This window comes from Tardiphaga sp. GW821-FHT12E02, from assembly GCF_058807155.1.
Window position 1 is genome coordinate 226860 of sequence record NZ_JBXAQK010000002.1, and the last position, 115343, is coordinate 342202.

Annotated in this window: 102 protein-coding genes, 1 tRNA gene and 11 pseudogenes (2 of these 114 cut by a window edge); 59 read left to right on the forward strand and 55 right to left on the reverse strand. The window is 60.4% G+C overall.

Annotation, left to right across the window (positions count from 1 at the left end):
- On the reverse strand, positions 1–1128 hold the 5' portion of the coding sequence (locus AC1RQ5_RS28605) for a VpsF family polysaccharide biosynthesis protein (RefSeq protein WP_493204047.1). The gene continues 204 nt to the left of window position 1, outside the view; the window shows 1128 of its 1332 coding nt (coding positions 1–1128); it begins with the start codon at positions 1126–1128; its stop codon lies off the left edge, out of view.
- Complete coding sequence (locus AC1RQ5_RS28610; RefSeq protein WP_493204049.1) at positions 1125–3203, reverse strand: GumC family protein; 2079 nt, start codon at positions 3201–3203, stop codon at positions 1125–1127. Before AC1RQ5_RS28610 ends, AC1RQ5_RS28605 begins: the two co-directional genes overlap by 4 nt.
- Before the next feature lie 233 nt (positions 3204–3436).
- On the opposite strand from AC1RQ5_RS28610, the gene AC1RQ5_RS28615 reads away from it, so the two are divergent.
- The 6 genes from AC1RQ5_RS28615 to AC1RQ5_RS28640 all read left to right on the forward strand — a co-directional run bounded on the left by AC1RQ5_RS28615 (position 3437) and on the right by AC1RQ5_RS28640 (position 10723).
- The gene (locus AC1RQ5_RS28615) at positions 3437–4384 is read left to right on the forward strand and encodes a WecB/TagA/CpsF family glycosyltransferase (RefSeq protein ID WP_493204051.1); all 948 of its coding nucleotides are present in this window, start codon (positions 3437–3439) and stop codon (positions 4382–4384) included.
- Positions 4385–4489: 105 nt separating this feature from the next.
- The gene (locus AC1RQ5_RS28620; RefSeq protein ID WP_493204053.1) at positions 4490–5848 is read left to right on the forward strand and encodes a lipopolysaccharide biosynthesis protein; all 1359 of its coding nucleotides are present in this window, start codon (positions 4490–4492) and stop codon (positions 5846–5848) included.
- A gap of 3 nt (positions 5849–5851) precedes the next feature.
- The gene (locus AC1RQ5_RS28625) at positions 5852–6982 is read left to right on the forward strand and encodes a glycosyltransferase family 4 protein (RefSeq protein WP_493204055.1); all 1131 of its coding nucleotides are present in this window, start codon (positions 5852–5854) and stop codon (positions 6980–6982) included.
- Positions 6979–8463, forward strand: coding sequence for a glucosamine inositolphosphorylceramide transferase family protein (locus AC1RQ5_RS28630; protein WP_493204057.1), 1485 nt, complete (start codon positions 6979–6981; stop codon positions 8461–8463). Before AC1RQ5_RS28625 ends, AC1RQ5_RS28630 begins: the two co-directional genes overlap by 4 nt.
- 202 nt (positions 8464–8665) lie before the next feature.
- Positions 8666–9595 (forward strand): hypothetical protein, encoded by a 930-nt coding sequence (locus AC1RQ5_RS28635; RefSeq protein WP_493204059.1) that lies wholly within the window; start codon positions 8666–8668, stop codon positions 9593–9595.
- Between the two features lie 30 nt (positions 9596–9625).
- Positions 9626–10723 carry a GNAT family N-acetyltransferase gene (locus tag AC1RQ5_RS28640; protein ID WP_493204061.1) on the forward strand — a complete coding sequence of 366 codons (1098 nt, stop codon included), beginning with the start codon at positions 9626–9628 and terminating at the stop codon, positions 10721–10723.
- 219 nt (positions 10724–10942) lie between these two features.
- On the opposite strand, the gene AC1RQ5_RS28645 is transcribed toward AC1RQ5_RS28640, so the two are convergent.
- The gene (locus AC1RQ5_RS28645) at positions 10943–12589 is read right to left on the reverse strand and encodes an amidohydrolase (RefSeq protein WP_493204063.1); all 1647 of its coding nucleotides are present in this window, start codon (positions 12587–12589) and stop codon (positions 10943–10945) included.
- A gap of 162 nt (positions 12590–12751) precedes the next feature.
- Here AC1RQ5_RS28645 and nthA point away from each other — a divergent pair, with 162 nt between their 5' ends.
- From nthA to AC1RQ5_RS28660, 3 genes are read left to right on the forward strand one after another with little or no spacing between them, the layout of a single operon-like run.
- On the forward strand, positions 12752–13393 hold the full coding sequence (gene nthA, locus AC1RQ5_RS28650) for a nitrile hydratase subunit alpha (protein WP_493204065.1): 642 nt from the start codon (positions 12752–12754) through the stop codon (positions 13391–13393).
- The gene (nthB, locus tag AC1RQ5_RS28655; protein WP_493204067.1) at positions 13393–14049 is read left to right on the forward strand and encodes a nitrile hydratase subunit beta; all 657 of its coding nucleotides are present in this window, start codon (positions 13393–13395) and stop codon (positions 14047–14049) included. Before nthA ends, nthB begins: the two co-directional genes overlap by 1 nt.
- Complete coding sequence (locus AC1RQ5_RS28660) at positions 14049–14432, forward strand: nitrile hydratase accessory protein (protein WP_493204069.1); 384 nt, start codon at positions 14049–14051, stop codon at positions 14430–14432. The genes nthB and AC1RQ5_RS28660 overlap by 1 nt, the downstream gene beginning before the upstream one ends.
- Before the next feature lie 112 nt (positions 14433–14544).
- On the opposite strand, the gene AC1RQ5_RS28665 is transcribed toward AC1RQ5_RS28660, so the two are convergent.
- The 3 genes from AC1RQ5_RS28665 to AC1RQ5_RS28675 form a co-directional block, all read right to left on the reverse strand.
- On the reverse strand, positions 14545–15696 hold the full coding sequence (locus AC1RQ5_RS28665; protein WP_493204071.1) for a serine hydrolase domain-containing protein: 1152 nt from the start codon (positions 15694–15696) through the stop codon (positions 14545–14547).
- A gap of 199 nt (positions 15697–15895) precedes the next feature.
- Positions 15896–16090: a hypothetical protein gene (locus tag AC1RQ5_RS28670; RefSeq protein ID WP_398475774.1), complete on the reverse strand. Its 195-nt coding sequence runs from the start codon at positions 16088–16090 to the stop codon at positions 15896–15898.
- A 935-nt stretch (positions 16091–17025) separates the two neighbouring features.
- Positions 17026–18027: an NADP-dependent oxidoreductase gene (locus AC1RQ5_RS28675; RefSeq protein WP_493204072.1), complete on the reverse strand. Its 1002-nt coding sequence runs from the start codon at positions 18025–18027 to the stop codon at positions 17026–17028.
- A 220-nt stretch (positions 18028–18247) separates the two neighbouring features.
- Between AC1RQ5_RS28675 and AC1RQ5_RS28680 the strand changes: the two genes are divergently transcribed.
- Together AC1RQ5_RS28680 and AC1RQ5_RS28685 are read left to right on the forward strand one after the other, a co-directional pair.
- Positions 18248–19531: a dicarboxylate/amino acid:cation symporter gene (locus AC1RQ5_RS28680; RefSeq protein ID WP_398475770.1), complete on the forward strand. Its 1284-nt coding sequence runs from the start codon at positions 18248–18250 to the stop codon at positions 19529–19531.
- Between the two features lie 8 nt (positions 19532–19539).
- Positions 19540–20460 carry an amino acid ABC transporter substrate-binding protein gene (locus AC1RQ5_RS28685; protein ID WP_493204074.1) on the forward strand — a complete coding sequence of 307 codons (921 nt, stop codon included), beginning with the start codon at positions 19540–19542 and terminating at the stop codon, positions 20458–20460.
- Positions 20461–20569: 109 nt separating this feature from the next.
- Here AC1RQ5_RS28685 and AC1RQ5_RS28690 read toward each other — a convergent pair whose 3' ends face one another.
- Together AC1RQ5_RS28690 and AC1RQ5_RS28695 are read right to left on the reverse strand one after the other, a co-directional pair.
- The gene (locus AC1RQ5_RS28690) at positions 20570–21892 is read right to left on the reverse strand and encodes a bifunctional folylpolyglutamate synthase/dihydrofolate synthase (RefSeq protein WP_493204075.1); all 1323 of its coding nucleotides are present in this window, start codon (positions 21890–21892) and stop codon (positions 20570–20572) included.
- Positions 21885–22892 carry an ATP-grasp domain-containing protein gene (locus AC1RQ5_RS28695; protein WP_493204076.1) on the reverse strand — a complete coding sequence of 336 codons (1008 nt, stop codon included), beginning with the start codon at positions 22890–22892 and terminating at the stop codon, positions 21885–21887. Before AC1RQ5_RS28695 ends, AC1RQ5_RS28690 begins: the two co-directional genes overlap by 8 nt.
- A gap of 363 nt (positions 22893–23255) precedes the next feature.
- Here AC1RQ5_RS28695 and AC1RQ5_RS28700 point away from each other — a divergent pair, with 363 nt between their 5' ends.
- Together AC1RQ5_RS28700 and AC1RQ5_RS28705 are read left to right on the forward strand one after the other, a co-directional pair.
- Complete coding sequence (locus tag AC1RQ5_RS28700) at positions 23256–24029, forward strand: ferredoxin--NADP reductase (RefSeq protein ID WP_398475762.1); 774 nt, start codon at positions 23256–23258, stop codon at positions 24027–24029.
- Between the two features lie 294 nt (positions 24030–24323).
- Positions 24324–25964 (forward strand): FMN-binding glutamate synthase family protein, encoded by a 1641-nt coding sequence (locus AC1RQ5_RS28705; protein ID WP_493204078.1) that lies wholly within the window; start codon positions 24324–24326, stop codon positions 25962–25964.
- A gap of 229 nt (positions 25965–26193) precedes the next feature.
- Here AC1RQ5_RS28705 and AC1RQ5_RS28710 read toward each other — a convergent pair whose 3' ends face one another.
- From AC1RQ5_RS28710 to rpmH, 14 genes are all read right to left on the reverse strand, one after another.
- Positions 26194–28185 (reverse strand): carbohydrate porin, encoded by a 1992-nt coding sequence (locus tag AC1RQ5_RS28710; protein ID WP_493204080.1) that lies wholly within the window; start codon positions 28183–28185, stop codon positions 26194–26196.
- Between the two features lie 295 nt (positions 28186–28480).
- Complete coding sequence (locus AC1RQ5_RS28715) at positions 28481–28750, reverse strand: hypothetical protein (protein ID WP_493204082.1); 270 nt, start codon at positions 28748–28750, stop codon at positions 28481–28483.
- Between the two features lie 150 nt (positions 28751–28900).
- Positions 28901–29461: a phosphorylase family protein gene (locus AC1RQ5_RS28720; protein WP_493204084.1), complete on the reverse strand. Its 561-nt coding sequence runs from the start codon at positions 29459–29461 to the stop codon at positions 28901–28903.
- A complete protein-coding gene (gene dapE / locus AC1RQ5_RS28725) occupies positions 29458–30615 on the reverse strand; it encodes a succinyl-diaminopimelate desuccinylase (RefSeq protein ID WP_398475752.1) in 1158 nt (385 codons plus the stop codon). Before dapE ends, AC1RQ5_RS28720 begins: the two co-directional genes overlap by 4 nt.
- A gap of 7 nt (positions 30616–30622) precedes the next feature.
- Positions 30623–31102: a DUF805 domain-containing protein gene (locus AC1RQ5_RS28730; protein WP_493204086.1), complete on the reverse strand. Its 480-nt coding sequence runs from the start codon at positions 31100–31102 to the stop codon at positions 30623–30625.
- 78 nt (positions 31103–31180) lie between these two features.
- The gene (dapD, locus tag AC1RQ5_RS28735) at positions 31181–32026 is read right to left on the reverse strand and encodes a 2,3,4,5-tetrahydropyridine-2,6-dicarboxylate N-succinyltransferase (RefSeq protein ID WP_493204088.1); all 846 of its coding nucleotides are present in this window, start codon (positions 32024–32026) and stop codon (positions 31181–31183) included.
- 202 nt (positions 32027–32228) lie between these two features.
- On the reverse strand, positions 32229–32927 hold the full coding sequence (locus tag AC1RQ5_RS28740; RefSeq protein ID WP_493204090.1) for a pyrimidine 5'-nucleotidase: 699 nt from the start codon (positions 32925–32927) through the stop codon (positions 32229–32231).
- A gap of 156 nt (positions 32928–33083) precedes the next feature.
- Positions 33084–34070 carry a DUF1036 domain-containing protein gene (locus tag AC1RQ5_RS28745; RefSeq protein WP_493204533.1) on the reverse strand — a complete coding sequence of 329 codons (987 nt, stop codon included), beginning with the start codon at positions 34068–34070 and terminating at the stop codon, positions 33084–33086.
- A 137-nt stretch (positions 34071–34207) separates the two neighbouring features.
- Complete coding sequence (gene argB, locus AC1RQ5_RS28750; protein WP_398475742.1) at positions 34208–35098, reverse strand: acetylglutamate kinase; 891 nt, start codon at positions 35096–35098, stop codon at positions 34208–34210.
- Positions 35099–35166: 68 nt separating this feature from the next.
- Positions 35167–35544, reverse strand: a complete 378-nt coding sequence (locus AC1RQ5_RS28755) for a DUF423 domain-containing protein (RefSeq protein ID WP_493204093.1) — start codon at positions 35542–35544, stop codon at positions 35167–35169.
- Complete coding sequence (yihA, locus tag AC1RQ5_RS28760) at positions 35544–36194, reverse strand: ribosome biogenesis GTP-binding protein YihA/YsxC (RefSeq protein ID WP_493204095.1); 651 nt, start codon at positions 36192–36194, stop codon at positions 35544–35546. Before yihA ends, AC1RQ5_RS28755 begins: the two co-directional genes overlap by 1 nt.
- Positions 36195–36474: 280 nt before the next feature.
- Positions 36475–38334 (reverse strand): membrane protein insertase YidC, encoded by a 1860-nt coding sequence (yidC, locus tag AC1RQ5_RS28765; RefSeq protein ID WP_398475736.1) that lies wholly within the window; start codon positions 38332–38334, stop codon positions 36475–36477.
- Between the two features lie 82 nt (positions 38335–38416).
- Entirely contained in the window at positions 38417–38770 is a 354-nt protein-coding gene (gene rnpA, locus AC1RQ5_RS28770) for a ribonuclease P protein component (RefSeq protein ID WP_398475734.1), read from the reverse strand.
- 25 nt (positions 38771–38795) lie between these two features.
- The gene (gene rpmH, locus AC1RQ5_RS28775; RefSeq protein WP_011471298.1) at positions 38796–38930 is read right to left on the reverse strand and encodes a 50S ribosomal protein L34; all 135 of its coding nucleotides are present in this window, start codon (positions 38928–38930) and stop codon (positions 38796–38798) included.
- A 432-nt stretch (positions 38931–39362) separates the two neighbouring features.
- Between rpmH and AC1RQ5_RS28780 the strand changes: the two genes are divergently transcribed.
- The gene (locus tag AC1RQ5_RS28780; protein WP_493204098.1) at positions 39363–40841 is read left to right on the forward strand and encodes an ATP-binding protein; all 1479 of its coding nucleotides are present in this window, start codon (positions 39363–39365) and stop codon (positions 40839–40841) included.
- Positions 40842–41005: 164 nt separating this feature from the next.
- Positions 41006–41082 (forward strand) — tRNA-Arg (locus AC1RQ5_RS28785).
- On the opposite strand, the gene AC1RQ5_RS28790 is transcribed toward AC1RQ5_RS28785, so the two are convergent.
- The 12 genes from AC1RQ5_RS28790 to AC1RQ5_RS28845 form a co-directional block, all read right to left on the reverse strand.
- Positions 41053–42717 carry a recombinase family protein gene (locus AC1RQ5_RS28790; protein ID WP_493204100.1) on the reverse strand — a complete coding sequence of 555 codons (1665 nt, stop codon included), beginning with the start codon at positions 42715–42717 and terminating at the stop codon, positions 41053–41055. The two genes, AC1RQ5_RS28785 and AC1RQ5_RS28790, sit on opposite strands and share 30 nt — an antisense overlap.
- 100 nt (positions 42718–42817) lie before the next feature.
- Positions 42818–43057, reverse strand: coding sequence for a hypothetical protein (locus tag AC1RQ5_RS28795; RefSeq protein WP_493204102.1), 240 nt, complete (start codon positions 43055–43057; stop codon positions 42818–42820).
- Positions 43047–45707 carry a MobF family relaxase gene (mobF, locus tag AC1RQ5_RS28800; protein WP_493204104.1) on the reverse strand — a complete coding sequence of 887 codons (2661 nt, stop codon included), beginning with the start codon at positions 45705–45707 and terminating at the stop codon, positions 43047–43049. The genes AC1RQ5_RS28795 and mobF overlap by 11 nt, the downstream gene beginning before the upstream one ends.
- A 267-nt stretch (positions 45708–45974) precedes the next feature.
- The gene (locus AC1RQ5_RS28805; RefSeq protein WP_493204106.1) at positions 45975–48896 is read right to left on the reverse strand and encodes a class I SAM-dependent DNA methyltransferase; all 2922 of its coding nucleotides are present in this window, start codon (positions 48894–48896) and stop codon (positions 45975–45977) included.
- Between the two features lie 78 nt (positions 48897–48974).
- Positions 48975–49697 carry a hypothetical protein gene (locus AC1RQ5_RS28810; protein ID WP_493204107.1) on the reverse strand — a complete coding sequence of 241 codons (723 nt, stop codon included), beginning with the start codon at positions 49695–49697 and terminating at the stop codon, positions 48975–48977.
- Positions 49694–52702, reverse strand: coding sequence for an HsdM family class I SAM-dependent methyltransferase (locus AC1RQ5_RS28815; RefSeq protein WP_493204108.1), 3009 nt, complete (start codon positions 52700–52702; stop codon positions 49694–49696). Before AC1RQ5_RS28815 ends, AC1RQ5_RS28810 begins: the two co-directional genes overlap by 4 nt.
- A 690-nt stretch (positions 52703–53392) precedes the next feature.
- Positions 53393–55093: a type IV secretion system DNA-binding domain-containing protein gene (locus AC1RQ5_RS28820; RefSeq protein ID WP_493204110.1), complete on the reverse strand. Its 1701-nt coding sequence runs from the start codon at positions 55091–55093 to the stop codon at positions 53393–53395.
- Between the two features lie 2 nt (positions 55094–55095).
- On the reverse strand, positions 55096–55710 hold the full coding sequence (locus tag AC1RQ5_RS28825; protein WP_493204112.1) for a hypothetical protein: 615 nt from the start codon (positions 55708–55710) through the stop codon (positions 55096–55098).
- Positions 55703–56518: a hypothetical protein gene (locus AC1RQ5_RS28830; protein WP_493204114.1), complete on the reverse strand. Its 816-nt coding sequence runs from the start codon at positions 56516–56518 to the stop codon at positions 55703–55705. Before AC1RQ5_RS28830 ends, AC1RQ5_RS28825 begins: the two co-directional genes overlap by 8 nt.
- A 178-nt stretch (positions 56519–56696) precedes the next feature.
- Complete coding sequence (locus AC1RQ5_RS28835; protein WP_493204116.1) at positions 56697–57842, reverse strand: hypothetical protein; 1146 nt, start codon at positions 57840–57842, stop codon at positions 56697–56699.
- Positions 57843–57932: 90 nt separating this feature from the next.
- Complete coding sequence (locus AC1RQ5_RS28840) at positions 57933–58274, reverse strand: glyoxalase superfamily protein (protein WP_493204118.1); 342 nt, start codon at positions 58272–58274, stop codon at positions 57933–57935.
- Positions 58275–58290: 16 nt separating this feature from the next.
- On the reverse strand, positions 58291–58968 hold the full coding sequence (locus AC1RQ5_RS28845; RefSeq protein ID WP_493204120.1) for a SprT-like domain-containing protein: 678 nt from the start codon (positions 58966–58968) through the stop codon (positions 58291–58293).
- 202 nt (positions 58969–59170) lie between these two features.
- Here AC1RQ5_RS28845 and AC1RQ5_RS28850 point away from each other — a divergent pair, with 202 nt between their 5' ends.
- Positions 59171–59758: a hypothetical protein gene (locus AC1RQ5_RS28850; protein WP_493204122.1), complete on the forward strand. Its 588-nt coding sequence runs from the start codon at positions 59171–59173 to the stop codon at positions 59756–59758.
- 521 nt (positions 59759–60279) lie between these two features.
- Positions 60280–61863, forward strand: a complete 1584-nt coding sequence (locus AC1RQ5_RS28855; protein WP_493204123.1) for a hypothetical protein — start codon at positions 60280–60282, stop codon at positions 61861–61863.
- A 279-nt stretch (positions 61864–62142) separates the two neighbouring features.
- Here the strand turns inward: AC1RQ5_RS28855 and AC1RQ5_RS28860 are convergent, their stop codons facing one another.
- Together AC1RQ5_RS28860 and AC1RQ5_RS28865 are read right to left on the reverse strand one after the other, a co-directional pair.
- The gene (locus AC1RQ5_RS28860; RefSeq protein WP_493204125.1) at positions 62143–62625 is read right to left on the reverse strand and encodes a hypothetical protein; all 483 of its coding nucleotides are present in this window, start codon (positions 62623–62625) and stop codon (positions 62143–62145) included.
- Positions 62626–63020: 395 nt separating this feature from the next.
- Positions 63021–63263, reverse strand: a complete 243-nt coding sequence (locus AC1RQ5_RS28865; RefSeq protein ID WP_493204126.1) for a DUF2171 domain-containing protein — start codon at positions 63261–63263, stop codon at positions 63021–63023.
- Positions 63264–63385: 122 nt separating this feature from the next.
- Here AC1RQ5_RS28865 and AC1RQ5_RS28870 point away from each other — a divergent pair.
- Together AC1RQ5_RS28870 and AC1RQ5_RS28875 are read left to right on the forward strand one after the other, a co-directional pair.
- Positions 63386–64070, forward strand: a pseudogene (locus tag AC1RQ5_RS28870) (ZIP family metal transporter).
- A 30-nt stretch (positions 64071–64100) separates the two neighbouring features.
- Entirely contained in the window at positions 64101–64388 is a 288-nt protein-coding gene (locus tag AC1RQ5_RS28875) for a hypothetical protein (protein WP_493204128.1), read from the forward strand.
- Here the strand turns inward: AC1RQ5_RS28875 and AC1RQ5_RS28880 are convergent.
- Positions 64381–65697: an NRAMP family divalent metal transporter gene (locus tag AC1RQ5_RS28880; RefSeq protein WP_493204129.1), complete on the reverse strand. Its 1317-nt coding sequence runs from the start codon at positions 65695–65697 to the stop codon at positions 64381–64383. The genes AC1RQ5_RS28875 and AC1RQ5_RS28880 overlap by 8 nt on opposite strands.
- 1299 nt (positions 65698–66996) lie before the next feature.
- Here AC1RQ5_RS28880 and AC1RQ5_RS28885 point away from each other — a divergent pair.
- From AC1RQ5_RS28885 to AC1RQ5_RS28910, 6 genes are all read left to right on the forward strand, one after another.
- Positions 66997–67389, forward strand: coding sequence for a hypothetical protein (locus tag AC1RQ5_RS28885; protein ID WP_493204131.1), 393 nt, complete (start codon positions 66997–66999; stop codon positions 67387–67389).
- Positions 67390–67424: 35 nt separating this feature from the next.
- Positions 67425–67976, forward strand: a complete 552-nt coding sequence (locus AC1RQ5_RS28890; RefSeq protein ID WP_493204132.1) for an MgtC/SapB family protein — start codon at positions 67425–67427, stop codon at positions 67974–67976.
- A gap of 75 nt (positions 67977–68051) precedes the next feature.
- The gene (locus tag AC1RQ5_RS28895) at positions 68052–68366 is read left to right on the forward strand and encodes a ferritin family protein (RefSeq protein ID WP_493204134.1); all 315 of its coding nucleotides are present in this window, start codon (positions 68052–68054) and stop codon (positions 68364–68366) included.
- Between the two features lie 299 nt (positions 68367–68665).
- Entirely contained in the window at positions 68666–69142 is a 477-nt protein-coding gene (locus AC1RQ5_RS28900; RefSeq protein WP_493204135.1) for a hypothetical protein, read from the forward strand.
- 280 nt (positions 69143–69422) lie between these two features.
- Entirely contained in the window at positions 69423–70439 is a 1017-nt protein-coding gene (locus AC1RQ5_RS28905) for a cation diffusion facilitator family transporter (protein WP_493204137.1), read from the forward strand.
- Between the two features lie 193 nt (positions 70440–70632).
- Positions 70633–72012 (forward strand): tetratricopeptide repeat protein, encoded by a 1380-nt coding sequence (locus tag AC1RQ5_RS28910; RefSeq protein WP_493204139.1) that lies wholly within the window; start codon positions 70633–70635, stop codon positions 72010–72012.
- Here AC1RQ5_RS28910 and AC1RQ5_RS28915 read toward each other — a convergent pair.
- Both AC1RQ5_RS28915 and AC1RQ5_RS28920 read right to left on the reverse strand, forming a co-directional pair.
- Positions 72009–73997 carry a carbohydrate porin gene (locus tag AC1RQ5_RS28915; RefSeq protein ID WP_493204141.1) on the reverse strand — a complete coding sequence of 663 codons (1989 nt, stop codon included), beginning with the start codon at positions 73995–73997 and terminating at the stop codon, positions 72009–72011. The two genes, AC1RQ5_RS28910 and AC1RQ5_RS28915, sit on opposite strands and share 4 nt — an antisense overlap.
- Positions 73998–74746: 749 nt before the next feature.
- Positions 74747–75058: a bile acid:sodium symporter gene (locus AC1RQ5_RS28920; protein ID WP_493204143.1), complete on the reverse strand. Its 312-nt coding sequence runs from the start codon at positions 75056–75058 to the stop codon at positions 74747–74749.
- Positions 75059–75221: 163 nt separating this feature from the next.
- Here AC1RQ5_RS28920 and AC1RQ5_RS28925 point away from each other — a divergent pair, with 163 nt between their 5' ends.
- The 8 genes and pseudogenes from AC1RQ5_RS28925 (at position 75222) to AC1RQ5_RS28960 (ending at position 83363) form a co-directional block, all read left to right on the forward strand.
- A complete protein-coding gene (locus AC1RQ5_RS28925; protein WP_493204145.1) occupies positions 75222–75737 on the forward strand; it encodes a hypothetical protein in 516 nt (171 codons plus the stop codon).
- A 58-nt stretch (positions 75738–75795) separates the two neighbouring features.
- Positions 75796–77070 (forward strand): divalent metal ion exporter subunit IhpA, encoded by a 1275-nt coding sequence (gene ihpA / locus AC1RQ5_RS28930; protein WP_493204146.1) that lies wholly within the window; start codon positions 75796–75798, stop codon positions 77068–77070.
- The gene (ihpB, locus tag AC1RQ5_RS28935) at positions 77067–78035 is read left to right on the forward strand and encodes a divalent metal ion exporter adaptor subunit IhpB (protein WP_493204148.1); all 969 of its coding nucleotides are present in this window, start codon (positions 77067–77069) and stop codon (positions 78033–78035) included. The genes ihpA and ihpB overlap by 4 nt, the downstream gene beginning before the upstream one ends.
- 102 nt (positions 78036–78137) lie before the next feature.
- The gene (locus AC1RQ5_RS28940; protein ID WP_493204150.1) at positions 78138–81350 is read left to right on the forward strand and encodes an efflux RND transporter permease subunit; all 3213 of its coding nucleotides are present in this window, start codon (positions 78138–78140) and stop codon (positions 81348–81350) included.
- Positions 81350–81718 (forward strand): hypothetical protein, encoded by a 369-nt coding sequence (locus AC1RQ5_RS28945; RefSeq protein ID WP_493204152.1) that lies wholly within the window; start codon positions 81350–81352, stop codon positions 81716–81718. Before AC1RQ5_RS28940 ends, AC1RQ5_RS28945 begins: the two co-directional genes overlap by 1 nt.
- A gap of 50 nt (positions 81719–81768) precedes the next feature.
- A pseudogene (gene opgC / locus AC1RQ5_RS28950) lies at positions 81769–82296 on the forward strand (OpgC domain-containing protein); the annotation flags it as partial.
- Between the two features lie 129 nt (positions 82297–82425).
- Positions 82426–82914: a pyridoxamine 5'-phosphate oxidase family protein gene (locus tag AC1RQ5_RS28955; RefSeq protein WP_493204153.1), complete on the forward strand. Its 489-nt coding sequence runs from the start codon at positions 82426–82428 to the stop codon at positions 82912–82914.
- Between the two features lie 98 nt (positions 82915–83012).
- Positions 83013–83363 (forward strand): glutathione S-transferase N-terminal domain-containing protein, encoded by a 351-nt coding sequence (locus tag AC1RQ5_RS28960; RefSeq protein ID WP_493204155.1) that lies wholly within the window; start codon positions 83013–83015, stop codon positions 83361–83363.
- Between the two features lie 640 nt (positions 83364–84003).
- On the opposite strand, the gene AC1RQ5_RS28965 is transcribed toward AC1RQ5_RS28960, so the two are convergent.
- From AC1RQ5_RS28965 to AC1RQ5_RS28990, 6 genes are all read right to left on the reverse strand, one after another.
- A complete protein-coding gene (locus tag AC1RQ5_RS28965) occupies positions 84004–84171 on the reverse strand; it encodes a hypothetical protein (RefSeq protein WP_493204157.1) in 168 nt (55 codons plus the stop codon).
- A gap of 178 nt (positions 84172–84349) precedes the next feature.
- On the reverse strand, positions 84350–84628 hold the full coding sequence (locus AC1RQ5_RS28970) for an SDR family NAD(P)-dependent oxidoreductase (protein WP_493204158.1): 279 nt from the start codon (positions 84626–84628) through the stop codon (positions 84350–84352).
- An 89-nt stretch (positions 84629–84717) separates the two neighbouring features.
- Complete coding sequence (locus AC1RQ5_RS28975; protein ID WP_493204159.1) at positions 84718–84876, reverse strand: hypothetical protein; 159 nt, start codon at positions 84874–84876, stop codon at positions 84718–84720.
- A 96-nt stretch (positions 84877–84972) separates the two neighbouring features.
- Entirely contained in the window at positions 84973–85245 is a 273-nt protein-coding gene (locus tag AC1RQ5_RS28980; RefSeq protein WP_493204534.1) for an enoyl-CoA hydratase-related protein, read from the reverse strand.
- Positions 85246–85560: a hypothetical protein gene (locus AC1RQ5_RS28985; RefSeq protein ID WP_493204161.1), complete on the reverse strand. Its 315-nt coding sequence runs from the start codon at positions 85558–85560 to the stop codon at positions 85246–85248.
- A 98-nt stretch (positions 85561–85658) separates the two neighbouring features.
- Complete coding sequence (locus AC1RQ5_RS28990) at positions 85659–85919, reverse strand: nuclear transport factor 2 family protein (protein WP_493204163.1); 261 nt, start codon at positions 85917–85919, stop codon at positions 85659–85661.
- 183 nt (positions 85920–86102) lie between these two features.
- On the opposite strand from AC1RQ5_RS28990, the gene AC1RQ5_RS28995 reads away from it, so the two are divergent.
- Complete coding sequence (locus AC1RQ5_RS28995; protein ID WP_493204165.1) at positions 86103–86471, forward strand: winged helix-turn-helix transcriptional regulator; 369 nt, start codon at positions 86103–86105, stop codon at positions 86469–86471.
- A gap of 97 nt (positions 86472–86568) precedes the next feature.
- On the opposite strand, the pseudogene AC1RQ5_RS29000 reads toward AC1RQ5_RS28995, so the two are convergent.
- Positions 86569–87558 (reverse strand): annotated as a pseudogene (locus tag AC1RQ5_RS29000) (zinc-binding dehydrogenase).
- 234 nt (positions 87559–87792) lie between these two features.
- Between AC1RQ5_RS29000 and AC1RQ5_RS29005 the strand changes: the two are divergent.
- The 5 genes and pseudogenes from AC1RQ5_RS29005 to AC1RQ5_RS29025 all read left to right on the forward strand — a co-directional run.
- Positions 87793–87966 (forward strand): annotated as a pseudogene (locus AC1RQ5_RS29005) (helix-turn-helix domain-containing protein); the annotation flags it as partial.
- Between the two features lie 193 nt (positions 87967–88159).
- Positions 88160–88801 carry a substrate binding domain-containing protein gene (locus tag AC1RQ5_RS29010; protein ID WP_493204167.1) on the forward strand — a complete coding sequence of 214 codons (642 nt, stop codon included), beginning with the start codon at positions 88160–88162 and terminating at the stop codon, positions 88799–88801.
- A 70-nt stretch (positions 88802–88871) separates the two neighbouring features.
- The gene (locus AC1RQ5_RS29015) at positions 88872–89402 is read left to right on the forward strand and encodes a VOC family protein (RefSeq protein WP_493204169.1); all 531 of its coding nucleotides are present in this window, start codon (positions 88872–88874) and stop codon (positions 89400–89402) included.
- Positions 89403–89429: 27 nt separating this feature from the next.
- On the forward strand, positions 89430–89879 hold the full coding sequence (locus AC1RQ5_RS29020) for a nuclear transport factor 2 family protein (RefSeq protein ID WP_493204171.1): 450 nt from the start codon (positions 89430–89432) through the stop codon (positions 89877–89879).
- A gap of 166 nt (positions 89880–90045) precedes the next feature.
- Complete coding sequence (locus tag AC1RQ5_RS29025) at positions 90046–90402, forward strand: hypothetical protein (protein ID WP_493204173.1); 357 nt, start codon at positions 90046–90048, stop codon at positions 90400–90402.
- On the opposite strand, the gene AC1RQ5_RS29030 is transcribed toward AC1RQ5_RS29025, so the two are convergent.
- A complete protein-coding gene (locus AC1RQ5_RS29030) occupies positions 90349–90579 on the reverse strand; it encodes a TetR/AcrR family transcriptional regulator (protein WP_493204174.1) in 231 nt (76 codons plus the stop codon). The two genes, AC1RQ5_RS29025 and AC1RQ5_RS29030, sit on opposite strands and share 54 nt — an antisense overlap.
- Before the next feature lie 82 nt (positions 90580–90661).
- Positions 90662–90898: a hypothetical protein gene (locus AC1RQ5_RS29035; protein ID WP_493204176.1), complete on the reverse strand. Its 237-nt coding sequence runs from the start codon at positions 90896–90898 to the stop codon at positions 90662–90664.
- Here AC1RQ5_RS29035 and AC1RQ5_RS29040 point away from each other — a divergent pair.
- From AC1RQ5_RS29040 to AC1RQ5_RS29055, 4 genes and pseudogenes are all read left to right on the forward strand, one after another.
- Positions 90897–91841, forward strand: a complete 945-nt coding sequence (locus AC1RQ5_RS29040; RefSeq protein ID WP_493204178.1) for an outer membrane beta-barrel protein — start codon at positions 90897–90899, stop codon at positions 91839–91841. The genes AC1RQ5_RS29035 and AC1RQ5_RS29040 overlap by 2 nt on opposite strands.
- A gap of 14 nt (positions 91842–91855) precedes the next feature.
- Complete coding sequence (locus AC1RQ5_RS29045) at positions 91856–92329, forward strand: TonB-dependent receptor domain-containing protein (protein WP_493204180.1); 474 nt, start codon at positions 91856–91858, stop codon at positions 92327–92329.
- Positions 92280–92747, forward strand: coding sequence for an outer membrane beta-barrel protein (locus AC1RQ5_RS29050; protein WP_493204182.1), 468 nt, complete (start codon positions 92280–92282; stop codon positions 92745–92747). Before AC1RQ5_RS29045 ends, AC1RQ5_RS29050 begins: the two co-directional genes overlap by 50 nt.
- A gap of 93 nt (positions 92748–92840) precedes the next feature.
- Positions 92841–93718 (forward strand): annotated as a pseudogene (locus AC1RQ5_RS29055) (alpha/beta fold hydrolase).
- Between the two features lie 237 nt (positions 93719–93955).
- On the opposite strand, the pseudogene AC1RQ5_RS29060 reads toward AC1RQ5_RS29055, so the two are convergent.
- Together AC1RQ5_RS29060 and AC1RQ5_RS29065 are read right to left on the reverse strand one after the other, a co-directional pair.
- A pseudogene (locus AC1RQ5_RS29060) lies at positions 93956–94483 on the reverse strand (ATP-binding protein); the annotation flags it as partial.
- Positions 94483–95287, reverse strand: a pseudogene (locus AC1RQ5_RS29065) (Mu transposase domain-containing protein); the annotation flags it as partial. The pseudogenes AC1RQ5_RS29065 and AC1RQ5_RS29060, both read right to left, overlap by 1 nt.
- Positions 95288–95408: 121 nt before the next feature.
- Here AC1RQ5_RS29065 and AC1RQ5_RS29070 point away from each other — a divergent pair.
- A pseudogene (locus AC1RQ5_RS29070) lies at positions 95409–95513 on the forward strand (transposase); the annotation flags it as partial.
- A gap of 6 nt (positions 95514–95519) precedes the next feature.
- Here AC1RQ5_RS29070 and AC1RQ5_RS29075 read toward each other — a convergent pair.
- A pseudogene (locus AC1RQ5_RS29075) lies at positions 95520–95789 on the reverse strand (transposase); the annotation flags it as partial.
- 1627 nt (positions 95790–97416) lie between these two features.
- On the opposite strand from AC1RQ5_RS29075, the pseudogene AC1RQ5_RS29080 reads away from it, so the two are divergent.
- The 5 genes and pseudogenes from AC1RQ5_RS29080 to AC1RQ5_RS29100 all read left to right on the forward strand — a co-directional run.
- Positions 97417–97713, forward strand: a pseudogene (locus tag AC1RQ5_RS29080) (transposase); the annotation flags it as partial.
- A gap of 375 nt (positions 97714–98088) precedes the next feature.
- Positions 98089–98298 carry a hypothetical protein gene (locus tag AC1RQ5_RS29085; protein WP_493204184.1) on the forward strand — a complete coding sequence of 70 codons (210 nt, stop codon included), beginning with the start codon at positions 98089–98091 and terminating at the stop codon, positions 98296–98298.
- Between the two features lie 89 nt (positions 98299–98387).
- Positions 98388–98875, forward strand: a pseudogene (locus tag AC1RQ5_RS29090) (MgtC/SapB family protein).
- Positions 98794–99138 carry a hypothetical protein gene (locus AC1RQ5_RS29095; RefSeq protein ID WP_493204186.1) on the forward strand — a complete coding sequence of 115 codons (345 nt, stop codon included), beginning with the start codon at positions 98794–98796 and terminating at the stop codon, positions 99136–99138. Before AC1RQ5_RS29090 ends, AC1RQ5_RS29095 begins: the two are co-directional and overlap by 82 nt.
- Positions 99139–99424: 286 nt before the next feature.
- Entirely contained in the window at positions 99425–99619 is a 195-nt protein-coding gene (locus AC1RQ5_RS29100; protein ID WP_493204188.1) for a hypothetical protein, read from the forward strand.
- Between the two features lie 561 nt (positions 99620–100180).
- Here the strand turns inward: AC1RQ5_RS29100 and AC1RQ5_RS29105 are convergent.
- Genes AC1RQ5_RS29105 through AC1RQ5_RS29115 form a run of 3 tightly spaced genes read right to left on the reverse strand, consistent with a single transcriptional unit; the run spans position 100181 to position 103534 of the window.
- Complete coding sequence (locus tag AC1RQ5_RS29105) at positions 100181–101581, reverse strand: ABC transporter substrate-binding protein (protein WP_493204190.1); 1401 nt, start codon at positions 101579–101581, stop codon at positions 100181–100183.
- On the reverse strand, positions 101582–102877 hold the full coding sequence (locus AC1RQ5_RS29110; protein ID WP_493204191.1) for a calcium:cation antiporter family protein: 1296 nt from the start codon (positions 102875–102877) through the stop codon (positions 101582–101584).
- A gap of 51 nt (positions 102878–102928) precedes the next feature.
- Positions 102929–103534, reverse strand: a complete 606-nt coding sequence (locus AC1RQ5_RS29115; RefSeq protein ID WP_493204193.1) for a DedA family protein — start codon at positions 103532–103534, stop codon at positions 102929–102931.
- 151 nt (positions 103535–103685) lie between these two features.
- Here AC1RQ5_RS29115 and AC1RQ5_RS29120 point away from each other — a divergent pair, with 151 nt between their 5' ends.
- On the forward strand, positions 103686–105218 hold the full coding sequence (locus AC1RQ5_RS29120; RefSeq protein ID WP_493204195.1) for a phospholipase D-like domain-containing protein: 1533 nt from the start codon (positions 103686–103688) through the stop codon (positions 105216–105218).
- Positions 105219–105400: 182 nt separating this feature from the next.
- Here the strand turns inward: AC1RQ5_RS29120 and AC1RQ5_RS29125 are convergent, their stop codons facing one another.
- Positions 105401–106312, reverse strand: a complete 912-nt coding sequence (locus AC1RQ5_RS29125; protein ID WP_493204196.1) for a LysR family transcriptional regulator — start codon at positions 106310–106312, stop codon at positions 105401–105403.
- Positions 106313–106416: 104 nt separating this feature from the next.
- Between AC1RQ5_RS29125 and leuC the strand changes: the two genes are divergently transcribed.
- The 9 genes from leuC to AC1RQ5_RS29170 all read left to right on the forward strand — a co-directional run.
- Positions 106417–107871 carry a 3-isopropylmalate dehydratase large subunit gene (gene leuC / locus AC1RQ5_RS29130; RefSeq protein WP_493204198.1) on the forward strand — a complete coding sequence of 485 codons (1455 nt, stop codon included), beginning with the start codon at positions 106417–106419 and terminating at the stop codon, positions 107869–107871.
- Positions 107872–107874: 3 nt separating this feature from the next.
- Complete coding sequence (leuD, locus tag AC1RQ5_RS29135) at positions 107875–108489, forward strand: 3-isopropylmalate dehydratase small subunit (RefSeq protein WP_493204200.1); 615 nt, start codon at positions 107875–107877, stop codon at positions 108487–108489.
- A gap of 16 nt (positions 108490–108505) precedes the next feature.
- The gene (locus AC1RQ5_RS29140) at positions 108506–109441 is read left to right on the forward strand and encodes an alpha/beta fold hydrolase (protein ID WP_493204202.1); all 936 of its coding nucleotides are present in this window, start codon (positions 108506–108508) and stop codon (positions 109439–109441) included.
- 425 nt (positions 109442–109866) lie between these two features.
- On the forward strand, positions 109867–110514 hold the full coding sequence (locus AC1RQ5_RS29145; RefSeq protein WP_398475720.1) for a hydrolase: 648 nt from the start codon (positions 109867–109869) through the stop codon (positions 110512–110514).
- Positions 110515–110545: 31 nt separating this feature from the next.
- On the forward strand, positions 110546–110836 hold the full coding sequence (locus AC1RQ5_RS29150; protein ID WP_493204204.1) for a XapX domain-containing protein: 291 nt from the start codon (positions 110546–110548) through the stop codon (positions 110834–110836).
- Positions 110837–110888: 52 nt separating this feature from the next.
- The gene (locus AC1RQ5_RS29155) at positions 110889–112775 is read left to right on the forward strand and encodes an amidohydrolase (protein ID WP_493204206.1); all 1887 of its coding nucleotides are present in this window, start codon (positions 110889–110891) and stop codon (positions 112773–112775) included.
- On the forward strand, positions 112775–113182 hold the full coding sequence (locus AC1RQ5_RS29160; protein ID WP_493204208.1) for a DoxX family protein: 408 nt from the start codon (positions 112775–112777) through the stop codon (positions 113180–113182). Before AC1RQ5_RS29155 ends, AC1RQ5_RS29160 begins: the two co-directional genes overlap by 1 nt.
- Complete coding sequence (locus AC1RQ5_RS29165) at positions 113179–114804, forward strand: MFS transporter (RefSeq protein ID WP_398475711.1); 1626 nt, start codon at positions 113179–113181, stop codon at positions 114802–114804. The genes AC1RQ5_RS29160 and AC1RQ5_RS29165 overlap by 4 nt, the downstream gene beginning before the upstream one ends.
- Positions 114805–114824: 20 nt before the next feature.
- On the forward strand, positions 114825–115343 hold the 5' portion of the coding sequence (locus AC1RQ5_RS29170; protein ID WP_493204210.1) for a glyoxalase. The gene runs 387 nt beyond the window's last position; only the first 519 of its 906 coding nucleotides appear in the window; its start codon is at positions 114825–114827; its stop codon lies beyond the right edge, outside the window.

Sequence of the window (115343 nt, forward strand, 5' to 3'; positions counted from 1 at the left end):
CGAGGCGACGATGACGCCCTGATAGACGCTCATCTGCAGAAACGGATTCTCGACGCCCCATTCGAGGCCGAAGGAATAAATCTGCGCACGTGCAAAATCGGTGCTGGCGCCCCACAGGAAATCGGCCCAGTTGAACGACATCAGCAGCGGCAGCATCAAGACGCGGCTGCGGGCGCTGCCGCCGTCCTCGGTGAAGCGATCCAGGAATGAATCAAACGCGCCGAGCGAAGCCAGCGTCGCGATCACCGCGATGCCGATCGGCACGACTGCGAGTGCGACCAGCACTGTGGTGCGCGACAGGCTTTTGCCCGCGGTGAAGCGCAACACCTGCCACAGCACCGCGAAGGCAAGGATCACCAGCGCCAGCAGCAGCGCGGTTCGTCCGCCGAAGGCCAGCAATGCGACCGTCTGCAGCGCGATCATGGGCACGCGCAGATTGGCGCGCAGAAGTCGGCCGCCGCCGGCCAGCAAGCCAACGACATAGGCGCAGGTGACCGTGGCCGCGTGCAGCGGATGAGCAAGAAATGCGGTGGCGCGGGGCTCCAGCACTTCCATGCCATCGGGCGAGAAGGTCATCAGCGGAAACGCACTGATCCCGCTCACCAGCTCGAAAATGCCGAGCCCGGCGTTGATGGCAAAGAACCAGTGGATGAAGCGTTCGAGCCGGTCCATCTGGTTCGGTGGCACGAAGGGCAGCAGCATGCCGACAAGAAACAGATGCAGGTCGGTGTCGAAGAACATGCCAAAACCGTTGCGGCCGCCGAGCACGATATTGGTCACCGCGAACATCGCCGCGCAGAAGAAATAGATCGTGCCGAGTTTGGTGGCGAGATAGTAGCGCAGCAGGTCGTATTTCGCCGGATAAGTCAGCAAGAAGGTCGCCGACATGATCAGCAGGAAATAGGTCGCCGGATGGATTTTTGTGACCGGCGATCCCGCGATGGCCGAATAATCATAGCCGACCAGATCGAGCATGGTTCCCGGCACGAGGAACAGCAGCACGGCATAGATCGCCATCATGGTCTGGATGCGCGGGCCGGCATAAGGCAGGCACAGCCGGATCGTTCCGGCGGACGCGTCGCGCGACGTCGGAACCGCATCGCCGGCGATGCGCCCGTCCATGCTCATGCGGCGACGGCATCCGGCGCGGGATCGACCAGCACCGTCCGCGCCTTGATCCGGCGATGCTGCAGCAGGTCGGCCACCACCTGCACGTCGTCGGATCGTGTGCCGTGGCGGGTATCCAGCAGGATGACTTCATCCACCATGGCATAGAGGCCGTATTCCGATGACGTGGTGCCGAGCTCGCCGCCATCGATGATCACGCGATCGAACCGGCGCGCATCGCGCAGCGCCGCGGACAGGGCTTCGCGCATCTGGGCATCCGGCGCGCGCAGGCCGACAATGCCCGCCGGCACGATATGGATATTGGTCTTGCCGAGCCGGTGCGCGGCGTCCGTCATCGATGCCACATGCGTCATCAATTCGCGCAGGCCCGCGCGGCCGTCGAAGCGCAGGCGTGAGGTGACGCGATGGCGCTGCAGGTCGGCATCGATGATCAGCGCATTGCGGCCGGCTTCCTCCACCGCGCGCGCCAGTTCCAGCGCGACGAGGCCGAGGGATGGATCATTCGAGGCGCGCACCAGCAGCACGGAATGCCCCTTCGGTGCAGCCAGCAATTCTGCAGTGACACGCGCCAATGGCGCCTGTGGCTTGAGCGGTGCGGGCGCGGGCGGCGGCGCCATCGGCGGTGCCGGTGGAGTCAATTGCGGCGGCGCGTCGGGCTCTGGCGATGTCGCCGGCCGTGCGGCCAGGCTCTCGCGTGCGAGTGCAGCGACGATGCCGAGGAACAGGCCACCGAACAGGGCCGCAGCCATGATGATGGCGGTCGGCGGCCAGCTCTTGCGATCCGGCAGCGAGGCGCGCGAGATCAGGCGGATATTGGTGGTGTCGATCACCTGCTGTTCGCTGGCGGTCTTCGCCTTGGCAAGGAAAGTCTCGTAGATCGCGCGGTCGGAATCCGCTTTCCGCTCCAGCTCGCGCAGCGGCACGATGGCCTTTTCATTGGTCTGCGACAGCTTCTTCAGCGTGTCGAAGCGTGTCTGCAGGTTCTGCAGATTGGTGCGCTCGCTCGCCGCCGCATTGCGCACGGCCTGGGCGATCAGCTTCACTTCGCTCTTGATCGCCGCCTGTGCGTCACGCACCTGCGCGCGCGCCGCCTGCAGCAGCGGATGGCTCGGCCCGTTGATCTGCGCCAGCTGCGCTTCCTCGCGCGAGGCGGTTGCGGCCTGGGTGCGCAGCTGCACCATGGTCTGCGACTGCACGGCCTCCGGCAGCGAATCCATCGAGGCGCCGCCGGCTTCGATCTGCTCGATCAGTTTGACACGCGACTGCGCGTCGGTCAGCCGCGCACGCGCCGTGGTCAGCTGTGTATTCGCTTCATCCAGCTCTTGCTCGGTCACCAGGCGGTTGCGTGCGCCGATCAGGTTGTTGGCCGACTTGTAAGCCGTCACCGCCTGTTCCGACTGGCTCACCGCATTGCGCATGCGCTCGAGCTGCGCGGTAATTGCCTCGGAGACGCGGCGATTGAAGCCGGCATTCGCATTGGCCTGCTCTTCGAGATAGGCATTGGCCACGGCATTGGTGAGCATGGCTGCGCGCGCCGCCGTATCGGCGGCGACGGAAATGTCGATGACGAAGGAGCGGTCGTTGCGCTTGGCCGTCGTCTTCAGGCGCAGGTTGCGCATGGCGACCTGTGCGGGATCTTCCGATGGGCTGATGCCGAACAGCGCCTTGATGTTGGCGCCCAGCCCGCCGGCGCCGTTGAATTCCGGATCCTTGGCGAGATTGGTCTCCGTGACCACGCGCGACAGCACTTCGCCCGACGTGATGATCTTCAGCTGGCTCTCGACCAGCAGCAGGCCATCGCCCGGCACGGAATTCTGCATCGCCGCTTCTTCCTTCGGCGTCTGTCGGTCGCGCGGATCGACATAGACCTGCGCGGTGGCAGTGTAAGCGGGGCGTGCGATGAGGATATAGGTGGCTGCGAGCGCGCAGAATGCGGCGGTCGTGCCGATGATCCAGCCTTTGCGGCGGCCCAGGATGCCGACCACGTCCTTGAGGTCGATGCCGTCGGAGACTTTGCTGCCGCCGGAGACGCCGCGCGCGGCTGATCCGCTACTCTCCGCACGCTGAACCGACATGTCTCACTCCAACTCGATCGGCAGCTACGCTGAATTTGCCGATCGTCCTCATCGTAAATAAGTAGGGTTAATCGCCGGTTACTCGCATGCCGCAACATCAAAGCATAACGATCGGTTAACGCGGCACCTGCAATTGCGAGTTTCTTTACAGCGGTTAACCAGCGCTTAAGCCTGCGCCAAAGTGCGATCCAGTTTTACTACACATGTAATCATATGCGTATAAGGATACGCGCATGATTGGACAGCACCACGATATCGCTGCACCAGATGCGCGCGATGCAGCCGATGCAGCGGGCGAACGCCGTGAGGCGCTGGACCGGCGCACATCTTCATATACCGATACGCAGGCCAATCTCGCGAAGCTCGGTCTCGAAGAGCGTCGCCTGTCGCCGGATCGTCGCGGCAGCGTGTTTCATCGCTGGCGTCGCCTGTCGCTTGGCGGATTGCCGGTCGTGGCTGCCGACAGCAAAGAGACGGCACGCGTGATGGTCGACGAAGCGCTACGGCGCAGCGCGCTGTGGCGCTTTCCCGCCTATCTCACCTCGACCAATGGCGAAGTGACCTATCGCTGCGCGGTGGACAGCACCGAGCGCGATCTGTTCATGCAGGCCGATGCCATCCATGCCGACGGCATGGCGCATGTGTTCGCCTCGAAGCTGCACGACCCGCAGGGATTGCCGGAGCGCGTCGCCACCTCCGATCTGTTCTATGATGTGGCAGCGGAAGCCACCGCACGCGGCGCCAGCATGTATATGCTGGGCGCCACCGAAGCCGCCAATGCTGCTGCCGTGGCTGCCGTGAAGGCGAAGTATCCCGGCATCAGGATGGCCGGGCATCGTCATGGTTTCTTCCGCGACGAGGCCGAGGAGATCGCGGTCTGCGCCGAGATTTGCGCGGCGCAGCCCGACATTCTGTGGATCTCCATGGGCGTGCCGCGCGAGCAGCGCTTCATCGTCCGCCATCGCCATCGCCTCACCGCGGTCGGTGTCATCAAGACATCGGGCGGGTTGTTCGATTTCGTTGCGGGCTTGAAGAGGCGGGCGCCCGCATGGATGCAGGCGGTTGGCCTGGAATGGCTCTGGCGCATGCTGCTGGAGCCGCGCCGGCTCGGCTGGCGCTATCTGAAGACCAATCCGCTCGCCTTCTATCTGCTGCTGAAGAAGCAGGGCTTGAACAAATAAATCCGCCCGCACGCCGGATGCGTGCAGGTGATCGATGAAAGGCCGGGCGCGGCGTGCTAGTCAGGCCCGGATTCCAGTCGCTCCGACATTGCCGCGAAAATGATATTGTCCGCCATTCACAAAGCCAGAAGCCTGCTCGGCTCGCTCGTCGATCGCCATCTCAATCAGGGGGTGGTGCTGACGATCGGCCTGCAATTCGGCGGCGCCATCGTCTCCTTCGCCATGTATTCGCTGGCGGCGCGGATCCTCTCGCCGGAGGACTTCGGCCATCTCGCGATGTGGCTGTGCGTCTGCCAGATGGGCAGCGTCATGGCGATGCTCGGGCAGGAGATGTTCATCCTGCGCTCGCTCAACGAATATGCCGTGTCCAAACAGCCGGAGCTTGCCAAGGGCGCGCTGCTGTTCTCTGTCGGCATCGTCGCTCTGGTGCCGCTGTTGCTCGCTGCCATCATTGGCAGCGTCGGCGTGTTCCTGCTCGGCGAGACGCCGCGTCTGATGATCGCCACCGGCCTGTTCCTGATCGCCTGTTCGTCGATCTCGCTGTCCAGCCATATCGGCCGCTCCACCATCAGCGTGTTGCTGGCCGAAGGCATGCGCGATTTCTTCTGGCGCAGCATCGTGGTCGGGGTGATGATTGCGCTGATCGTCAGCAGCACCATCATCGAGATCCATCAGTTCTTCCTGCTGTGCTCGGTGGGCGTCGCATTGGCGCTCGGCATCCAGGTCACGGCAATCCTGCGCCGGCTGCCGCGCGATGTGCTGCGCGCCCGTCCGCATTGGCACTTTCCGCACTGGATCAAGGCGTCGTCCGGTTTCTGGGCGTCGTCGATCCTGGAGACCATCAACCAGTTCTTCGACGTGGTGATCGTCTACTGGTTCCTCGATCCCGTCTCCGCCGGCGCTTACTTCGTCGCCTCGCGCGTCGCCAACATGTTCGCAGTGCCGCTTGGCGCCCTGCACAACATCTCCACGCGCCGCATTCCCGCGCTGTATTTCGCCGGCAAGACCGATGAGCTGAACAAGACGCTGAAGCTGATGGCCGAGATGATGCTGCTCTGCATCGCCGTCGGCATCGCGCTGCTGCTGCTCGGGGCCGACTATATCCTCGCGCTGTTCGGGCCTGATTTCGTTGCCCAGAAATGGACGCTGATCACGCTGGCGCTCGGCACCGCCTTCTATGCAGCCGGCGGCCCCGCGCCATCGGTGCTGCAGATCGCAGGCCAGGAGCGGCGTTACCCGTTCATCGTCGCCTCCAATATCCTGCTGCGCTTCATCGGCTTTGCGATCTTCATCCCGCTGTTCGGGCTGTGGGGTGCAGCGCTCGCCGCCTCCACCAGCCTCGCCATCGTGACCATCGTGCTCAATGTGCTGTGTCGGCGCTGGCTTGGCCTTGATCCGTCGGTGCTGTTCCTGTTCCGCAAACCGCCGGCGGCACTGCGCGACGCTGCCTCGCGCGCGTCCTGATCCATGTCGCCGCGTATCCTCATCATCCAGACCCAGGGCGAGAATGCCGGTGCGCAGGAGATCTCGCGTCTGGTCGGCGCCGGACTTGGGTCTCGCGGCTACGACGTCAGCCACCTTTTCTTTTATCGCAAGTCGCCGAGCTTCGATGCACCGCCCAATACGCGCTATTGCAGCCTCGATCGCCCGCGCGGTCTCACCGGTGCGCTGGCATTCCCGGCGCAGCTGCTGCGCGAAATCCGCGCGGCAGAGCCGGATGCCATCCTCACCTTCCAGCATTATGGCAATACCGTCGGCGGCCTCGCCGCGCGGCTTGCCTGCTCGGCGCCGATCATTGCCAATCAGGTCTCGGCACGGATGCTGATGAATCCGCTGGTCCGGTCAGCCGATCTCATGCTCGGTCTGCTCGGTGCGTTCGATTTGATCACCGTCAATTCCTCGGACATGCTGGCGGATTATTCGCGCTATCCGAAGCGCTACAGCAGGCGTCTGCGCTACGTTCCGCACGGCTTCGATCTGAAGACGACGACACTCTCCAGGCAGCAGGCTCGTGCTGCTTTCGGGCTCCCGCCAGATGTTCCGCTGCTGGGTTCCGTCGCACGTTTGAACGCCGGCAAGCGACTCGATGCGGCGATATGTGCGCTAACCGACTCTCCGGACTGGCATCTTGTGCTGGCCGGGCAGGGGCCGGATGAAATGTCACTGCGTCAACTCGTCGTTGAGAAACATTTAGAAACGCGTGTATATTTTACCGGTGAAATGCCGCCCGAACGGATCGGCGATTTTCTGGCGGCGCTCGATGTTTTCGTCTTCCCATCGCAAGCAGAGACTTTCGGCCTCGCGGCCGTGGAGGCCGCGGCCGCCGGCGTGCCTGTCGTCGCCAATGATCTGCCCGTGCTGCGCGAAGTGCTCGCCTCCGATGGCAGGCCTGCTGCCGTGTTCGTCGATGCGGCGGATCATCGCGCGTTCACCGACGCGATTTCCCGTGTGCTCCATGATGACGCGCTCCGCACCGATCTCATCTCGGCCGGGCGTGGCTTGCATGCGCGCTACTCCGTCGCGCGCATGGTCGATGACTATGAACAGCTGCTTCGCAACGTCCTCGCGCCAGCTCACCAACTTGCGCCGCAGCCATGATCATTGAACTGCGCTGCGATCCGAAGCGCCCGCGGGCCTGGATCGCAGATGCGGTTCGGTCGCTGCAGGGGGCTGGTCACAGCGTGGGCCTGCGATGGGTCGAGGCAGCCACATCCACGCCACGCAGCATCGATTGGCTGTTCGCGCTGGAAAAGCGAGCGCTCCATGGCGGACAGGCCAGCGCCGTGGATTGCATCGATCGCTCGGCGCTTGCGGCTGCATCCGCCAATGCGGCGGAGATCGTCATCGATTTCACCGATGCACCGGCCCGCGACGCCGCGGCGCCGTCCTATCTCCGCCCTCTCTATAATGGCCAGGCCGGCGAATTAGGGGCCCTCACGGCGTTGCTCGCCGGCGACATGCCCGTCATCGAGCTGCGCAACGAGATCAGCGGCGAGATCGTCGATCGCGGGCATCCGTCGTCAGAAGTCGCCAGCGGGCTAAGCGGCGGGCTGGCGTCGCTGATGGCCCGCACGATCACGTTGATCAAGGCCAATCTGAACGGCGCGCCGCGGCCGCCCATCCACATCCAGCCCCAGACAGCGCACCGCGACATCGATGCAGCAGCGTGCGTCGTGCTGGGCGGCATTGCCGGTCACCTGTTGCGCAAGGTCTATCGTTTCCTGTGCTACGCGCCGCAATGGCATGTCGGCTGGCGCTTCACCGATGATCCCAGCGTATGGCAGACGCATGATCTCACCGGCGCGCCTTGGCATCGCCTGAAGGAACGCCCGCATCGCTTCGCGGCTGATCCCTTTCCCGTGTCTTGGCAGGGCCGCACGGCGGTGTTCTTCGAGGAGCTTGATCACCGCGTCGGCAAGGGCATCATCTCGGCGATCGAATTCAATGAGCAGGGACCGGTCGGAGATATCTTCACCGTACTCGACGAGCCGTGGCATCTCTCCTATCCGTTCCTGATCGAGGACGGCGGCGAGCTCTGGATGATTCCGGAGTCTTCCGCGAAGAATGACGTCGCGCTGTATCGCTGCAAGCGCTTTCCCGATCAATGGGAACGTCGCGCCACGCTGTTGTCCGGCGTCGAGCTCGCCGATGCCACCATCACGCAGCATGATGGGCGCTACTACATGTTCGGCGTCACCCGTGAAGGATCAGGCGGCTATTCCGATACGCTGTCGATCTATCATGCGGACAGCCTGATGGGCCCCTGGCACCCACATGCGCAGAACCCGGTGCTGCTCGATCGCGCCAATGCGCGCCCTGCCGGTCATTTTACCCTGCGCGACGGGCGGCTCTGGCGGCCGGTGCAGGATTGCAGCGGCGGCTATGGCGCGGCCGTGGCGCTTGCCGAGATCGTCGAATTGTCGCCGACAAGATTCGAGCAGGTCAGGCGTCATCACGTGACGCCGTCATCGCATTGGCCCGGCCGCAAGCTGCATACGCTCAACCGCGTCGGCCGGCTGGAAGTCATCGATGGCGCGCGCATCCAGCCGAAGATCCTTTCGTATTTATTCAAATCCTAACGATTGGCGTTAGGTTTCGTTAGTCGGGATACCGCCGATACGATGAGATCGGCTTAACCTTGATATCGCTTGTCATCTTGCGGCGATTTCGGCCGCACCGAAATATCGGTACAAGGCTACTCAATATCGTTTGAAAATTTTCGGTGGTCGTCGGCCACGTCATGGCGCGATGGCCGGCCCATAAGAAAAGCCAGGTGAAACCATGCTGATGATTCCAGACAACAAGATCATTGCCGACTGGCAGCCGCATCACAAGGACCTGTTCGGGGTCCACGCGATCAAGCTGCATCACCGCCTCCGGGAGACAGGCCTGTTCACGCGCGAAGCGCTCGGCAAGGTGATCGAGCGTTGTCCCGCGAACGAGCTCGGCATCGAATCCGTCAGCTTCGAGGGCGACGATCATCGCCGCGTCTATGGCGAACTCGGCACGACCTCGGGCATCGATGCCATCACAGCCATCGAGAAGGGCCGTATCTGGATGAACATCCGCCGCGTCATGGATTGGGCGCCGGAATATCGCGACCTGCTCGACAAGATCTTTGACGAATTCGACGACCGCATGGATGGCTTCAAGACGTTCAAGCGCAATCTCGGCATTCTCATCTCGTCGCCGAATTGCAAGGTACCCTATCACGCCGACATCCAAGGCCAATCGCTGTGGCAGATCGAGGGCGTCAAGCGCGTGTTCCTGTATCCGCGCACGGACATCTTCATGCCGCCGAAGAACATCGAAAAGATACTGCTGCGCGAGACGACGGAAGACATGCCCTATCGCGGCTGGTTCGATGAATTCGCCCAGACCATCGATCTGCATCCCGGCGAGATGATCACCTGGCCGCTCTACGCGCCGCACAAGGTTGAAAACCACGACTGCCTGAACATCTCCGTCACCATGGAGCACTGGACCAAGCCGATCTGGAATTCCTATGCCGTGCATTACGGCAATGGCGTGCTGCGACGGACCATCGGTGTCGGCCACGGCTCGACTGCCGATCACGGCCTCCATGTCTATCCGAAGGCCGCCTCGGCGCTGATCTGGAAGAAGATGGGCAAGCAGATCGAGGGCGACGTTGTGAAGACGCGCAACTTCCGCCTCGATCCGTCGAGCGCCGACGGCCGCGTGGCGGTCTGAGCATCCATGGACATGCGGGTCGAGACATCTGTGACAGTGGGCGACGCCGCCGTGGTCGGCGTTGAATCCAACTTCGACTTTCTGTCGGAAGAGTATCGCGACCTGTTCGCGCGCGCCGATGTCACCGCATTCCAGTCGCCGCTGTGGCAGGCGGCGATCCATCGCGATCTCGCCCCACATCTCGGCGCGGGGCAGCGTACGGTCACCGTGCGCGATCCCGTCACGCACGGCCTGCTCGCCGTGCTGCCACTGGTGGTGCAGAAGCTCGGTCCGCTGACCGTGATCCAGCCCGCCGATTTCGGCGTCTGCGATGCCAATGCGGTTGTCGGCGAACGCCACGTATTGGAGGCGCTGGCCGGTAATCCTCTGATCCGCAAGCGCCTGGCCGCCACATTGGCCGGCGCCGGAGCGCTGTTGTTTCGCAAGGTCCGCCGCGATGGCTTCGATGCGCGCCGGCTGTTCGATGGCGTCACGTCATCCGCCGGCGAGAATGCCGCTTATCACAGCGAAACCGGCGACGATTTCGAATTCTGGCAGCGCAAGACGCTGAACCGGAAATTCACCAAGGAACTCGGTCGTCTCAACCGCCAGGTCGAGCGCGACTTCGGCCCCTATGAGCACCGCATTGCGCAGTCCGAGGCCGACATCCGCGCGGCCTTCGACTTCCTGCGGCATGCGCGCAAAGATCGCTTCAAGTCGGACCTGCTCGACAATCCCGTCTTCGTCGATTTCTACCGCAACTACGCCATCGCCGGCGCGGCGACGGGCGAGGCGATCACCTATGTCAGCTATCTCAATGGCGAGCCCGTCGCGGTGCTGTTCGGTGTCGGTTATGAAGAGCAATTCCACGCCGTATTGATCGGCGTCGATACCGGGCGGCTGGCGAAATATTCCGTCGGCATGCAGCTGCTCTACCGCGTCATCAAGCTGCGCTTCGATGCCGGGTTGCATCGGCTCGATTTCGGCCTCGGCAATAGCGGCTATAAATCGCTGTTCCGTGTCGAGGAAGTGCTGCTCGACAATTTCAGCATCGCGCGCTCACCGGCAGGGATGCTGCTGACGACGGTGTATCACCACAGCAAGCCGCTGAAGAACCGGCTGCGGAGATTTGCCGAGCGTCTGCGGTAGACTCGAGCAGTGCGTATGCACGACACGCCTCTCACGCCGTCCTCATCCTGAGAGCCTGACGGATAATGCGGTCCATGGAGCGCAGCGCACTCCGCCCCTCATGGTGAGGAGGCGCGCAGCGCCGTCTCGAACCATGAGTTGGCGTGGCTCCGAGCGTGCGGCCATCCTTCGAGACGGCGCTATGCGCCTCCTCAGGATGAGGAGCGGAGCAAAAGGCGGCTACTCCGCCGCCTGCGCCACCTGCCCGAGCCGGTCGAACACCACCTCGCCGCCGAGAATGGTGAGATCGCAGCGTGCATCCGTCTCCACCACCTCCGGCGTCACGCTGAACACGTCATGGCTCAGCACCGCGATATCCGCGAGCTGGCCCGGTACCAGCCGGCCGACATTATTCTCCGCAAACTGCGTATAGGCGCCGTAATAGGTGTAGGCGTGGATCGCCTCTGCCATCGACAGCTTCTGTCCTTCGCCCAGCACCGTGTGCCGGTTCGACATCCGCGTCGTCATCGTGAACAGGTTCTTGAACGGATCGGTCGTCGACACCGGTGCGTCCGAGCTTGCGGCCGGATGCAGCCCGGCCTCGATCCACTTGCGCATCGGATAGGCGACATCGGTGCGCGCCTGGCCGACATTGGTGATGTAGAGATCACCGAATTCATACATGAAGACCGGCTGCGGCACCGGATCGATGCCAGAAGCCGCCATGCGCGCGATCTGGCTGTCCGAGAGGAAGCCGCAATGTTCGATGCGGTGACGGCGGCCAAGGATCGGCTTCTCCGCAGTGCCGGCCTTCTCGATGCCCGACAGAACCTGCTCGATGGCGGCATCGCCGATGGCGTGGATGGCGAGCTGGTAGCCGCGATTGTGATAATGCGCGAGATAGTCGTGCATTTCCTTGTCGGTGTAGCAGAAGATGCCGCGATTTTCGGGATCGCCCACTAGATAAGGCTCGCTCATCGCGGCGGTGAGTCCGCCGGCACTGCCGTCGCCGAACACCTTCATGGCGCCATAGCGCAGCTTGCCGACCTCGCGACCGAAGCGATAGCCCGCGTCATAAGCCTGGTCGCCGATGCCGTCGGTGTTGCCGTAGATGCAGACCCAGGTGCGGATCGGCAACGTGTTGGTCTTGGCGAGATCCTCATAGGCCTCGATCTCGTCCATGCCTGCTGCCATGCCGACAGCGGCATCCATGACAGCGGTGAATCCCTGCGACAGCATGAATTTGCTGGCGCGGTCGATGGCGTCGCGCAGGCGCTCGGGGCTCGGCTTTGGCGCGGCATCGACGATCAAGCGCAACGCGCGTTCCGCCAGCAGGCCGGTCAGCTTGTTGTCGCGCCGCTCGATCAGGCCGCCATCGGGCTGTGGCGTGTTGTGGCCGATTCCGGCCTCGCGCATCGCGGCGGTATTGATCACGGCCACATGGCCGCAGGTCCGCTTCAGATAGACCGGATTGTTCGGTGCAACCGAGTCGATTTCCTCGGCGGTGGGATGTCGGCCCTCGGCCAGCTCGTTGTGGTCGTAGCCGCGGCCATTGATCCATTCGCCGGGCTTCGCGGTCTTCGCCCTCTCGGCGACGCGGCGCAGGATTTCGCCGATCGAATTGGCGCCGGTCTCCGGTCGCAGGTTGATCTCGGTCATCGTCAGGCCGAGCGGCAGCAGATGCATATGCGCGTCGTTGAGGCCGGGGATCGCCGTGCGGCCAGCCAGCTCGACGATACGGGTATCAGGGCCAGCCATCTCGGCGATCTCTTCGGCGCTGCCGGTGGCGAGCACGCGGTCGCCGATGAGCGCGATCGCTTCGGCAAAACCTTCATTCAGGCCGCAAAAGATGCGACCGCCGGTGAGGATCAGGCTGGGCTTGGACATGGGTAACCTTTTGTCGTCATTGACGCCGGTCGAATGACGGAATTCCGCCGCCGCTGCAAGATTGTAGAGTGGGCAGCGCGCCTGCAGTTTCGGCAGGGCGTCGCATGTTGCCTGCGCGGCGCATCTGTGGTGGATTCCGGAATTGAAAAGGAGATCAGCGCCATGAGCGGGCACGATCACGATGACCACGGCCATCATCACGACCATGACCACTCAGAGTTGTCCGAGACCGAGCTGCGCGTCCGCGCGCTGGAAAGCATCCTGGTCGAGAAAGGCTATGTCGATCCCGCCGCGCTGGATGAATTGATCCAGACCTATGAGACCAAGGTCGGCCCGCGCAACGGCGCCCGCGTCATCGCCAAAGCCTGGAGCGATCCAGCTTATTACGACCGCCTGCTGAAGGACGCCACCCCGGCCATCGCCGAGCTCGGCTATGAAGGCCGCCAGGGTGAGCACATCGTCGCCGTGGTGAACACGCCCGACACCCACAACATGGTCGTGTGCACGCTGTGCTCCTGCTATCCATGGTCGGTGCTCGGCCTGCCGCCGGTCTGGTACAAGGCGGCGCCCTATCGCTCCAAGGCGGTGCGCGATCCGCGCGGCGTGCTGGACGACTTTGGCGTGGCACTGCCGAAGGAAACAAAGATCAAGGTGTGGGATTCCACCGCCGAGATCCGCTATCTCGTCGTCCCCATGCGTCCTGAAGGCACCGAAGGCTGGAGCGAGGAGCAGCTCGCCGATCTCGTCAGCCGCGACAGCATGATCGGCACCGGCGTGGCGCGTCAGCCGGTGGAGGTCGCCTGATGGACGGCGCGCATGACATGGGCGGCCATCAGGGCTTTGGCAAAGTCGAGCCCGAGGTGAACGAGCCGATCTTCCACGGCGAATGGGAGCGCCGCATGATGGCGATCACGCTGGCGACGGCAAAGCCGGGCCAGTGGAATATCGACATGTCGCGCTATGCCCGCGAGAACCGCTCGCCGCGCGATTATCTCAACCGCACTTACTATGAAGTCTGGCTCGGCGGCGTCGAGAAACTGCTCGAGGAGAGGGGCCTCGTTTCGCGCGAGGAACTCGACAGCGGCAAGGTGTTGCTGCCGCATAAAGATGTGCTGGTGCTCAAGCCCGACGAAGTCGACGCCATGCTCCGCCGCGGCGGCCCCACCGAGCGCCCCACCAACACGCCTGCGCGCTTTGCCGTCGGCGACCGCGTGCGCGCCAAGGTGATGGCGCCCACCACCCATACGCGGTTGCCACGCTATGTGCGCGGCCATGTCGGCACCATCGAGCTGCTGCACGGCGCGCATGTGTTCCCCGACAGCAATGCCATGGGCCAGGGCGAAGCGCCGCAATGGCTCTATACGGTGCGCTTCGACGGCAGCGAGCTGTGGGGCGCCGACGGCGATCCGGATGCCAGCGTGTCCGTGGACGCCTGGGATTCCTATCTGGAGCCCGCATAATGGCCGACGATCGCGCAGCGGCCATCGTAGCCGTTGCATCTATCCCGACAATCCCGCGCGATATCGATGGGCCCGTGTTTCGCGCGCCCTGGGAAGCGCAAGCCTTTGCCATGACGGTGACGCTGCATGAGCGCGGCGTCTTTACCTGGGCGGAATGGGCCGCAGCTTTGTCCGCGCAGATCAAGCGCGCACAGGCGGACGGCGATCCCGATACGGGCGAGACCTATTACCAGCACTGGCTGGCCACGCTGGAAAACCTGATCGCGGACAAGGGCGTCACGACGCGCGACGATTTGCATCGCTACCGCGATGCCTGGGATCATGCGGCGGACCGGACGCCGCATGGGCAGCCGATCGAGCTTGAGCCGGGGGATTTCGCGTAAGGCGACGACATCCTCTCCTGTCATCGCCCGGCCTGACCGGGCGATCCAGTGCACACCGCTACTTCGGAGATTACTGGGTCACCCGGTCAAGCCGGGTGACGACAGAAAGTGGCTAAGCAACCGCCCCCACCAGCGCATTGAAGAATGCATTGTCCGACACTGCCGGATTGACCATGGTCGGCGGCTTCGCGCGCGACCCCAGCACCACGCAAATGACGCGCTGCTTCGGATTGATATACATCAGCTGCCCGAAGATGCCGCGCGCGGTGAAGGCACCGTCGTCGAGCGAGCCATCCGCGCCGGGCACAATCCACCACATGTAGCCGTAATCGACGCGCTTGCCGCTGATCATGCGCGCGGAGCCGGCCTCGCGCATCCAGCCTTCCGGCAGCACACGCTCGCCGTCGATCACGCCGTCATCGAGAATGAAGCGCCCGAACCGCGCATAGTCGCGCAAGGTCGCGAAGAATCCGCTGCCGGCGACTTCGAGCCCGCCCGGAGCCTCCAGCCACCACGCGCCGTCCTGCTCCATGCCGAGCCTGGACCAGATCTTTTCCGACAGATAATCGCTCAGCCACTTGCCGGTGGCGGCCTTCACCAGCGCGCCGACCACATGGGTGTCGCCGGTGGAGTAGCAGAACTGCGTGCCGGGCTCCGCGACGCGCGGACGCTCCGCCATGTAGCGCATCACGGCGCCGGGCTGCTGGGCGATCTGGATCTCCAGCATGTGCCTGCGTTCTGACTGAGCGTCGGTCTGGTCGTCGCTCCATTTCACGCCCGATGTCATCTGCATCAGCGTCTTCACCGTCACGCCGTCGAAAGCGGTGCCGTTGAATTCCGGCAGATAGGTCGTCAGCGGCTCGTCGACGCTCTTGATAAAACCATCCTGGATCGCAGCGCCGATCAGCGTGGTGCTGAAGGATTTCGCCATCGACATCGACAGCCAGCGGGTCTGTTCGGTGATGCCGAGATCGTAGTGCTCCAGCAGCACCTCGTCATTTTTCATCACCAGCAGGCCGGCCACGCGGTTGCGCGAGACATAGTCGTAGATGTCGTAGGTCGCGCCGTTCCATGGGATCGGGAAATCCGGCAGCGAGCGGTTACTGTATGCCAGCGGCCGCACCGGTGCGCCCGCCTTGACGGTGCGGGTGGCGAAATTCATGTCGGGGGTGACGAAAGTGCGCTGATGCTCGCTCGGCATGGATTTGCCGGCATAGGAGCGGACGATGGCGTCGCTGTCGGCGCGAAGTTTTGTGTCGGTCAAGGCTCTACCTGCTGATGACAGGCGCATCGTTGCGCCTGTCATGGGATAGGGCAGGGGTGATGGGGTGTCGAGATTGTCTGTGCGATGGCTGTGATGCTGTGCCGTAGGGCGGATGAGCGAAGCGTCATCCGCCGGCCGAATCCAAAGCTGAACCTCCGCGGCGGATGACGGCTTCGCCTCATCCGCCCTACGGTTGAGCTCAGCGCACGGCCGACGTATTCGAACTCGTGAACGCCGTCGGCTGTCCGGCCTTCATGACGCGTGCGGTCTGCACGTCGCCTCCGCCGCGCGAAAAGATGCCGAGGCTCATGACCGCGATGCCGGCAATGAGCGCGACGACGACGATCTTCAGATGCGTGCTGCGGTCTGCGCTGTGGATCGAGTGGTTGTTCATAACGGCCTCCTGCCGTCTTACGCGGCAACCTGTTGAGGTCGCGTTGTAGGCCTGGCAAGTTTCCAACCGATGGCGTCCGTGTAGAAATGTGTTTCTTCCCGGTAGAGTTTTGTTTCGTCGCGTGACGATCTTTGTCGTTGCCCGGCTTGACCGGGCAATCCAGTAAACTCTGACGGCCGGGATCAATTCGAAACGCCGGTATCCACTGGATCCCCGCTTTCGCGGGGATGGCAGGCAGAGCGGTACGCGAAAATGTTTCTGTTTTGTTCTTGACGAAATCCGTATGAGGATTATTGTCCCTGTCGTCCGGACCCGGTGAGAGGGGCGAGCGCGATCGTCACGTTCGCGGGGCTGGATGCGGTGGATGCCGGAGTTGCGGCGTCACGCGAAAGAAGGGAGACCTCCGCCATCCGCGGGAGGGACGGCTCGGCGCCAGACCTGCCACTGGCAATGAGACGGCTCGACCAAGGACGGCAGGGCGATCTCGTCGATCGCATGACGGACGACCGTGGCCGAGGCGTCTGGGATTCTTACTGCTGCGTCCCCCGGCCCTTCGCCTTGGGCCAAATAACGGGATTTGACCGCTCCCTGGGCAGGCAGCAGCCCCCGAACACCGCGTGCGGAACGCTGGGCACTTGCTCTGCATTCCGGAAAGTCCTGATGCATATCCTTGCGGAGTACCGCATCGGCATCAGGCACCAACGGGTGCATGAGCACCCGGCGTTCCGCGCGCCCTCTTTCGGGAGGGCGAAGGGAATGCGCAAAACTCGGGCGCGCAAGCGTCGCGAGAACGGGATCGCATGGGTGAAGGAATGGGCGGGGCTGTTTGACATTCGTATATCAACGACGCGCCGAACGTCGTGCTCCCTCCCCCAAGCGGCGCAGCCGCGCAGCGGGGAGGGAAAAGATCGCCGCTCCGCTCAGGACAAGAAGAACTACACCCTCACCATCCTCTTTCCCCTGTTCTCTCCCGCGAGCAATCCGATCAGCGCCTGCGGCGTGTTCTCGATCCCGTCGATCACATCCTCCAGCACCTTGATCTTGCCCGACGACACCCAGCCCTGCAGATCGGCCAGCGCCTGGTCGCGCTGCTTCATGTAGTCCATGACGATGAAGCCCTGCATGGTGAGACGCTTCACCACGATCAGTCCCGGCACGCCGCGCGGCCCGGTCGCGGAAGGCGCGCCGTCATATTGCGAGATGGCGCCGCAGCAGGCGATGCGGCCATTGAGATTCATCTGCGGCAAACAGGCTTCGAGAATGTCGCCACCGACATTGTCGAAATAGACATCGATGCCCTTGGGCGCCGCGGCCTTCAGCGCCTTGAACACCGCGCCGTCCTTGTAGTCGACCGCCGCATCGAAGCCGAGTTCGGAGGTGAGCCATTGGCATTTGTCCGCACCGCCGGCGATGCCGATCACGCGGCAGCCCTTCAGTTTTGCAATTTGCCCGACGATGGAGCCGACCGAGCCGGCCGCAGCAGACACCACCACCGTCTCGCCCTCCTGCGGCTTGCCCACATGCAGCAGGCCGAAATAAGCGGTGAGGCCGGCAATGCCATAGATCGACAGCAGATGCGTCAGCGGCTCCATGCGCGGCATTTTCGTCAGGTGCTTTGCCGGTACCGCCGCATAGTTCTGCCAGCCGGTGTCGCCGAACACGATATCACCCGGCTTCAGCGTATCCGATTTCGACGACACCACTTCGGCAATGCCGCCGCCGGCCATCACGCTGTTCGCCTCCACGGCCGAGCGATAGGTCGCGCCATGCATCCAGGCGCGGTTGGCCGCATCGAGCGAGATGTAGCGCACGCGCAGCAATGCCTCGCCATCCTTCGGCTCCGGCATGCGGCCGTCGATCAGGCTGAAATGCTCGGCGCCGAGCTTGCCCGCCGGCTTCTCCACCAGAAGAACCTGTCGATTGATGCTGTCATTCATGGTCATCTCTCCCGTGACTGTCGTTGTTTGTTGCAGTCGCTGCGCAAAGCGCGATCACTCTGCACAGTTTTTGTAGTTCGACGCTAAGCCGTGACGTGGCATCGAACAATGGCCAATACCCGCCGATGATACCAATTCGGTTCCGTCGCAACGAAGCTGTTGCGCGCGGTGATCAATATGACAGACTGTCGCAGTCGGGATGTGTGTGACGGGGGACAGAATGTCGAACAGGTTTACGCAATACATTCTTATCGCGATGGCTCTGGGCATCGTGATGGGATCGCTGGTCTTCAACTATCTCCCCGACAGCCGCGGCGAAATCGCCGCCGACGTCAATCTGATCGCCATGCTGTTCCTGCGCCTGATCAAGATGATCATCGCGCCATTGGTCTTCGCCACGCTGGTCGGCGGCATCGCCCATATGGGGTCCGGCTCCAAGCTCGGCCGCATCTTCGCAAAAACCATGGGCTGGTTCGTGACCGCCTCGTTCGTCTCGCTGCTGCTCGGCCTGGTGATGGTCAACCTGCTGCAGCCCGGCGCCAATTTCCCCGGCACGCTGCCGGCTGCGGGACAATCGACGGGCCTGCAGACCTCGGCCTTCTCGATCGAGAAGTTCCTCACCCATCTCATTCCCGTCTCCATCGCGGATGCGATGGCGCAGAACGAGATTCTGCAGATCGTGATCTTCGCCATCTTCTTCGCGGTGGCGATGGGGGCGATGCCCGAACGCTCCAAGCCGATGCTGGCGCTGATCGACGATCTCGGCCACATTATGCTGAAGGTGACAGGCTATGTGATGCTGTTCGCGCCGCTGGCGGTGTGGGCGGCGATCATGGCCACGGTGTCGAAGAACGGTCTCGGCGTCTTGTGGAAGCTGATCGTCTTCATGGGCGGCTTCTATCTGTCGCTGGCGATCCTGTGGGCGATCCTGATCACGGTGGGCTTCATCGTCATCGGGCCGCGCTACAGCCATCTGCTGCGGCTGATCCGCGAGCCGCTGATGATCGCCTTCTCCACCGCGAGTTCGGAGGCCGCCTATCCGAAGACGCTGGAAGGGCTCAACCGCTTCGGCGCGTCGTCGCGGATTTCCAGCTTCGTGCTGCCGCTCGGCTATTCGTTCAATCTCGACGGCACGATGATGTATTGCACCTTTGCAGCCATCTTCATCGCGCAGACCTATCATATCGAGATGTCGCTCGGCACCCAGCTCGCTATGCTGGCGACATTGATGATCACGTCGAAGGGCGTCGCCGGCGTGCCGCGTGCGTCACTGGTGGTGATCGCCTCGACGCTCAGCCAGTTCAACATTCCCGAAGCCGGACTGTTGATGATCATGGGCATCGACACCTTCCTCGATATGGGCCGCAGCGCCACCAATGTGATCGGCAATTCGCTGGCCACGGCCGTGGTGGCGAAATGGGAGGGCGAGCTGGCGCCGGAACATGAGCTCGGGCCTGACGATGTGGTGGCGAGCGGCGAGATTCCTGCGCTCGGACATGGATGAGGCTGGCCATGCTGCGCGCGCTCTTTCTCGTCGCGAGCGTCGGCTGGTGGGCCGCCTGGTTGCTGTCCCCCGGCGCGTTTGCGCAGACGGCGGGCGAGGGGCTCAGCCCCACGCTGTCGGCCATCAAGGCGGCCAAGGTCGTGAAGCTCGGCTACCGTGAAAGCTCGCCGCCGTTTTCGTTCCTCGATCAGGCCGGGCGGCCGATCGGCTACAGCCTCGAACTGTGCCAGGCCGTCGTGGAGGATATCGGCGTCGAGGTCGATTTACCCGATCTGCGCATCGACTATGTGAAGGTGACCTCGGACGATCGCTTCCAGGCCATCACCGACGGCAAGATCGATCTCGAATGCGGATCGACTACGGCCAATGTGGAACGTCGCAAGCAGGTGGCCTTCTCGCCGCTGATCTTCGTCGCCGGCACCAAGCTGATGGTGCCGAAGACAAGCACCGGCACCGCGCCCGCGGATTTCAAGGGCAAGACCATCGTCGTCACCAAGGGCACCACCAATGAGCAGGCGATGCATGTGGTGGATGCGAAATTCGGCCTCGGCCTGAATTTCGTCGTCTCGCCCGATCACGAGCAGAGCTACCAGATCCTGGCCGACGGCAAGGCCGATGCGTTTGCCACCGATGACGTGCTGCTGTCCGGCCTGATCGCGCGGCACAAGTCGCAGGACCGGTTTCGCGTGGTCGGCGATTTCCTGTCCTACGATCCCTACGGCATCATGTTTCGCAAGGGCGATCCGCAGCTCACGGCCGTGGTCGAACGCGCCTTCCGCCGGCTTGGCTCGAACCGCGATCTGATCCCGCTCTACAACAAGTGGTTCGTCGCCCGCCTGCCGACCGGCGAGCGCATGGGTATCTCCATCTCGCCGCAACTGGAAGAGAGCTTCAAGGCGCTGGATGATTCCGCGGGCGGGACGAATTAGGCCGTAGGATGGGTTGAGCGCAGGCGCGACAGCGCCGAAGCGATACCCATCACCACCAGCGCATGGCGTGATGGGTATCGCTTCGCTCAACCCATCCTACGGCTCCGAGCTAGAAAAACTGCAACTCCTCAGCCTTGCCGCCCCTCAACACCGTCGCATATTCGATCGCGACAAAAAGCCCGCCGGCGACATAGACCTTGCGTGGCACGCTGCGCGCCAGTTGCTGGCTCAGCTTCACCGCATCCTCCATCGCGTTGGCGACATGGATGCGCGCCGTCGGATGCGCCTTGCGCGCGGCCCCACCGACCAGGCGCGCATCGGCGCCCTTGTGATGCGCGCGGGTACAGACGATGACGCCGAAATGCGGCACCAGATGTTGCGCGATCTCCTCCACATTCTTGTCGGCGGACACGCCAAGCACGAGCAGCCAGTCGTCCTTGCCGTGTACCGCATGCAGCCCGCGCAGCGCCTGCATCACGCCGTCCGGCGTGTGGCCGACATCGATCACCGTCAGCGGATCACGCTGGATCACTTCGAGGCGGCCGGGCCACCGGGTCTCGCGCAAGCCGGTGCGAATGGCGTGATCGACTTGCGTGACTTCAGCATCCGGATGCATGCGGCGCATCCACAGCAGGAACAGCGCTGCCGCAATGGCCGCGTTGTTGAGCTGGAATTCGCCGTGCAGCGTGATCTCCAGCCCGCGCAAAATCGTCTCGCCGACACGGCAGTTGAAGTTCTGCGCTTTGGCCGAGGTCACCACATTGCTGATGACGATGCCGTCGCCCACATGCAGGCCGCTGACATGCCGGCTGCGGTTATACTCCGCGAGATGCGCGCGCAACGGCAGGCAGTTCTCGCCATAGATCACGGTGCCATGGCTGGCACAGGCATCGCTCTTGTCGGAGGCGATCAGCGCCAGTGAATTGCCGAGCAGTGCCGTGTGTTCGAGATCCACCGAGGTGACGCACGTGAGCGTGGCGCCGATCAGGCGGACGGGGTCATAGCGACCGCCGATGCCGGCTTCGAACACCGCGAGGTCGCAGCCGGTCTCCTGGAAATACAGGCAGGCCAGCGCGAATTGCGCCTCGAACGCACCGAACGTCTCGGTGACGCCGTGATGTTCGAGATCGGTAATCGCAGTGGCCACACGCAGCACCAGGGCTTCGAGCAGTTCGTCATCGACCGGCTCGCCATCGATCTGGAAGCGCTCGTTGAAGCGATACAGATGCGGCGAGGTGAACAGCCCGGTGCGCAGGCCGAAGGCACGGCCGATGGAGGCGCAGAAAGCGGCGGTCGATCCCTTGCCATTGGAGCCGGTGATGACGATGGAATGCTGCTGCAGGCGCGCGCGATCGATGGAGAGCGCATCGAGCAGCAGGGCCAGCCGCGCCAGGCCGATGCCGCCGGTGCCGTATTTGGGCAGGTTAAACATCGATCAGGCCCAGCGAGGTGAAAGTGTGGCGCCAGATGCGCAGGATGAGGTCCGCGCGGCCGGAGTCTTCGAGAAAGCGGATCGAGGGATTGGCATTGACCTCGATCACGCGCAATGCCGATGCGTCGCCATCCACATCGGTGAACAGATCGACCGCGCCAGCGCGCAAGCCCAGCGCCTTGAGCGCGTTGCGTGCCGCGGCAAATACAGCGTCGGCATTGTCGGGCTCCGCGAATTCCATCCCGCCGCCGGCGCTGCGATTCATACGCCCGGCCAGCTCGATGCGCGCGCCGGCGGGCGGCACCGAGTCGAGCGCCGTGTCCGCCTGTTTTGCTGTTGCGGACGAGATGCCGTGGTGGCTCAGCGTCATCTCCTGCGCCGACAGCAAGGCGCGCAGCGAGCGCGCGCCGTCGCCAGTGAGGGAGGGTGGCAGCTTGCGGGTGCTGTAGACGATCTCGTCGTCGAGCACGAAGACGCGATATTCCTGCCCGGTGACCACGCTTTGCATGAGGATGGCATCATAGTGATGCGCGACCTGATCGAGATAGTCGGCAAGAGCGCTGTCGCCGGCAACCAGTTGCGCAAAGTCACCGCGCGAGCCGTTCAGCGGCTTCACAAAAGCCGAACCGCCAAGCTTGCGAAACAGCGCGACGGCATCCTCGCGTTCATGCCCGGTCGGCCGATGCTTGCGATGCCGGTCATGCAGGAAGAAATAGTCGCCGCCCAGTGTGGCGATGCCGATGCGGGCCATCAGCACATTGGCCATGTGCTTGTCGTTGGCGAGGGTCGCTGCGGTCGCCGTGTTCTGCGGAAAAAAGGAGCCACGTCCGGCGCCGAAGACGGCGCTCCGGCCGGCGCCAGCGATCTCGAAAATGAGCCCGGTGCCGCCGTCGAGTTCGGCAAAGCCCAGCCCCAGCTCGCTTGCGGCATATTCCGCATAGATCGTCTGGTCGGGGTAACAGGCCGGCTTGCCGGCTCGAAGGGCGCGAAACGGGGTCATCGGGGCCTTGCGCCGGTGATTGAACGTGGAAGCTGCCCGCGGCGACTCCCAGAAAGCCGGAAATTACCGGAACCGGGTTGCGCAATCCAGCACCGGCCGTTCGCAAGCATCGGTCCGAGAAAGACCATTTGGAGAAATTAAATGTCCCAGATCAAATTTGGCCCTTGCCGGCCGGTAACCTGATTTGCAATTTTGTGACCCGCCGCGGTCAATCCGCAATTGCACTTTCTGGCGTCTTTGAATAGATGTCATTCGCATCTGCGAAAACCCGATTTAGCTAATTGCCGCAAGGGTTTCTCAGCGTCTGAAGCGGCCCGGAATGTAATCGTTCTAAGCTAAGCCCGCACCGGAAAATCATATCCCATGAGCGCCTTTCACCGCGAAACCGTGACCCACGTCCAGCATTGGACCGACACGCTGTTCTCCTTCCGCGCCACGCGCGACACCTCGTTCCGCTTCCAGAACGGCCAGTTCGCCATGATCGGCCTCGAAGTCGATGGCAAGCCGCTGCTGCGCGCCTATTCGATGGCCAGCGCCAATCACGAGGAAGAGCTGGAATTCTTCAGCATCAAGGTGCCGGATGGCCCGCTGACCTCGCGCCTGCAGAAGATCAAGGAAGGCGACACCATTCTGGTCGCTCGCAAGGCCGTCGGCACGCTGGTCACCGATAGCCTGCTGCCGGGCAAGCGCCTGCTGATGCTGTCCACGGGCACCGGTCTTGCGCCCTTCGCCAGCCTGATCAAGGATCCCGCCGTTTATGAGCAGTACGAGCAGGTCGTGCTGGTGCATGGCTGCCGCCAGGTCTCCGAGCTGGCCTATGGCGAGCGCCTGGTCGAGCGTCTGCAGCAGGACGAACTGTTCGGCGAGCTGATGAAGGACAAGTTCACCTATTATCCGACCGTGACCCGCGAGCCGTTCCGCAATCGCGGCCGCATCACCGACCTGATCGAGTCCGGCCAGATCTTCAAGGACATGGGCCAGGGTCCGCTCGACATCGCGACCGACCGCGTCATGCTGTGCGGCAGCCCGGCGATGCTCGAGGATCTCAAGCACATGTTCGAAAAGCGCGATTTCATCGAAGGCGCCGGCAACAAGCCCGGTCATTTCGTGATCGAAAAGGCGTTCGTGGAGCGCTAAGCGCCGGCGCATGCGGTCCCTCATCCTGAGGAGCCCGTAGCGGCGTCTCGAAGGATGGCCGCAAGCTCCGGAGCCAGGCCATTCATGGTTCGAGACGGCGCTCCGCGCCTCCTCACCATGAGGGCGGAGTGGAAATCCACCGCATCGCAAAACCCGCGCCTGGCGCGGGTTTTGTCGTTTCAGGCATCGCGCAAGACTTGAGAGAGCTTGATGCGCTAGGCTGACAGTCCATCTGTGATCTCTGCGTCATCCGAACTTCGTAAGGCTGAACGCCCACCACTTGCGAGCAGGTCCATGCAAACCCTGATGCTACCGTTCACGCCGCGCTACATCGTGTTGACGATCTGCAGCGTGGCCACCCTGTTTCTGATCGGGATGGGTCTCTGGGACACACGGCTGATCCATCTGGTGATCATCCCCGCCACGGTGTTCGGTTGTCTTGCCGCGCTCGGCTTCCACGACCTGTTTCAGAAAGATCATGCGGTCCTGCGCAATTACCCGATCTCGGCGCATATCCGCTTCCTGCTCGAAGAGATACGCCCGGAGATGCGGCAATATTTCTTCGAGAGCGAAAAGGACGGCATGCCGTTCAGTCGCGATACGCGTGCTGTCGTGTATCAGCGCGCCAAGATGGTGCTCGACAAGCGTCCCTTTGGCACCCAGAAGAATGTCTATGAAGAGGGCTATGAGTGGATGAATCACTCGGTTGCCCCGAAGCCGCATGCGACCGAGCAGTTTCGCATCACCATCGGTGGCCCGGATTGCCTGCGGCCTTATTCATCTTCCGTGCTGAACATCTCTGCGATGAGCTTCGGCGCACTCAGCCAGAATGCGATCCGTGCGCTGAATGCCGGCGCGAAGAGGGGCAACTTCGCCCATGACACCGGCGAGGGCGGCGTCAGCCCCTATCACGAGCAGGAAGGTGGCGACCTGATCTGGGAGATCGGTTCCGGCTATTTCGGCTGCAGAACCCGCGACGGCAATTTCGATCCTGACAAATTCGCCGCCCGCGCTGCGCTCGACCAGATCAAGATGGTGGAGCTCAAGGTCAGCCAGGGCGCCAAGCCCGGCCATGGCGGTGTGCTGCCGGCCGCCAAGGTGTCGGAAGAAATCTCACGCATTCGCGGCGTCGCGATGGGCGAGGACTGCATCTCGCCGCCCTATCACAAGGCGTTCTCCACGCCGATCGAGATGATGCAATTCATCGCGACGATGCGCCGCCTGTCCGGCGGCAAGCCGACCGGCTTCAAGCTGTGCATCGGCCATCCCTGGGAATTTCTCGCCATCTGCAAGGCGATGCTGCACACCGGCATCTATCCGGATTTCATCGTGGTCGATGGCAATGAAGGCGGTACGGGTGCGGCGCCGCTGGAATTCATGGACCATCTCGGCATGCCGATGCGTGAGGGTGTGAACTTCGTGCACAACGCGCTGATCGGCATCGGTGCGCGCGATCGCATCAAGCTCGGTGCTTCGGGCAAGATCGCGACGGCGTTCGACATCGCGCGTGCGATGGCGCTCGGCGCCGACTGGGTCAATTCGGCGCGCGGCTTCATGTTCGCGCTCGGCTGCATCCAGTCGCTGAGCTGCCACACCGATCGCTGCCCCACCGGCGTGGCGACGCAGGATCCGACCCGTGCACGTGCGCTTGCAGTGCCGCAGAAGACCGACCGCGTGCTGAACTTTCACGAAGCGACGCTGCATGCGCTGGCGGAGCTGATCGCCGCGGCCGGCCTCGATCATCCGCAGGATATCCGCGCGATGCACTTCTCGCATCGGTCGGCAGATAATGACGTGATGTCGTTCACCAAGCTCTATCCGCAGCTCCAGGTGAACGAGTTGATCCACGGGACGAACGACAAGCGCTTTCGCGCAGCCTGGGCGATGGCGCAGGCGGATACGTTTCAGCCGGTGGAAGCGAGGGGCGCGGCGTAGTTTGTCGGAGCGTTACTGATGTTTCGGAGTGTGGGGACCCCCATCCCCGGCCCTTCCCCGCAAGGGGGAAGGGGGGACGACATGCGGTGCTTTTGGTTAAGTACTGATACTCAAATTTGAGTTCGTAGCATTTGCTCGAGCTCGCAGCCTCTTCTCCCTTCCCCCTTGCGGGGAAGGGCCGGGGATGGGGGTGCCGCGGGCGACATAGACCCAGCGGCACATAACAGTCTCAGAATTCCCCGTGCAGCCGCCCCGAGAAGATCGACACTGGTCCGCGATCCGCATTGTAGGCGGGGTTCACGATCAGCTGGTAGTCCGTCGTGAACGTGAAGTTCTTGTCGATCGCATAGGCGTAAAACGTCTCGAGAATCCGCTCGGTCCCGTAGTTGAGCCGCCCGTCGCCGATCAGCAAGCCATTGCCGCCAGCGGCGAGGAAATCGCGATGCGCGGCTGACAGGCCATTGATGGCGCCACCTATGCCGATGGTGTCGCTCGCGCGGCCCCAGCGCCCACCCTTGATGGAGAGGCCGCCAGAGACGCTGCGGTCGATATCCGTGAATGACAAAATCTCGTTCTGGCCGTCATTCCAGCTATAGCGCCCGAACAGGCCGATCTCGTCGGCAATCTCTTGCTCACCATTGAGATAGAAACCGTATTTGTCGCGCGGTCTGCGGATCGAGGCCATCACGTCATTGATCTCAAGCAGCGGATCGGTGGCTGCGATCGCCAGCGCGCCGCGATAGCTGCCGGTGTTGCCACGGTTCATGAAGGCGCCGACGCGCACTTTGCCGGGTCGATCGAAGATCTGATGCCGTTCCTCGAATTCGATGACGGCGCCGCCGGACTTGAAAGTGAGGATGTCGCTGTTCGGCTGCGACGGCACCTGGAAGACGCCGGCGCGCACCGCCCAGTCCTTGCGGTTCAATTCCAGCACGCCGCCACGGGTAAAACCGGGCAGGTCGGCCGGAAAGTCATAGGCGGCCGAGGCCCACATCGCCCAGTTCATGAAATCGGCGCGCGGGTCTTTCGCGTAACTGTTGCCATCGAAGAAATCGCCCACCGAGAAACGGCCGACGGTCAGCGTCACGCGATCGATGTCGCGCTTGCCGGCGAGTTGGTTGGCCGCGTCCGGCACCTCTTCCTGCTCGCCGCCGAGACCGAAAGTCTGGCGGAACATGTAGCGCTGCGGACGGATTTTCGGATAAGCGCCGCCGGCCTTCTGCGCTTCGCCATTGGGGAAGCCTGCCACGCCGAGCGTGCCGTTGAAGCCGAAGCCTTGGGCGATCTCTGGATTGAAATACAACTCGCCGCCATCCCACAAACGCCAGCCAAGGAAGGCTGTGGTGGTAAAGGTTTCGCGGAACTGGTTGCTGCCGGACAGGCTGTTGGCGCCCTCATAGGGCGAGCGGAAGTTCGGATAGCCGGAGCCGATCAGCGTCGTCTGGGCGTGGATATTCCAGTCGTTGGATTGCGGCAGCGACCAACGGGTGGCGACCGGCGTTGCCGGCGACCATGCCGGTGTATCGCCGAGCCGATAATTCATGCCGAGCTTGATCGCGTGAATCTTGGGATCGACTTCGACGGCGGGCAGGCCGAAGCCGGCGAGCCCATAAGTCTGCCGGGACAGGTCGATATAATTGTATTCGAGCTTGGCAGTCCAATTGCCGCCGACTGCGGTCTCGACACCTAGGCCTGCGGTCCAGCCGATATGGTCCTTCTGGTCGGTCGAGAAGATATTGCCGTCGGCATCCATCACATTGAGCTTGGTCTTGCCCCAGGCAAAACCGGCAGTGGCATAAGGCAGCCAGGTGCCCATGGCGTAGCCGACGCGACCGCGCGCAGTGGCAAAGTAATCGAAGGTGGTGTGATACGGATCGTTGCCGAGCCGTGCGGTATCGGTCGGGCTGATGAAGGTCGCATCGACTTCGACGCCGAGTACGAGTTTGTTGCTGAACTGCCTGTTGTAGCCGGCCTGATAGCCGCCGAGGATACCGGTCGGCGACGGCGGCAGAAACACGCCTTGCGCCGGCAGCGGATTGGCATTGGCGCCGATCTGCGCATCGCCATAGCCCACATGGGCGCCCAGATAGAAGCCGCTCCAGTCATAGGCCGGAGCAAGTCGCGCTTTCACGGGCAGGTCGGCAGCTACGGCGATACCGTCGAGCGCGAGGATGCCAAGCGCGGCGCCAGCTAGCGCCCGCGTCGTGGCAGAATCTCGCAAAAAATACCGGCTCGTCACTCAGCGTCACCCTTACTCATCGCCGATAACGGCCAGTCGATATTCCATGAAAGCGGCCGATTCGTCCGGACGGGACGGCCACAGTCGCAATGTTGTTGTTCGCAATAGGAGCGGCCTCGTCGCCGGGCTCCGCTGTTATCTGACACCGCTTTATGACGGCTCGATTACACAAAAAGAAGACCCGCCCGGGGGGACAGCCGGGCGGGTCGATGGTCAGACACGGGGTGGATGAGGCGCCCGTGCCGGACGCAACTCCACTTAGCCGATCAGAGCCGGATCAATAGTTGCAGACGCGGACGCGGCCCACATAGTTACCGTAGATATCGTATTGGCGGGTGTAGCCGCAGCGATAACCGTAGCCATATCCGTAGCCATAATTGTTGGCAGCGATGGCGCTGCCGACAACAGCGGCGCCAACCACACCGGCCGCGATGCCGAAGCCGATGCCCGGGCCCTTCGCCTGAGCCTGCTGGGTGGTGGACGCCATGGCGCCAGCGGCGGTCATGGCAACGAGGGCGACGGCGGCAATCCTGGACTTGATCGACATGAGAAACTCCATCCTGTTTGGGTGCAGCCGTCATTGGCTTGCATGTCCATCAGTCGGAGGATGTCGGAGGCGGGTTCGAGGCCGGTTCGAACTATTTGGTTTCAGGAATGTGTCGTGGACGAAACAGAAGGGCGAGAGCGCACAACGCTGCTACACCCGCACGCTCTTCATGGCGTCCCAGAACAGGTCCTGGCCATTGGCGACATTCGCCGTCCAGTGTTCATGCGCGAAGTCGTTCGCATCGTCGGTGATGAACTTGAATGCGCGCCACGGGATGGTGTTGCGCAGCGCCACCTGCGCGATGGCGAACAACTCCATATCGACGACATCGACCTTGTTTGCGACGAGCCATGGATCGGTGGCGGTGACAAAGCTATCGCCGGTGCCGCAGATGAAGCCTGATTGACCTGACGTCAACCGATCGAGCTCTGGCGAATAGGGCGTGGTGCCACGCGGGGCCAAAGGCTCGGCATTCATGTCGCGCTGGATCACGTCGCTGATCTCGACAAGGCCATTGAGCGTCGTGTTGAGCTTGCCGGCGGTGCCGTAATTCACGATCAGCTTCGGCCTATCGGCGGCGATCGCCTGTAGCGTCGCTATGGTGGTGTTGATCTTGCCGACGCCAGTGAAGACGACGCGAAAACCCTGCGGCGCGCGGGCGACGTCGAGCTCGCTGTCGAGGGCGGTGAGAACCAGAATGCCGTCACTCATGCGAAATACCGATCCAATACGCCGCGATAGATTTTGGTGAGTTGCTCGAGATCGGCGACCTTCGTGTGCTCGTCGATCTGATGCATGGTCTGGCCGACGAGACCGAATTCGATCACCGGACAGTAGTTCTTGATGAAGCGCGCATCGGATGTGCCACCGCCGGTGTTGAGATCAGGCACACGGCCCGTGATCTCCGTGATGGCGGCCACGACTGTATCGGTGAAGGCGCCAGGCCTGGTGACGAAGCTATCCGAATTGCTTGGCTCCCAGATCACATGCGCCTTGATGCGATTGCCCGCGGCTGCAGCCACGCGCGTATCGATCAGTGCGCGCAGGCTCTCCTGCGTGTGGTGATCGTTGAAGCGGATATTGAACTTTGCCTTCGCCTGCGCGGGGATGACATTGGTGGCTGTGTTGCCCACATCCACCGACGTGAATTCGAGATTGGACGGCTGAAACTGCGCATTGCCCTGATCCAGCGGATCGCCGCTCAGCGCCACGATCAGCGCGGCGATATCCGGCACCGGATTCGATGCACGATGCGGATAGGCGACATGGCCCTGCACGCCGTCCACCACCAGCGTGCCCGACTGCGAGCCGCGGCGGCCGATCTTGATGGTGTCGCCCATCGTCTCGACATTGGAGGGCTCGCCGACGATGCAGTGGTCGAACTTTTCGCCGCGTTCGGCAGCCCAGGCCAGCAGCTTGATGGTGCCGTTGACGGCCACGCTCTCTTCATCGCCGGTGATGAGGAAGGAGATCGAGCCCTTTGGCTTGCCGTCATTCGCCGCGAGATATTCGAGGGTGGCAGCGACAGACGCCGCGATGCCACCCTTCATGTCTACCGCGCCGCGGCCATAGAGCAGGCCATCCTTCACTTCGCCGGCGAAGGCGCCGTGCGACCAAGCGGCTTCATCGCCGGGCGGCACCACATCGGTGTGGCCGGCAAAGCAGATATGGGGGGCTTCCGTGCCGATGCGGGCATAGAGGTTCTCGATATCGGCGTGGCCTTCCTCGCTGAACGTGACGCGATGCACGGTGAAGCCGGCATCACCAAGCAAGCGCTCCAGCACGCCGAGTGCGCCGGCATCGAGCGGGGTGACGGAAGGGCAGCGAATGAGATCGCGGGCGATCGAGACAACGTCGGCGGACATCGGATCCTTACGAGACGGCAGGGGCGATAGTGGGGGCCCCAAGCGGGTCAGGGCCATATTCATTTGGCCCCTGAGTGCCGCGCAGGCAACCCACTTCGACGAACCCCCAGATGCTCAGCACGACGCTGGCAGCGTTCAGCACGAAGGAGCCGATCCCGGATATGGAATCGGCAGCGATGCCAATGATGCTCGGCAGCACCCAGAATAGCAGCATCCACCAGCCGCTCTTGTTGCGGTCATGCAGGCGCTTGATGGCGGTGGCGAAGCTGGACCACACCATGATGAGGAAAACGACGCCGCCGATGGCGATGAACAGCAGGCTGGTGCCGACCATCTCGCCGATCCGGTCCTTGTCGAACTCGCCGATGGACACGATGAAGGCGGCCACCAGCGCGATCATGATGGTGGTGTAGACCAGCGAGGCCAGCCAGAATTTCGCGCGGTTGATGCGGCCGTTGAAGCGGAAAAAGAGTGTTGTCCAATCCATCGCCGCCTCCGACGTTGTCGCCAGCTGTTTGCCGGATCATCCTACCGGATCATCCCTGCAAACAGCCGGAAACGCAACTTAGTCGCGCAGCAACTCGTTGATGCTGGTCTTGGAGCGGGTGCGCTCATCGACGCGCTTGACGATCACGGCGCAGGCGGTGGAGGGGCCAATCTCGCCATTGTTCATCGGCTTGCCCGGCAGGTTGCCGGGGACCAGCACGGCATATTCCGGCACTTCGCCGACGAACACTTCGCCGGTGGCACGATCCACGATCTTGGTCGATGCGCCCAGGAACACGCCCATGGCCAGCACCGCGCCCTTGCGGACGATGACGCCTTCGGCGACTTCGGAGCGGGCGCCGATGAAGCAGTCGTCCTCGATGATCACCGGGCCGGCCTGCAGCGGCTCCAGCACGCCGCCGATGCCGACGCCGCCCGAGATGTGCACGCGCTTGCCGATCTGCGCGCAGGAGCCGACGGTGGCCCAGGTGTCGACCATGGAGCTCTCATCGACATAGGCGCCCAGATTGACGAAAGACGGCATCAGCACGACGTTCTTGGCGATGAAGGCCGACTTGCGGACAATGGCGCCGGGGACGGCACGGAAGCCGGCGTCGCGGAAGGCACTGTCGCCCCAGCCTTCGAACTTCGAGGGCACCTTGTCCCACCACGGCGCGCCGCCAGGGCCGCCGGCAATGGTGGTCATGTCGTTGAGGCGGAACGACAGCAGCACGGCCTTCTTCAGCCACTGGTTCACGGTCCAGGTGCCATCATCGCCGCGGGTGGCGACGCGAACCTTGCCCTGATCGAGCAGGTCGAGCGCAGTCTCGACGGATTCGCGGACTTCGCCTTTGGTCGACGCATTGACGGTGTCGCGCGCTTCGAAGGCGGCATTGATGATGGATTCGAGGGCGGAATGCGACATCGCGGGATCCTTGGGTCGGCAGGTGAAAAGTTGGGGCTTTTGTCGGGATTTGGGGGCGGGGAGTCAAGAACAGAGCCTGAAACTCCACCTGTCATCACCCGCGAAAGCGGGTGATCCAGTATGCGGCGGCGGTCCGATTCTGGCTCTGCTGGTGGTGTTTACTGGGTCACCCGGTCGAGCCGGGTGACGACAAGGAGAAGCGTCACCGCGTCCCGTTCATCTTCACCAGAAACTTCGTCAGATCATCCGTGACGTGATCCACATGGACGTCCTCGCGGCCTGCCAGTTCCCAGTCCTCGCGGACCACCTCTTTGGCGCCGTCCGGCACCACCAGCACCGTCGTCATGCCGAGGCTGTGCGGCACCACCAGATTGCGGGACAGGTCCTCGAACATCGCGGCCTTGGCCGGGTTCACGTCGTGGTCGCGCAAAAACTTGTCATAGGTGCGCTGCGCCGGCTTCGGCTCCAGTTCGGCGGCGACGATGTCGAAGATGGCTTCAAACTGATCGGCAAAGCCGAGCCGTTTCAGCACGGCGCCGGCATGGGCGACGGAGCCATTGGTGAGGATCAGCTTGCGGCCGGGCAGCTGTGCGATGGCGGCGCCCATGACCGGGTTCGGCTCCAGCGGCGAGTGGTCGATCTCGTGCACATAGGCCAGGAAGTCGTCGGCGCTGATCTTGTGCTCGGCCATCATGCCGCGCATCGTGGTGCCGTAGCGCTTGTAATAGTCCTTCTGGATGCGGAAGGCTTCGTCCGGCGTGATGTTGAGATAATTCGCCACGAAATCGCGGATGCGGACATCGACCTGCTGCCACAGATTGACGTGATGCGGATACAGCGTGTTGTCGAGATCGAACACCCAGGTCTCGACATGATCGAAGGCGCGCGGCGATTTGGTCATTGAGTTCTCGGCTCGAGGTAATGGCTATTGGCTCTTCTCCCTCTCCCGCTTGCGGGGGAGGGCCGGGGTGGGGGCCACCACACACTCTGACGTCACATGGGGAGCCCTCTCCCTGACCCTCTCCCGCAAGCGGGAGAGGGGACACTTCTGTTGGGATCACGGCACAGCAAAGCGCAGCGTCTTGCCGCCGCCGGTCATGTCGACGGTGGCGTAGCCCGATGCGGTGAGGCCGCGGGCGGCGCAGTCGCTGTGTTCGCGGATTTCGAATTTGCTCTCGCGCGTACAGAGCGTGCGCGGGCCGCCCCAGTTCAGCGGCTTGTCGGCAATGCGGATGGCGCGGCCGGTGTCATCAACGGCTTCGGCGAACGACATGATCTGCTTCGGCTGGCCGGTGACATCCGGGCGCAGGCATTTGCCGGGCTCGATGCGATACCAGCCGCGGGCGATGACACCCTTGCCGTCATCGGTCGCGACCGAGGCCATCACCTTGTAAGAGGTGTCGTTGCACCAAGTCAGGCCCGTGGCCGAAGGCGCCTGCACGCCGGCGATCATGGCCTCGAAGAAATTTGGCGCATTGACGGTGTCATTGGTCAGGCCGCGGCTCTTCAGGAAAGCGGAGAGGCCGTTCTGCGTCTTCGGGCCATCGACACCATCGATAGGCGAGGTGTCATAGCCGGCGATCAGCAGCAGGCGCTGGATCGCCGCGAGTTTGGCTTGCTCGTCGTCATATTCGCTGTCTTCGGCGAGATAGGCGACCATGTTGCCGTCTTCGGTCTGCGACGGCTGGATGGTGCTGAAAGGGGCGAGCGTCTGTCCGGGGCGGCACTGGCGCGCGGCGGCAATGACGAAGTTATCTGAAGCGATGCAGAGGTTATCGCTGCCCGTCTGCGCGGGCGCGGCGCCGTACAGCGGCAGCACGCGGGCATGCAGCAGCAGGCGGTCGGCGGCGATGGTGCCTTGCGCCACGACCTTGCATTGTGCGGGGTCGATGCGGAACCAGCCGCGGGTGGCGGTGGCTGCCTTGTCGTCGATGCCGATGGCGACATCGACGACATAGCTCATGCGATTGCAGAGCTTGAGGTCGGCTGACGCGGATGTGGTGAAGGCAGTGAGGAAGAGGGCGGCCAACACACCGCTCCTCATGGTGAGGAGGCGCTTCTTCAGCGCCGTCTCGAACCATGAGCTGACGGAGCTCCGGGCCATCCTCCGAGACGCGCGCTTGCGCGCACTCCTCAGGATGAGGGGCGGAGTCAGGGCAGCGTGTGTGTCTGCCCCGCCCATCACTTGTGGATCAGCGTGCCCGTGCCCTGATTGGTGAACAGCTCGAGCAGCACCGCATGCGGGGTCTTGCCGTCGATGATCACCACGCCTTCGACGCCCTGTTCGAGCGAATAGATGCAGGTTTCGACCTTCGGGATCATGCCGCCGGAAATGGTGCCGTCGGCGATCAGCCGGCGCGCATCCTTGATCGACAGTTCCGGGATCAGCTTCTTCGACTTGTCGAGCACGCCCGGCACGTCGGTGAGCAGCAGCAGGCGCTTGGCCTTCAGCGCACCGGCAACGGCACCGGCGAAGGTGTCGGCATTGACGTTGTAGGTCTTGCCTTCCTTCGACGCCGCGAGCGGCGCCAGCACCGGGATCAGCTCATAGCCGATCAGCTGGTTGAGCAGCGTCAGATCGACCTTCTCGGGCTCGCCGACGAAGCCGAGATCGACCACCTTCTCGATATTCGAGCCGGGATCGATCATGGTGCGCGTCGCCTTCGACGCGGTGACCATGTTGCCGTCCTTGCCGCAGAGGCCGACGGCCTTGCCGCCGGCTTCGTTGATGTAGCTGACGATCGACTTGTTGATGGAGCCGGCCAGCACCATCTCGACGATCTCGATGGTGGCGGCATCGGTGATGCGCAGTCCGGCAGCGAATTCCGACTTGATGCCGAGACGCGTCAGCATCTGCGCGATCTGCGGGCCGCCGCCATGCACGACCACCGGATTGATGGCCGTCTGTTCGAGCAGCACGATGTCGCGGGCAAAGGCGCGGGCGGTATCTTCGGCGCCCATGGCGTGGCCGCCATATTTGATGACGATGGTTTCCTCGTCATATTGCTGCATGTGCGGCAGCGCTTCGGAGAGGATGCGGGCCTGGTCGAGAGCACTGATGGCGTCGGTCATGAAGCGGATCTCACGGTGAGCAATCTGCGCCGCGTTCTAGCTGATTGGTGGTGCCTGCGCAAAGAGCGTTACGCGCGCCTCGGCCATGCCGCAGATACCGCCAGCGCGATCCAGCTGACGATCAGAAGCGTGCCGCCGGTGGGGGCGGCCATGGGAAACAGGCCGTGGCCGACATATTGGCGCATGGTCAGGTCACCGGCGAACAATGACGCTGCGATGACAAAGCCGAACGCGGCCGTGAGGCCGATCTGCAGATGCGCAGTGCCGCGCTCGATCAGCGCGACGACGCCAAGAATGGCCGCCGCATGAAACAGCAGCATCGAGGAGGCGGAGGCGAGGCGGGTGGCGTCGGGCTGATGCGCGGAGGCGGCGGCGAGGATGACGCCATCGGCGCCCATGATGCCGGCGCAGATGATCGCGATGCGGAACAGCGCGGTGCGGGTCATTATTGACGCTCGTTGAACAGCCGCATCATGGCGGCGCGCAATTCGACCATGCCCTCGCCGTCACGCGACGACGTCACCAGGATTTCCGGGAACGCGGCGGGGTGCTTGCGCAATGTCGCCTGGGTTTCTTCCATCACCTTCTCAAGCTCGGACTTCTTCACCTGGTCGGCCTTGGTCAGCACGATCTGGTAGCTGACGGCGGAGCGGTCGAGGGATTTCAGCACGTCGAGATCGACATCCTTGATGCCGTGGCGGCTGTCGATCAGCACATAGACGCGCGCGAGCGTCGCCCGGCCCTGCAGGAACGAATAGATCAGCTTGGTCCAGGACGCGATTTTGACCTTGGGCGCCGAGGCATAGCCGTAGCCCGGCATGTCCACGAGGCGAAACTCGCTGCCCCTCGGGCTTTCGAAGAAGATCAGCTCCTGGGTGCGACCTGGCGTGTGCGAGGTGCGCGCCAGCGCGTTGCGGCCGGTGAGGGCGTTGATGAGGCTAGATTTGCCCACATTGGAGCGGCCGGCAAAGGCGACTTCCATGCCGGCCATCGGCGGCAGGGTCTCGATCGAGGGGGAAGCCCAGATGAACTTCCACTCGCCTGCAAACATCAGGCGACCCTGTTCGATCAGCTCCGCATCGGGTTCGGTCGTCATGCGAAGGTGCTTTCTGTTGAACTCGGTCCCTTTATGATGAGAAGGCGCGTGAGCGTCGTCTCGAACCATGAGAGCCCGGAGTGCCTGCCTCATCCTTCGAGACGCAGCCCAAGAGGGCTGCTCCTCAGGATGAGGGCTACGATAGTTGCGCCATCCTCCCCGCCCTCATGGTGAGGAGGCGCGTAGCGCCGTCTCGAACCATGAGTGCCCGGAGTGCCCGCCCTCGTCCTTCGAGACGCGGCCCAAGTTGGCCGCTCCTCAGGATGAGGGCGTCGTTGGTTTAGGTCTTTTGCGCCGGCTTCTTGCCGAAGGTCGCCTTGACGTTGTCGAACAGCTCTACCTTCACGCCATTCTTGTTCATGATGTAGGCCTGCTGCAGCACCGAGAGGGTGTTATTCCAGGCCCAGTAGATCACGAGACCGGCCGGGAAGCCGGCAAGCATGAAGGTGAAGATCAGCGGCATCCAGTCGAAGATCATCTTCTGGGTCGGATCCGGCGGGGTCGGGTTCAGCTTCATCTGGAACCACATCGTGATGCCCATGATGATCGGCCAGATGCCGAGCGCGAGGTAATGACCGAGAACCGGAATTGCTGTCGGATCGAAGGGCAGCAGGCCGAACAGGTTGAACAGGTTGGTCGGATCGTGTGCCGACAGATCCTTGATCCAGCCGAAGAACGGCGCGTGGCGCATTTCGATGGTGACGAACAGGACCTTGTAGAGCGAGAAGAACACCGGGATCTGCAGCAGGACGGGAAGACAGCCGGCGACCGGATTGATCTTCTCCTTCTTGTAGATCTCCATCATCTCCTGCTGCTGCTTCATCCGGTCATCCGGATAGCGCTCCTTCAGCAGCGCGAGCTGCGGCTGGATCGCCTTCATCTTCGCCATCGAGGCGTAGGACTTGCTGGCCAGCGGGAAGAAGATGATCTTGACCAGCACCGTCACCAGCAGAATGGCGACGCCGAAATTGCCGAACAGGTGGAAGAACCAGTCGAGCGCCAGGAACATCGGCTTGGTGATGAAGTAGAACCAGCCCCAGTCGATCAGCAGATCGAAGTGGTTGAGGCCCAGCGACTGGTTGTAGCCGCCGAGGCCGACCGCGAGCGGGAAGTTGATGCCGACGGTGGCGGCTTCCTTGGCGCCGGCAAACAGGCGGGCGTTGGCCGATGTGGACGCGCCCGGTGCCACGGTCTGCGCATCCTGCAGATAGTCGGTCTGATAGGTGCGAACGGTGCCGGCGAGGTTCGACGAGAAGCGTGCCTGCAGCTTGGCCGTGGTGTCGGGCAGCAGGGCCGAGGCCCAGTATTTGTCGGTGATACCGAGCCAGCCATTGGTGACGTTGAAGTTCACCGACTTGGACTCTTCGATCTTCTTGTAACCGTATTCCTGCAGGCCCTGGTCGCCGAGATAGCCGACAAGGCCTTCATGCAGGATGTAGTAGCCTTCCACATGCGGGGTGCCGTGGCGCGAGATCAGCGCGAACGGATACAGCGTGACAGGATTGCTGCCGGAGTTTGCGACATCATCCTTGATCGAGAACAGGTAGCGGTCGTCGATCGCAATGGTGCGGGTGAAGGTGAGGCCTTCGCCGTTGTTATACTTCAACACGACCGGCGACGACGGGGTGAGGGCATTGCTGCCTTCTTGCGTCCATTCGGTGTTGGCATCCGGCAGCTTCGCATTGGTGCCGGCGGCGCCGACCCAGCCAAACTCGGCATAGTAAGGCGCCGCGGTGCCCGAGGGCGAGAACAGCGTGATCGGCGGCGAGGTCGGGTCCACCGTCATGCGGAATTTTGTGAGCGCGATATCGTCGAGGCGCGCGCCCTTGAGCGAGATCGAGCCGGCCAGGCGCGGCGTGTCGATCTTCACGCGCTTGGAGGACGAGATGGCGGTTTCACGGCTGATCGGCGCATTGGAGGGCGCGGCATTGACCGGAGCGCCACCTGGCGTCGGAGTTGCCGAGCCCGGCTGCGGCGCGTTGCTGCCTGCAGCGGGCTGCGCCGGATTGGCGAGCTGGGCTTGCGTGGCCTGCTGCGCCTTCTGCTTTTCCATCTGCGGGATGTTGTAGAAATATTGCCAGCCAAGAAGCACCAGGCCGGACAGAACGACGGCTATGATGGTGTTGCGATTGTCGGTCATCGTTCAGGTCTCGTCATCCGAATGCATGTGCGGCGGCAAATGGCCGGCTGCGCGCTGCTTGTGGCAGGCTGGAGGCGTCAGGTCACGTCGTTTTTGATGCAGTTTTCGATGGTGCCCGTTCGAGGCGGTGGAGCGCCGAGCGGAGGTCGTCGAGCATGGTATTGAAATCGCGCGTCAGCGCAGTGCGACGGCCGACTAGCACATAATCGCTGTGGGCGCGCATAGACAATGGATCGACGCGCTTCACCAGTTCGCGAAGCCGGCGCTTGATCCGGTTCCGCTCGGGCGCGGTTCCGTTCTTCTTGGTCACTGTAAAACCGACCCGAACCGGGCCGGTGTCATCACGGTGTCGCCGCTGCAGGACAAAAGCGGGGGCGTTCACGCGCGTCGAAGCGGCGGCAGCGAGGAAGTCCGCTCGCTGCCTTAGCCGCTCCATGACGATGTCTCGGAAGGAGATCCGATCAGGCGCTGAGGCGCTTGCGGCCGCGGGCGCGGCGCGCAGCGAGAACCTTGCGGCCGCCAACGGTGGCGAGACGGGCACGGAAGCCGTGGCGGCGCTTGCGCACCAGTTTGGACGGTTGATAAGTGCGCTTCACGGGTCGTACTCCGATGACCGGGCAATAGATCGCCGTGCTGGCAATCGATCACCAATTGAATGAGGTGTGCCCTAAGACGTTGACTTCGCGAGCCGTTTCCGGCTGCAAGCGCGTTCGGCCCCTCAAGGCCGATCCAGCATGGGCTGGACCATCGCGGACAGTTGGCGCGGCTTATAAGCGAGCGTCCCGTTTTCGTCAATCTTGCCCGGTAATAACTTGCGGGATCAGCCCACAAATCAGCCGCGATCCTTGGGTAGACGATAATACCGCATTTCCCGACAAGTCAGGCGACGCAGCCTTGTTGTATGTTAATCTGGCGACGTTCGCTAGGCGGACGTTGCTGCGGCCGTGTTACTGTGCGTAACGAATCGTCGTTGGACCCGTATCTCCTTATAGTTCAGCGTCCAGTCAGAGAGATCTGAGGCTCATCGCGTGTCATTGGCGGACGAAAAGCCCCTTGCCCCCCTGCTACGGCTCGGCCCGCTGCGTAAGCTTGGCCTGTCCGGCAAACTGCTGCTGCTGACCATTCCGCTGGTCCTGGCGGCGCAGATTCTGATCTATGTGCCGTCCATCGCGAATTTCCGCATCAACCGGCTGAACGACAAGCTGGCCGCCGCCAACACCGCAGCTCTGGTGCTGGATGCAGCGCCGCTCGGCATGGTGCCGGAATCGCTGTCGCGCCAGATTCTCAGCAGCATCGGCGCCCGCGCTGTCGCCATCAAATGGGGCCAGCAGCGCCGCCTGCTCGCCAGCGCCGATCTGCCGGCGCAGATCGATCACGATATCGACATGCGTGAGATGACCGTCTGGTCGGCCATGGTCGATGCGTTCGAGCTGATGTTCGAGCGCGGCAATCAGACCATGCGCATTATCGGCCCGTCGCCGGGCGGGGCGCAATTCATCGAAGTGGTGGTGGATGAATTGCCGCTGCGGCAGGCGATGTATCGCTTCTCGCGCAATCTTCTGTGGGTGTCGCTCGGGCTCGCGATTCTGTCCGCCGGCATCGTCTACATCACGCTGCATTATCTGTTCGTCCGCCCGATGCGACGGCTGACGGCGAATATGGTCGCGTTCCACGAAAACCCGGAAAGCCCCGCGCGCATCATCGTGCCGAGCGCACGCGCCGACGAGATCGGCGTTGCGGAGCGCGAATTGTCCGACATGCAGCGCGATCTGGTCTCCATGCTGCATCAGAAGAGCCGGCTCGCAGCGCTCGGCCTTGCCGTGTCGAAGATCAATCACGACTTGCGCAATCTGCTCGCCTCGTCGCAATTGTTGTCGGACCAGCTTGCCAGCGTGCCTGATCCGCGGGTGCAGCGCTTTGCGCCGAAATTGATGCGTTCGCTGGAGCGCGCCATCGCCTTCTGTCAATCAACGCTCTCCTACGGCCGCGCGCAGGAAGCGCCGCCCGATCGCCGCATGATCGCCCTGGAGCAGGTGGCCAGCGAGGTCCGCGAATCCGCGGGTCTCGGCACCGACGAGGCCATTGGCTGGGTCAGCGCCATCGAGCGCGGCCTGATGATCGATGCCGATCCGGACCACCTGTTCCGTATCCTGCTCAATCTGGTGCGCAATGCGGCCCAGGCGCTGGAGGGCCAGACCGGTGACGACGTCGCGCCGCCGCAGATCCGCATCACCGGACGTCGCGAAGGCGCGGTGGCCATTCTGGAAGTCTCCGATACCGGCCCCGGCGTGCCGCAAAGGGCAAAAGACCACTTGTTCGAGGCCTTCCAGGGCTCGTCACGGCCGGGTGGCAGCGGACTTGGCCTCGCCATCGCGGCCGAACTGGTGCGCGCTCATGACGGCGATATCGCGCTCGTGGAGGGCACCATCGGCGCCACGTTCCGGATCACATTGCCGGATCGCCCGGTGGAACTGCTCAGCATCCGCAGCGAGCGGGCGCGCGCCTGACCTGGTTCGGGGGCGGGTGTCACGAGAGTGAAATATCCACCCTCGGGCGCTTGCCAAGCCGCCGCCAACCCGTTAGAGATCGCGCGCTTTCGCAAACAACGTTTCCGAAACGCATCCGATGTCGGCGGTATCACCCTTGCTGGTCATGTCCCACATCGCGGCACGCGCCCGTAGCTCAGCTGGATAGAGCACCAGACTACGAATCTGGGGGTCAGAGGTTCGAATCCTTTCGGGCGCGCCATTTGCGTACAAAACCACGAACATTTCCGTTCTCGGTCTGTTTGCCGGCAACGGCGGCTTGCAGCACGTCCTTGTTGCCGATGATGCGGATGGCGAGGTCATCAACTTCCACCGCGTCGATAATTGAGCGGATGTAGCTCTTGCGGGTGTTGGTGTCCGCCGTACCGAGTTTTTCGCTCATCAGACGCGCGAACGCATCAATTTTCTCGGCATCGATAACGGCGGATGTTCCGCACCTGGCGCGGGCATGGGCGAGCGCAGCCTTCGCGCGTTCCCGCTGCGATTTGAGTGCGGCTGTCCTATCCCTCAGCAAGTCATCGAGTTCGACGACGCCTTCTTCGATGGAACGATAAAGCCTCTTCAAACGATCTTCGTAGTCGCTTAGCTCTTTTTGAAGTTCGACCAGCCGGAGGTCAGCCGATTCGCTTTTTGCGGCCTGCCGCTCGATCAGCGACTTTAGAAGGCCTACGATACGGTCGGGCGCCAGTACATGCTGCTTGAGATTGGTCAATACAATCTCGTCCAGAGTTGCAGATGGTATATGACGTCCCTTGCAGACGGATTTGCCTTTCTGGTGAGAGCCGGCGCATGAATAATACGAGTAGGACTTCCCCTGCCTGTTCGTCGTGCCCGTCCGCGTCATCCCCGATCCGCATGAAGCGCAAACCGCGACGCCGGTCAAAAGTGACGGTCCGTTCACGACGCGTGGCGGCGTTGTCCTCGGATTGCTGCTGGCAAGCTTCGCTGCGACGCGATCAAAATCACTCCGTTCGATCAGGATCGGGACTGGAATGTGCAGCACGGTCGAGGGATCGTGTTTCTTGCCACCTCGACTGTCGCGAACGCCGTACGGCCATTGGCCGGTCGCATAACAAGCGTTGGTCAGGATCTTATGCACAGGGCCAACACCGAACGTCGAGCCACGCCGCGTACGATAGCCGTGGCTGTTCAGCCATTTCGTGGTTTCCTTGACGCCCAACGGGCCGGTCGTGCCGTCGCCATCAACGTACAGCTTGTAGATGAGCCGGAGAGTTTCAGCTTCGACGACATCGACCTCTAGTTTCTTCTTGATCTTTTGTCCCCGCCGTTCTGCCTCGACGATCTTGTATCCCAACGGCGGCGTCGCGCCGTTCCAGAAGCCCTGCTTGGCGGATTCGCGCATAGCCCTTGTCGTATTCTTGGATATCTCTCTCGACGTATGCTCGTCGAACGCTCCGATAATTTGACGGACCAAAATCTGGCTGGGGTCATCGCCAGTCGGTTGTGTGACAGACACGACCTCGACATCGTGCTTGCGCAACTTACGGATGGTCAGTTCCATCTCGGCGACGTTGCGGAAGAAGCGGTTGAAAGCATAGAAGACAATCGCATCGAATGGATGATCCGGCGCACAGGCCCGGTCGATCATTCCTTGCAGCACCGGCCGGCGATCATCTGTTGCCGTCTTTGCTTCGACATACTCTTCAGCGATCCAAAAATTGTTTTGATCGCAAAAGCCTGACGTAATCTGACGTTGACTCGGGATAGAGGCTTCGTTCGCAAACTGCCGTCCCGTGCTCACACGGTAGTAAGTCGCGACGCGCCTTGTCGCATTCGATTGCTGTGAAGCTAAATTGCGGAAAGCATGTTTATTCATAAGAGATTTCAATCGCTGCAATGATACGCCTGTGGCCGACTCTTCATTTGAAAGGCCCAGTGGATGATCTGTCAATGGCCATTGCTGCGCGTATGAATCACTAGCGCTTGTTCAGCAATTCCAAGAGTTCACGACCCAGCAACATCTCGATAGCGTGCAGCTCTCTGTGCAGAATCGGGACAGATTGCGGCAATTCCGAAATCGCTTTGAAATCGTCGATCTGAGGCTGGCGCCGCCCACGTTTGGTTGCAGCTCGATCATTGGCGCCGATCCGAACCTCAACGGACAGCGGGGGGCTGAGCGTTGTTGGCCCGAGCCCGGTTACGTGCCTAGAGCTCATGTCCGAGCTCCGCTATTCGACGAGAGCGGTACTCAGCGCCGCGCTCGTTCGACTTCGGACCTTCGATCACGTCCAGGGTAGAAGTCTTTGCCGACGCGCGGGCGAGCCGCTCTGCCAGCCAGCTCCGTCGTTGGGCTTGAGAAAACGCTACGTCGTCGTGTTGTTGGTCCAATGGCAGTTCGGACGCGAGACGGCGATCGATCGACTTAGCGTCCACTACGAGCGCTGTCCGTATGCGCGCGCGACTAGCTGCCACATAGATATCGTGGCGGTTGAAAGCGGGATCGACCAGCACGACGGCCTGATCGACCGTCAGCCCCTGCGCACCCGCGATCGTCGAGGCATAAGCCCACCCGAGACGCGGGCGCCCATTGGAATCTGCAAGTTGCATCGGATCGAAACAGACCCGCCGGCCTTCGATAGTCACTTCGACCAGAGACTTCGAACCGGTCGCCGGCCGTTTTTCCCTTACGCGCGTGACGGTCGCAATCGAGCCGTTGATGACACCAAGTTCATCATTGCGGACTAAAAAGCGGACCTTGTCTCCTTTAGCAACTTGCAGGACAGTTGCATGCCCCGAGGGCGTGGCCGCGGTGATCTCAAGCTCTTTGCCCGTGATCAACCCGGCCGCCTTGCGGCGCGTCCGCACCTCTTGCGAGATCGCCGCCACGGCCGCATTCGTCTTGGCCAGTACGAGGACCGTCGATGATTGGGTTTGAGCAAGCTCCCATCGATCGACCACAGCGACAATTGCGGCCTTGCCACCGGCGGCCTCCACCACCAGATCACGCTCAGAAAATGCTTGCAGAGCCGTCTGCGCTCGCCCGGCCCCGAAATCCGACACCGCCTGCCGTGCCCAGAGTTCAGTTTGACGGACGATACGGTCGACCCGCATGGCTTCGACGGCGCGCGTAACAAGCGCCAATCCCGGACCGGCGCCGATGGCTTGCAGCTGCCCGCGGTCGCCGACCAGCACGATTTTAGACCCTGCCTCAGCCGCCGCTGTAAGCAGGGCATGCATCTGGCGAGCGGACAAAAGACCTGCTTCGTCGACAATTAAAACAGTGCGGTTGTCGAAGGGGCGTTCGCCGTTATTGAGCTTGGCGATCCATGAGGCGGCTGCGCGGGATTTGATGTCGAGGTCGTCACGGAGCATGGTGGCCACGCGCCAAGCAGTCGCGGTGCCCACGACCCGAAATCCCTTCTCGCGATAAAGAGCCACGAGAGGCTGCAGCGTCGTGGTCTTCCCCGATCCCGGTGCACCTTCGATGATGGCAATCGCACTGGCATCCGATGCCGCTACAACGGCAGAAACCTGTTCGGACGAAAGCCCGAGATTGCCGCAACGATCAGCGACGACGTTGCGATCAATCGACGCCCAAGGGCGCCGCGAGAGCGTTTGAGCGATCGCGACCACGTCCCGCTCGATCGACAACATCTCTAGGGTCGAGTACTTAGGCAGCCCGATCGCGTCCCGGCCGATCTCGATGACGGCGCTGCGGCTGATTAGGCGGTCGATCTCCACTCCGGCGCGTTCGACTGGAAGACCGGTGCCCACCAATGCTGCCGTTGCCGCGCGGACCAGGTCGCGCCGGTCGAAGACGCTCTCATGCTCCGTCAATGCAGCGGGCAATTGCGCGATACGCGCGCAGAAAAGGTGCTCGGCCGCATTGTGATCCAGAACGCGCGACGTATCGCGCAAGCTTTCGGTGAAGGCCTCGACGTCAAGGCCGATCGACTTGGCGGCTTCGGCCCAGAGGTCCTCGCGACGCTCGTTGGCGTCCTCGCGCTTGGCGGTGCGGGTCGCTTTAGCAACTGCGGCGGCGAGAGCAACGGCCTCAGCACTGCTGACGCCATGGTCTGCCAGTTCATCTTCGATCTCAGCCCGGCGCGCACTAAAATAGCGAATTGCCGCCTCGTCGACACCAGCTAATTCGAAAATTCCATTCTTGCCGATCCGGCCGATCTCAAAACCGGTCTGCTGCAGTTCATGGGCAAGAGCAGCATGATACGTAGCTCCCGCTGCCATCTTGAAATCGCGGAGGACTTTACTGTGAAGAGCGCCCACTGTTCCGTCAGCGCGCGTGGACAGGTTCAGCGCGACACAATGGGTATGGAGGTTGGGATCGCCGAACATCCGCCCGTCAGCATGAATGCTCGGCCGGCTTTCTCCATGCTGAAATGTTGCCGCGGTCAGCGGTACCCGCTCGATTAGCGTTCCATTACGTCCCCGACGGGCGAAGCTAGCTTCGCATTCGAGCATGGCTAACGTCGCGTCAGCGGCACGCTGTTGCGCGATTTCGATTAGAGTTTTTGTATCGTACGATGCAAACCCCCACGCCATTGCAACCGAGCGCGGCGCGGATAAAGTGATGTCAAAGGCGGGCACGCGCTCCGCATGCCGACGAGCATTATCGAGGAGACTGCGTCCGTCCGAGTCAAGCGCTGCATAGAGGCGCTCAAAGGTGGTGCGTTCGACCACAGAAGCGTGGGCCAGACCGAAATCGCCTGCTGGCGCGTACCAAATGCCGTCCGGCTCCGTGCTGCCGGCATAATAGTCAGTTTCGCGCTGCCGCGAGTAGTATGTGCTGCGCGCAGCCGGATTCCAGGTGGCAACCACGGAAAAGACCTCCAAAAGAGGTTCTTCCAATAGTCACTTTTCTGAAGTTCGTGCCGCGGACAATAGACCGTAAATTCTGATATATCCTCAAGTATTTGTGGCGCGTGTAGTCAGGCGGCTTGGCGGGGAAGTTGAAGGACGTGATCAGGGCTGTTCGGCCAACGGGCGGCGAAACGCAGGGTATTTCAGCTCTGATCTGTTCCAGCCGTTCACGTCTTCAATCCGAGATGCAGCTTGTTGCATCGGGCGACAACCGCCAAGTCCGCCAACGCGCGGACAAAGTCTGGCCAGCACGCGTTAATTTGTTTCAGCTTTGGCTCTTTTCTGGTTGAGTTCAAATAATTGAGCCAGAATCTCGTCGTCCGAAAGATCCGCACTCCAACCATAAGCGGTTGCGACGGCAAGGTCCAACTCTCTATGTGCATGCTCTAACCAAGCTGGCCGCTCCGTATATAGATCGGTCAGAGTACGCTTTTTCAAAACTTTAAGGGCGTTATCATCTATTGGCATCACGCGCTCAGGAAATCCGCTTACAACCTCTGGCTCGCTTTTTGTGAGGCCTGTCGGATAAAGCCAATTCTGCCGAAGTTCGTTCAGGCGCGCGGCCTTCAACGCAATGTCGCTGGCGCGAGGATCGTTCTCATAGTCGGTCGGATCTAAATTCGGGGTTAGTCCTTCGGGAAATGGAAATGTCGAGAAAACGACCTCTTTCGAGTATGTGATGTCATTCCCAGCGCCGATCCATGCGCAAGTTCCTTTGGTCCACACGAAATGGAAGCGCGACTCCAGGATGCCAAAGAACGTCATGTCTGATCTATTAAAAACTACCAACTTTTGATCAGGTAAGACACTAGCGTCCAATAGCCCAAAATTACGAAAACTGGTGACCATGGGTGTAGCGATATAGGTCTTTAGATCGCTGAAGGCCTTTCTGAGCGCCGGTCGCGCCCTAGCGTGTAACCACCATCGCTCACGCTCGCTTTTTGCCCTAACCGCAAATTTTCCGGTGTCGTCGAGCCTCTGGCGATACGGTTTGACATGCTTTTCGACGTGAGCGAACGGTGCTGTAAAAAGCATAGAGTCCGCAAGAGATCGACTAGCTCCGAAATCAACGATCCATTTATCCGGCCGATCTCCATTGAAATCGTCGCCGTTAAGCGTTGGTCGCAAAACTTCTGAGTTGGGTAATCCATTCGGATTGAGAGGTTCGCAGAGCATCGATCGCGCAATCGGTCCACTTAACTCAAAATCGCCATTCAGAATAACGCCGACAAAAGAACACTTGTCGTTCTCATTCAGAGGTGTGGCTTGGCTTATATCAATTCCTGAACGGCGTGCCTGCAGATTAGGACCAATTTTTGTAACCGACATGCCGTCGAGATGAGCTGTCTCGCCCTGAGCTTTGTCAAAGGCAATCAACGAAACCCGCAATGATGCGCCATCAACGACCCAGGGCTCATCGCTCCATGCGCAGAATATGCGGCCATGATCCGTAACTTCCTTTAAGACCACTCTATTCGAGGCGCCACGGATCGAATTGGTCGTAACGAACCCAGCTTTCTCGACGAGGCCCGCTTCCACCAATTCCCATGCTTTGGCGATCCAATAGGCGACAAAATCAACGCCACCGGACACATGCGACCAGGTTTTGCGAAGGTCTTTAGTATAAGTCTCGCCCAACTCCCGGATCATCTTCTTGTTTCCAACGAAGGGAGGGTTACCGACGATGACGTTCGTTGCCGGCCATTCAGCTCTTGTGCCATCAGCTCCGATCAGTGCATCTCGGCACTCAATTGTCTCCATTGGCTTCAAGACAGGATTTTGAGCCGCGGGAAATCCATTTTTCAACATCCACTGAATTTCGCCAATCCAGACGGACACCCGTGCCAGTTCAGCCGCGTAAGCATTAATTTCGATGCCTTTGACAACCTCGGGACCAATCGAGGGGAAGCGGCGGGGAAGGCCCATCGCTTCCGCTTCAACTTGAGCGCGATGTTCCAAATCCTTCAGTTCCCGGAGTGCGATGTACAAAAAATTTCCGGAGCCACAGGCGGGGTCAAGAATGCGGAATTCTGCTAGGCGTTTTAGATATTGATCTAACAGACCTTGAGCATCTTTGCGGGCTATAGTTGATTGCCCAATAGCCGCTGAGGCAAGACGGCCGCCTTTAGTCTTTGCATCTTCGTCGAGCTTATTAGCTCGATCGATCAGGGCGGCTATTTCTGATTTGATGTCGGCCCATTCAGCAGCCAAAGGGTCCACCACCACCGGCCGAACTATCATCATAATCTTGTCGCGATCCGTATAGTGAGCACCGAGCTGGCTACGTTTATCGGGATCAAGGCCGCGTTCGAACAGCGTGCCGAGGATGGAAGGGTCGATGTCCCCCCAATATTGCCCAGCGGCTTTTCGAACAATGGCGATTTCGTCTTTTGTAAGCGCAAATACTTGATCGTCGTTGAACAAGCCGCCGTTGAACCATTTGACTTTCTCAAAGCCGACGCGACCGCCAGTTTTCATTGCAGCGAACAGCGTTCTAGCAAAGTCTTCGAATTCGCTGGTGTCCTCAATTGCGCGATCAAGCATCCGCGTGAACATTAGATCGGGAAGAAGCTTCACATCCTCCGCGAACATGCAGAACACTAGCTTGTTGATGAAATGGGCAACTTCCTCTGCAGCATGACCACGGAGACGAAGTGAGCGAGCTAAGTTGGCAAAGTCTCCGGCGACCTCTTCCGTAAGCTGTTGTCGTGTTTTCTTTGGTCGAAGCGCCTCTGGGTCGACAAAGGCTGACTTAAGCCAGCCGCGTTTTTCTGCGTTATCTAGCTCATTGATTGGAATAACGTAGGTCTGTGAGACCGAGTTCGTCCAATTCGTATGGATCCGGATGGTTGTTCCAATATCAGAGACAATTAGCAGGGGCGGATTGTCGAGCGCGACTGCATAGCGTTGCAACTGTGAGAAAGCTGTATCGAGGTTGGCGTGACTGCCTTTATACTCCCAACCAAAATGCTCGCGTTTGAAAACGTCCGCAAAGCCGCGGCCACCGGTGGTCTTTGTTGCGCCGACCTCAAAAGCATAGTCTAGCCCAGTTGCGTCTACTTCCGCCGGCGTCTTTTCTCCCAGTAAACGACATAGATCAATAAAATGCTCCTGCGCCGCGGCACGCTCTTTGAGTTTAGAGTTCTGCCATTTAGTGACAAATTCGTGCGGGGTCATAGACCTCTCCGGCGGGATGTTTTTGTGCTGCGATTCACTGAGTAAATAGGGACGGTCAGGATGTATTTCTGCCGTTCTCTACGGCTTGGCTGGGCCGGAGGCGTCCACCCAAAGATGCCATAGCGCTATTGCGCCAGGAGCATTCTTTGGAGGGGGCATATGGGCGTAGAGGAACGAGCGGCCGTGTGTCGAGCGTGCAGCGTCGCACAAAGTGCTTCCGAGAGAGGCGAGGGGAGTTTCTATGGAATACTTGGTGTTTTGTTTTGTTTGCGTCAGGTAAGGAGCCAGGCGGCTATTCACTGTGGATCCGTCACGAACGTACGCGATCATAAATGCCTCACGGCCTCCCCATCCGTACTCGCCATCGAGGAAGCGCAACACACCTTGGCTGCAGTAAAGGTTCTCACCTTTCTTCGCATCAATAAGCTTGGCTTCAGCAATCAACGGGAACCGGCGCGTTCGTGCGGTCAACTGGATTGAAAGATCGGGACGTTTTTCCAAGTGAGAGCCATCGAAGCTGAGGCTTTCTTTGCCCCTAGCTACCGATGCGACGAGTTGCCGCCAGATCGGGTCCGCATCAATCATGGCGTTTAGACGCGTCTCCAGTAGGGCGGTGATCTCGGCCTCGTCGCCCGATGCAATCGTAGTCGGAGCGATCTTACGGACCTCTTGGAATGCACTAGCGATGCCATCGGCAATAATATTAAGATAGATATCATCGATGGCGGCGAGAGGCAGATCAAGGCCCCGTGTCAGTTCTGCAATTTGATCTGGCCGCGTCACAGGCGCCAAATAGGTCATCTGGAAGTTGACCCTTTTAAGAGATCAATATGCGACCAGATTATATGTTGAGCCAGTAGGCGCGCCTGGGTGTCGCTCCAATATCGTTTCTGAGCAAGCTTTCCGATCAATAGTGCGCCACTTCGGCTCTCTATGATGGTTTCAGTGGCGGCGGTCGAGTCAGCGACCGACAATAGCCCTTCCCATTCTGGAATAATTCTTTCGTCCCACGAACTCTTGTTAGTTCTCAGGCATATGCCAAGCCAAGGTGACGCCGGACGATTGGCCGCTATTTCGAAGTACAACGGCCTTCCAAAGCGTTTGGCCCATGGATCGAGTTCAAGCCCGAGCTGCTCGCAAAACCTCATCACAGCGATGAGGTCTGGTCGTTCTTGCGCTGCAATTTTCGTCCTCGAAAATGGCAAGTTAAATGCGAGCGTGTCCGATATGATTTGAGCATCGTTCGCTCCAATGCCGTACAACTCAGCTACCCAACGATCAACGTCATCCCATTTGACTTCAGAGGACGTTAATCCGTCAAATAGCTGCGTTATCTGGCTCCGCTGGGACAGCGTCATCTTTCGGAAGTCTGGAAGCGGAATTTGATCGAGAGCCGTTTTTTCTACGACTTCTCGTTCAAAGCCAAACTCGCCGCTGGTTACGAGCGTAAACCAGAGGGCAAACTTGCTGCCAAGAACGAGTGCGAGATAACGAACAAACGTGCCTGCGTTTTGAACTTTGCCGGGGCTGTACCCGTAAAAAGTTTCATTATAAGCAACCCGTTTATCGGATACGGCCACGCGAATGCGACCAACGTCTGCTGGAGGCGATTTGTGTACAATTAGTAGTGGAGCCTCGAACAGTCTTGGGTCGCGTGGGTCATGTATTCGGTCACTTAGGAACGGAGACAGTCGCTTTGTGTCGATCAGAAGGTCTTCAATACTTTCGATCGTCACATCTGGCAGCCGATGCAAGTATGTTGCATCAGCTCCAGGCTTGCCGTCGCCCTTTTGCCTGGTCCGGCTGCTTGCTCGGAGTTTTTGATACCCGCTTCCTGAGCCAATCATTCGCCGCCGGTCGGATACTCCAATAGCATCGCGCCAAAACGTCTCAAGTGTCGGGAAGCCCTTCGTTCTGATGCGTTCGATCAAACCGAGGTCAGCTTTTGTACCGCGGAACAATATTTTTAGAATTTCAGGGGTTTCAATCAATTGTTGGACAGAGATTACATCCGCGGAGTGCGCGTCGATACGCATCGCGCCTGAAGCGTTGAGGGATGTTTCCAATCGGGGACTAATTAGGCGGAAGCCAGCGCCCGGTGGGGGCGCACGATTAGTGGCAATCAACAAGCAGAAAGGCGCTGAGATTTCTGGCCAAACCTTGGTCTGACGAAGCTCGACTCCATTGATGATCGAAGTGACGTCGAGCGCCTGAAACAGTGCGCGACGCGCTTCAACGGTGCCGTCACCCTGCTGAAAGAAGGTGCGTGCGTGGAGCGCAAATGCAATCTGCCCGCCAGGTTTGGCCCATTCCATCGCTCTCCAAACAAATGGTAGATCGAGTGCCTCGTTGGGAATTGGCGGCGCCATTTTTGTTCCAGTTCTCTCGCTTGCAATGCGGGAGACTGTCGATAGAACGGTTGACCAGTCTGGTAGCTTTGTGCCGGTCGCCCACGGGGGATTGCCGACAACAAGGTCGTATCTTTCACGGTGCTCGTCGCCGACTAACGGCCCCAGGCTGCCGAGAGAGCCGCTTGTCTCGTTTGTATCGGCGCAAACTCGAAAAAGGACGGTGCCTCGAAGGTCGTCAAATCGAAGCTTGTTGATTGGTTGAGGCTCTGGATCAAGCTCAATCGAAATCAAGTATAAAGCGAGCGCAGCAAAGCGGAGTGCCTGCTCGTTGATGTCAAATCCGGTGATCTGATGATAAAGGATTTTGCGTAGCTGTTGAGTATTTGGTCGCGTTCCGTCCGCGCGCCAACGGGCGCGAACCAGCTCGCGGAACGCAGTGAGCAAGAACACGCCGGCTCCGGCTGCTGGATCGAGGACGCGCGCATTTGCGCTAATTTCTTCACGATCGAGTGCAGCAAAGGAGGCGCGTACCAATAGGTCTGCTATTGATCTGGGAGTATAATACCCGCCTTCTTGCCTTTGTTTTATAGGAGCGTGGCTCCGCAAATACAGTTCGTATGCCTGACTAAGGACGCCTACCGGGATGTGTGCAAAATCCAGTTGATCCCAACGTTCTGTCCATCCCAGGAAGAGCTGTCCACCGGGAGCGCGCATCATGATGTTGCTCAGAACTCCAAAGGCGTCCGCAGGCAGCCGATCGAAAACGGCGTTCGACAGTGGGAGAAGGTCGCCGTTAAACGTCTTGTCAAGCCATAGGCATGTGGCCCGGGCGCGCTTAGCGTTGCTGAAAAGTGTCGCGGCAATCTCCGGTGCGAGCAAATCGGCAGAGAGAAGGTCGCGATCTCCTAAAAAGCGCGCAAACAAAGCTCGACCGACGAGGGAAATCGCATCGCCGTGATCCAGATTTAAATCGATAAGGCGGTCGATCGCTTCTGTTAGGAGATTAAGAACGACGTTTGAAATCCAGCCTTGCTTCGTGCGCGCGGCCTGAGGTCTGCGATTAGCCAAGTGGGGGAAAAGATCTTGGACTGATTGAGTCTCTCGATCAATATCCACGTAAGCTTCGGCAGGTGTTTTGTGATCTAATGCTAGTGCATAGGCGTCGAAACGGCCCGCGGAGACCACGCCAAGGTAGGGCGCATCGCCCCGCATGGACAGCAAACGACGTAGTCGGTGGATATCTGCGTCGCCGTTGATTTGGCTTGCGTCAACGAGAAATGCGAGCGGAGCGCCTTGCCACTCGTAGACTGCGCCGACAACTCCTAGAATTGAACCATTGCGACGCGCATTGACGATCGTGGCATATGGCAGAAGCTCGGGGCTTTCTGCATTGAGCGAATGCAGCGCCTGTTTATCGGCGCCAAAGTCCTTGAGCAGTTCTAGCCAATTAGTCATGGCCGCGCCCCCCTATACGGGTGCTCACGACTGCAAGTCCAAGTTCGTTTGTCGATCTCCGCCGAAGTGACCTTGGCGCGTAGCGCCGCGGGGTTTCTTTGTCGGCGACACCTTCGCTATGGCCGAGCGGTAGTTAACCCCGTTAGATGCCATCTCGCCCACAAGAACAGCAACAAGAGCGATATGTTGCGGGAGCTCTCTACTTGCGTAATTTGTAATTGAATTGGGGTTCATTCCGATAAGGTCGGCGAAACCGCGAACGCTTAGGCCGGCGCGCTCAAGCTCAGCGAGAAATTCAGCGTACGGCACCGCTCGCTCCAACACAGATTTTGATGTGTGATAGCACATAGAATACTGTGTGCAACTGATGATTTTTCCGTTTGACAACTTATTGTAGGTCGCGCGGCTGCTCTAGACTTGTAAATCTCAACCACGTTCAAATCATTCAAGCGGTCCGCGGCAAAAACAGGAGTCGTCATCAGCTTTCAAAAAATTCGCAGGTCCGCGAGGACCCCGACCGCAACAAATACGTCACGAACGATTGGCCCTGCCGACGCTTTGCCAACTTATGAAGGCCATAGCCGCTTTTGCTGATGAAAGGCTCCCCGCGAAGACCGCCGCAATCAGTTTTCCCGAGTTAAAAACCATGATTTTGTGCAGTTTTCCTTATTGTTGAACTTTTTTTCAGCATCACTGTTTCGGCCAGACTGTTATCGGCCACTCCGTCTCGAGAATGTCGCCCAAGCCGATCATTAGCGCTTTGATCCGTCGGTTTCGCAGACCGAGCCGCTGAACAAGATGTTCAGGTCGTACAATGGGTACTTCCCGGATGTTTCTGGTCGTGCTCGTTCGCTCCGTTTTCCCGGTTGGTCCGCGCTCTGTCGTGGTACTGTGATCTTTGTCGACGATTTCGCGTTTCCCGATCATCTTCTCAGAGAGCGCGATCGCCTCAGCACCGGGCGCCTGGGCACAGATGATGTTGGTCGCGAACCGTTGGAGCATGCTCTCCGCCGCGTCGCCGTAGATCCGGCGCAGCTGGGCCGCATCTTGCACGGCGGCGATGGTCGATGCGCCTTTGTTTCTTCCCGTATCCAGCAATTCAGGCCAGCGCCTAATGTGGCCCAATGCCGGCGCCTCGTCGATCACGAAACTACGCGTGCGAGTCTGGCTAACACCAAGAGCAGGATCACCGAAGGCGCCAGTGACCACGTCCATAACCATGCCGATCCATGCGGCGCTCATATCGGGATGCCGTCCAGACCGCTGCACGATCACCACACGCGGTTGGCGAACCGTGGCGGAAGCCGAAGGTCCAGTGACCCATTCCGTAAACGAGAAATGGCGCGTTGCGGGAATGCCGTCCCAAGCCAACGCAAGTGGACGCAACACGCGAAGCACACTCGCTCGGAACGTCAACAGAAAGGAAACGCTGGTACGACTGAGTTCTCCCGACGAGCTATCGTATTCGATGAGCTTTGCCGCCGGGGCATAGTGGTGCTCGAATTGCTGTTTAAGTTGTTTGGGATCTCGCAGGCAAGCTTTATACAGCTCTGGAGCGCCCCACGAAGTTCCGCGTTCAGCTTTGCATATGATCATACAGCCCGCGTACATCGTCGAGCCGCCCTTCCCCCAGATGGCGTCGCCGGTCTGCAGCACCGCCTGATCGGCCGCAGTTTCGCAATCCCGATCATCGCGCAGATCCTGGCCCATACTCCAGGCCCAACTGCCCGCGCGGTCAGGATTTATCGCTGCAAACTCGTCCCGCGCCATCGGGAATCCCTCGAGAATTTCCCCAGTCGTATCATGCACGAACATGGCGTTATCGCTATTCGGATGCCGCTTCAGGCGTTCGATTAACTGATTGAGAAGATAAAGGATTATGCGTGTTTTCCCGGACCCGATCGCTCCGAATAGAAGCACGTTACGAACTTCACGTCGCCGGGCGATGCATAATCCCGGCGCCAATTGTATCGTACGATCGTCATCCCGACCTTCATCGTTAAATAATTGTCTGCCGGCTGCTAACGCTGCCTTTCCGCGGAGCAGTTGAAGACCTGCGTAATGTTCACGCGTATCGACGATAGGTGTGATCGACTTCCGAATCCGGAAGCCGCATACCGCAGACATCAAGATTGCGAACACGCTGCAAAACAATCGAGGAAAAAGGTCGCGCTGCAGGTCATCGTGCGTAAATGCTTCACTTACACCGTTTGCCAGCCAGGCATGCCAAAGATCCCCGATGGCCATGGCGACATCATTATCTAGCTGCCACGCGGTCGGCGGCAGCACGATAAAAGAGATGAAAATCGATACAGCACTTGCCAACAATGCCATCATCAATCCGTTGATAAATGCCGGCGTCGATGGCCGAGCTTCGTATTTGGCGAGCATCCTCAGTTCTCCAAACGGCCGCGATAGCGCCACACCGCTAATTGAGCGTTAGTGGGGACAAATTTCGTTGGAAGATGGCGATTGGTACGTTGTAAACTCTCGAGCGGAATATTCAGCTTTTGGGCGATCCATTCCCAGTTTAAGTCTTGCGTGGGATAGTAAACGCAACCATCAGTGTAGATGCTGAGCCGCTTACATACTGGCCAATTGGCGGTCGTGGCCGATCGCACAACCTCCACGCGGCTGAGCCCCCACTTCGCCGCCGGCACTATGAGTACGCCGACACTGCCGAACAGAAGCGACAGGATGATTGTCGTGATCAGCGACTGCGCCGTCGCCGATCTCTCGCCCCACCAGGCGTGTAAGGTTAGCCGGCGCTTGGTCTGACTGGCCGTTCCCTCGCTCTTGGGCACAGATAACTGAATTTCGGGCGCAATCGATGCGACGATGTCTCGGTACTGATCGAGCTTGAGGCGATTGAGCATGCGCGGAGGGAGCCGAAGGAACTCCTCCGGCGTCAACTTCTTCAATCGCTTGACAAGATCCTCCGACGCCTTTTTTGAATCGGCCTTAACCTGGTTCATGTTGTTTTGGAAAGTGGAGCGGCGATCAGGCATGACCGTCATCCGACAAGATCGGCAAGACGCGCTCGATCTCTTCCAAGATCTTCCCGCTCCACTCCGCCACGTCTTTCACGAACAGCTTCGCTTCGTCCCGGTGACCGCCGACGCGCCGAATGGCTTCGGCATAATTGTCAGCATGCCAGCCGATGATCGTCGACGGCAAAGCGTGCATGCGCTCATAGATTGCCATCGACTTCGGCTGCATCTTCGACATCCGAATGACGGGGTACTTCTTGAATGCGCTCTGGAAGGCCTTTCGCATTCCGCTGTCCAGGTACCGTGCTGCATTTTCGGGATCGCCGACAAACGCGTTTGACACGATCACGGGGCGCGCATTGGGCATATTGCGTTCAAGCCGACCCAACTCGCGCAGCAGCTGAGTGGCGGAATCCTCTCCGGCTTTGCAGAGCACGAAGGCGACGACGTTGAGATGCAGCGCGTCAATATCTTCGGCGAGATCAAGATCGGTGATCCCAGCGTGGAATAGGCCCGCCATGGCGCCGCCAACCTCCAACAGGCTCGATCGACCCGTCTCGGGCATCCCGGTGACAGAGCGGTACCAGGGCGCAATGATATCGGCCGCGATAAGTTCTTCGGCGCGGCTCTGGCGATTCTGAACGGCAAGGGAGACCACGTCCTGGCCGCTCTTGGCCGCCAGCTTTCCCTTCGTGTCGATCTGATAAAGATCGAGTTCTTTGCCGTAGAGATAGAACGCATTTGCGAGTTGGACCCCAAACTGGGTCTTTCCAACGCCTCCGTCATCCGCAGTCACGATAAGCGCGACCGGCGATGCGGAATTCATGAAGTTTGGCTCCTGAACGATCAATTGGGGCTCCTGTTTCCTATGACAGGCTTGCTTACTCCGCACTGGCGAGCTGAAGTCGGCAACAAAACGAGGCAAATAACGCATACCTTTGAGTTACTTAGGTCGAGACGGCGGGCGGCTATCGCTTGATAAATTCCGCCTCGCGCCCAATGCCTCATCGCGATTTGGTAAAAGCTTTCTCAAGCAGACCGATCCCGCGCGTGAAGCCCGACTTCAATGCTGTAAGGACCGTGTGCAGGCGACCGTTTTGTACGATCTCGACAGCAGGCTGTTGAACCAAGTCGATTCTCATCGTTCCGCGCGCAATTAACAAAGTCAGTCCACGTTTTTCCGCTGCATCTATCGCCGTGATCAATTCGTTTTTGCCTAATGCACTCGACAGATGATAGCGGATCATGGTTGAAACCAGATCGCGCGTGTCCCCTGTCTGAGATCCATCCATGACCTGCCGAGTCAGCGCATACAGATTCGAGGACAACGTGGCGCCAACACCAGCGTTGATGCGCCCAATGAAGCGAGCGAGCTCGAACAGCTCCGCAAAGAATGCGATATGTTGCGGCCACAAGATGACAGGATTGATATCGGCGTAGATGGCGATCTCGGCCAGATTGCCGACGCTCATATCGTACCAAGCGGACGCGTAGCCACGCTCGATGACGTCACGGGCTCGCATCTCTGCAGCGGCCCTCGAGGCGGCGTCGCCCGATTTGCTCAGGATGACTTGCGCTTCTTCCCAAGACGCGGTGACCCGTTGGGCACGAACATAGGCCTTGCCAACGAGCGCGACAGACGACAGTTCGGCAGTGGCGCGAACACGATTGTTTGCGACCTGGGCGCCAACAGGAATATCTTTAAATTTCTGCTTTGCCCACCCAGCTATTTCGCTTTCGGTATCGAAAAGCGTGACATCACTGATGTGCGCCATCCCTAATCGACGCAGGTGGTCGTAAGACATACCGGCGGCATCGGCTACGTCATCACGCGCCTTTGTGGCATTGCCGTAAAGAACGTTGAGGCTATGGTAAGTGCATAAAGCGTGGACCCCTAACACCATGCGAAGCTTTTGCAAAAACTCCCGCGGTGGAAAGCGGCCGTCGCTCTCTTTCGTCACTCGATCCGGCGCCAGGATCGGCGCGATTATATCCGAGACCACACCGGGCACCTTGATTGGATGGCCCATTTGGCGAACAATCACCTCATCTGCACCCACCCTACCTGCCCGCTTCCTTACGTTCTTCCGACGCTCGCGGGATGCGTTCCGTCTTTCAGATCGGCTCATTGAGCCACTGCGCTTTTTCATCTTCTCTCCCGAGCATTTCTAACGGTTGCGTCATTAATTGCTGCAAGCACATGCGTGCTAACGCTGCCTTCATCGCTTGCGATCGAACGGTCAGATCGATTCGATCGGAGGAATCGGATCGTTTCGGGAGCTAGTTGGATCGACTTCGTCAAGAACGATGCCAGCAACATCGGAAAAGCCTGCCTCGATCATCACGCGTTCCTGATACTGGAAGCGCGCTTCCAACAGATCGCCATCGACATCATCGTCGAATGCACTGAGGGGCTGATCTGAAGACGTCCTTTTGAGCTCCGCAAAATTTGAAAAGCCGTACAAACGGGAGATCAAATCCAGGCATGCGGTGTAAGAGACATCGTATTTCAACCTCTTGAGTACCTTCTTCAAGCGCTTCGCTTGCCGCTTAACGTTCCAGACAGTGGTATAGAAGCGCATCGTTTGCTCCATGAGGCTAGGAGGTCAGAACCGCGTTGCAGGCGACGCACATCAAGTCCGAGTTCGGCTTCGCCCAGGCATTCATGCTGCAAACCGGGCAGCGATACCGTGTCTTGCTCAAGTTCTTCTGCAAAGCAGCGCCCCCAGCGCCTGCGAGATCCCGCTCGACGAACGCCAGCTCAAAACCCTTTGCGATCAGACGACCAGCGGCGCGATCAAACAAGCCGCGGGCTTCGATGTAGTGGCTCATTCGCGGACCGGTCATCTTGCCGCCGGGGCGCCCGGTATGGCTCGGGATCAATCCGATCTCGCGCATCTTCCTCGCCCATTCCATATTGTGGTATGCGGAGCGTGACGGCTTACCAAAATGCTGCTGCCACTGATGCGCCTGCTCATGCGCCAACGTCGAAAGAACATCCTTCGTGCTGCTGCCCGCAAAGTATGTCGGGTTGAGCGCGATTTCGTCGGTCAAGTGAACGCCGTCGGAGGACTTGAAGCGTCTTCCTGAAAAGTAACCGAGCGAATGTTTGCGGCGTTGCAGAGTGATCAAACAGGGCGGCAACGCCCCCGCAAAAAGCTCACGATTGAACGCTTTCCACGCTTGTCTAAGAGGTCCGTAAGACTGCGGGGTGGGGTCGATATTCTTTACGGGCTGCGTTTTGACCACATGCGTGACGTTGTGGGTAGTAGGCATGGCTGCTGCCGTGTTCGTCAACGGAACGGTAACCGCAGATGCATTATGTCTATGCGACATGTTCGACACTCGGGCTGTTTGTTTACCGTGTCGACGCACAATCGCGTTCGACCCCGCGATAACAGCAGATGCCGGAGTGATTAGGCAGGTGACCTGGTCGGGGGAGAAACTGACGTCCGAAAATGAATTTACGGGGTGATTTATGGGGCTACGACTTCCGATTTATCCGTACTACGCCGCTCAAGGAAAGACCGGAGTAAAATTCGAGCCTACCTCTTTTCATAATCAAACGGCATTCGACGAGATGCAGCACTTTGCAGATTATTTGTCCGAACCCGTAATCCGTAAGGTTGCTTTCAACATCATTCCACCCGTGGGAAGCCTAAGTGTCCCTGCTAAGGGCTGGTTTAAACCAGCGGCGTTCGACAGGGATGACACGGATCACACTGGTCTTGCTGACCTAATGGCGAAAGTCGGGAAACACGGAATGATCCTCGTCCCTGACGTCACTCACATTATAGGTAAGGAAGAGGATCGTCCGCCAAGCCGCGCTACTCGCGAACTCATGACCAGATTCGACTCGGAAGACATAGAGGTGCTGCCGCTGGTTTTAAAACTACGCACGCGCCGTTATGATCTCACCAAGTTTCCAGAATTCTTTGCTCGCAACCATACACCGAGCCCTGAGATTTTCGAACTCATGCCGGAGATTGCGCGAGCAACTGTCGACTATTTACAACGCGCAGTCGGATCGGGAAACGGTCTGAGGCATTCGCCGTCGAGGCGATAGCTCTAAGGGCGGGCGTCCATTCCCCAAGGCCGGCACGGAGTCGGGCGACGTCGCTTGGGATGCGATGTCGAACGAAATGTGCTCCCAACGGTCGAAGGTTTGCAACATCGCCTCCGGCAGCCCATCAGGATCGTTGAGGGCGCTCATTGGTCAGCCCGCGCTTGGACTCTGTGACTGGAAGGTGCAAGTAAAAGACATTTTTGGTCCCTTCTGGTATCCCTACCGCGGATATATTGATGTTGGAAAAGCCCCTCATCGACCAAGGGCTGGAAGTGCTAATCTTCTCGGCGAGAAGCGATCGTGCCAGTCTCCGAGAAAGCGACAGCGCCCGACTTCCTGCCGGCGGCCGCTATGCATCAAAATCGCCACGACGAAATAATTAGCTCTGACAATTACTCCCCCGACCCAGTCACCTCCCTAACTTCAGAGCGGTCGATATCCTCCGCGCCATCAAATCTGTATCGCGACAGGCGGTCTCGCGAAAGCGCGGGCGCGGTAATTCGATTTGGGGAAGAGGACTTATGACTGACAGCAAGGCGCGCTCAAAAGGCTCGCGTCACCAGAAAAAATCGGCGGAGGCAAATCCGGCCGCATCGCTCGACGGGCGGCCCGAATTGATCGTCAATGCAGCAGATTTGCCGGCAACCGCTGCGGACCTCTCCCACCGCCTCGCGGCAACTGGCAGGCTTTTTCAGCGGGGAGCAGCATTAGTAAAGCTTGTCAAGACCTCCGACGATTGCTCGATACTGCCGCTAACCCCGCACGACGTGATCAATTATACACATTCGGTCTGCAGGCCTGTTGAACAGAAAATCGTTGGCGGTGAAGTCGTTAGCAAACCAGTTACACTTTCGACGTCGGTTGCACGTCTGTATTTGAATCGCCACGACGGTTGGGGCTTGAATGAGCTCAATGGAATTTGCAGAGCACCAATTCTTTCGAACGACGGCTCCATCCGTATAGCTGAAGGCTTCGATCCGGAAACGCGGTTTTGGTGTTTTGGGATCGATATGCCGCCCATTCCAGATCGGCCGTCCGAGAAGCAAGCCAAACAGGCGCTCATCCGCTTGCGCGCTACGTTTCAGACGTTTCCTTTTGCCGACGCCGCTACCACCACGATTTCACATAAGGGAAAGATCGTGGATCCGAAGGATGCGCCCAAAATTGACGAATCGACCTTTTTGATCGCGCTTATGACTGCGGTATGCCGCCCCAGTTTGCCGTTGGCGCCTGGATTTATAATTCGCGCACCGCAGCTTTCCGGTGCTGGTACGGGAAAGGGTCAACTCGTCCGGGCGATCGCACGGATCGCGTATGGCATCACGCCAACCCCTTTCACAAGCTCTGGCGATAGATCCGAACTGGACAAAAGGCTGACGGCTGCGATTGTGGCTGCTCAGCAGTTGATCTTTATCGATAACGTCAATGCGGAGGTTCTTCGTTCCAATCTACTCGCCCAAGTGGTCACCGAAAATCCGTGTTCCATCCGTCCGTTCCGCGAAAACACGAAGCTTGTTCAGATCCCGACCAATACATTTCTTGCGATAACTGGAAACGCGCTACGAGTGTCAGAAGACCTGGCGCGGCGCTTCCTCGTCGTTGATCTCGATGCGGGATGCGAAGATCCAGAACTCCGCCCTTTCGCTAATGAATTCGGGATTAGTATCCAGAACCGGCAGCACGAGCTATTGGCTGCAATCCTTACAATCTGGCGATGGGGGCGCCAGAATGACCTCAAGCGAGGCTTGCCGCTCGGAAGCTTTGAACGGTGGTCTAGCTGGTGCCGCGACCCTCTGACTGCGCTTGGCTGCGCCGATCCTGTCAGACGGATTAGCGAGATCAAACGTGAAGATCCGCGTCGCGTTCAGGTGGTGGAGTTCCTAACGCTCTGGCATGAACTGTATGGGGACCGTTCGATCAAGGTCAAGCAGCTCGATATCCGCTTGAGGATGCTTGCCGATCCCCAGGGCGCCGGTAGTCGTCAAAGTCTCGCTAGCTTTGTGGCTAATTTGGCCGGTACGAGGGCAGCTGGCTATGTCATGACGCGAAATGTACCTGTCGGCGTTTGGGGAACATCGAGTTACGCTGTCAAGAAGACCGAATGATCGCTGGCGTGCATTGAATTGTTTCGTACGAAACAAATGAAGGCGAGATCCCGAACACAGTGATCGAGCCCCATTGGCCAGACGTCGCGTCAATAGGGGCCATAGGGGCCATAGGGGACTTAGGGTCCGGCATTTGCAGTCCGAAGAGATGCCGAGCGCTTGCTTATCAATTATTTCTAGGGTGGGAAGAGCCAAGGTCAGAATGCGATTGAGCCCGATGCATCCAGTTCGGTCGGATGAAGATGTCTCTTCTGCGGATAATCCCGCATCCCACAATTGTTAATCGACCACTCGGCGAACGGCGCGCGTTCGAGACATAAAGGTGAGGATTTCCTTCTTCGCGCTTGAGCTGTCTTGAGCATGGCTTGGCGCCACAATCTTGTTTGACGCAATGGGCATAGAAGATTTCGCAATCGACGCGGTCTTAGCCGTCTTTCTTGGCTGAGCCGACCTAGTAAGTTTGGCCTCCGTGGGCGGAGTTTTAGCCGTGTGAGCCTTCGGCGACCGCCGCGACGGGCCAGCGCCGGGGCCATCAAAATCCCGTTTGGCAGAAGACTTGGCGCGCTCGCGCCAAACTGTCGATGACAGCGTTCCAACGGCGAACTGTTTGTCGCCCTTGGCGGTTATCTGGGCGCCAGCCAAGGCTTGAGCCATATCTGACCAACTCATGCCTCGATGCTCGGCTGCAGCAAACCACGACAGGTGCCGACGAACGAGCCGCGCCAACTTCATCTTTCCTCCGCCAGGAAGATAAAAGTCCAACTGCAGGGCTCCCAATTCAAGTTCGATACTCTTATTTCTGCACATATTACGGACTCCGTATCCGATTCAACAATAAAACTTTGCAGTTGCTTCTGCAAATTGATGCAAATCAATGCATGTTCAGCATAGAAAAGCAGAAGTTTGCAGAACTCACACCTGTGCATCATCATGCGGAGGTAAAATGATAAGGGTGAATTGCTGGTTGATAGATTCTTCGATGCGTCAAACTGGGCAGGCAGCACGTTCTAGTTTCCGGGCAGAATGAGCGCAATGGCGGATGCGCCGCGGGTGACGGTTAGACGACGCCAGGCGCCAAATTGACGATAGTTCTAACTTGGAAACAGCAATATCCCCGGCCGGCGTGGCGCCAGCCGGGGTGCAGACGCCTGTTGGATTTACTTGCGGCCTTCGTGTTCCCAATGAGCGGTGATATCCGCGCCAGATTTTGTCAGATGTACATGCTGGTCGACGTGGTCGATCCAGGCGACCGGGATAAAGTGATGATGGTCCCCATCCGGCGAACTTTGTTTCGTCAGCTTGATTTTGTCGCCTCCATCTAGATGATCGACCTTGCCGACGGTCTTTTTGTCGGATGAAATGACGTCCATGTGCTCTTTGATTTGCGAAGTGTCCGGCATTGATAATCTCCTGTGAGTTTGGGATCCAGAAACGCGCCACGGTCGGTAAGGTTGCTTAGCCGGTTAGCCGGTTTATCTGCGCGCGGGTCCGCGCTGCCGCTCCAGGCGGGCTGAGGATAATGATGGCTGCATGGTTCTATATCCTCATCCCGAGCGTTGCCGTCGTGCTGGGGGCTGCTTTCGCGCTCTGGCGGCAACCGACGCCCGTGATCGCCGCTGCGATTCAGCATTTCGCGGCGGGGGTCGTGTTCGCCGCCGCGGCTGGGGAACTCCTGCCCGACATAAAACATCGCCAGTCGGTCTGGGCGGTCATCCTTGGTGGAGTCGCGGGCATCGTTCTCATGCTCCTGATCAAACGTCTGGGCGAAAAGGCGAAAGGTACCCTTGGCTTGGTGATCATGGTCGCCGTGGACATTTTCATCGACGGACTCGTCCTCGGGATTGGATTCGCCGCCGGCGCCAGACAGGGCTTCCTTTTGACGGTAGCGCTCACGATCGAAGTGCTTTTTTGGGGCTGTCGCTCACCGGCGAGTTATCTGAATCCATCCGGCAACCGACGAGGGTACTTTCCATTATCGCGGGCCTTGCGGTGCTGTTGCCGATCGGGGCGGCCGTTGGCATCCCTGTCAGCCATCTGCCGAATTTCTGGATTGCGGCATTCTTTTCCTTCGGTTTAATTGCCCTGCTATACCTCGTTACCGAGGAACTTTTGGTGGAAGCTCATTCTGGTCCTGAAAAGCCATGGGTAACCAGCCTTTTTTCGTAGGGTTTCTGCTGATTCTACTGTTGGACGAGCTCGCGGGTTGACCGACAAGCCTATTTCGTACCGGAGATGCAGTGCAAACAGACCGTTTGAGAACGTGGCTTTCGAAGGTCGCATTTGAGGCCGCGTTCGCCGTAGCGCTGGCGGCGGCCCTTGCAGTCGGTACGGGCGGCACAAGCGCGCTGTTTTTTCGGTACCTTGCGGGCGTAAGCGGGCTCGGCTCGCTGGTGCAGGCCACGGTGGCCATTCTTCGGAAACAACCGCTCACGCAGCGGGTTGCCGAGTGGGACGAAGCCATCGTGCTTGCGACGATGGCGGCCGGAGCGCACCTGATCGCGACTTACCTTAACAAGGCTACATGAAGTAGGTGACGCCCATAGCGACTGCCGCAGCCGCCATGATCGTCGTCGCTACCCATCCCAGTCCCGTCAGCCAGAAGCCTATCGTGAACTCACCCATGATCTTCGAATTGGCTGCCATCAGCATCATCAGTCCCATCACAGGAATTGCCACGATTCCGTTGATGACGGCGCACCAATACAGTGCTTTGATGGGATTGATCGGCGCAAAATTCAGGAGGATGCCGACGGCTGTCGCCATCACGATGGTTGCGTAAAATGCCGCCGCCTCCCTGGGCTGCCGAGCGAGGCCGATGGGCCACCTGCGGGCTTCGCCGATGGCATACGCCGCCGATCCCGCGAGGACGGGAATTGCCAGCAGCCCGGTACCGAGAACGCCCAGCGCGAAAATTGTCGCGGCGTGGTTGCCGGCGATCGGACGCAACGCCTCCGCGGCCTGGGCGGAGGTCTCGATGTCCGTCACGCCCGACACATTGAGAGTGGCCGCGGTCGTCAATATGATGGCCAGCGCGATGAAGTTGGAGACGCCCATGCCGACCAGGGTATCGATCTCGATCCTCTTGATGGCATCTGGGCCCTGTTGCGGCGCCCGTTTAAGTATCTGACGCTCGGGCACGGCGCGTATGTCCTCAGCCTCCTGGGATGCCTGCCAGAACAGCAGGTAAGGACTGATTGTCGTCCCAAAGACGGCTACGACAGTCTGGATATATTCGGTCTTCCAAGTGATGGATGGCAGCACCATCTGGCTCAGCGCTTCGCTCCAGTGCACGTCGACCATAAACAGCGTCGCTACGTAGGCAAGTAGCGCGAGCGTCAGCCATTTCAGATAGGATACATACCGTGTGTACTGCAGCAGCACCTGCAATCCGATGCACGCGCTACCGAATAGGACAACGTAGAGCGTTTTCGGTCCGCCAAGCACCAGACTGGTGGAGTCGGCCATGGCGCCCAGGTCGGCGCCGATATTGATGATGTTCGCGGTCGCGAGCAGCGCCACGAATATCTGCAGGAGCCAGTTCGGATAATGCTGTCGCAGGTTGCCCGCCAAGCCGCGGCCCGTCGTCCGGCCGATCCGCCCGCTTATCATTTGGACGGCTGACATCAGCGGATAGGTGAAGAGCATCGTCCAGCTAAGCGAGTAGCCGAACTGTGCGCCGGCCTGGCTGTATGTCGCGATGCCGCTGGGATCGTCGTCGGAGGCACCGGTGATCAGCCCGGGACCCAAGACGTCCAGAAAGCGGGGCTTGCTTTGGCCAACAACCGGACTAGGCGCTGTCGTCGGGCCTTCATGCATTGGGCTCGTCTCGGGCATGCGTCTCCTGCGTACGGAATGCGGTCGGTATCGTGAGCATCCGACCGGCCGTTGAGGCGTGGACTTGCTTCAGTCGTCGAACTAGCAAACTGTGATTCGTCAAGGTCCTGCAAGGTTTTCAACGATGCCCCCGGCGCAACGGACCATCTTCATCCTCGGCGTTCTGGCGGCAACAGCCTTGACCGCGACGATTGCAGGCATTCTTCTTCACCGCGTATTTCCGGATCACCCATGGATCACCATAATAGGTCCCGTCGGCGCCGCAGGGACGATCATCGGATTGAGCCGAATCCTGGGGCGTAGGTAACGGGCCGGTCATGCTTGACGTTGCATCATACGGCGGCCTGGCGCGGATCTGGATGACCGCTCGTCACAACGGAAGCGCGCAAGGTTCCGAAATGTGACCAACATTGTAATAGTGTTCGCGTACGGAATTTGCTAACCCGACGCCATGGAACGTCGGGTCGGTCATGAAATGCCTAGATTGCGAACGCCGGGATTTCGCCGGTCGTTGCTGATGTTTCTTGCTTTCGCCTACCTTTTCGTCGGTCTCGCCCATGCAGACGCCAGCACCGATGAAGTTGTCATTGCTGCCACCTCGTCTGATTCCGGCAACATGCTAGGCGACGGGGCGTATGAAGGCAGCCCGAAGAAGTTGGGCGTTGCGGCAGGACATTGCTGCGTCTCCGCGCCGGTCGTGATGCCGGTTCTCCATTTGGATGGCCGCCCCCTCCGCGTCCCGGTTACCCTGTACCCTGCCTAGTTTATGCTCCCATTCGCAACTCACCTCGGCTTGATACGCCGCCACCTAAACGTTCCGCCCGAACATTGCCGCCGCGCGGTCCGACCGCGTCGCCTTCGTGCTTTTCAGGTCTTCGTATGTTTTCCTGGGCGTCGCGCTGAAAGGTCGTAGGAACGCTAGGTTCTCGCAATCCGGACGTCGGCTCTACGTCATAGCTCTGTGCGGGACTGCGGTCGTCGCTGCCGCGGGCGGCGCCTTGGCGGAAAGAAACGAAGGCGACGATCGTCGGTTTGGGTGCCACAACTTGTCGAAAGTTCGCAGAGGATGTGAGAAGTAATTCTCCCGTTCGCAGGGGTTACATGGCGTGGGCGCAGGGCTTCATGAGCGATACTATCGAGCAGACTGGCGGAGGGCGTTGTCGGTCTGGATCTCGCCCCGGCGACGTTCGATCGGGTCAGTCAATTGCACTCTCTTGAGAAAATTGCGCGCGGAACGCGTCTGCGGATTTTTGGACACCGTGGGAGCACTTACAAAAGGCTGCGAAAGGAGGGCATGACGTGAAACTGGGAGGACACAGAGAGGGGCTGTTTTGCCGGCAAGGCCTCGATCATGAGGGGCGCCTTGCAGCACGAGCGGCTTTGTTTCGCTCCGAGGGGATAGATCCGCGCATTCTGTTCGTCGAAGATGGAAACTTCCCTCCGGAGCATGCCGATGCCGAGGACGTCGGTAGCTCGGCGACGGGCGGCGGGGTGACGGTTCGCAGCCCCGCAGACTCCGAAAAGATCCGCGATCAGATTTTTCAGGCTCGGCCGCCGGGTAGCCAGTGTGAAGCCGATCGAATCGAGACCGGCGGCGTCGACGGGGATGTTTTGCCGCCATTCACCCTAAATGCCATCCGGCAAACCCGTCCGCCAAGCCCTCTTCAAGAACGGAAAAGGATTGGGAAGTGAATCGGATACCCTTCAATCTTGCGGCTCGTCCTACGATGGCAAACGTCGCTTTGTTTTTTCTCATTTTCGTGCTGGGAAGCGACGCTGCAATCGCGTCTGCCACGATCGGGGACGCCGGCGGAACCACAAGGTTCGACGTTGCGCTGCTGGTGCGAATAGGCGTTGCGGTGGCGCTGGCTTTCCCGATCGGGTGGGAGCGCGAGTTTCGGGGGTCGGAAGCCGGCGACCGCACCTTCATGCTTGTAAGCCTGGGAGCGGCCGCCTTCACGGCCGTTGGCGTCGAGAATTTCCCGGCCAGCGCGGAAAAAGTGATGGCAGGCGTGGTGACCGGCGTGGGCTTTCTGGGCGGCGGCATGATCCTCAGGGACGGGGGTGCCGTCCGAGGCTTGACCACTGCGGCGGCAATCTGGTCGACGGCCGCGGTCGGTATGCTTGCGGGCGTCGGCGAGCTTCTGATTGCCGCGCTCGTTACCGTGATGGTGGTACTCATTCTGGAATTTGAATACCTGCCCGTTGTAGGCCGGCTCGACGCCCGTCGCTGGCGGCCGAAGAAGATCAAGCCGGAAGGAGAGCCCAACGAATTTTGACTTACGTTACGTGGCCGGGCAGCGCCCGCACCAATTCACACCAGCGTTCCGTCCAACAACCAGCGGGAGAACAAGATGGGTTTCGACCAATACCACGAACCGGCGAACGAACTTTCGCAGGAGATGCGCACCTTTGCACGCATGATCACGTCGCTGATCGAAGAAGCGGAGGCCATCGGCTGGTACGAACAGCGCATGTCGCTTGAAAAGGATAAGGAAGCGAAAGCGATTATGGCCAACGCGCAGAAGGAAGAATTCAAGCATTTCGGAATGAATCTGGAATTTCTCCTTCGCCGCAGCAAGGATTGGAGGACCGAACTTCAAGGCATTCTCTTCACGGAAGGCGATATCGTCGAACTTGCTGAAAAAGCCGAAAAGAAGGTCGACTAGAGTGTCTCGGAAGGTCGTCCCCACGGAAACGAGCACGACTTGCGGCGGAAGCGCGCTTGGCAAGCAGGAGCGATCTTGGCCGAACGCCAGCGGTATCCGGGGCGGTCCACACCCTCGCGAACACCGGAGCCGGCCGCACGTCGTGAACGGTGGCTACTCGGAATAGCCGCAATGATCTCGACTGACAATGCCCGGCGGTTAATTCGATCGTCCGGTCCGAGCAGGAGCGTGTCCGCGCCTCCTATAAGCCGGACCAACCGGTTTGGTGAAGCCGTCCACGATGCAATCAGGAGGGTATCTTGCATCGATTAGTTCTGGTGCTGATGCTGATCTGCCTGATGCCGTCCGGTGCCATGGCACGGGCTTCGGGGCAGGCCGAGGGCCGCTTGGTCCCCTTGTCTTCCGGGCAGTTCGCCCGGTTGTCGCCGGCCATCCGCTCCGCGATCGAGGCTGCGAAGCGCCGGTGCGGAAGTGAGGATATCACGGTGCGCAACGGTTTTCTACGGTATCTTCAGGCGGACGAGGGGGAAGAATTCACGTCGGTACACTTCGATCAGATCGGTTGCGTGAACAGGGAAGAAGTCTGTTCGTCCGACGGATGCCTCCATCGCGTCTTCGTCTCTCGGGCCGGCACGCAATGGGAGGTCTGGCACGGAAAAGCCTTCGAAATAGACATGTCGATCGTATCCGGCGTCCCTTCCATCGAAGTGCATTGTGGCGCGTTCGACCATAGCTGCTGCAAACGGTTCATGTGGGACGGGAGGCGATTTCATTGAAGTCCGAACCGAGAGCCGACAGAACAAAAGACAGCATTCGTCGCGAGTGGACTTGGAATTGCTGCAACGGAAACTCACGGAAATGCCCGGCGTTGGCGCGGTTCATAATCTTCGCGTATGGACCGTGACGTCCGGGTTTGACGCCATGAGCGGTCGTCTTCGTCGCCGGTCATGCGGAAGCGAGGTGCCGAACCGCGCACGTCGCGTCCCGAAAGACGTTTCTGCATCGACCATGTGGCCGTCCAGATCGAGAGCCATCAAAGCTAAAGGAGGACACGGCTTGTCTGACGTAGGAAACGAGGCTGGTGCCGTCCAGGCTCGCCACCGCAGCGGCGATCCGCATGACCATGGCGGCGATCACCGGCATGCCGTGAGCGAAGGTCATCACCACGCTCATGGTAGTTCCGGCCACGTCCATGCACCCGCAAGCTTCGGTAAAGCCTTGGCCATCGGCGTTACCCTGAACACCGGGCTTGTCGTGGCAGAGGGAGTCTACGGCTACCTCGGAAATTCGACGGCGTTGATGGCAGACGCAGGGCATAACCTGAGCGACGTTTTCGGCCTTTTGGTAGCCTGGGCGGCGTCGATCGCTTCCAAGCGCGCGCCAAGCGGACGGTTCACCTACGGGCTTCGCGGGTCGTCGATACTTGCCGCGCTGGCAAACGCGGTCTTTCTGCTGGTCGCCACCGGAGCGATTGGATGGGAGTCGGTCCAGCGGTTCCGCGATCCTGAACCGGTCGCCGGCGTGACCGTCATGGTGGTGGCCACGATCGGCATTTTCGTGAACGGAGCAACCGCCCTGCTGTTTGCCAGGGGACGAAAAGGCGACATCAATATTCAAGGCGCCTTTCTGCACATGGCGGGCGACGCCGCCGTGTCGGCCGGTGTCGTCCTCTCGGCGGCGCTCATCCTGTGGACAGGATGGTTGTGGTTGGATCCTGCAATGAGCCTCGTCATTTGCGCGGTCATTCTCCTGAGCACCTGGGGATTGCTGCGGAGTTCCGTCGGCATGTCGCTGAGCGCAGCGCCAGCCGAGCTCGATCTCGAAGCCGTTCGGGCGTTCTTGGCCGACAGGCCGGGCGTGTCCGAAATCCACGACCTGCATGTCTGGCCGATCAGCACCACCGAAACGGCGATGACGTGTCACCTGGTGATGCCGTCCGGGCATCCGGGCGACGAATTTCTCATGGAATCTGCTCACCTGCTGCAAGAACGGTACAAGATCGGCCATGCCACGCTGCAGATCGAAATCACCGAGGGCAACGCTTGCTCGCTCGCATCGGATGATGTCGTCTAGGTCGCAAAGACAAGATGGGATCGCCCGGACGCGCCGTCGAAGCTGCCGTCACCGGGTTTCCATGTAAGCCATTCCGGCTTCCGGAACGGCGACGGGCGGTGACGCGAGCGATTGGCTCGCGGGTCGGGTGAACGCGGGGTGCCGATCGGGTCTGTTCCCGACCGTCGGCCTCCCTGAACAGAGGGGTGATGGTATGCAAGAGCCTCAGTGCAAGGCGCCGACGTCGACCCGAATGGCCGCGGAAATACAGCGCGCAATACGGCCGCGGCCATCAGCTGTTCTTTGGGGCGTCGCGGCCAGCGTCACTTTATATGCTCTCGTCCTGTTTGCGCACGCTGCACCTGCAGTGGCACAAACACCTGCGGACCTTGTCCGCGAGGGCTTTGCCGCGAAAGAGCGGCGGCAATATCCGTACGCCGTCCGGTTGTTCGACGAGGCCCTTCGGCGCGGAGATTTTCCATTCGACCAGCGGGGATTCGTTTACTACAGCCGCGGTGTATCCTACGAAGCGCTCGGTTTGCGCGACCGCGCGCTCGGCGATCTCGATGCCGCGATAGCGCTGCTCCCCGAATTCCCGAACTCCTACATCTATAGGGCGTTGATCTGGTCGGATCGTCGGGAGTTCGAGCTTGCGCGCGATGATCTGCTGCAAGCTCTACGGCTTGCGCCTGCTAACCCGCTGGTCCACGCAAATATTGCTTCGGTATACCTGCGTACCGACCAGCTTGACCTCGCCATCGAGCACTACGGGACCGCGGTGCGCCTCGACCCGGGTTATGCCGAGGCTTTTTACAATCGTGCCCAAGTATTTATTGCGAAACAGGACTTCCATTCCGCTTTGGCCGATTATGATCGCGCGATCGGACTGCGGAAGGATTTCGCCGACGCCTACAGCAACCGCGGCGGCGTCCACTTCATGCAGGGAGATACCGAAAGGGCCATCGCGGATTTCGGCGAAGCCATTCGGCTTCGCGAAAGCGACCCCGTATTTTGGACCAACAGAGCGAACGTCTATTTCGCCTTGGGCAGGTCAGGGGAGGCCATGAACGATTTCGATCGCGCGCACATGATAGATCCCGGGAACGTCGCCGTCTATCTGGGACGAGCACGCGTACGCATCTATTCTGACGCGAATGCGGCGGCGGTGGAGGACCTCCGGACAGCCGTCCGCCTCAGGCCGTCAAATCCGAACCCGGCCATCTGGCTTCACATATCCCGCGTTCACCAGGCATACGACGACCGCCGGGAGCTCGAGGAAAACGCAGCCAGAGTGAAGCTCGGCCAATGGCCGGGAGCGGTACTCGATCTATATCTCGGGAAACGGGACGTTGATGGTGTTCGTCGGCTTGCCGGGGAAGGCACCGGACCTCAGGTCGCCAAGCGCCTTTGCGAAGCGGATTTCTTCATCGGCGAGTTCTTCATGCATAGCGGCAAAGCGACGGAGGGCCGCCAGATCCTGAAATCCGTAGGAGCTAATTGTCCGCCCGCCGAGGTGGTGTTTGGCGCCGCGAATGCGGAATTGGGGGACACGACCGAACAAAATAGTGGGGCTGCCGGTCCCCCCCGTCGCTAGAATTGCGCGCGCAGGCGGGCGCCGAAGACCGAAACCGGGCCGCGGTCCCGGTTGAACGCTGGGTTCGTGATGAACTGATAGTTCAACGTCGCACGCCAGACTGATATCGGGAAGCTGTAATAGCTTTCGAGGATCTTCTCCGGACCGGGATTGGGAAGACGTCCGTCGCCGACCAGAATGCCAAGCCCTCCGGCGTCGAGATAGGCCCGCCGCGCTACAGAAATACCGTTGACGACACCTGCCAGACCGAAAGTGTCGTCCGGTCTGTGCCACGATCCGCCAGCAAGGGCGAGCCCGACCGCCGCCGTCCGATCGATGTCCGTGAACTCATAGGACTCCACGGAGCCGTCCGCGATCCCGGCGCGTGCGAAGACGCCGAGGTCGCGCGTCAGCTCTTGTTCGAGGTTGACGCTGACGCCCCCGCGACTGCGGTACGATCTGACGGATCCCGTGTCCGCCGGCCCGCCCGTGGCCTGGGCCAATGCTACGGCGTCGTCGAAGCGTCCCATTCGTCCACGCGACAAAAAGCCCGTCACTGCAACCTTGCCGGGCTTGCCCCATATTTCATGCCGGTGCTCGACTTCCCCGACCCACTGGAACTGCTCGAAGCGCGGATCGAGTTCCGAGCTGTTCGGCACCTTGGATAGATCGAAGAGGCCGCCTCGAACGGTCCAGGCGCCGGTATACCACTCGATTGCCGCGCCGTATGTGTAGCCCCAGGCGTCCGCCGCATAGTCGAAGGTACCGGTGTCGATCAGCGACCAGTTCATGAAATCCCTCCGGGGATCATGCGCGTACTTGTTGGTATCGAAGACGTCGGTCACGGCGAATTTGCCGACAGTCAGGACGATCCGATCGTTCGTTTGCGTACCGCCAAATTGATTGACGTCGCCTTCGACTCTCTTGGAATCCCCGCCGAGGTCGATGGTCTGGCGGAAGAAGGCGCGCGGTATCCGCGCGTAGGGGCTGGCCGAGCCGACCTTGTAAGCTTCGCCGCTGGGAAACCCCGCGACTCCTACCGTCGAGCTCAAGCCGAAACCCTGGTCGATCTCCGGGTTGATCCAAAATTCTCCGCCCGTCCACGGCCGGATGCCGGCATAAAAGGTGACGTCCCAGGTCTCGCGCGTCTGATTCGGAATGAGGCTGTTCGTACCGCGGTAGGGGGCACGGAACGGTGCCGCGTATTGCTGCACATAGGTGGTCTGGGCGCGCAGATTGAACCAGTCTGTCTCTAGCGGTTTGAAGCTCACGTCTACTGCTTTTAGGCCATCCCCGCCGAAGTGGTAGTTAATCCCTAAACGTGCGGTGTGGACCGCCCAATCCGACGAGACGGGCTGCGCCGCTACGGAATATGTCACCTCCCGCGCTCCGAAGCCCGCGCCGACGTACTCAAGCTTAGTAGACCAGTGCGACGAAAATCTAAACTCGACGCCCGCTCCCCAGGCCAGTCCGAGACGGGTGATATCGTGCGTCTCGCCGTCACCAGCAAAGACCGGTGCAAGGGTCGATTGGTCGTAAGTCCACGCTAGACCGCCCGTTGCGTAAAAAAGCCAAGCGCCTGGAGCGTAGCCAAAACGCCCGCGCACCGTGCCTGACGCCAACGAAGCTTCTTTAAATGAAAAGGGGCCCGGCGCCCCAGGGATGGCTGCGGAACCTGCGATCGTATTTGGAAAGGAAAGATCGGCCTCGACTCCGAAAACAAAGCGCGACTGCAGCATAAAATTGTACCCGGCGCCCAGTCCGATCGCGTAGCTTCCAGTTCCTCTGAAAAGATCAAAATCTTCGAATACGCTCAAGGACCCAGGAGCAGTCAGGGTCCCTGCGCCGGTCGAGGAAAACTTGGAACCTCCACCCGAATAGCCGTAATGAGCCCCAAGGTATCCCCCCGTCCATTCGACAATTGCGGCGTGCGGATTGATCGCATCTGCCGCGACGGCGTCGCAGATGCCCATCGCGAGCAATACCCCAAGAAAGATCCGATTCATGGCCCCATCTCCGAAAATTGTCGGTTTTTAAGGCCACAATGCGGACGATTTAGCAAAGCTTTTAAAGCTGCTCGCTGTCATGGTTCCGTCGTAACTACAAAGGAACATCAACGAGATATGCCTCTTTAAAGGCCAAACTAGCATTGATAAGTCCAGGCCGCATTAACTGCTGTCTGTTGCTAATGGCTGCCCTACTGCCTCATCGCTTTGCTGCCAATCCTTGGTACCAAACGTATATAAAACAGGGACGCGATCAACTCCACGAGCGTCTGCGTCACGATCACTGCCGGTATCAGAGGGGTGGCGCCCGGTATAGCGAGTTCCAAAGGCAGCACAACGAGAGAATTGCGCGTGGCTCCACTAAATGCGACAGCGCGAACCGCTGGCGCGTCGAGCCCCGCGACGCGACCTATGATCCAGCCTGCAAGGGGCAAAGACTGCGAAAAAAACGTATAGCGGCACGACGCCGAGCACAGCAGTGTGGGCTTGCGCAATCTGCGGCAATAGTGCTGCAATTACAATGAACAGCACAGCCGCAATGGCGAGGACTGGAAGAAGATTGAAAGCTTTCGTGATATAGGTACCCGTAGCGCTTCGCCCTGCCCATAGCTGGCACGCCATCGCCAAGCCTAGCGGCATCGCAATTAGCCAGACAAATGCGTGCAGGAACGGTCCTGGCTGGACGAACTGGGCGGCGGTTGCCCCGAGGAAAAGTCGGAGCCATACCGGCAGCAGCACCATCTGGACGACTAGCAGGACCGCGTCGCGGCCAACACTAGCCGAGCGTCGCCTCGGCCGAGATGTGCAAACGTAACGACATAGTCAATGCAGGGGCATATCAGCACACAGAGAATGCCCATGCGTACCAGCAAATCCGGCGGCGCAAACGGTATAATTAGGGCAACCATCAACGGCACCGCGATAAAATTTGTCGAAAGCACAGGCGCAAAAAAACGCCTGTTGCGAAACGCTCGTCCTAACGAAGCGACAGGAAGCTGGAGGAAAGTTACAAACAATATCACAGCCAGTGCTGGGTTGATGGCCTTCCCCAGCACCTCCATTCCACCAGAAAACGATCCTATCAACGCGCCAAGGTATCACGGTGACTAGGTAAATCGCAACTTGATGCGTTTCCAGAATTTCCTGCAGTTCATCCCGCTTCATGCCGCATTTCCGTGACGCCGCTCGCCGGCGCCAATAAATCCCGCAGCGAAGTGCCACATCGTGGTGATTGGGCAAAGACCGTCTCGCGCATACTGGTCGGTAATCCGCCTCTTCCAGTCGGAGCGTGCGGCAATCGGTCGTGCCGAGCCGGACAGAGAATTTTTGTTTTCTGTAATAGTGTTCGCCAAGGAAGCTTATTACACAGCGCGAATGATACAAGCGTCCAATCACAATTTTGCGGTCAAGCGGTTGAGCGGCGGTTTCCGCCGGTTGATGTTTATATGCTTTGCTTTCGTATATGTGTTTATTGGCATTGCTCATAATATTTCCTGCCTCGATCAGGCGGCCGCGTCGGGCATCGCGTTCGAGCGAGTTGCCGACACCGCCGACGATGGTGCGAAGAACGGTGCTGCCGCGTGCGATCATCGCCCGACCTGCGCTCCTGCAGTATTGCCGGTGCCTTCAGTCGCCGCAGTCCCGACGGGGGTTCCCGCTGCGCCCGTCCTAACGGTAGCTCCCGTGCTGATTGCAGTTCAATCCCGGCTAGACATTCCTCCACCGAAGTTCCTAAACTGAACGCATTCGCCGGGCGCGCGAGCGCCTAGACTCGGCCGTTCTTCAGGTTCTTTAATTCATGTCATTCAGAAGCGCCGCCACGCTGATCGTGTGCGCGACGGCATTGCTGGTCAGCCCTTGGCTGACAAGCGTGTCTCATTCGCAGACCATCACGCTGCAGACTGCGCTCCAGCGCGCGCTGGCGGCCAGTCCACGGCTCACGGCCGCCGAACGCGACATCGGAATCGCCTCCGGCCAGCGGATCCAGGCCGGAGCGCTGATCAATCCGGAGCTGTCCTATGAACAGGACAACTCGTTCGGCTCCGGACCTTACCGGGGAACGCGTTCGGCCGAGACCACGCTGCAGATCAGCCAGCTCTTCGAATTGTTCGGCAAGCGCGACGCGCGCATCGCGGCGGGTCAGGCCGGCATCGAGACGGCCACGATCCAGCGAAAGGCGATACGCCTCGAAGTCTTGGCCGAGACCGCCGGGGCCTTCCTCAATGTGCTCGGGGCGCAGCGCCGCATCCAGATTCTCGACGAACAGGTCGCCGAGATCGACCGGATCACGCCGCTGCTGCAGCGTCGCGTGGAGGCCGGGGCCTCGTCGCTCGCGGAGACGGGGCGTGCGGAAGTCGCCTCGGCGCTGGTGAAGGCCGATCGCGAGCGCGTGCGATCGCTTCTCGCCACTGCGAGGCGGGAACTCGCGGTGTTGATGGGGGACACGGCGCCGAAATTTTCGGCCGTCTCGGGACGGCTCGATGCCACCGGGCGCCCACCGTCGTTCAACGCCGTGATCGCAGCCATCGACGCCAACCCGCAACTGGTGCGCTGGACTGCCATCTACGCGCAGCGCAACGCGGAGCTCCTCATCGCAAGGCTACGTCCCTATCCGGACGTCCGGGTCAACGCCGGCTGGCGGCATTTCAACGACACCGGCGACGATGCCGTCCGGCTGGGCGTCACCGTCGCGATCCCGGTGTTCGACCAGAACCAGGGCAACATCCTCTCGGCACAAGAAAGCCTGGCGAAGACCCGCGCCGAGCGGGAGGCGAACCGCAACACGCTGATCGTGCTGGCGGGGCGGGCCTACGACACCCTGCAGGGCTCGCTCCGCGAACTGGCGATCCTCCGAGAGACCGCGATTCCGAAGTCACGCCAAGCCGCGGATGCGATCTTCGAAGGATACGGCCAGGGTCGTTTCTCGCTGCTCGAGGTGCTCGACGCGCAGGCCAGCGTCGCCCAGGCCCGCCTGCGCGAGCAGGAGGCCCAGCAGAACTTCCACGTCGCCGTCGCCATCATCGAGGGGCTCGTCGGCAATCCATTCGCACTGGCGCGGGAGAGCGCACGATGAAGAAACCTATCGTCATGATCGTCGGCGCACTCGCCGTTCTTGCTGCCGGTGCCGCCTTCTATGCCGCGACGCCCGGCAAGTCGTCCGAGCCGGCCGCCAAAGACGCTAAACAGGAATCCAAGCCGGAAGAGAAGGGTCATGAAGAAGAGGGCGTCGTCGAGATGGCCGACGCCAAGGTCGCGTCCTCGAACATCGAGATACTGTCGGCTTCGGAAGCGACCTTGAACGACTCCGTCGTGCTCAACGGCATCATCCAGCCCAACCAGGAAATGCTGGTGCAGGTCACGCCGCGCTTTCCCGGCGTCGTGCGCGAGATCAAGAAGCGCATCGGCGACCCGGTCGAGAAGGGCGAACTGCTCGCCAAGATCGAGAGCAACCAGAGCCTGACCACGTACGAGATGCGCGCTCCGATCGCGGGAACGGTGATCGACCGGCAGATCTCGCTCGGCGAATACGCCTCCGAGCAGAAGCCATCCTTCATCGTCGCCGACATCTCGACAGTCTGGGTCGATCTATCCGTCTACCGCCGCGACCTGTCGCGCGTGAAGGTGGGCGACACTGTCGTCATCGACGTCGGAGACGGAGGCAAGCCGATCGAGGCCAGGATCTCCTACGTCTCGCCGGTAGGAAGCAGCGACACGCAAAGCGCCCTGGTGCGCGCCGTCGTCCAGAACAAAGGCCTGCGCCTGCGTACCGGCCTGTTCGTGTCGGCGCGCCTGATACTTTCCGCGAAAAAGGTCGCGGTAGCGGTGAAGGCCGCCGCCATACAATCCGTTGAGAACCGGAACGTCGTCTTCGTGCGGAACGGCGCGAAGTTCGAAGTGCGCGACGTCGAGATCGGCGCGCGCGATCCGGAGAACGTGGAGATCCTTTTCGGTCTTCTCGAAGGCGACAAATACGCGGCTCAGAACAGCTTCATCGTGAAGGCGGAGCTCGGGAAAGGTAGTGCCGGTCATGAGCACTAACACCAATATTCGCGCGTCGTCGTCGCGCGACCCCGCCTGCCAGCATCGTCCGCTCTCCGCGTCCGGGGACCGACTGCACGACTTTATTTCCGGAGCTTTCCTATGATCGACGCCGCCCTCGCATTTTCAGTCCGCCAGCGCTGGCTGGTGATGATCGGCGTCCTGCTGATGGCCGCCTTCGGAGCCTGGAACTTCAGTCGGCTGCCGATCGACGCGGTTCCGGACATCACGAACGTGCAGGTGCAGATCAACACGAACGCGCCGGGCTATTCGCCGCTTGAAGTCGAGCAGCGCATCACCTTTCCCATCGAGACCGCGATGGGTGGCCTGCCAAACCTGGTCAACACCCGCTCGCTGTCCCGCTACGGCCTCAGTCAGGTGACGATCGTCTTCAAGGACGGCATCGACATTTATTTCGCGCGGCAGCTTGTCAATGAGCGGGTGCAGCGCGTGAAAGACTTACTACCGACCGGCATCGAGACCGCGATGGGACCGGTCTCGACCGGCCTTGGGGAGATTTATCACTACACTGTCGAGGCAAAGCCGGGCACCAAGAATGCTGAGGGTCAGCCGTTCAGCCCGACCGACCTGCGTACGGTGCAGGACTGGATCATCAAACCACAGCTTCGCAACGTTACGGGGGTCAACGAGGTCAACACGATCGGCGGCTTCGAGAAGCAATTTCACGTGCTTCCGGATCCCAGCAAGCTGATGGCCTACCGCCTCAGCTTCCGTGACGTGATGGCGGCGCTGGCGGCGAACAATGCCAACGTAGGTGCCGGCTACATCGAGAAGAACGGTGAACAGTACCTCGTCCGCACCCCTGGTCAGGTCGCGAACCTCGACGATATCAGGCAGATCGTGATCGGCTCGCGCGGGGGCGTGCCGGTGCGCATAAGCGATGTAGCTGACGTAAAGGAAGGCAAGGACCTGCGTACCGGGGCAGCCACGCTGAACGGCAGCGAAATGGTCATGGGGACGGCGATGCTGCTGATCGGCGAGAACAGCCGGACGGTGGCGCAGCGCGTAGCGGCCAAACTTGAGCAGATTGGTAAGTCGCTTCCAGATGGCGTGACCGTCCGAGCGATCTACGACCGCACCCATCTCGTCGATGCGACCATCGCGACCGTCGAGAAGAACCTGGTCGAAGGCGCTTTACTGGTGATCGTCATCCTGTTTCTCATCCTCGGCAACTTCAAGGCGGCAATCGCAACCGCGTTGGTCGTCCCGCTGGCTATGCTGTTCACGATCACGGGCATGTTCGAGAACAAGGTCAGCGCCAATCTAATGAGCCTCGGCGCGATCGACTTCGGCATCATCATCGATGGCGCCGTCATCATCGTCGAGAACTGCCTGCGGCTTCTCGCCCATGAACAGGCGAAACGCGGACGGATACTGACGCGCGAAGAGCGTTTCGAGACGATCATCGCGGGCTCGCGCGAAGTCATCAAGCCGAGCCTGTTCGGGACCCTGATCATCGCCGTTGTCTACTTGCCGGTCCTGACGCTGACAGGCGTCGAGGGCAAGATGTTCACGCCGATGGCGCTGACGGTCCTGATCGCACTGCTGGGCGCCAGCCTTCTTTCGATGACCTTCGTGCCTGCCGCCGTCGCGCTGATGGTCACCGGCAAGGTGTCGGAGAAGGAGAACTGGTTCATGCGGCTGGCGCATCGGTCCTACGTACCGATGCTGGACCTCGCCATCCGCTTCCGCGCGGTGGTGGCCGTGATGGCTGTCTTACTGATGGTCGCCAGCGGATATGCGGCATCGCGCATGGGCGGCGAGTTCATCCCAAGCCTGGACGAGGGCGACGTCGCCCTCCAGGCCATCCGCATCCCGGGAACCAGCCTGACCCAGTCGCTGGAAATGCAGCAGGCTCTGGAGAAACGCTTGCTTCAGATTCCTGAGGTGAAAGAGACCTTTGCGCGCACCGGCACCGCCGAGGTCGCCACCGATCCGATGCCTCCGTCGATCTCGGACGGTTATGTGATGCTGAAGCCGCGCGACCAGTGGCCCGACCCCGAAAAGCCGAAGTTGGATGTCATGAAGTCAATCGAAGAAGCGTCGGAAGAGGTTGCCGGCAGCAGCTACGAATTGTCCCAGCCGATCCAGCTGCGCTTCAACGAACTGATCTCCGGCGTCCGGAGCGACGTCGGCGTAAAGATATTCGGAGACGATCTGGAAGTGCTGTCGCAGGTCGCCGGTCAGATACAAACCGTGCTCCAGGCTGTGCCAGGTGCATCGGACGTCAAGACTGAGCAGGTCGCCGGCCTGCCGGTGCTGACCGTAAAGCTCGACCGCAAAGCTCTGGCGCGCCTCGGCATCAGCGTCGCCGACGTTCAGAGCCTGGTCGAGATCGCGGTAGGAGGAAAGAGCGCCGGTCTCGTCTTTGAAGGCGATCGCCGTTTCGATCTTGTCGTCCGGCTTCCGGAAGACAGACGCTCCGACATCGAGGCCATGAAATCGCTTCCGATCCCGTTGCCGCCTCTCGACGGTCAAGCCAAGCCTCAGCCGGCCGTCCTCGGCACTTCGCCGCTCAACCAGATGCGCTATGCGCCTTTGTCGGAGCTTGCGGAGATTTCCGTTTCGCCCGGTCCGAACCAGATCAGCCGCGAAGACGGCAAGCGACGCATCGTCGTGTCAGCCAACGTGCGCGGCAGGGATCTCGGATCGTTCGTGACGGACGCACAGAGTCAGATCGCCCAGAAGGTGAAGCTGCCGGCCGGATACTGGATCGGGTGGGGCGGCCAGTTCGAGCAGCTCGTTTCCGCGACCCAGCGTCTCATGATTGTCGTTCCGATCGCGCTGCTGCTGATCCTGTTGCTACTGTTCATTAGTCTGGGGTCGGTCGCCGATGCATTCCTCGTCTTCAGCGGGGTGCCGCTCGCGCTGACCGGTGGCATTTTCGCGCTGGTCCTGCGGGGGATACCGCTGTCGATCAGCGCGGGCATCGGGTTCATCGCGCTGTCCGGCGTGGCCGTGCTCAACGGTCTGGTGATCATCACCTTCATCGAGCGGCTGCGTCACGAAGGCAAGACGATCATGCAGGCCGTCCACGAAGGCGCGCTGACGCGGCTGCGGCCGGTGCTGATGACCGCGCTCGTCGCCTCGCTCGGCTTCGTGCCGATGGCGATCGCCACCGGCGCCGGCGCCGAGGTGCAGCGGCCGCTGGCGACCGTCGTCATCGGCGGAATCATCTCCTCGACCATCCTGACGCTTCTCGTTCTTCCGGCGCTCTACATCCTGTTCCGCCGGGAATCGTCGCCCGCCGCCGTGCCGGCGATGTCTGTCGAAACCACCAAGGGAGACCACTGATGAAGAAGATAATGCTCGTCGCCGCCGCTCTGCTGTTGGCGGGTCCAGCACTTGCGCAGCACGCGCACGAAAAAGGCCCGAACGGCGGCCCGATGGAGGACGTCGCCGGCGTCGATGTCGAGATGATCGTCAAGGGCAGGACGATCATGTTCAACGTCTTCGACGAAGCCAAGAAGCCGGTGGCGACCACCGGGTTTTCCGGGAGCGCTCTGCTGACCGCCGGCAGCGATCGCGAGATGCTTCCGCTCGTCGCCGAAGGCAATGCGCTGAAGGCCGACGCCAAAAAGGACATCGCACCTGGATCCGCCGTCACCATCACGATTAAGACCGCAGACGGGAAGTCCGGCCAGGCGAAGTTCAAGAACTAAGCTTGGCAATTCTACAACCGACGAGGAGCGCCGCAGCGGCGGCGCTCCGAATGGACATCATGAACGACGCAACGAAATCAGGCGGCACGGCACGGGATCTGCGTCTAGATCTATTCCGCGGCATGGCGAATTGGGCGATCTTCCTCGATCACGTGCCCAACAACGTGGTCGCGTGGCTCACCATGCGGAACTACGGATTCAGCGACGCGGCGGAGCTGTTCGTGTTCGTCTCGGGGTTCACCGTCGCATTCGTGTATTCGAAGATGCTGCGTGCGAAGGGGCTGCTCGCGGCCGCCGCCGGGATCCTCGGCCGGGTCTGGCAGATCTACGTCGCCTACGTGCTTCTGTTCGTCTTCTACGTGGTGGCGGTCGGCTACGTCGCGCAGCGCTACGGCCACGCCCATCTGCTCGACGAGCACAACATCCGCAGCCTGATCGCCGAACCGATCGAATTCCTGAAGCACGGTCTGCTGCTCGAATACCGCCCCCTCAACCTGGACGTCCTGCCGCTGTACATCGCCCTGATGGCTCCGTTTCCGCTGGTGCTGTGGTCGTTGACCAAGGCACCGGGTAAAGCCGCCTACGCCCAGAATGACAAGTTGCGGCGTCAACCCTTCAGGAGGAGGTGACTATGGGTTTCGGATTTCTGGACGTGGCCGTGACTCCGGCCGTGCGCGCAGTGCAGCAGCAGCACGCGTTGCACACATGTGGGAGTTTTCAGCGGAAACCGGCAATTCGACCGCTCCACGGAGCGCGAAGCACAGTTCATCGCCGCCCGCGACAGCTTTTACATGGGCGACCACATGCCAAACCGGCTGGCCCTATGTCCAGCATCGCGGCGGCCGCGCGGGCTTCCTAAACATGCTCGACGATCGCACGCTGGCGTCGCCGACTATCGCGGCAACTTCCAGTATCTCAGAATCGGCAACCTTTCGGTCAACGACCGGGCCTGCCTGTTCGTCATGGACTATTCCCGTCGTGCCCGGCTGAAGATCTACGTCCATGCCGAGGCCGTGTCGCTTGAGGCGGATCAGAAGCTGGCAGCGACGGTGCTTCAGGGTGCAACCGGCACGGCCGAGCGCATCGTTCGCATGACCTTGCGCACGTTCGACTGGAACTGCCCTCAGCACATCGTGCCGCGATGCGGAACTGACCGAAATGTTGCGGCCGGTCAGCGGCCGGCTGGCGGCGCTTGAAGCGGAAAACGCCGACCTACGCGCGCAACTCGCCGCACAATAGGCGGCAGATCCTCTTTCCACTTAACCCAGACTTCCGGCTCGCGGAGATGCCCGACATGGTCACGCTCTACTATTGCCCCTATGCCTGCTCGATGTCTTCGCACGTCGCGCGTGAGGAAGCCGGCGCGACGTTCGAGACCAGCAAGGTCAACATCTTTACCGGCAAGCAGTTCAAGTCCGCGTATCGGGCGATCAACCCCCGCGCGAAGGTGCCGGCGCTGCGCTTCGACGACGGCCGGGTCCTGCTAGAATCGACCGCTATCCTCGGCTGGATCGGGATGACGTATCTGGAAGGAAGGCTGCTTGGTGATGCGCCGCTCGACCGTGCGCGACGATCGCCCTGTGCGCTTGGCTGTCGGGAACCGTTCACACGACCTTCAAGCACTTCATCCATCCGGAGCGTCTGACGCCCGACACGACGATGCACGCCTCGATCAAGGCGCAGGCCAGACACCGTTACTGGGAGCAGCTGAAGTAGATCGATGCCATGCTCGCCGACCGGCCTTGGCTGATGGGGGAGAGGTTCAGCCCGGCGGACCCTATGCCCTAGTCTTCTTCCCATGGGCACGCGATCTGGGCCTTCCTATCGCCGAGTTGACCCACCTGACTGCGATGAAGGACCGACTGATCGAGCGGCCCGCCGCCCGGCGCGCGCTTGCACGGGAAAAGAGCGTGCTGCTCACCATGTGATCGTCCAAGGGCGGGCAACACCAGCGAAGGCTTACCAGATCTGCGCTCCTGTTCCACAATGCCTGCGCACGCGCTGGATCGACGGCCTAGGCGTAAAGTCCTTCGGCCACCGCATCCACCGGCTCGTCGATGATGCGCGCGACGTGGCAGTCCTCGCAATAGCGACCGCCGACCTCCCCAGCGTCGGCGACAAACCCTGCTCAGACCGGGGTAGCCGCCCCTCTGGAACCGTCTTATACGCGAACAAGGTTTAACCCTTTGCGGCTCGCTCCCGATTCAGCCCGTCGAACATCGCGGCCAGCGCGGCGGCATCCATATGGCGGTCGAGTTCGGTTGGAATTACGGCGGGATTGACCGCTATGGCGCGTACTCCCCATCCCGACGACGGCGGTCGAACTCGGTCGCGAACAGGATCGTCGCCGTCGTTGAGCGACCATAGGCAAGGCCCGTATCGTAGGGCGTACGCTCATAGTTGAGATCGTCGAGGTCGATGCTGGCGAAGCGATGCGCGAACGATCCGAGCACCACGAGACGTCCCCCAAGCGCGATCAGCGGCGCGATCCGATTGGTAAGGGCAAAGTGGCCGAGGTGATTGGTCCCGAGCTGGAGCTCGAAGCCATCCTCCGTCCGCGAGAACGGTGTACTCGCGACACCGGCATTGTTAATGACGACGTCAAAAGGTCGCCCGTCGGCAAGAAGTGTATCAGCACCGCTGCACGCTCTTCAAGGACGCAAGGTCGAGTTCGATCACATTGATGCGGCCCACCCCGTCGAGGTCAGCCGTCACCGCAGCCAGCGCGCACCGCGCCTTTGCCACGTCGCGAGCCGTGCCGACAACGTCTGCACCGTGCGCCGCCAGCACGCGCGCCGTCTCCACACCCTGTCCCGCGGACACTCCTGTGACGAGAACGCGTCGTCCGGAAAGGTGAATCCCGTCCAGCACGTCGTCGGTTGTCGATGTTGCATTAAAATCCTTATGCACTGTTACCTCCATCGCGGTGGCCGTTCCGGTTGCATGGCGGCGGTCAGAAATGGACCTGGACCGACCTCGAAGGCCGGGGGGCCTCGCGTCTATATGCCTTCGAAGCGCACCTCGCCGGCCGCTTCGCTCTCCGATTTATCGCCGCCAGCCTCCTGTGCCGCCTTCAGCACAGCGAACCCCTGTTGAGCGTCACCCGTCTCAAACAGCCGCATACTCAAATCCAGATGCACCTCATCGGCACCGGCCACGCCGCTTGATGACCAAGCTTTAAGCAGCGCGCGCGCCGCACCGAACGCGAGTGTCGGCCGGCGGAGAGTCGTTCGGCCAGCTTGACCGCCTCCGCCTCAACTTCGCCATCCGCAACGACGCGGGTCGCCAGTCCCATCTCGCCCGCCCGCGTCCCGCTGAGCGGAGCAGATAGCAGGTACAGTTCCGACGCGCGTCCGAGGCCGATCCGCTCGGCCAGCGCTGAAGGCCGCCGGCCAGCGGATCATCCCCGTCTGGCTCTCGATGGCATGGAAGGTGGCATTGTCCGCCGCAATGATAAGATCACAATGCAGCACGAGCTCGAAATGGCCGCCGATTGCCTTGCCGCGGATGGCCGCGACTGTGGGAATTCACAGCGCCTCGATCGCGCGATAAGCCTGATTCACCTCATCGATGAAGGTATGAAACCAGCGAATGTCCTTGCCGGGCCATTCGGCAATGGCGCCGCCGGTGCCGAAGTTTGGCCCCTCTGCACGCACGATCAGCGCGCGGATCGGCGCTAAACTGGCCTCATGTACCGCGTGGCGAAGATCATCTGCCCATTGGCGACCAAGCTCGTTCTCAGGCGGATCGCAGAGGATGATGGTACCGACTGCACCGGCCTGCTCGAACCTTACTACATTCATAAGCGCCTCCGATTCTTGTAATTGATTGATGGCTGCCATGCGGCTTTGCGATCGATATCAGCGCGCAGCTCGCGACACGTCGAAACTATCCTACAGCATCTGGAAGCGGCCGATGAGACCATCGGCAATGGTCAGGATCATCGCGAACTGCGTCGTCGTCGTCCTGCCTCGCCTTGATCAGCGCTTGCAGATCCGACCACGGCCACGCGCATTTCACTCGCGAGAATGTCCTCGACATCAAACGCCTGCGGCTCGATGAGCATGCCTAAGCCTTCCAGCCAGCGCACGACCGCCTGCTTTCCGTTTGCGCGACCGATCCACGGCAGCGCATCCTCATCGCTTGGTATTTCAAAGGACACGATCTCCGAGAACAGAGCGACTACCTCGTCCGGGGGCATCCGCCTCAACCATGTGATTCAACAATGTGCGCGCCAAATGCATGTTCGATTGCATTCCCACGCTGTTGATGCCGATGTCTATGTCATGCCTTGATCACTGTGGTTGTAGGTCCGTACCGATATGATAGAAGCGGACGATCAAACCAGTACGTACATTTTGGTAAGTGCCGATTGGAGCCGAAGATGTCCGAGCCTCGTTATCGGTGTGGGATGGAAGCCGTCCTCGATCTACTGGGGGGCAAGTGGAAGATCTTGATACTTTACCATCTCTCTGGATCGCGACTGCGCTTCAGCGATCTTCGCCGATTGGTCGGCAGCATCAGCGAGAAGATGCTTAGTGAGCAACTCAAGGAGATGGTTGCGGACGGCCTGCTGAGACGGATCGACTTCAAGACGGTGCCGCCACATGTCGAGTATGAGCCCACGGCTTTCGGGCTGGATCTCTGCGGGACGCTAAGAGCCGTATGTGAATGGGGATCTGCGAACATGGATGAGATCGTTGCGATTGCCCGTGTCAGAGACGTGCGCCTAGGTAAGGCGGCGACGGCGTAAGTAACCGTCCCGCCTCTCGGAAGTTCGCTACCATGGTCGATGGCGTTGATGCCTCGCCGACCGCGCTCCATAGGGCGGTCGGCTGTGGTGGCGGCGATCAGCGGCGAGGCGGCAGTGCGACGGTATCGCCCACTACGTCGATCGCGACTTTGCCGCGCAACTGATGGGCACCACCTTCCAACAGGGCATGGGACCCGCCGATGCGGGCCAGCGGAAGGTTGCACCGACCACCGGCCGAACGAGGCCGCGCTCGACAAGATTGGTGAGAGCGTCCAATTTACCCCGGTTCTGCTGGGTGAAAGACGAAGTGGTAGGCGGCGTTCTTGCCCCACGCTGCGGCGAGGTTCTGCGGCTGGACGATGTCGACCAAGCTGACGACCCGTCCGAGATCGGCGAGCGCCAGTAAGCTTCTCGTCAGTGTGTCGCCGCCAATGGTGTCAAAAATGACAACCGTAGTCAGTCGAGCCACGGCGTCGACATAGTTCTCGGAGGTATCGTCGATGGCCTGGTCCGCACCGAGCGATCGTACGAATGCATGTTCCTCGGTGCGCGCGGTGGTGAGCACGCGTGCCCCGCTCGCCTTCGCTATCTGGATCGCGACCGTCCCGACGCCCCCTGCACCGCCGTGAATGAGGATGGTTTCGCCCCCGGCAAGCTGCGCGCGTGTCAAGAAGGCTTCCCAGACGGTTCCTCCGACCAGCGTCAAGCTGGCCGCTTCGAGATGACTGAGGTTCGCCGGCTTGCGGCTTACCAGATCGACATCGACGACGTGCTGTTCTGCATAGGAACCGGGGCCGCCGAAGATCTTGGGGGTGTAGTACACCTCATCCTCTAGACCGAACTCCGTCACATGTGACTCGACTTCCTCGATGACGCCGGAGACGTCGTGTCCGAGAATGGCGGGAAGCGGCACATATGCGGCGTAGTCGCCACGGGGGATCTGATAGTCGAGCGGATTAACGGCGGTGGCGTGGATACGCACACGGACCTCGCGGGGCCCCACAGCCGGCACGGGAACGTCGCGCAGCTCGAATGAGTCGACGCCGCCGAAGCGGGTGAGAAGGGCGGCCTTCATCATATCAGTCATGATCGAGATTCCTCGTTGGTCACCCCACACAGATCGCCACACCTATAGCTCGTGGAACCGATGACTTTCTGAACCCGTAAGATGGCCTTTCCGTTCGTCCTGGGGTAGTCCAATGAAAGGAGAGGCACTTTCAAGGGATCTTTGAAAGCAGCATAGCTGCTGCTACATCGCTGTGCTACGAAAGGCGACGCTATGTGCGCTCGGGCACGCCTAGCGACCAGGAGAGCAAAAGCGATGGACATTGAGGGCCTGAACCTGCTCATGCGGATCGCCCGGCTGGCCAGCATCAGTGCCGCCGCTCGCGATCTTGGCATCACGCCGGCTACCGCAAGCGCGCGACTGGCGGCTCTGGAGGGGAAGCTCGACACCCGCCTCCTTCATCGTACCACGCGGATGGCAACGTTGACCGAGGACGGACGCGCCTTCCTGCCCTATGCAGAGCAGGTGATCGACACCGCTGCGGCGGCGATGTCGGTATTGGGCGGCGGCCAAATGTCCCCGAGTGGTACGCTTCGGATCGCCGCGCCCTCGTCGTTCGCGCGAATGCACATCGTGCGGGGGCTCTCCGACTTCATGGCGCTATCCCGATCTCAGGCCCGACATGCGCATCTCCGACAGCGTCGTCGATCTGGCCGAAGGCGCGTTCGACGTGGCCGTCCGTTATGCGGACCTCGACGACTCTTCCTTCGTGGCGCGTCGGCTGGCGCCCGACCGCCGTGTCCTCGTGGCATCGCCCGAATATCTCGACCGGTGCGGCCATCCGGCGATCCCGGACGACCTCGACGCGCATGCTTGCCTCGTCGTGGGGACGCTTGACCTTTGGACCTTCAGAGGTCTCAAAAGCGAAACGATCGCGAAGCGGGTGACACCGACGCTTCGGATCAACGACGGTGGGGCAGTTTGCAACGCCGCATGCGCGCGCTTGGGGATCGCATTGATGGCGACGTGGTGCGCGAAGGACGAGCTTCGGAATAACAGGTTTGTTCCCATCCTTCGAGACTATCCACTGGTGTCGACGCAGACGCTTTGGGTGCTGTATCCAGCTCTCGCGAATTGGCGCCGAAGGTCCGTGTCTTCATCGAATGGCTTGTCGAACGGTTCGGACCGGAACCCTATTGGATCGACAGCTGCCAATCTAGGCGGTGCATCCGGAGATGGAATGGTCCGCCGTTCACCTTGCGATACCCCTCAGCATCACGGTCGGAAACTCAGGCGCAGATCTGTGCCTCCCTATATAAACTAACCAAAACGTAAGTACTGGACCTTTGATTCCACCTCGTTATTGTTGGCTGACACGAACGACGAGGTGACGGATGAGCAAGAAGCCCCTGCGCGGTATCAATCACGTGGGAGTCACTGTGCCCGACATCGAGATTGCGACCCAGTTTCTCCTCAACGGGCTCGGTGCGCACGTCATCTACGAATCCTACTCAGCAGACCAACCGCCAGCGGGAAGTCCAGATCTCGACCGGCACCTGAATTTGGCGCCTGGAACGCAGCTGGTTGCAGCACGCATGATCCAGATCGGCATCGGGCCGGAGATCGAGCTCTTTCAGCTGAAGGCCGACGAGCAGCGCGAGGCGGTACGTCCGAGCGACTTCGGCTTGCAACATCTGGCGCTTTATGCGGACGACATGGATGAGGCGATACGGCGCTTTGAGGCAGCCGGGGGCACGATTCTCTCGCAACCCAACGAGATCCTGTTTCCCACGGAACAGGGGGAAGACAATCTCTATTGCTACGGCAAGACCCCTTGGGGGATGATGATTGAGTTCATCACCTTCCCATCGCCGATGCCTTACGAGGACGAGACGCCGCTTCGCCGCTGGCACTCGAACAGCTGATTTGATTCAATTCGACAGGACGTTAAAATGACGGCTAACGAAGATATCATCCGGCAGGTCTATGCGGCGGCAGAAGGCAAAACCGTTCAGCCGGACGCATTTGTATCTTTCTTTGCCGATGACGGCTACTTCCTCGATATGGCGACCGGCTTCAAATGGGTTGGCAAGGATCTTGGAGAGCCGATCCAAAGTTTTGCCTCGATCTTCCCGGATATGCATCGCGAGTTGTTGGATCTCTATTCGACCGACGATGGTGTCGTAGTTGTCGAGCTGAAACTGCAAGGCACCCACAAGGGCGATCTTCCGTTGCAGGGCGGTGTGTTGCGACCAACCGGCAAGGCCTTCGACGTCCCGTGTTGCGACGTGTTCCGCCTCGCGGACGGCAAGGTGAAAGCTTTTCACTGCTACAACATGAAGTCGATCTGGCTCGATCAGCTCGGCGCACTGGATAATCTTGGCGCAGCGCTCAAAGGCTAACAGGGCAGGTTCAAGCACTCGCCATACGGCAGCTACGCAAGCTGCTGCCGCGCGGACCGTAGAAATCAGTGACTAGCCCACCGCGAAGGACCGTTTGATCTGCCCACCGGCGGCACGTCGCCCTCGAGAGTGCGAGAAAAGCCTGCTGTTGCAGATGTGACGTGCTGTGACCTGGCTGCCAGGCTTGCCGGTTGGCCTATTAAAGGATCAAACCCTTGCCCAGACGAAGAAACGCGTCGATCGCATGTTGCGCCGTCGCGGCGGGATCTTTCGACGCCGCGATCCACATGGCGGCATCGAGCACCGCGCCATCAAGCAGGCGCGCGGCCGCCTTCGCGTCGATCGGAGCGATCTCACCACTATCGACGAGATGCTGAATTCGTTCGATCGTTTCTGCAAGGCACGTGTTCTGGCTTGGCCAATGCATGGGTGGGCCGAAAACCGCCGGACCGTCAAGCAGGACGATCCGCTAAAATTGATGTTCGAGCGCAAGCCTTATGTATGCAACCCCTTCGTCAAGTAGCGCTTGGCGCCGATCAGTTGCGTCTTTCAGGTCGTCACGAAGACGCGCAGCCATCTCGGTGTCGATCTGCTCAACTACCGCCTCCATCAGCCCGCGTTTGCTGCCGAAATGATGGTACAAGGCACCACGGGTCAGCCCGACATCGGCAGTCAACTGGTCGATGCGTAGTTTAGCCAACGCGAGATCAGCCGAAAAGATAAATCATGACCGTCATCCTAGCGACACCGCTTCGGTGTTGGCGCTAATGCTCCAATCGGCTTCACGGCAACAGCATCAACCCACCCCGCCATCCGCGGATGAACGGCCGGCGGCTCAGCGGGACGAGATTGTCGTCACCGGTGCTTGGTCGGACGTGGTCGCCTCCACCGACCGGCTGAGTTTCAGCGTCGCGAACGACCTCAATGTGCAGAACGGGACGCTCGCCGATGCGCTGCGTGCCGCGCCAGGCGTTGACGTCGACATAAAGCCTGCGCGGGGACCCCGGAGTCACGATCATGATCGACGGATGCCCCTCCGCCGCGCTGAACGGCGAGGCGCGGGCCGACGCGCTTCAGTCGATAACGGCCGGCCAGATAGAGCGGGTAGAGATCATCAACAATCCCTCCGCTTCAATGAGTCCGGAAGGTTCGGGCGGCGTCATCAATCTGGTCACCAAGCGGGTTCGGCAAGGCGCGCGCTACGGCACCGTTAGCGCTGCCGCCGGCCAGCTCGGCCGCCGCACCGGGGCGGCCAATGGCGCTCTCACGGGCAAGAAGCTGACGGTTACCAGCGACCTCTCCTACCGCCGCTTCCGCGGCAAGGCGGACGCGGCCACGGAGCGCGAGCGCATTGATCCCGCGACTGGAACCACTGTCCGCACGCGCCAAGCGACCGATGACGAAACGTCCATGCGGATGCACAGCGCTCGCTTCGGCGCCGAGTACAGCATCAGTCCGAAGAGCAGGCTGGCCGGCGACCTTAGTTACCGTGGGGGCAATCGGGGTACCGAGCCCGTCGTTCGATCTGTAAGCGATCTGCCCAGCGCGACTTTCGACCGGAAGGCGAAGACGAATATCAGCCTGCGCAGCCTTGGCTCGCGAACCTCTTGGCGGCGAACGCTGCCGGGGCGAGGCCACGAACTGGTGGTAGACCTGGACGTCGACAAGATTCGCCAGCGACGCTGGATCGACGGCTTGACCGAAATTGCGTCGGCGCAAACCAGCTTTGAGCAGATCGCGACCGACACCAAGCGGACCAGAGTTGACGGTCGCATCGATTACAAGCGCCCGCTCGGCACCGATGGGTCGCTGAATCTCGGCTACGATGGTGACTTCGCCACGAGCGATTTCGACTTCCGCGCCGCACGCGGCGCGAGCCTTGACGCGCTCGTGCCCGTGCCCTCGCTCACCCACCGCTTTGACTTCGGTCAGACCGTACACGCCGTCTACGGCACCTTCTAAGAAGACCTGGGGAGATGGGAGACGCAGATTGGCTGCGCGCCGAGCAGGTGGAACTCAACATCGACCAGCGAACCGAAGCGGTGGGTATCCAGCGCGACTATTTCCGGGTCTACCCGACCGCGCACATCGATTACGAGTTGAGCACAGGCGAGAAGCTCCGGGCGAGCTACAGCGGGCGCATCCAGCGCCCTTCCGCGCAGGATTTGAACCCCTACACCATCTATAACGACCCGCTAAACCTTCGGCGCGTCAATCCCTTGCTGCAGCCGGAGGTGACCGACTTGTTCGAGGCGTCATGGCAGCGGCGCAAGGGTGTGTCTTTATACTCGCTCGCCGCCTACTACCGCACGTCGCGCGACGGGGTCACTGACGTGGTGCAGGACATCGGCGGCAACGTGTTTCTGAACACCCGCGCCAACCTGGCGACCGGCGAGCGGGTTGGAGTGGAATGGTGGCGAGCGGGAGAGTGGCGAAAAACTGACCTATAATGCCTCCGGCGGCTGCCTGTGGAACCAGATCGATCCCCGCCAGGCGGGCGTGGCACAGCGACGTTCAGGTACGACAGGCACGGCACGTGCAAGCCTGACATGGCAGCCGTCAGCCAAGGACGTCGTTCAATTCAACGTCAACTTTTCTAGCCCGCAGCTGATCGCGCAGGGACATCGCCAGTCCAGCGGGCAGGTGAACGTCGGCTGTCGTCGCAAGATTGATCAACGCCTGAGCCTGACCTTTACGGGTCAGAACATTCTCGACACGATGCGGCAGGAGACGGTGATCGACACGCCAATCCTGCGCGATCTCATCCGACAAAAGGGGCGGGGCCGGTCTTGCACTTCTATATCGAAGACCTTACGCAGTTTCGATTCTGAGGTAAAAGTGATCGCAAGGGTCCCTGGGGCGGATTGAGCAACGGCGCGCGGCTACACCATGTTGCCGCAATCTGCCGCGTTCAATCGACACCTGCAGCGATGCGCGGATCGCGAAGTGCAAGGAGTCGTCATGGCAGCCGTCCAATACAAGCGTCAGCCGGTAGGCAACGTCGATGTCTTTTACCGCGAGGCTGGACAAGTTGATGCGCCAACCATTCTTCTGCTTCATGGCTTTCCGTCTGCCAGCCACATGTTCCGCGATCTGATCCCGGCGCTGGCAGACGATTATCGGGTAATCGCACCCGACTTACCTGGCTTCGGTCAGACCCGTTCGCCGGCGCGGGGCGACTTTACGTACAGCTTCGATGCACTGGCCAACGTGGTCGACGGCTTCGTGGACGCAATCGGGTTGGACCGCTTTGCCATTTACATCTTCGATTATGGCGCCCCTGTCGGGCTGCGCCTTGCCGTGAAGCATCCAGAACGGATCACCGCGATCATTTCGCAGAACGGCAACGCATATCTGGAGGGGTTCAGCGACGAATGGGGTCCGTGGCAAGCCTATTGGCGCGATCCCAATCCGGTCAATCGCGAATCATGCCGTGCTTCGCTGTCCTCGGGGATGATCCGGGCTTGGCAATACGGCACCGGTGCAGATCCAGAGCTGCTTCGCCCGACGGATACGAACTCGACATCGCTTACATGTCGCGGCCTGGCGTAGAGGAGATTCAGCTCGATCTGATCCTCGATTACCGCAGCAACATTGAAGCATATCCTGCATTCCATCGTTACTTCCGCGCATACCGCCCCCCGCTTCTTGCGGTCTGGGGGCGTCACGATCCTGCGTTCACTCCCGCTGGAGCGGAAGCTTACCGGCAGGATCTGCCCGACGCCGAGATACGTTTCGTGGACACGGGCCACTTCGCGCTTGAAACCCATCATGTCGAGATTGCCGCCTATATGCGCGAGTTTCTCGGCCGCAAGCTCACGCGCGAGCAAATTCTGTGATTACTGGTATCGCCTTGTTAAGCCGCACGCCAACGCGATGCCTTGGCATAGCGCTATTGCTCGGCCTTCTCGTTGCGCCGGTGCCGATACCGCTTCGTGTCGATACTGGCATGCGCCGCGCTCGTCTGGACGTTCATCGAGGCCGAAATCTCAAGCCGATCGGCATCGGTCGACGCCGGTTGAAATCGACCATGATCTGGGGTTTCGGTCTCGCGGTTGCAGTAATTGTTTTCGGAATGATCGTACAGCCGGCAATCGAGTACGCGCGTCGAGGACGATGAAGTCCATCCGGGTCAGATGCTCGGCGATGCGACCCTGCCGTCCATTGCGGGTCTCGATCTCCAGGCGGTTGACGAGGTCGACCACGTTGTAGAAGCGGCTGCGGGCACCAGATCGGATGCAGCTTCTGGCGATTGCGATGGCCAAATGTGTTTTGCCGGTGCCGGTACCGCCGACCAGGACGGCGTTACGTTGCTGGGCGATGAAGCCGCCGCCGGCGAGATCATTGACCAGCGTCTGGGTGATGGGTGTGCCTTCGAACTGGAAGTCCTCAAGATCCTTGGCAAGCGGCAGTTTGGCGATGGTGAGCTGGTACTTGATCGAGCGGGCCTGCTTCTCGTTGATCTCGGCATTGAGCAGGTCGCCGACAATGCGTTGAGGTTCGTGCTGGCGTTTGACAGCGGTCGCCATGAACTCGTCGAAGGCGGCCCTCATGCCGTAGAGCTTGAGCTCGCCCATGAGGTCGAACAGTTGAGTACGTTCCATCAGATGGTTCTCCTGAGGTTGTTGTAACGGGCACAGTCAGCGATCGGCGCGTGACGCATTGTCAGCGAAGTTGGTGTGGCGATGTTGGCCGGCGGCGCAGGATCACGCTGGCGGGCAGGATGTTGAGCACGACATCGGCGGAATGAACGCCATGAGCGATCGCCTCGGCACAAGCCGCCTCGACGGCCGGCAGACCTTCGGTCAGAACCGCGTTGAGGATGTCGACCATCTGCCGGTTGCCATCGTCGGCACCGGCGAGCTACGCCGTACACGTTCAATCGCTGCCGGCAGTACCCAGTGCTTGAAAGGAGCGCCGTGCCCAAGGCGCCGGGCTTGCGAGCCACGACCGGCACGTAATACCAGGGATCATAGACGGTATCGCCGTGGCCGAACGAGCGAGCATGCTCGGCAACGATGCGGTCCGTCCTGGCGGATCACGATGCGGTCGGCATAGGCATGGACCTCGATAGGCCGCCCGACAGCGCTGGCCGTGACCGAGTACTTGTTGTTGTCGAAGCGCACCAGGCAGGTCTTCGAGACCGATGCCGGCACCGCGTTGAATCCGTCGAACCGGCCGACATAGGGAATGAGCTTCGGTCGCTTGGCTTCGAACACCTCCCAGACCGTCTGTTCGGCCAGCTCTGGATGCCGGTGCGCCTTGGCGTAGGCGATGCACTTGTCCAGCAGCCAGGCATTCAACTCGTCGATAATTTTGAACCACAGTCGCGTCGTGGAGAAGCGTTCACGGACAAGCCCGACCTGGTTCTCGACCTGGCCCTTCTCCCAGCCCGACGCTGGCGTGCAGCATCCCCGACCACCCGCTTCATGACAAAGCGGGCAGAGCAACAGATCAACCTGTACGTGGTCAATTTTGGACGCCGATCCCCTGGCTTAGGGGGGCAATATTGCAAGCCGAATGACATTCGTGCGCAACAAAACCGTCTATATCGCACTTGGCGTCATGCCCAACGGCACCAAGGATATTTTGGGCCTATGGATCGAGCAGACCGAGGGCGCCAAATTCTGGTTGGGCCGGATCCTTCACCTCGCCAGGCGTCGCTGCACGGGCCGTATCGCCCGCCAGTCGGCGCTTGCCTGCCTGCAGGAATTCCTTGGACCATCCGTAATACATCGATGCGGCAATGCCCTCGCGGCGGCACAGTTCGGATATGTTCTCCTCGCCGCGTAGTCCCTCCAGCACAATGCGGATCTTCTCCTCCGCCGAATACTGCCAACGCGTCTGGCGTCAGATGTCCTTCAGCACTTGCTCTGCGGGCACTTTGCCCGGTCCGGATTTCTGTCTCATCTTCGCTCCTTAAGGCTACGATGAACCAGAAATCCTCCATTCAATCTGTCTCAGGGGGGCTGACGGCGAACAGTCAGCTACCTGCCGACCCTGCGCGATCCTCACATCGACCTGTCGAAGCTTTGAAACGATCTCTTCCGCCGCATGTCTCTTCCTCGCCATTGATCAAATCCTCCGTGGCCAAAACCATACTGAAGGGAGGACGAGTTCAAAGGGGGCAGATCGGCTCATGGCATAGCATTTCTCGTAAGTCATCCAGGCGATAGGCCTCGCCGGTGTTGGCGGTCGGTAGGGACGTTCTTGTTGCGACTGCTGTGGCTAACGATGGGCTGATAAGGGTTACAGCAGCGGAGATGGCAAACATAGCGCGACGCTTAACAAGCTCCTGATCAAAAGGCGCAGCTTACCGATGCAAGCTTTAATCGCAGAGGACTTATCGCCCGGCGTGTTTTGTAGAGCGCAGGCGAGCAGAATGCCCGCCACGGTCAGAAAAAAGCCCGCCTTGCTGCGAGCTTTTGGTTATCTACGGTCGTGGTCGCCACCACCGACCCCTAAACTTACGCCCGGGACCTGAATACCGATCCCAGGCTGTCCATGTGGCTGAGGACGATCGACGTAGTACTCGCGCCGCGGTCCAGGATCCTGTTCAATGACCACAGGACGGTCATGAGGTCGTTCCTCGTGATGTTGGCGCCGAGGCTCCTGAATAATGACCGCAGGTCGGTCACGATGCTGTTCCCGGCAATTGCCATATTGGTCACAGATTAGCTGAACGCGCAGCAAACCATCGACGCGCAACATACTAGGGGTGAGCGGAGCGGCCTCGGCCGCGCTCACGACCAGGCCAACAGCATTAACTAACAACGAAATTGTAATTTTGTTCATATCGCTCCTCTCAGCTGGCCGTAGTCAAATGTTTTGAATCACCAACCGTGGTGTCCGCCTCCACCGAAGCCGTGTCCCCCGAAACCGCCTCCACCGTGGCCGCCACCAAAGCCTAGGCTGATGCTCGGACCTCCATGACCATAACCACCGCCGTATCCGCCACCATACCCATACCCGCCCCCATAGTACGGCTGAGCGTGGTACGTTTGCGGGGCGTAGTACGTTTGCGGAGCATAGTAAACTCGACGCGGTGCGTATCCATAACTCCGATACGAGCGCTCATAGCCGCGAGAATAATGGCGGCGGCGGTGCTGCGAACTGAAGTCTGTTGATTGGCTCGTTCCTACGCTAAAGCGTTCAGTTTTTACCGAGTTACCCGCGTTAGCCGCCGTCCCACCGAGTAGAGCGGCAGCACTGAATACCACAAGTCCTAGGGTTCTCATATTTGGCATTCCTTAAAACGGTACATTTAGGAAATCAATCGAAAGCAGCTATGTTCCAGCAAATCTGTAACAAAACTGAGTGACTTGTGGTCCAAGGAGTAGCCGACTCGCTTCCAGATAAGCCAGCTCTTTGCGCCTTAAACGCATGTTCACTAAAAGTATCGCGCAGCAGTTTTTTGATCTCCCACCAACTTTTTGGCACCACGGTCAGACCTTGATAGCTGACCCATATGGCTGACATTGCCCCCTGATCCTAATCCGGTTTGAAGTTAGCTCTGGCCCAACATGAGGACCAGAGAATGAAGCGTGGTCGCTTCAATGAAGAGCAGATCATCGGGATTTTGAAAGAGCATGAGGCAGGCATCAGCGTTGCCGATCTGTGTCGCAAGCACGGCGTCAGCGACGCCAGCATCTACAAATGGAAAGAGAAGTATGGCGGCATGGACGTGTCTGAAGCCAGGCGGCTGAAGACGCTGGAAGACGAGAACACGCGCCTGAAGCGGCTCCTGGCGGATGCTATGCTGGACAACATCGCCTTGAAGGATCTGCGGATCGTTTCGGCACCTGCAGCCGCAGCACATCGCGTTGCGCGGCTGGCGTTTTCAACGATACCGACCACCAATGACAACCCTTTGGGTCTTCGCCGCCCGAGGGTGCCAGTGTTGGAATTCCCCGGCGCTGGCTTGTCACTGGTTCAATGGCTATGGCCGCTGGAATGCCACTGACAGGCCGGGCCCGACGTTGATCCGTCGATGGGCAAACTGGACGAATACGATGCGATGGGCCGGGTGTCCGCCCATCGTCGGTGCAACCGCGCGCCCGCAGCCTGGCGCTGGCCAAATTGTTAAGGGAGCGACATGAACAACCAAGACGCCCTGCCGCGCCACTCCGACGGGTGAACGTGGGCCTCTAGCGTCTCCGATCTCTTGTGCCGCCCAGGAAGGGCATCGGCGTGACGATGGACGCAAAGCATGATGGTCGCCGTCGGACGATCGGGGATCATCATGTTGCAAATCAAAAATGCGCGACAGTGGGGAATGATGGGAGTTTTCCAGATGGCGAACCAAATCTTGCGCTACGCGATTTTCAAAAGGAAAGCGATGGCTAGAGCGTTGCGAAGCACGGCTGGCCCCGGACCGCCCACAAAAATGCCAGCAAATGTAGCAGGCATGTTACCGTGAACGTATCGATTTATTACGCCGCGATCTGACCTGGCATTGACACCCTCTCAAGAGCTTGCATCGGATTTGAACGCCAGTGGCGTCAGCGGATGGCAGGCTTGCGGACCAATACACTGGTCGCGATCGGCGCGGCGAGTTTTGTGATCTTCGAAAGCTTGTTTCCTGACGATGGAAGTCCGACGCGGGTAGCCGCCCAGGTGGTATCTGGGATGGGCTTTCTGGGTGCCGGATCATGTTCCGCAAAGGACTTCAGGTTTCCGGCCTCAACACTGCGGCCACCTTGTTGTGCTCGGCGGCCGTGGGGCTATTAGCGGGAAGCGGCCATCCGCTGCATGCAGCGTCGGCGGCGGCATTTGTCGTTCTGGTCAATCTAACGCTGCGACCGCTGGTTCGTATCATCAACCGGCAACCGATCGCGCAAGTCGAAACCGACTTTCATACCGCGTCCGGGTTGTCTGCCGAAATCCGGAGCAGGCGCATATCCTCGCCCTGCTGTTGCAGTGCACCAGCAACGGCCAGCTCAGCCTGCGGCGGCTCGACAGCACCGATCTCGAGGAAAGCGGCCGCGTCGAAGTAACCGCGCAGCTCACGGCTCATGCGAAGACCGACGCGGTCCTTGAACAGGTTGTCGGCCGCCTCAGTCTCGAGCCGACCGTATCGGCTGCGAGCTGGAGCGTTGTGCCGATGTTGGAATACGGCTGCGGACGTTGCTCGCTGGGCGATCAGAGGGTGGCGGATACAAGCGGTTCTCGAGCCGGACATCGTCATCCAGCTCTGGCCGCAACGGCCAGGTCAGGTCGGCGCGGCGGCGCGGTTGAGGTACTTGCTGACCGTGCCTAGGGCCAAGCCGAGGCTGCGGGCAACGGCGTGTTAAACTTGCCGACGCTGTAGTGCAGGCGCAAAACTTCACGAATGTGGCGCATGGACGGTCTCTGTGTCGGCATCTCGATCTTCTGCGTTTGCAAAAGACTAGGGTAGCCTGTGCAGACTTTCAGCGGTGCGCGCCTCCCCGGTAGAAGAACCGCATAGTGCTGGAGGAACTTCGTTACAGCTCGATCAATCTGGAACATTAGCACGACAAACCCGTGACCTCGCTGTTACTAAATCTTTCAGGGAGCTTTCTGACATGGCAAAAGAACAGCACAAGAAAGCCGCCGAGCATCACGAACATGCAGCCAAAGCTCATCATTCTGCCGCTGAGCATCACGATAAAGGTGACCACTCGAAAGGCAAAGAGCACTCTGCCAAAGCCAAACAGCATTCGCATGATGCTCACAAGCACACTGAGGAAGCTCATTTGATGAGTGAAAAGCACAAGTAAAGAATGAGCCCGGTTAAAACCGGGCTCTATTTCTTGCCTTCGAGCGGTCTGTTTTGCTGATGAATCATTCATGCTTATAGAAAATATTTATAAGCTCAGTAAATTGAAACATTAGTCTGCATCGTTATTTATTGCACGAGTGCTACTCTTTTTTGCTCACGCGGTGCTGCTGAAATGAGCCGCCTGAGCGAGATCACTCAGTCATACCAGATGGTCGCGGCACTGCTTTAATATTTTCAAAGCGTCGATGACCTGATCAAATTGGGGGCGATGTCAGATTGAGGCTGCTCGTATCATCGCTGTGCATTCTGTCAGCGACGTTTGAGGCTGCGTTGGTTATGTCCTCTCATCCTCTTGCCTATTAATCATTGAGCCTGATCTCACCATTCGAGACACCAGCAGCTACAATCTTGAACCAGCGAAGATTTCATCATTTCGATTTTTAGTAGTCGGTTTGCCGGTATCGAAGGAGCTTACCCAAGCGCCTTTCGCGGCAATACCCGATCATTATTTATCGCACTATTCGGCTTCTAAAGACATGAACCTTACCAGGCAGAGGCCTTAACGGCGAACCGTTAATAGATTTGAAGGCGCAGCCTGTAATTCCGCGCGCCTCTCGATCACGGCATGATCGAACAGATCGAGCACCAATCCAAACGGCGCCAATTCTTGTTCTCCGATGATGCCTTTGTCGTAGTATTCGAGCGCTTCCGCAACGATAGCATCTACCTCCCGCTGCATCGCGAGCAGCGTTGCGTCGGATTCTGCGGTCTGAACCCTAGAGACAACGGCCGAGATCCGATTACGATGCCGTGTAATTTCGTCCCTTTCGTCGCGATTTAGATATTGGCGTAGCCAGGCGACGCTCGAACCAATCCCTGAAAGCAGCAAAATCGCGAACCAGAAATAGTCGCCGTATCGGTCGAGGAAAGTGCGTTCAGTCCCGTCGATAATGGCTGCCGCCCCCCGGTGTATCGGCAGTTCTGCTTCTTTCTCGGTGTCCGGCTTGGTCATTTGTGCTGCGCCGGGTACTTGCCGTGCAATTGTCTGTCGCAGTGCAAGTTGTTGACGGTAGAAAGCCGCTACTGTCGTTTCGGCCAAAGCCTTCCGTGCCAAGATCAAATGATTCACGCTTATAGTATCGACTTTGTCTTCCGGCCAAGCCGGATTCGCATTGAAGATGCTTGGTAAAATTTCTTCGGACTCGTAGCGCGGGTGCTTTAAGGCAAGGGCTTGTGATGCATCGATTGCAAGGAACTTTGGCTCACCACGCACGCGGGCGGTCGAAGCGACCGCGTCAGACGTTATTTTGCTATCGAGCGGACCGACCGCCATGAAGGCATCGATCGCGGGATCACGCGCCATATCCTCGATTTGGTCTATTCCAAACTGAGTAACCATGACCTTATCAGCGTCGACGCCGGAGGCGCGCAAGATGACCTCCAGCAACGCGGCGTTCGCAGGGGTCTTGCCGATCACTCCAACCCTGCGCCCCGCAAGATCGGCAATCTCCTTGATTTTTGGCGTCGACTTCTTTTTGGAGCTTTTGCTACCAAGCCCGGAAGGTGACCACAGCACGACGAAGTTCTTACGTAGAACCACAACTGTCTGGGCGTCTGGCGGCATTGCCAAGTCGCCGCGACCAACCGCCAGATCAGCTTTTGCAGCGCCAAGCAGAGCAAGAGCTTCAGTTGTGCCTGGGGTTGTGATGATATCGAGCCTCAAGGTTTTACTTTCGCTGGCGAAGGCCTCGCTCATCGCCATGATGACCTTGTGGTCATTACTTCCCGGCGGCCCAACAGCAATCCGGAGGGTTGTGGGCCGCAATCCATAATACAACGCGCCTGCGGCGATACCGAAAACAAGAAAACCCAATAATGCAATGAGCAGTAAGGTTTTCGTCCTCTTCCGTCCTCGGCGGGCTGCATCACTTGATTTTGTTTGCCCACCGGACGAGGACATTTACTGGGGTCCCTTGATAAACGATTGATCGACGGCCGGTACGTTGTCAGGCAAAGACGCTGCGCCGATTGCCTGCGAAGATGACAGAAAAGCACTGCGGAGAATGCCGGTCAGCCGTCGCGCGTTGATCAGGAATAGAACGCCAGCCAGAGCAAGATAAACCCATGCGAGCCATGTCAGCGTCATAATCGTACGCGCCTCGTCGTTTCTGAAGACGAACGCCAGTGTGACCTGAATTGCGAACAGACTGACGAGGGCCAGCGCCGAGCCAACACTGAGGCGCAGGCGTAGGAGCAGCGCGAGTCCGAACAGGGATTGGGCGGCGGTCAGGAAAAACTCTTCGCTCTGCCGTGCATCCAGCGGAAGTGCGGAGATAGCCCCGGCGCCAAAACTCATGGCAAGCGGCAGCATGCCGACGAGCAGCGTCCACTGGTTGATCTTATCGCTGATCATGGCCGTGAGACCGTTGCCGGCACGGTTGGCCAGCACGAACAGCACAGCCACCGACACCGCCGGGGCCTCGCTGGCAAGCGGGGCCAGCCACTGGATGAGCAGGAATTCGTTGATTCCGAAGGCACGGCCGGTACCGACCATGGCTTCGGCAAAGGGCTCTGCGGCCGCGAGGATGACCGCGCACGCGATCAGCACGAGCCCGCCCATTGCCGCCCATTGCCCTCTGGGAGAGAGCGTGTTCAACGCAGCGGCCGGCCCCGGCTCTTCCTTTTCGTTCGGGTCGTCGGTCTTCGGCAGGTTGCGCACCCGCCAGACATAAGCGCCGAAGATTGCAGCGAGCGCGGCAAAGTCGATCAGGCTGATGTTGCCCTTCAACAGGATGACGAAAGCGTAAAGGCTTGCAAGCAACAGGAAGCCGACCTCGACTGCGTTTGCGGGCGCCAGGTCGATCGAGCGATGCCGGTCCTTAAGCCAGTGCATGAGAACCATCAATGGCCACGCGAGGCCAACCAAAAGACGATTGGCGCCTGTCATGTTGGCGGCCGCATAGTGCACGTACTGCGACTCCGGCCCTGCACGACCAGCCTGATAGGCGTAATACAGATCGACGGCATATTCAGGCAGGACCGTCACGAGGGCAACGACGGCAAGAATCAGCCCCTGTGAAATGTGCTTTTCGGCGGCTTCAGCGCCCCATGACAGAAGGAAACCGGCGGCAAGAATCGCAAATCCGAACACCCCCGCATCCAGAATGGGGCTCGGCCGCAGGCCGGTCAACCGGAACACCACCGCCGGCAGGGTCGCCAACAAGGCGACGGCGACCAAAATCAGGAAACGTTTCACGTGAGCCCCCGCTACTTTGGTCGCCGCAGTGACGAACCAGCATTGAAATAATCAGGCTTCGTCAATCTGCTTTTTGAACGTTGCAACCCTGTAAACGTATACAGCAAACGCGAGGATAACGATTCCATTGCTGAGCGGCTCGATCCAGTTGCCCACCGCCAGATAGTTCTCGGCCAATAAATATCCAGCAGCCGCCAGCAGCCCGGTCCAGAGAACCGTGCCCATCGTCGTGGCCGCGAGAAATGGCGCAAGAGGCATGCCCGCGACCCCAGCCGGTATCGAAATCAGAGAACGAACGCCTGGAACCATCCGGCCGACAAAAACGGCAGTCCAGCCATGACGGGCGAACCAGGCACTGGCGCGATCAATCTCGGCAGGGCTTAAAGTCAGCCAGCGGCCGTGGTTGGCGGCAAATCGCCGAATAGGGTGAACGCCGATCCATCGTCCGATCGCGTAAAGCAACAGCGCGCCGGCGATCGATCCCGCCACACCAGTAAGCAGAATCCCGACAAAAGTAAGTTGGCCCCGCGCTGCGACGTAACCGGCCAGCGGCATGATCACCTCGGAGGGGATCGGGGGAAACAAATTGTCAATCAGCATCAGTAGAAAGATGCCTAAGTACCCTCCCCGCTCGATGCCTTGCGTGATCCAATCCAATGCAACTGCTCCTTTTTGCAGACGCTCCTCCGGACTTGCCGGCTATCGGGTCAGGAAACTCAACAGGCGGCCCCGCTGTCCTGAAATCCGCTTTCCTTATTAAAGACGTTTCAGCTATCCAACAATCGCAGAAAGACGCAAAGGACCGCCAATGACCACACCGGATCGTATGTCGCAATATCACGTTCGACACGCTGCACCCGTCACGCCTCACGGCGCTCCGATCCTGCAAGCGGGGCTTACCTGCTGGCGGGTGGAGAGGGCGTCGCGGCTCGCGCCCATTGTCGATGCGGCGTCCTATTTCAAGCTCATTCGTGCCGCGCTGATGCGTGCGCAACATTCGGTCCTGTTTATCGGCTGGGAGTTCGATACGCGCATCAAGCTGGATCCGGACAATACAATCCCGGGATTGCCGGATCGGCTTGGTCCCTTCCTGTCCGCGCTCGTCGAGCGTCGGCCCGAACTGTGCGTTCGGGTGCTTCAATGGAATCTGGGCCTCGTGGGTACGCTCGTGCGCGGGACGACGCCGCTTTTTCTACTGAACTGGATGGCCAGCAAGCGTTTCCAGTTTAGACTGGACAACGCTCACCCGACCGGTGCTGCGCATCACCAGAAAATCGTCGTGATCGACGATGCGCTCGCTTTTTGCGGCGGCATCGACATGACAGACGACCGGTGGGACACAAGCGACCACGATGACCACGATCCGCGCCGTGTCCGACCGTCGGGGCGCGCTTACGGCGCGTTTCACGATGCCACGATGGCAGTGGACGGGTCGGCGGCCGCCGCCTTGGGCAGCCTTGCGCGCGAGCGCTGGCGTCGGGCGACCAAGGAGCAGATCGAGCCACCCCCTGCTTCGACACTTGATCCTTGGCCACAAGAATTAGTTCCGCTGCTGTGCGACGTAGACGTGGCGATCGCCCGGACGGAGCCGGAGTATGAGGGGCGCCAATCCATCAAGGAGATCGAAGCCTTGCATTTGGCTGCTATCGCTTCGGCCCGGCGCACCATCTATTTCGAGGGGCAATATCTCGCCGCGCGCTGTATCGGGGAGGCGCTTGCTGCACGGCTGCGCGAGCCAGACGGCCCGGAAATTGTCGTCATCAATCCGCTGCAAGCGCGTGGATGGGTCGAGGAAAGAGCCATGGGAGCGGCCCGCGAGCGTCTGCTGGCCCATCTCCGGGATTCCGACCATTACAGCCGCTTCCGGATCTACAGGCCCGTAACCACAAAGGGCGCGCCGATCTATGTCCATGCCAAGGTGCTTGTGGTCGACGGCCGGCTGCTGCGGATCGGGTCGGCCAACCTCAATAATCGGTCGATGGGCTTCGATACCGAATGCGACCTCGCCGTCGAAGCGGCCCCATGGGATTCTGAAACCGAATCTATGTCCCGTGCAATCACCGCATTCCGCAATGGTCTTGTTGCAGAGCACTTGGAAATTGATGTCGAGACGCTGGCAGAGGCGCTCATTCAAAACGAAGGATCATTGATCGCGGCCATTGAGATGCTTCGGCGGGAGTCGGGCCGCACCCTTGTGCCAATTGAAATGCCGCCAGCGGAGAGCAGACCCCTTGGTGAAAACGAGCTTTTCGATCCGGAACAAGCCGAGCCACTATGGCTGATGCTCACTCATGCGCTTAAAGACCGCCTTGCCCGATCGATTGAGCGTAAGCAGGTGTGAGCCAATATCTGGGCAATAATTTTGTGACCTCATCAGAATTATATAGCTAATTCAATCACATACGAGTTCGTAGTTTCATTCTGAATGGCGCGCCATATTGCTACCTCCGCGAATACTCCCGCGAACCATTGACAGATCGTCAGTGGCTGCTCCTGCGCGAAGAGGGCATTCAATCACGACAGTTAGGTCTTCGTGACGGCGCCCCAGAAGAGCTCTGCTGTTGTGGATAGCCGTGCGCGGGCACGGAACAGGCGGATCTCGATCGGGATATCCCATTTTTCGGCGCCCGCCCTGACAAGCTGGCCGTTTGAAAGGGAGGCTCCGATCAGACTTTCCGGCAGCCAGGCCATGCCTCGCCCATCGAGAGCCATGGTCACCAGCAGCTTTGCAAGATGTGAGTTGAATGTCGGCTTCAACCACGCCTTGTCCGCAGAGGTGCTCCTCACAGCCGAAATGATCCTGCCCATACCCGATTCCGGGCGATACGACAGATACGGCACGGGCTCTTCTTCGGATCCGGGGAGGCCCGAGAAAGCGGAGCTTGCATCTGCCCGGGCCTGTTTGGCGACGACTGGTATCAGCACGTCCCGGCCGATCGGATGAGAGACGAAGTGACCAGGCGTGAGCAAGGTCTCCGCCGCCGGATGATAATGACCAAGAAGAAATTGCGTGCGCCCCTGCAGCATGAATCGCTCGCAGGCGTCCCAGTGATTGGCGACCAGTTGAATATTGGCGACGAAGGGAAGCGCTTCTTCGATCCGCTGTAGCCATTCCGGGAAGAATGTCAGCGCCAACGCGTTGGTGGATGCGAATTGTAGCTCTTCAATGTCTGTATTTGCCCGATCCTTCGCCTCCGAGCGCCCTGCCTCCAGTCGCCTCAGGACCTCTTCTGCGGTGAGCCGGAAAGCCTCGCCGGCAGGCGATAGCGTCACACGATGCGTCGTTCGAAAGAACAGCTGGACCCCGACCCATTCCTCGAGTGCACGGATTCGGCGGCTCAATGCGGGCTGTGTGATGTGGCGAGACTCGGCTGCGCGCGAAAAACTGCCGCTGTCCGCGACCTCTAGGAAATCCTTGAGCCAATCGATTTCCACGAACACTCCATCCGATGGGGTGCCGTCTCCGGCAGACCCTGCTTATAGCGCGACGGCATAACGATATTCTCATACAGCATTGGATGTCGCGGCGGGAGCCTCCGATGGTGGATCCGCAGTTGCAAAGCATGCTGAGCGGCACGGTTATGTCCCGAACCCTATATGACAAGATCATCGACACCCACACGGTCCGCGATCTCGGCGATCGGCAGGTCCTGCTTTACATCGATCGAACCATCCTCAACGAATACACCAGTCCGCAGGCCTTCACCGCGCTGCGTGAAGCCGGGCGCAAGGTCTGGAATCCGGACGCGGCCTTGATGGTCGTCGATCACGTCAATCCGACGGCGCAGCGGCGTGTCGCCGCAATGTCCGATCCCGGTGGAGCGCAACAGGTCGCCTATTTTGCCGAGAACGCCAAGGATTTCGGCATCGAAATATTCGACGTTCTGGATCCGCGACAAGGCATCGAGCATGTGGTGGCACCGGAGCAGGGGCTGGTGCTGCCCGGCATGGTCGTCGCCGCCGGCGACAGCCACACGACCTCCTACGCGGCGCTCGGCGCGCTCGGTTTTGGTATCGGCACATCCGATATCGAGCACTATCTGGCGACGCAGACCCTGGTCTATCGCAGGCTGAGGACGATGCGGATCACCTTGACCGGACACCTGGGGCTGGGGGTGACGGCGAAGGATTGCGTGATCGAGGTCATTCGCCGCATCGGCGCTGACGGCGCGGCAGGGCATGCGGTCGAATTCGCCGGCGACGCCGTGGCCGCGATGAGCGTGGAAGCGCGCATGACGATCTCGAACATGATCGTGGAAGCAGGCGCCCGGGGCGCGGTGATCGCTCCCGATGCGAAAGTCTTTGCCTATATCGAGGGGCGTCCGCGGAGCCCCAAAGGCGAGATGTGGTCCGCGATGGTCACCAGGATGTCCGGCCTCCGCAGCGATGCGGATGCGGTGTTTGATCGCGAATTTGCGCTGGACGTCTCGGAGGTCGCTCCCATGGTAACCTGGGGAACAAGCCCGGATCAGGCCGCGAGCGTGACGTCGCTCATTCCTGATCCCTCCACCGAGACCGATCCGAACCGGGAGCGCGCCGCCAGGCGGGCGCTTGACTATATGGGACTGGGCGCCGGCACGCCGCTTGATGCCATCCCGATCAGTCATGCCTTTATCGGATCGTGTACGAATTCCCGGATCGAGGATCTGCGCGACGCGGCGCGTATCCTGGCCGGCCGTAAAATCGCGCCCGGCGTCAGGGCGATCGTTGTACCGGGTTCGACCAAGGTGCGCGATCAGGCGGAGGCGGAAGGTGTTGCTGCGATATTCAGTGCGGCGGGTTTCGAATGGCGTCAGTCTGGCTGCTCCATGTGCCTCGCGATGAACGACGATGTCCTCGCTCCGGGTGACCGTTGCGCCTCGTCGACCAACCGCAACTTTGAAGGACGGCAGGGGACTGGAGCCCGAACCCATCTGATGAGTCCCGCCATGGTCGCGGCCGCAGCCGTCCGGGGCCATATCGTCGATGTCCGTAGCCTTTCAAAGGAGGGCTGATCCATGGAAACGTTCGTCAGGGTCACGGGACCGGCGGCACCTTTCTTGGCGCCGAATATCGATACCGATGTCATCATGCCGAAGGCCTTCCTCAAGGGTATCAATCGCAAGGGCCTCGATGTCGGCGTGTTCAATCTGCTGCGCTTCCGCGACGGGCAGCCGGATCCCGATTTCGTACTCAACCAGCCCGGCTATGCGCATACCCGTTTCCTCGTCGTTGGACCGAATTTCGGCTGCGGCTCCAGCCGCGAACATGCCGTATGGGGGCTGTTCCAACTGGGAATCCGGGCACTGATCGGCACCTCTTTCGCCGGCATTTTTGACGACAACTGTCGCAACAACGGCGTGCTCACCGTTACACTGGATCGCGACACCATCGCTCACATTGCCGACGTGATCGGGCGACCCGAGACGAACGGCATGACGATCGATCTGGAGTCGGAGCGTTTGACTCTCGATGCGAGCGGCGAGACGATCCGGTTTGCAATCGATCCGTTGCGCAAGGCCGCCTTGTTGCAGGGGCTGGATGCCGTGGGCGTGACGCTCGGTCAGGCCGGCGAGATACGAAAATTCCAGACGCGCCACTGGGAAGATCACCCCTGGCTCTCTCCAAACTGAACTGCGGTAGCACTCCATGGCCCATCCGACTGTCCCCGAACACGAAGCCGCCATTGTGGAACGCGGTAGCTCGCCATTTCTGGCAGGCTTCCGCCTGATCGATGTCGCATTGCCGAGCGGGATCACGATCCGGGCAGCGGTTGGCGGCGAGGGGCCGCCGCTCCTGTTGTTGCACGGCCACCCACAGACGCACGTCACCTGGCGCAAGATCGCGCCGGGACTGGCAAGGCGTTTCACCGTGGTTGCGACCGACCTGCGAGGCTATGGCGACAGCAGCAAGCCGGATGGTGGACCCGATCACGCCGCCTATTCGAAGCGCAGCATGGCGCTCGATCAGGTCGAGGTGATGCGCGCGCTCGGTCATTCACGGTTTAGCCTCGTCGGGCATGATCGCGGCGGACGCGTTGCGCACCGATTGGTGCGTGATCATCCGGCAGCGGTTTCCAAAGTCGCCGTCATCGATATTGCGCCGACCGCGACCATGTATGCCCGCACCGACAAGGAATTTGCGACCCGTTACTTCTGGTGGTTCTTTCTCATTCAGCCGGCGCCACTGCCGGAACGGATGATCGGCGCCGACCCGGAATTCTTTCTGCGCACCCATATCGATGGCCAGACCAAGACGCCCGGCGCAACCGAGCCGGAAGCGTTCGAGGAATATCTGCGCTGCTATCGCGATCCGGCCACGCGCCATGCTATCTGTGAAGATTATCGGGCGGCGGCGACAATTGATCTGGAGCACGATGCATCTGATGCGGAGCAGCGCATCGACTGTCCGCTATTGGCGATCTGGGGCGGCAAGGGGACCGTTGGCGCGCTGTACGACGTGCTGGAGACGTGGCGCGAAAAGGCGACCAATGTCTCGGGCCGGGCGTTCGATTGCGGGCACACGCTTCAAGAAGAAAACCCTGAAGAAACCCTCGCCGAGTTGTCCGCTTTTCTCGGTGACTGAAATCAGGGCTTCATCGCTGTAGCAAATTTTGGAGATAGCAGCTCATGGCGAAAAATCGCCCTTCAAGCTGCTGTCTGAAAGCGCCATTGGATCAGCGCCCTCCTCCGCCTGACGGGCAATTCTGCCAATAAGGTCCACGCAGGTGCGGACCACGACAGTTCGATTGCGAGATATCGAGCTGCGGAGTTCGGCAAAGAACTCCGGCTGCGGCAAATCGCGTGGCATGGCCCGCGGTGGCCGATCATTCAAAGCCAGTGACTTCCCGACAAGACGCCGCCCTTGGCTTGGGTGCACCTAGCCGCGCGGCTTCGTGGTCTGCGGGCCCGTTGGTCGCCAACGACAATCATTGCCCAGCAGCTCACATCACAGCCGCAGCACTGCGAGCGGTCTTGCAGTCGTCACAACCTTCCACGGAGAATTTAACGATGTCGTTCCTAGAGATGCTCACGCCGCAGAACAGTGCCATTGCGTTGATCGATTATCAGCCGGCGATGTTCCAAGGCGTGCAGTCGCACGACCGTCTGGTGACGATGAACAATGTGCAGATCCTGGCCAAGGCTGCAAAACTCTTCAACATTCCGACCGTGCTCACGACTGTCGCGAAGGACTCGTTCTCCGGTCCGTTCATTCCGGAAGTCACCGAGCTGTTTCCGAACCACGACATCATCGATCGTACCTCGATGAACTCGTGGCTCGATCCGAACTTTCGCAAGGCCGTTGCCGCCACTGGCCGCAAGAAGTTCGTGATCGCCGGTCTCTGGACCGAAGCCTGCGTGATCTTCCCGACTCTCGACATGCTGCGCGAAGGCTATGAGATCTATATCGCCGCCGATGCCTGCGGCGATCTTTCGCCCGAGGCGCACGAGCGTTCGATGCAGCGTGCGATCCAGGCCGGCGCGGTGCCGATCACGTCGTCGCAATATGCCTATGAGCTGCAGCAGGATTGGGCCCGCAGCGAGACGTATGACGGCATGATGGACATCCAGAAGGCGCATTCGCCTTACGGCATCCAGATCCGCTTCTCGAAGTGGGCACTGGGCGAGCACGCCTCTGAAGGCGGTCCGGCCAAGTAAGCCGCCACGTTACTCAAAACAGGACAATGACATGAAAGCGCACATGATCTCGCTGGGCGCGGGCCTGTTGGTTGGCGTCATCTACAGTCTGATCAATGTGCGCTCTCCAGCGCCACCGGTGGTGGCGCTGGTCGGTCTGCTCGGCATTCTGGTCGGCGAGCAGTTGCCGCCGCTGGTGCGGAGCCTCTGGCAGAAAGAGCCGGTGATTTATTCGTGGATCGATCAGGTCAAGCCGCACATGTTCGGCCATCTGCCGAAAGGCCAGCGCTCCGATGCGCGCATCGCTGCCGATAAGACGCCGCAGCCGCCTGCCGACGGATAGTACAGCCCCCCGTTACGATGACTTCGATATTCCCGCACTCAAGGAGCACTCCATGACCGAGCCGCAGACCCCCGATCTCATTCTTCACCGCGGCTTGTTCACGACGCTTGATCGCTCCAATCCGGTCGCGAATGCAGTCGCCATCAAGGACGGTCGCTTCACCCATGTCGGGCACGACGGCGAGATTCTGCCATTGGCGGGTCCCAAGACGAAGATCGTCGATCTCAAGGGCAAGCGCGTGCTGCCCGGCCTGATCGACAACCATCTGCACATCATCCGCGGCGGTCTGAATTTCAACATGGAGCTGCGCTGGGATGGCGTACGCTCGCTGTCCGACGCCATGAACATGCTGAAGCGTCAGGTCGCCATCACGCCGCCGCCGCAATGGGTGCGCGTGGTCGGTGGCTTCACCGAACATCAATTCGTCGAGAAGCGGCTGCCGACCATCGACGAGCTCAATGCTGTGGCGCCGGATACGCCGGTGTTCCTGCTGCATCTCTATGATCGCGCGCTGCTCAATGGCGCTGCCTTGCGCGCCGTTGGTTACACCAAGGACACGCCGAATCCTCCGGGTGGCGAGATCATCCGCGATGCCAACGGCAATCCGAACGGCATGCTGCTCGCCAAGCCCAATGCCGGCATTCTTTATGCGACGCTGGCCAAGGGGCCGAAACTGCCGTTCGACTATCAGGTCAATTCGACGCGCCACTTCATGCGCGAGCTGAATCGTCTTGGCGTCACCGGCGCCATCGATGCCGGTGGTGGCTTCCAGAATTATCCCGATGATTACGCCGTCATTCAGAAGCTGCATGACGAGAATCAACTCACCATCCGTCTGGCCTACAATCTCTTCACGCAAAAGCCGAAGGGCGAGAAGGACGACTTCCTGAACTGGACGAAGACCTCCAAATACAAGCAGGGCGACGATTATTTCCGCCATAACGGCGCCGGCGAGATGCTGGTGTTCTCTGCCGCCGATTTCGAGGATTTCCGCCAGCCGCGCCCGGATATGGAGCCGGAGATGGAAGGCGAACTCGAAGAAGTCGTCCGCGTCCTCGTGCAGAACAAATGGCCATGGCGCATGCATGCGACCTATGACGAAACCATCAGCCGCGCGCTGGATGTGTTCGAGCGCGTCAATCAGGACATGCCGCTCGAAGGCCTCAACTGGTTCTTCGATCACGCCGAGACGATCTCCGATCAGTCCATCGATCGCATTGCGGCCCTTGGCGGCGGCATCGCTGTGCAGCATCGCATGGCCTATCAGGGCGAGTATTTCGTCGAGCGTTACGGCCATGGCGCTGCCGAAGCCACGCCGCCGGTCTCGAAGATGCTGGCCAAGGGCGTCAAGGTCTCTGCCGGCACCGACGCGACGCGCGTGGCGTCCTATAATCCTTGGGTGTCGCTGTCATGGCTGGTGACCGGCCGCACCGTCGGTGGCATGCAGCTCTACCCGCAGCGCAACTGTCTCGATCGCGAGACGGCATTGCGCATGTGGACCGAGAACGTGACGTGGTTCTCCAATGAAGAGGGCAAGAAGGGGCGCATCCAGGTCGGCCAGCTCGCCGATATCGTCGTGCCCGATCGTGATTTCTTCTCCTGCGCAGAGAATGAAATTGCCGATACCAGCGCCGTTCTGACCATCGTTGGCGGCAAGGTCGTCTATGGCGTCGGCGATTTCGCCAAGCTTGATGACAATGCGCCGCCGCCAGCCATGCCGGACTGGTCGCCGGTGCGCACTTTTGGCGGTTATGGTGCATGGGCGGCGCCGGATGCGAATGGACAGGTGGTCGCTCAGAAGATGGCGATGAGCTGCGGCTGCGCTAACTCCTGCGGCGTGCATGGCCACGATCACGCCACGGCGTGGTCCAGCAGATTGCCGATCGCCGATCTCAAGAGCTTCTGGGGCGCGCTCGGCTGCGCTTGCTGGGCGGTATGATGGTGAATCTTGCCCGTCGCATAATCGGCGCGCCCATCGTGCACTGGCTGGCATTGCTGTGTCTCTGCGCGGCCTATCTGCAGGGCGGACTGGTCAAGGCGTTCGACCTTCCCGCCGCGATTGCCGAGATGAACCATTTCGGATTGCAGCCGGCGGCGCCCTTCGCATTGGCGACGATCGGGCTCGAACTGGTGGCATCGCTTCTGATTCTCGGTGGCGTGTTGCGCTGGCTCGGCGCACTGTCGCTAGCGGGCTTCACGCTGATGGCGACGTTTCTGGCGAACCGGTTCTGGGAACTGACTCCGCCGGAACGCTTCATGAGCGCCAACTCGTTTTTCGAACATATCGGCCTGTGCGGCGGCTTTCTGCTCGTTGCATGGCATGATCTCAACAAGGCAAGACCATGAGCGACGCCGCCAAGGCAACCAGCGCTTTCGCGCCATTCCGCCAATCCGTCTTCGCGGTGATCTGGGTTGCCACGGTCATGGGCAATACCGGCAGCTTCATGCGCGATGTCGCGAGCTCCTGGCTGGTCACTGACCTGTCCGCTGCACCGGCGGCGGTCACCATGATCCAGGCCGCAGGCACGTTGCCGATCTTTTTGTTTGCGATTCCAGCCGGCGTGCTGTCGGATATTCTCGATCGCCGGAAATTCCTGATCGCGGTCCAGGTATTGCTCGCTTCGGTCAGCGCCACGCTGATGATGCTGTCTTATTACGGGTTACTGACCGTCAACCTGCTGATCGGTCTGACCTTCATCGGCGGCATCGGCGCTGCGCTCGTCGGGCCGACATGGCAGGCGATCGTGCCCGAACTCGTGCCGCGTCAGGACATCAAGAGCGCGGTGGCGCTGAATTCGCTGGGCATCAACGTCTCGCGCTCGATCGGTCCTGCCGCCGGCGGCATTCTGCTCGCGACGTTCGGCGCAGCCGTGACGTATAGCGCGGACGTGATCAGCTACATGTTCGTCATCGCCGCATTGCTGTGGTGGCCGCGGGCGAAGGCCGAGAACGACGCGTTGTCGGAAAAATTCTTCGGCGCGTTCCGGGCGGGCCTGCGCTACACCCGCTCCAGCCGCGAATTGCATGTCGTGCTGTTGCGCGCCGCGATCTTCTTCGCGTTCTCCAGCTCGATCTGGGCGCTGCTGCCTTTGGTGGCGCGCAATCTGCTCGGCGGCGACGCTGGCTTCTACGGCGTATTGCTGGGTGCCGTCGGCGCAGGTGCCATCGGTGGCGCGCTGATCCTGCCGCGGCTACGCGCCAAACTCGATTCCGATGCGCTGCTGCTGCTTGCTGCGCTGTTGTCGGCGGCCGTGATGGCCGTGCTGTCCTTCGCGCCACCGAAATGGTTGGCTCTGCCGGTTCTGTTGTTGCTGGGCGCAGCCTGGATCACGGCGCTGACGACGTTCAGCGGCGTGGCTCAGGCGGTGCTGCCAAACTGGGTACGCGGACGTGGTCTCGCCGTCTATCTGATGGTGTTCAACGGCGCGATGGCCGCGGGTAGTCTTGGGTGGGGTGCGGTCGCGCAAGCACTGGACCTGCCCGCGACGCTGCTGGTCAGCGCCTGCGGTCTGTCGATCGCCGCCCTCATCATGCACCGGGTGAAGCTGCCAACCGGAGAAGCCGATCTGGCGCCGTCCAACTACTGGCCGGAGCCGCTCACCTCCGACGACGTCGAGCATGATCGCGGCCCCGTGCTGATCCTGATCGAATACCGGATCGCGCGCGAAAACCGGGTGCCGTTCTTCACTGGCCTCAAGCGCCTCTCCGAAGCGCGGCGCCGCGATGGTGCCTATGGCTGGGGCATTACCGAGGATGCGGCAGATCCTGAAAAGATCGTCGAATGGTTCATGGTGGAATCCTGGGCAGAGCATCTGCGGCAGCATCACCGGGTGTCCAAGGCGGACGCCGATGTGCAGCGTGAGACGACGCAATACCACATCGGTCCCGATGGACCCGTGGTCCGGCATTTCCTTACGCTGGATCTGAAAAATCCGCTGTTGAAGCCCGAGCCGGTGACCCCGCACTAATCTCCACAAGGACTATCGGAATGCGTTCGTTCAATCTCACTGCTACCGCCATCTGCGTCACGCTTCTATCGGTGACGCCACACGTCGCGTGGTCGCGTGAGGCAACCGCGAAGATCGGCTTTGCCGTTGGCGCGCAATATGACACGACCCATATCTATGTGGCGCCGGATGAGGTCGATCGTTTCGTCGAAAGCTTCCTTGCCACCTTTGGCGGCAGGAGCACCAAACAGGTGGTCGCGACGGTGACGCCGACGCCAAGCAGTACGACGTCGCAGCTTCTGCTCACGCCGGCGGGCTCGGTCTCGGTGTTCGGCTTCAAGACGCCGATTCCGTATCCGTTCGGGCACGAACGGACCGGCTATCTCGTCACCGATATCGACGCCGCAGTGAAAGCAGCGCAGAGCGCGGGCGCCGATGTGCTGGTCAAGACGTTCCCGGATCCTATCGGACGCGACGTCGTGGTGCAATGGCCGGGCGGGATCAACATGCAGCTCTACTGGCACACGACGGCGCCGTCCTATCCGGAGCTGCAGACGGTC

What these genes read in the sequence shown, in the direction of transcription:
- AC1RQ5_RS28610 (WP_493204049.1), bottom strand. Translation starts at nt 3,203, where the DNA reads ATGTCGGTTCAGCGTGCGGAGAGTAGCGGATCAGCCGCGCGCGGCGTC.
- AC1RQ5_RS28615 (WP_493204051.1), top strand. Translation starts at nt 3,437, where the DNA reads ATGATTGGACAGCACCACGATATCGCTGCACCAGATGCGCGCGATGCA.
- AC1RQ5_RS28625 (WP_493204055.1), top strand. Translation starts at nt 5,852, where the DNA reads ATGTCGCCGCGTATCCTCATCATCCAGACCCAGGGCGAGAATGCCGGT.
- AC1RQ5_RS28630 (WP_493204057.1), top strand. Translation starts at nt 6,979, where the DNA reads ATGATCATTGAACTGCGCTGCGATCCGAAGCGCCCGCGGGCCTGGATC.
- AC1RQ5_RS28635 (WP_493204059.1), top strand. Translation starts at nt 8,666, where the DNA reads ATGCTGATGATTCCAGACAACAAGATCATTGCCGACTGGCAGCCGCAT.
- AC1RQ5_RS28645 (WP_493204063.1), bottom strand. Translation starts at nt 12,589, where the DNA reads ATGTCCAAGCCCAGCCTGATCCTCACCGGCGGTCGCATCTTTTGCGGC.
- nthA (WP_493204065.1), top strand. Translation starts at nt 12,752, where the DNA reads ATGAGCGGGCACGATCACGATGACCACGGCCATCATCACGACCATGAC.
- nthB (WP_493204067.1), top strand. Translation starts at nt 13,393, where the DNA reads ATGGACGGCGCGCATGACATGGGCGGCCATCAGGGCTTTGGCAAAGTC.
- AC1RQ5_RS28660 (WP_493204069.1), top strand. Translation starts at nt 14,049, where the DNA reads ATGGCCGACGATCGCGCAGCGGCCATCGTAGCCGTTGCATCTATCCCG.
- AC1RQ5_RS28670 (WP_398475774.1), bottom strand. Translation starts at nt 16,090, where the DNA reads ATGAACAACCACTCGATCCACAGCGCAGACCGCAGCACGCATCTGAAG.
- AC1RQ5_RS28675 (WP_493204072.1), bottom strand. Translation starts at nt 18,027, where the DNA reads ATGAATGACAGCATCAATCGACAGGTTCTTCTGGTGGAGAAGCCGGCG.
- AC1RQ5_RS28680 (WP_398475770.1), top strand. Translation starts at nt 18,248, where the DNA reads ATGTCGAACAGGTTTACGCAATACATTCTTATCGCGATGGCTCTGGGC.
- AC1RQ5_RS28685 (WP_493204074.1), top strand. Translation starts at nt 19,540, where the DNA reads ATGCTGCGCGCGCTCTTTCTCGTCGCGAGCGTCGGCTGGTGGGCCGCC.
- AC1RQ5_RS28690 (WP_493204075.1), bottom strand. Translation starts at nt 21,892, where the DNA reads ATGTTTAACCTGCCCAAATACGGCACCGGCGGCATCGGCCTGGCGCGG.
- AC1RQ5_RS28695 (WP_493204076.1), bottom strand. Translation starts at nt 22,892, where the DNA reads ATGACCCCGTTTCGCGCCCTTCGAGCCGGCAAGCCGGCCTGTTACCCC.
- AC1RQ5_RS28700 (WP_398475762.1), top strand. Translation starts at nt 23,256, where the DNA reads ATGAGCGCCTTTCACCGCGAAACCGTGACCCACGTCCAGCATTGGACC.
- AC1RQ5_RS28705 (WP_493204078.1), top strand. Translation starts at nt 24,324, where the DNA reads ATGCAAACCCTGATGCTACCGTTCACGCCGCGCTACATCGTGTTGACG.
- AC1RQ5_RS28715 (WP_493204082.1), bottom strand. Translation starts at nt 28,750, where the DNA reads ATGTCGATCAAGTCCAGGATTGCCGCCGTCGCCCTCGTTGCCATGACC.
- AC1RQ5_RS28720 (WP_493204084.1), bottom strand. Translation starts at nt 29,461, where the DNA reads ATGAGTGACGGCATTCTGGTTCTCACCGCCCTCGACAGCGAGCTCGAC.
- dapE (WP_398475752.1), bottom strand. Translation starts at nt 30,615, where the DNA reads ATGTCCGCCGACGTTGTCTCGATCGCCCGCGATCTCATTCGCTGCCCT.
- AC1RQ5_RS28730 (WP_493204086.1), bottom strand. Translation starts at nt 31,102, where the DNA reads ATGGATTGGACAACACTCTTTTTCCGCTTCAACGGCCGCATCAACCGC.
- dapD (WP_493204088.1), bottom strand. Translation starts at nt 32,026, where the DNA reads ATGTCGCATTCCGCCCTCGAATCCATCATCAATGCCGCCTTCGAAGCG.
- AC1RQ5_RS28740 (WP_493204090.1), bottom strand. Translation starts at nt 32,927, where the DNA reads ATGACCAAATCGCCGCGCGCCTTCGATCATGTCGAGACCTGGGTGTTC.
- AC1RQ5_RS28745 (WP_493204533.1), bottom strand. Translation starts at nt 34,070, where the DNA reads ATGAGGAGCGGTGTGTTGGCCGCCCTCTTCCTCACTGCCTTCACCACA.
- argB (WP_398475742.1), bottom strand. Translation starts at nt 35,098, where the DNA reads ATGACCGACGCCATCAGTGCTCTCGACCAGGCCCGCATCCTCTCCGAA.
- AC1RQ5_RS28755 (WP_493204093.1), bottom strand. Translation starts at nt 35,544, where the DNA reads ATGACCCGCACCGCGCTGTTCCGCATCGCGATCATCTGCGCCGGCATC.
- yihA (WP_493204095.1), bottom strand. Translation starts at nt 36,194, where the DNA reads ATGACGACCGAACCCGATGCGGAGCTGATCGAACAGGGTCGCCTGATG.
- yidC (WP_398475736.1), bottom strand. Translation starts at nt 38,334, where the DNA reads ATGACCGACAATCGCAACACCATCATAGCCGTCGTTCTGTCCGGCCTG.
- rnpA (WP_398475734.1), bottom strand. Translation starts at nt 38,770, where the DNA reads ATGGAGCGGCTAAGGCAGCGAGCGGACTTCCTCGCTGCCGCCGCTTCG.
- AC1RQ5_RS28790 (WP_493204100.1), bottom strand. Translation starts at nt 42,717, where the DNA reads ATGAATAAACATGCTTTCCGCAATTTAGCTTCACAGCAATCGAATGCG.
- AC1RQ5_RS28795 (WP_493204102.1), bottom strand. Translation starts at nt 43,057, where the DNA reads ATGAGCTCTAGGCACGTAACCGGGCTCGGGCCAACAACGCTCAGCCCC.
- AC1RQ5_RS28805 (WP_493204106.1), bottom strand. Translation starts at nt 48,896, where the DNA reads ATGACCCCGCACGAATTTGTCACTAAATGGCAGAACTCTAAACTCAAA.
- AC1RQ5_RS28810 (WP_493204107.1), bottom strand. Translation starts at nt 49,697, where the DNA reads ATGACCTATTTGGCGCCTGTGACGCGGCCAGATCAAATTGCAGAACTG.
- AC1RQ5_RS28815 (WP_493204108.1), bottom strand. Translation starts at nt 52,702, where the DNA reads ATGACTAATTGGCTAGAACTGCTCAAGGACTTTGGCGCCGATAAACAG.
- AC1RQ5_RS28820 (WP_493204110.1), bottom strand. Translation starts at nt 55,093, where the DNA reads ATGCTCGCCAAATACGAAGCTCGGCCATCGACGCCGGCATTTATCAAC.
- AC1RQ5_RS28825 (WP_493204112.1), bottom strand. Translation starts at nt 55,710, where the DNA reads ATGCCTGATCGCCGCTCCACTTTCCAAAACAACATGAACCAGGTTAAG.
- AC1RQ5_RS28830 (WP_493204114.1), bottom strand. Translation starts at nt 56,518, where the DNA reads ATGAATTCCGCATCGCCGGTCGCGCTTATCGTGACTGCGGATGACGGA.
- AC1RQ5_RS28835 (WP_493204116.1), bottom strand. Translation starts at nt 57,842, where the DNA reads ATGAAAAAGCGCAGTGGCTCAATGAGCCGATCTGAAAGACGGAACGCA.
- AC1RQ5_RS28840 (WP_493204118.1), bottom strand. Translation starts at nt 58,274, where the DNA reads ATGCGCTTCTATACCACTGTCTGGAACGTTAAGCGGCAAGCGAAGCGC.
- AC1RQ5_RS28845 (WP_493204120.1), bottom strand. Translation starts at nt 58,968, where the DNA reads ATGCCTACTACCCACAACGTCACGCATGTGGTCAAAACGCAGCCCGTA.
- AC1RQ5_RS28850 (WP_493204122.1), top strand. Translation starts at nt 59,171, where the DNA reads ATGGGGCTACGACTTCCGATTTATCCGTACTACGCCGCTCAAGGAAAG.
- AC1RQ5_RS28855 (WP_493204123.1), top strand. Translation starts at nt 60,280, where the DNA reads ATGACTGACAGCAAGGCGCGCTCAAAAGGCTCGCGTCACCAGAAAAAA.
- AC1RQ5_RS28865 (WP_493204126.1), bottom strand. Translation starts at nt 63,263, where the DNA reads ATGCCGGACACTTCGCAAATCAAAGAGCACATGGACGTCATTTCATCC.
- AC1RQ5_RS28880 (WP_493204129.1), bottom strand. Translation starts at nt 65,697, where the DNA reads ATGCCCGAGACGAGCCCAATGCATGAAGGCCCGACGACAGCGCCTAGT.
- AC1RQ5_RS28890 (WP_493204132.1), top strand. Translation starts at nt 67,425, where the DNA reads ATGGCAAACGTCGCTTTGTTTTTTCTCATTTTCGTGCTGGGAAGCGAC.
- AC1RQ5_RS28895 (WP_493204134.1), top strand. Translation starts at nt 68,052, where the DNA reads ATGGGTTTCGACCAATACCACGAACCGGCGAACGAACTTTCGCAGGAG.
- AC1RQ5_RS28910 (WP_493204139.1), top strand. Translation starts at nt 70,633, where the DNA reads ATGCAAGAGCCTCAGTGCAAGGCGCCGACGTCGACCCGAATGGCCGCG.
- AC1RQ5_RS28915 (WP_493204141.1), bottom strand. Translation starts at nt 73,997, where the DNA reads ATGAATCGGATCTTTCTTGGGGTATTGCTCGCGATGGGCATCTGCGAC.
- AC1RQ5_RS28920 (WP_493204143.1), bottom strand. Translation starts at nt 75,058, where the DNA reads ATGGAGGTGCTGGGGAAGGCCATCAACCCAGCACTGGCTGTGATATTG.
- ihpA (WP_493204146.1), top strand. Translation starts at nt 75,796, where the DNA reads ATGTCATTCAGAAGCGCCGCCACGCTGATCGTGTGCGCGACGGCATTG.
- ihpB (WP_493204148.1), top strand. Translation starts at nt 77,067, where the DNA reads ATGAAGAAACCTATCGTCATGATCGTCGGCGCACTCGCCGTTCTTGCT.
- AC1RQ5_RS28940 (WP_493204150.1), top strand. Translation starts at nt 78,138, where the DNA reads ATGATCGACGCCGCCCTCGCATTTTCAGTCCGCCAGCGCTGGCTGGTG.
- AC1RQ5_RS28945 (WP_493204152.1), top strand. Translation starts at nt 81,350, where the DNA reads ATGAAGAAGATAATGCTCGTCGCCGCCGCTCTGCTGTTGGCGGGTCCA.
- AC1RQ5_RS28960 (WP_493204155.1), top strand. Translation starts at nt 83,013, where the DNA reads ATGGTCACGCTCTACTATTGCCCCTATGCCTGCTCGATGTCTTCGCAC.
- AC1RQ5_RS28985 (WP_493204161.1), bottom strand. Translation starts at nt 85,560, where the DNA reads ATGGCAGCCATCAATCAATTACAAGAATCGGAGGCGCTTATGAATGTA.
- AC1RQ5_RS28990 (WP_493204163.1), bottom strand. Translation starts at nt 85,919, where the DNA reads ATGCCCCCGGACGAGGTAGTCGCTCTGTTCTCGGAGATCGTGTCCTTT.
- AC1RQ5_RS28995 (WP_493204165.1), top strand. Translation starts at nt 86,103, where the DNA reads ATGTCCGAGCCTCGTTATCGGTGTGGGATGGAAGCCGTCCTCGATCTA.
- AC1RQ5_RS29010 (WP_493204167.1), top strand. Translation starts at nt 88,160, where the DNA reads ATGCGCATCTCCGACAGCGTCGTCGATCTGGCCGAAGGCGCGTTCGAC.
- AC1RQ5_RS29015 (WP_493204169.1), top strand. Translation starts at nt 88,872, where the DNA reads ATGAGCAAGAAGCCCCTGCGCGGTATCAATCACGTGGGAGTCACTGTG.
- AC1RQ5_RS29020 (WP_493204171.1), top strand. Translation starts at nt 89,430, where the DNA reads ATGACGGCTAACGAAGATATCATCCGGCAGGTCTATGCGGCGGCAGAA.
- AC1RQ5_RS29040 (WP_493204178.1), top strand. Translation starts at nt 90,897, where the DNA reads ATGATCGACGGATGCCCCTCCGCCGCGCTGAACGGCGAGGCGCGGGCC.
- AC1RQ5_RS29035 (WP_493204176.1), bottom strand. Translation starts at nt 90,898, where the DNA reads ATGATCGTGACTCCGGGGTCCCCGCGCAGGCTTTATGTCGACGTCAAC.
- AC1RQ5_RS29045 (WP_493204180.1), top strand. Translation starts at nt 91,856, where the DNA reads ATGGGAGACGCAGATTGGCTGCGCGCCGAGCAGGTGGAACTCAACATC.
- AC1RQ5_RS29085 (WP_493204184.1), top strand. Translation starts at nt 98,089, where the DNA reads ATGATGGTCGCCGTCGGACGATCGGGGATCATCATGTTGCAAATCAAA.
- AC1RQ5_RS29100 (WP_493204188.1), top strand. Translation starts at nt 99,425, where the DNA reads ATGGCAAAAGAACAGCACAAGAAAGCCGCCGAGCATCACGAACATGCA.
- AC1RQ5_RS29105 (WP_493204190.1), bottom strand. Translation starts at nt 101,581, where the DNA reads ATGTCCTCGTCCGGTGGGCAAACAAAATCAAGTGATGCAGCCCGCCGA.
- AC1RQ5_RS29120 (WP_493204195.1), top strand. Translation starts at nt 103,686, where the DNA reads ATGACCACACCGGATCGTATGTCGCAATATCACGTTCGACACGCTGCA.
- leuC (WP_493204198.1), top strand. Translation starts at nt 106,417, where the DNA reads ATGGTGGATCCGCAGTTGCAAAGCATGCTGAGCGGCACGGTTATGTCC.
- leuD (WP_493204200.1), top strand. Translation starts at nt 107,875, where the DNA reads ATGGAAACGTTCGTCAGGGTCACGGGACCGGCGGCACCTTTCTTGGCG.
- AC1RQ5_RS29140 (WP_493204202.1), top strand. Translation starts at nt 108,506, where the DNA reads ATGGCCCATCCGACTGTCCCCGAACACGAAGCCGCCATTGTGGAACGC.
- AC1RQ5_RS29145 (WP_398475720.1), top strand. Translation starts at nt 109,867, where the DNA reads ATGTCGTTCCTAGAGATGCTCACGCCGCAGAACAGTGCCATTGCGTTG.
- AC1RQ5_RS29150 (WP_493204204.1), top strand. Translation starts at nt 110,546, where the DNA reads ATGAAAGCGCACATGATCTCGCTGGGCGCGGGCCTGTTGGTTGGCGTC.
- AC1RQ5_RS29155 (WP_493204206.1), top strand. Translation starts at nt 110,889, where the DNA reads ATGACCGAGCCGCAGACCCCCGATCTCATTCTTCACCGCGGCTTGTTC.
- AC1RQ5_RS29160 (WP_493204208.1), top strand. Translation starts at nt 112,775, where the DNA reads ATGGTGAATCTTGCCCGTCGCATAATCGGCGCGCCCATCGTGCACTGG.
- AC1RQ5_RS29165 (WP_398475711.1), top strand. Translation starts at nt 113,179, where the DNA reads ATGAGCGACGCCGCCAAGGCAACCAGCGCTTTCGCGCCATTCCGCCAA.